Consider the following 81,439-nt stretch of genomic DNA (forward strand, 5'->3'; position numbering starts at 1 on the left):
GTTGGAAGATCGAGGCTGGCCAAGGGTTTTAATGACTCTGCCCCAGAACTAAACTCGGGACAGTAAAGATGGGTGAGGTGTCTGTGGAGAGGTGCGTCCGGCGCGTCCTCTCCCGGGCTCCGGTTTTTTCCTGGTCACACCAGGTTCAAGAGGCGGCAGAATGTCGAAGGACAAGAAGCTAAATGATCCCGCGGCGGCGGCTTTGTCAGCTCTGGAAAAGGAGCTGCTTGGCGCCGGGCTTGGCGATCTTGAGCGACTGACTCCAGTGAAGGCGCCCGGGAGCGTGGCTTCCGGCAAAGCCACGCCTGCCAGCGAGCCCCTCAAGGACAAAACCGCCGCCCCGGCCGCCTCTGGCCCCGCGACCGCCGCTTCCGCGACCACCGCGCCGGCAGGCGCCGCCATCGCCTCTGGAGGAACGGCGACCGCCAGCAAGACCGCGCCCACTGGCAAGACCGCGCCCGCCGCAGCTACCGTTTCAGGACCGGCCGCGCCCCAGGCCGGAGCGACGCCCGCCGCTCCGGCGCGTCCCAGCGCGCCAGGCCCGGCTGCGCCTTCGCGCGTCGCATCCACCGGCAAGGAGCCGGTGATGGAGGTTGGCAAAACCCGGATCGCCGCCGCTGGAACCAGCCTGGAAACGAAGCCCGCCGATCCGCAAGCCGCCGACCCACGCCCTGCCGCTCCCACCAGTGTGGCCGCCGGCGCCAGGACCACGGATCCGGTTAAGCCGCCCGCCCAGGCGACTGCTACCACCCCCGTTTCCACGCCGGCGCCCGCGGGCGTCGGCGACGGAAAGAACGCCGCCGGCGACGCCAGCAAGGCTGAGGTCGGGCCTGAGACAAAGTCTGAAACAAAGGCTGAAACCAGCAAGGCAGAACCGGGCAAAACTCCGGCTCCGGCAGGGGCGCCTGCTGGCGCGCCCGCCCGTGCGCCAGCGCCGCTGCCCGGCGCAACGCCAGTGGAGCCTGTGCGTTTGCCCCGCGTCGAGACACCCGCCGCGCTGAGCCGCTCGACCCCGGCGCAGCCCATGCCTGCGGCCGCCTCCATGCCCGCGGCCGCCGCTCCGGCCGCTGGCCGCGCGACTGGCGCGCCGGCGATGATGACCGCCGGCGCCACGGCGCTCGCCATCCAGCCAGAAATCGCCAACAAGGCTGACGCCACAACCGGAGCCGCCGCAAAGCCCGAGCCGAAGCCAGCCGACGCTGGCAAGGTTGACGCTGGCAAGGCTGGCGAAGCGAAGGTTGCAGAAAGCAAGGTTGGCGCAGGCAGGGCTGACGAAGAGAAGATCAACGCCGGCAAGGCGGCGGAAGCTGCCTCTGGCGCGGCCCCCGCGAGCGGAACGTCCCGCCCCGCGCCTGAGCCGCGCCGGGTCGTGTCTCCCGACACCAGCCGCGTGGCCAATGACGACCGGGTGAGCGTGGAGACGCTGGCCGGGATCGGCCGCGCCCGGGCTTCCCGCCTGCCCTATGCGGTGGCGCTGCTGGCCTCGATTTTCTGGCTGGCCGCCGGCGCCCTGGTGCTGTCTGACCAGTTGGGCCTCGCGGGCCTTGCCCTGCATGAGATGGCCGCCCGCCTCGGCCCGACGCGCGGCGCGCTCGCCGGCGTCGCCCTGCTGGCGCCGGTCTTCCTGTTTTTCCTGATCGCCGCCATGGCGATTCGCGCGGCGCAGATGCACCAGGCCTCGCGCGCCATGCTTGGCGCGGCCGTGCGCATGGCGCAGCCGGAATCGCTGGCCTCCGACTCGGTGATGTCCCTGTCCCAGGCCGTGCGCCGCGAGATGGCGGCCATGGGCGACGGCGTCGAGCGCGCCCTGGCCCGCGCCAGCGAACTCGAAACGCTGGTCCGCAGCGAGATTTCCACCCTGGAGCGCTCCTACGCCGACAATGAGGTGCGCATCCGCGCCCTGGTCGAGGAGCTGAGCGAACAGCGCGACGGCATCATTTCCAACGCCGAGCGCGTGCGGGCCGCCATCGAGGGCGCCCACCAGCACATCACCACCGACCTGCTCACCGCCAGCCGCAGCATCGCCGAGGCGGTCGCGGCCGCTGGCGGCCAGGTCACCGACTCGCTCGCGGCGCGCGGCGCGCAGATCGCGGAATCGCTCGGCAAGGCCGGCGACCAGATGGTCAACCAGCTGACGGCGCGCGGCGCCGATCTGGTGGAGCGCATGAGCACGACCAGCGGCTCGGTGTCGAAGTCGCTGACGGAGAAGTCGGAGGCCATCGAGAAGTCGCTTGGCGCCGCCGGCGAGAAGATGACGGCCGGCCTCGCCGTCGCGGCCGCCGACGTGTCGCGCCAGCTCGCCGCCACCGGCGAGACGGTCAGCAAGTCGCTCTCCGAGCGCGCCCGCGACGTCAATGAGCGCCTGCAGACCTCCGGCAAGGAACTGAGCGCTTCGCTCGCCGCCGGCAGCGAAGACCTGCGCCAGAAGATCGAGGGCGCCGGCAAGGTCGTCGTCGAGATGATCGGCACGCGCGGCGGCGGCCTCGCCGACCGCCTGGTCGGCGCCGTCGAGCGCCTGGGCGCCACCCTCGCCGACAACAGCCAGAAGCTGGAAACGACCCTGGCGGCCTCGGGCGACCGCTTCACCTCGCAGCTCGACGCCCACAGCGCCTCGGCCCGCAAGGTGTTCGAGACGAGCGTCAGCCAGCTTTCCGGCAGCTTCGAGCAGCAGAGCCTCACCCTGCAGAAGGCGCTCGCCGCCTCCGGCCAGCAGCTGGCCTCGCTGTTCGACGCCCGCACCACCGCCCTGCGCGCCAGCTTCGAGGACACGGTCGGCAAGCTTGGCAAGGACGTCACCAGCCACGCCGACCTGCTGGAAGGCCTGTTCGCCAAGTCCACCGACGCCTTCGCCACGGTGCTGGACGAGCGCGGGGCCACCCTGCGCGCCGCCATCGACGCCGGCGTCGCCCGCATCGGCCAGGAGGCGAAGACCGCCGCCTCCGACATCGAGAAGACCATCTCCGTCTCCGGCGCGCGCTTCAGCGGCCTCGCCAACGAGCAGAGCGGCAAGCTGCGCGTCACCTTCGACGAAACCTTCGGCCGCCTCGGCTCCGACGTGGAAAGCTATGTCGAGAAGCTGCGCGCCACCTTCGGCGAAACCTCCGGCAAGTTCAGCGCCACGCTCGACGCCCACAGCAGGACGGCGATCGAGGCCATCGACGCCAGCCTTGGCAAGGTGTCGGAATCGTTCCGCACCAGCAGCGCCGAAATGCAGAACCTGCTGGCCCAGCAGGCGGCGGACACGCACGAGAGCATGGCCAACAGCGGCCGCGAGGTCATTATCGCCCTCGCCCGCCAGGCGGCCCGCGTCAACGAGGCGCTGACCAACAACGCCACCACCCTGACCGACAACCTGCACACCCGCGCCCGCGAGGCCGAGGCGGCGCTTTCCGCCCAGTTCAACAGCCTCGACCAGCGCGTCATCGCGCCGGCCGGCAAGATGGTGGAAACGCTGGTGTCGTCCACCGACGACCTCAGCAAGCGCATCGAAGGCAGCATCTCGCGCATCGAGACGATCGTCGTCGGCCGTGGCGAGAGCCTGGCCGAGAAGCTGGCCCGCGAGGCCAGCCGCGCCGCCGAAATCATCGACACGCGCGTCAGCACGTTCGAGGAGCGGGCCACGACGCGCAGCGCCGAGCTCACGCGCATTCTCGATGACGCCATCGGCTCGCTGGACAAGAACCTGGAGGCGCGCGCCTCCGCGATCAGCCAGTCGCTGGAAACCCGTTCTGGCGAGATCGCCCGCGTGCTGTCGCACGGCGGCAGCGAGGTCGCAGGCGCCCTCACCTCCAAGGCGGACGAGATCAACACCGCCATCCTGCGCCACACCGCCAACCTCGCCAGCCTGCTGGTGGGCCGCGCCGACTCGATCAACGTCACGCTGGGTAACCGCGCGGCCGAGATCAGCGAAGCGCTTGGCAAGCATGTCGCCACGTTCGAAAACGCCGTGGCCAGCCGGCTCGACAGCGTCAACGGCGCGCTCTCGGCGAAGAGCGACCGTCTGGTCGACGCTCTTGACCAGCGCCTGGAGAGCATCACCAACGTGCTCGACGAGAAGGGCGGCAAGCTGGTGGGCGACCTCGACGCCCGCAGCCACGACATGGCCAACCTGCTCGACACCCGCACGAGCAGCTTCCAGAAGTTCATGGGCGGCCAGCTGGAGCGCCTGCAGGGCGTGTTCGGCGCCCACGCCGACCGCATGGGCGGCGAGATCACCGCGCGTCTGGAAAGCCTCATCGGCGATCTGGACAACAAGGGCGAGCGCCTGGTGCTGGCCATCGAGAACCGCGGCAAGGAAGCCGGCGCGCGCCTCGACAGCCAGACCGTTCGCCTGGAAGAGGCGGTGGACGCCTCGCTGGAGCGGATTTCGTCCAGCTTCGCCAGCAAGACCGGCTCGGCGGTCGCCGCCCTCGGCGCCCGCATCAACGACCTGGTCGCTGACTTCGACGGCAACGCCCGTCGCCTGGCCGGCGAAATCGAGCAGCGCCAGGGCGCCCTTGCCGGCGCGCTGGAGAAGCAGGCCAGCCAGATCGACGCGACCGTCGACGCCACCCTCAGCCGCATCGCCGGCTCGTTCGCCGAGCATGGCGGCGCCGTGGCCGCCACCCTTGGCGCGCGCATCAGCGGCATGCTGGCCCGTCTCGAAGACAACGGCCGCGCCCTCATCAGCGCCCTGGACGAGCGCCAGGGCAAGCTGGCCGAGAGCCTTGAGGCGCAGACTTCCGGCATCGAAGGCGCCGTCACCAGCTCGGTGGAGCGCATATCCGGCGCCCTGCAGTCGCATGGCGGCTCCGCCGTCGCGGCGCTGGGTTCGCGCATCGACAACCTGATCGGCGATCTGGACCGTCGCGGCGATCGCCTGGCGAGCACGCTGGACAATCGCGGCCGTGATCTGGCCGTGCTGATCGAGCAGAAGACCGAGGCCCTTGAAACGGCCATCGACGCCTCGGCGCAGCGCCTGTCGGCGGCGTTCGACACGCGCGGCGAAGCGGCGGGTCGCGCGCTCACCGCCCGCCTGGACGCCATGATCGGCGACTTCGACGCCCGCGGCGGCAAGCTGCTCGGCGCGCTCGACAGCCGCGCCCTGGACATCGCCGGACTGATCGACGGCAAGACCGCCTCCCTCACCTCGTCGCTGACCGAGTCCGCCGAACGGCTCGCCAACCTGTTCGACCGCCACGGCGGCGCGGCGGCGGCGGCCCTGGGCGCGCGCATCGACGAGCTGGGCGGCCTGTTCGACGAGAAGGGCGCCAGCATGATCGGCCTGCTGTCCGGTCGCGGCAGCGAGATCGCCGGCGTGCTGGAGCAGACCACCGCCCGCGCGGTGGCGGCGCTCGACGCCCAGATCAGCCGCCTCAACGACACGGTGGAGAGCCATGGCGTGGCGGTGAGCGGCGGCCTTTCCGGCCAGATCGACCGCCTTGCCTCGCTGTTCGACGAGCGCGGCGTGGCGCTGGTCAGCAATCTGGGCGCGCGCGGCGACGACATCGCCGACGCCATCGCCCGGGGCGCCGGCCATCTGGAAGCGCGCGTTGGCGGCCAGCTGGCCCGTCTGGACAACGTCTTCCATGGCTATGGCCAGTCTATCTCCGCCGTCATTGGCGAGCGCGTCCAGGCGGCGAGCGAGACGCTCGACGCGGCCGGCTCCTCGCTGGTGGAAACCATCGACGCCCGCGCCCGCCTGCTTGACAATCTGCTTGGGCTGCACGCCGGCCGCATTGGCGAGCAACTGGTGACGCAGATCGACCGTCTTGAAACCACGCTGACCGAGCAGGGCGAGCGCCTTGTCGGCTCCGTGGACGCCAGCGCCGGCAAGCTCTCCGGCGAGGTCGCCCGCATCAGCGAAGTCGCCACGCAAACCATCGGCGCCAGCGCCGGGGCCATGGCCGACGCGGTGCGCGCTCGCGCCGCCGAAGCATCGCGCAACTTCGCCGCCTCGGCGAAGGACATGCGCGCCGCCATGGACGCGGCCGCCGACGAACTGCGCGCCGCCCTCGACACGGCCGCCCGGACCGCCGCCACCGCCGTCACCGAAGCCGGCGACAGGCTGCGCGCTGGCGCGGACGCGGCTTCTGGCGCGGCGGTCACCGCCCTCACCGAAGCCAGCGACAAGCTGCGCGCGGAGGCTGAAACGGCCGCCAGCACGGCGGTCGTGGCCATCACCGGCGCGGGCGAGAAGCTGCGGGCCGAAGCTGGCGCGGTCACCAGCAGCGCCACTTCCGCCTTTGGCGAGGCGGGCGACAGGCTGCGCGCTGAAGCTGGCGGCGCCGCCGCCACGGCGACCGCCGCGGCCGATGGCCTGCGCAATGCGCTCAGCGCCGCAGCGGACGCCATGGTCACGGCCCTGGCCGAGGCCGGCGACAGGCTGCGCACGGACGCGCCCGAGCTGATCGAACGCCTGACCCAGGCCAATCGCCAGCTTCAGGAGATCAGCGTGCACGCGGCCCGTAACCTGACGGCCATCGAGAATGGCCTGAGCGAGCGCGTCGCCGAACTCGGCGCGGTCCTCGGCGCGGTGACCGATGGCGCCGGCGGCGCCTCGCGTGAGCTCGCCGGACAGGTCACGGCGATGAAGTCGGTGAGCGAAAGCACCCTGGCGGAAGCCAACGCCATCGCCGCGCGCTTTGGTGAGGAAAGCCGCGCCCTGTCGACGCTGGCCGGCGAACGCATCGCCGCCCTGCGCGACAGCGTCGGCAAGCTGGAAGAGGCTGAACAGCGCCTGGCCGCCGGCATGGACGGCAAGCGCGAGACGCTGGACGCCATGACCGGCGCCATCAGCGAGCGCACGGCCGACGTGGAGCGTCTGGCGGGCGCGTTCACCGCCCTGATGGAGAAGTCGATCAGCAGCGCCGAGCAGCGCGCCAGCCAGATCACGGCGCTGCTGCGCAAGACCTCGGACGAGGCGGCTGAAAAGCTCTCCGCCCAGTACGACGCCCTGCGCGCCGCCGCCGAACAGCAGCGGGAGAACGCCACCGAGACCATGCGCGCCACCTATGAGAGCGCCGTGGCAGAAGCCGGCAAGGCCATCGAGCAGACCACCGCGAAGTTCCGCGGCGTCGCCGAGGACGTGCGGTCGATGGCGGCGACCATCACCAAGGATCTGGAGGTGACGCGCTCGGAAATCGCCCGCGGCGTGTTCGAACTGCCGCGCGACACGCAGCAGTCCACCGCCGCCATGCGCCGGGTGGTGGCCGAGCAGATCCGCGCGCTGAACGAGCTCAACGAGATCGTCAACCGCGCCGGTCGCGCCCGTAACGACGGCCAGCCGGCTCAGGCTCAGGCCCCTGCCCGTCCGCAGCGCGCGCCGCAACCAGCGGCCCAGGCGCCCAGGACCGTCCAGGCGGCGGCTGACGACAGCGCGCCGCTGGCATGGCCGGTCGCCTCGGCGGCCAGCCGCGCCCAGACGCCGGCCCCTCAGGCCCCGTCTCACCAGGCCCCCGCGCCGACCGCGCCCGCACGTCGCGAACCGACGCCCGCGCGCCAGCGGGAAGAGGCGCGCGCTGAAGGCGGCTGGCTCTCCAACCTGCTGACCCGCGCCTCTGACGAGGCGGAGGATGCGGACCAGCCGCAGCCGTCCATGAGCTCAGCCGAACTGCTCGACACCCTGTCGATCGATATCGGCGAACTCATCAATATGACGGCGCTCGAAGCCTCCTGGGCGCGGCGCAACCGTGGCGAGGCCCACGCCTTCGGGCTGGACCTGTACACGGCGCGCGGCCAGAAAATCTTCGACGACGCCCGGGCCCGCTATCGCATGGATCCCGAATTCCGCCAGACGGCCGATCGCTACGTGGAGGAATTCGACCGGCTGCTGGTCGAGGTGCGCAAGAGCGACAGGGACGGCGCCATGGCGCGCAACTACCTGACCTCGGATACGGGCAAGGTCTACACCATTCTGGCCCATGCCTCGGGCCGGCTGGACCGGCCCTGACCTGCCTGGCGCGTGCGTCGGGCCAGCGAAACGCTGGCCCGCGCCACGGCCATGCAGCGTTTCAGCCGGAAACGCGCCATGGCTTTGGTTATCGGGGACCTGAGTATCCGGAGCCTGGATATCCGGGGTCATTGCCCGGCGCGCTTGCATCATCACCCGCACCCCTGCCCCGGCAATCGCCGGGGCATTTTTTTAGCGTGCGCGGATTTTCGGCGATGACGCGGCGACGACGTCAGCGCCCGACCGGAAAAGTACGTTTGCGGATTTGACTGAACCAGCGGCTCTCGCGGCGTTCCGGTCCATGGTCGGGCGCATTTCCGGCGAGCCGGTTGGCCCATGGGCTTGCGGTGCTTTCAGCGCGAGGCGTAGCGCCGCCCGCAATGCCCGTCGTCGCCGGCCTGCGCCCAATTGGTGGCCCTGCTGGGGGCTGGCGGGTTTCGATGAGGCGCCGGCCGCCGCACTGATCATCCGCCCTGCCGGCCTGACGGGAAAGCCGCTGCCGGCGGCCATGGCGCGCATCAGCAATCGCCGGACCACCCTCGCGACCGACCTGGACGGTTTCGCGGCTGCGCGGTTGCTTCCGGGCAGCGCCTGGCATGGACGTGATCTTCGTCAGGGAGCAGGGTCAGCCCAACGCCGGCCAGTGATCAGGCCAGACGGGGGCCGCCGGTCAGCGCGCAGGGCGGCCCCCGGTAGAGGCGACAGGACGCCCGGAGGCGGAAGGCGGCGCGCGGCCATGGCGCGACGCCCCGGTCACGGGGAGCGGCGTTTCGCCTGCGGCTGATCCGCCGGGAAGATGCGTCTAGCGCCGCCCGCCCGAGGCCCAGCGGACGATCTGCACCAACACCTGCTGCTGGGCTTCGTCCAGGGCGCGGGTGGCGCTGGCGGCGTCGATGGCGCCGTTCACCGGAACCTCGGCGCGGAAGATCCGGGCGGCGGTCACCGGGCCGCTGGCCTGGACGATGCGGGCGGTGATTTCCACCACCGCCACTTGGCGCGTGGCGTCGATCTCGAAGGCGCGCAATTCGCTCGCCAGCATGGCGCCGGCGTTGGCCAGGGTGGAGGGGCGGCCGACGGTGGCGATGCGGCTGCCGTTCTCGAAAGTCTGGATCAGGCGCGCCTGCACCAGCGCCGGCAATTTGTCGGACCACTGGCCGCCGCCAACGAAGCTGACCGAGGCGCCCTGACGCACGATGATGCGTTCGCTGTTGATTGGCTGCAGCGCCACCGGCTCCGTCACCGCCAGCTGGCCGCCACCGCCGAGACGACCGAAATCGCGGGCCGCTGACAGGTCAAAGGTCGCCGGCGCGGGGCCGCCGCCGCAGCCGGCGAGCAGCAGGACGCCGCCAAACGCGAACGCGAGCCGCGCTGGATGCAGGGCGCGCATGTCAGAGGCCTTCCACATTACTGACGTCCGTTAAATTGCGGGATCGACGGCTTCGCCCCAAAGATGAACTGCTGCGGATTCTGGTTGATGCTGCGCAGGGTCCGGTTGATCTCGCCCAAGGTGCGCTGGCTGTCCACGGTCAGGTTGCGCACCTCGCCGAGGCCAGAGCCGGTGAAACGGTTGAGCCCGGCGGTGATCTCGGCCGTGCGTTTGTCCAGGTTCTGGGCCAGCTGGCGAATGGAGTTGGCCGCCTGGGTAATGGCGTCGACCGCGCCCTGGCCGTTGGTGGAGCCAAGGAAGCTCTGGACCGCCTTCAACACGCCCTCGACCTGATCGGAGGCCTTGTTGATCTTGGCGGTGATGGACGCAACGTTGTCGACAGTCTTCTGGACATTGGCGCTGGAATTGCCAAGCGCCGCCGTGAATTTGTCGGCGTTGGCGACGATGTCGCGCACCTGTTTCGCATCAATCTCGCGGGCGATGCCATCAAGGCTCCCCGCCAGCGCCTTCACCTGGTCGGCGGCGGGACCAACACTGGACAGGAACCGGTTCACGCCATCCGAATTGTCGCCGAGCGCCTTCGAGAACCGGTTGATGTTCTGGATGGTGTCGTCGATGGCGGCCTGGTTCTGGTCGATGATGACCGTCAGCTTCTCCGCCACCTCATTGGCGCGCCTGGCGACATTGCGGGCGCTTTCCAGAATGTCCTGAAAGTCAGAACGTTCGGCCCGGATGGTGCAGTCCGGGTCGGGGCACGGCTTGACCACCTGCGAATCCACGGACCCGCCCACGAGCGCGACAGAGCCCACGCCAGAGACGATCTGCACGTCCAGCAGGGCCCGGGTGTCCTTGCGGATCTGCACGTCGCGGCTGATGTCAATCGTCGCGATCACCAGGCGCGGATTCTCCGGATCGAACGACACGGCCCGCACCTCGCCCACCCGGATGCCATTGAAGGTCACGAGCGATCCGGGGCCAAGACCGGAGACGGAGCCGGTGAAGGCTACCTTGTAGGTATAGCGGGAATTGGCGTTCTGGCCGCCGCTGAACCAGTAGACGAACAGGAAGCCCGCGGTGATGACCGCAAGGGTAAACAGGCCGATCAGAGCGTAGTTGGCGCGCGTTTCCATGCGTCAGTTTCCCGCGCTGAACGCGGCCCGGGCCCGCTTGCCATGGAAGTATGCCTTGAGCCAGGGATTCGTCGAGGCCAACATTGTCTCTATCGTTCCCTCTGCGATGATCTTCCCCTCGCCCAGCGCGGCGATGCGGTCACATACCGAATGGAGACTGTCCAGGTCGTGGGTTACCATGAAAACAGTCAGGCCCAAAGTTTGCTGCAAAGTAGAAATCAGTTCATCGAACTCACCGGCGCCGATGGGGTCAAGGCCCGAGGTCGGTTCGTCGAGAAAGACAATATCCGGATCCAGCGCCAGGGCGCGGGCCAAAGCCGCGCGCTTGATCATGCCGCCGGAAAGGTCCGAGGGAAATTTGTCGGCCGCGTCGGGGCTGAGGCCAACCATTTCGATCTTCAGCATGGCCAGCTCATCGAGCAGGCGTTCGGACAGGTGAAGATACTCGCGCATCGGCACCTGGACGTTCTGCTTGACGGTGAGCGAGGAAAACAGCGCCCCCTGCTGGAACAGCACCCCCCAGCGCTGCTCAATGGCCTTGCGCGCGGCGCGCGACAACCGGTCGAGGTCCTCGCCGAACACCTCGATCTTGCCGGCGCGCTTGGGCACCAGCCCGAGTATGGCGCGGGTCAACACTGATTTTCCCGTGCCGGAAGCACCGACGAAGCCGAGGATTTCACCACGACGCACATCGAGATTAAGGTGCTTCATGATGGTCTTGGGTCCAAAACCAACCTCCAGATCAGTGACCCGGATCACCACCTCGGCGTCCGGCCCGGCGAGGCGGCGCGCCATTTCCCGCGGCGGCTGGGTTGCTGGCTGTAACGCCGCGTCGCTCATCCGCGCCCCCTTTCCTCAATAGTTGATCGCGGCGAAGAACATGGCGAACAGCCCGTCCACCACGATCACCATGAAGATCGACTTCACCACCGAGCTGGTGACCTGACGGCCGAGGGACTCCGCCGAGCCCTGCACTTCAAGCCCCTCCTGGGTGGCGATGACGCCGATGACCAGCGCCATGAACGGCGCCTTGATCAGGCCGACGAGGAAGGTGCTCATGCCCACCGCCTGTTGCAGGCGCACGAGAAAGATTTCCGGCGGAATACCGCCATAGAGCCACGACACCAGACCGCCGCCAAACAATCCGGCCATGGCCGAAATGAAGGTGAGCAGCGGCAGGGAAATGATGATGGCGAAGATGCGCGGCAGCACCAGCACCTCGATGGGATCGAGGCCCATGACGCGCAGGGCGTCGACCTCCTCCCGCATTTTCATCGACCCCAGCTCGGCGGTGAAGGCCGAACCCGAGCGGCCCGCGACCATGATCGAGGTCAGCAACACGCACAATTCGCGCAAGGTGAGGATGCCGACCAGATTGACGACAAAGGCCTGGGCGCCGAAGCGTTGCAGCTGGAACAGGCCCTGCTGGGCGACAATGCAGCCAACGAGGAAGGAAATCAGGACGACGATCGGCGCGCCGCGAAATCCGACCATGTCCATGTGGTGGACGACGGATGTCAGGCGAAAGCGCGCCGGATGCAGGCAACCGCGAAAGATCGCCGCCACGACCTCGCCAAGGAAACTGACGCCCTTGACCAGATCGCGGCCGGCCTGGACGACGCTTTCGCCCACCTGGGCAAGGAAATCAATAATGCCGGAGCGACGCGGGGGCGGCGGCGTTTCCTGGAAGCCGCGATAGGCCACCTCATCCAGCAGCACCCGATGCTCCGGCCGCGCGCCAACGAAATCAGCGTGCGCGCCCAGCTCGCCAATCTGGTGGCGGGTGCGATCAAGAACCCAGGCGCCCAGGGTATCCAGCGAGGCAATGCCGGACAGGTCGAAGATGACCTGCCCCGCGCCCTGCTTCTCCTGCATGATGGCGGCGGCGGCCTGCTCAACAGGCCCGGCGTGCGCCGACGTCCAGACGCCGGACAGGACAGCCCTCAACTCATTGCCGCGCCGTTCGATTTCCGCCTGTGGCTCATCAACCGTCACAGAAGGCGCATCCCCTGGCTGGCAGGCGCGGTGCGCCTGGGAAAAGCATTCCGTGCAGAAATGCCCCGTTCGACAACAGGCGCAGTCGCCGGCCGGCGGGGCAAACGCGCGCTCACCTGACGCAGATCAGGCCGTTGAGAAATAACGGCCGCGCGCCAGCATGTCGAGCGCGGGCGGGGCACAGGGGCGAACATACAGCCCGGATTATTTACCTGTCGACAATAGACTGCCGGAATCAGTTATCCAAAATCAGTTCGCGATCAGTTTCGCGATCGGTTTTCCTGGCGTTGACGATCGGGCGCATGGCGCCGGAGCATCCGCTGGCAAGGGTCCCGGCCATGACAGAGCACCTTCCGCTTCATCCGCCCGCGCGGCGCGTCCTCAGCGTCACCGTCGAGCGTTTCCCGATCAATGGCAGCTTCACCATCGCCAGGGGCTCGCGGACGGAGGCGGTGGTCGTCGTGGCGCATCTGGCGGAGAACGGCGTGGCGGGACGCGGCGAATGCGTGCCTTACGCCCGCTATGGCGAGAGCATCGACAGCGTGGTCGCGGCGATCGGTGCGGCGCGCGCCGCCGTGGAAGCCGGCGCCAGCCGCCAGCAATTGCTGGCGCTGCTGCCCGCCGGCGCGGCGCGCAACGCGGTGGACTGCGCCCTGTGGGACCTGGAAGCGAAGCTTACCGGCGCGCCAGCCCACGTGCTGGCCGGGCTTGACCGCATCAGACCGGCGACCACCGCCTTCACCATCAGCCTCGGCGCGGCGGAGGTGATGGCGGCCGGGGCGGCGGCGGCGATCGAGGCCGGGCGGCCGGTGCTGAAGATCAAGCTCGGCGCGCCAGAGGGCGATGCGGCGCGCATCCGGGCCGTGCGCAACGCCGCGCCGGAGGCGACGTTGCTGGTGGACGCCAACGAGGGCTGGCGCCTGGCCGATCTGCCGCGTCTGTTCGACGCCTGCGCCGGGGCCGACGTGGCGCTCATCGAGCAGCCGCTGCCGGCGGCGGAGGACGCGGCGCTGGCCGGCCTCGCGCGGCCCGTGCCGTTATGCGCCGACGAGAGCGTCCACACCCGCGAGGGCCTCGCCGCCCTGCGCGACCGCTATGATGCGGTGAACATCAAGCTGGACAAGGCTGGCGGCCTCACCGAAGCGCTAGCCATGGCGCGCGAAGCCGGGGACATGGGCTTTGGCCTGATGGTCGGCTGCATGGTCGGCACGTCGCTGGCGATGGCGCCGGCCATGTTGCTGACCCCGCGCGCCCGGTTCGTCGATCTGGACGGGCCGTTGCTGCTGGCGCACGACCGGGAGCACGGCCTGGTTTACGATGGCGCCGTGGTGTGGCCGCCGGAACGGGCGCTGTGGGGATAGGGCGCCGCCAACCCGGTTGAACCGGCGGCGTTAAGGCTTTGTTAGCCATGGCCGCGTCAATATTTCCAGGCTGGACCAGCTTTATCGCCGGTCTTTCCGCACCTGCGCAACCACACGGGCCGCCCCATGAGCATCCAGGATATCGCGACGTCGACGCAATTGACGGACGATGAATATCTGCCGATCTGGACCGCCCTGATGGAAACGGCGCGCGGTCGCAGCTTCCTGCGCGAATTCGCCCGCCGCACGCGCTCATCGGAAACGCGGACGCTGCTGGACGCGGTGCAGAAGCTGGAGCACGCCCTGCTCGACGCAAGACAGGGCGCCGTCGCCGCGGCCCCTGCCCGGCGGGCAGACGGTGAAGCCGTGCGTTTGCAGGCCGCCATCGCCCAGGCCGTGCCGGCGCTGGAATACGCGGCGCGCATCGGCGCCCGCGCCCGCGCCGACCTGCAGGCGGCGGCGGATGACATTCAGGCGGCGGGCAACGCCCTGCGGTCGCTGATCGACACCGGGATGGACGATGACTGCGCGGCGCGCGCGCGGCGCGCCTGCGACAGCATCGACGCGCGGGTGCTCGATATGGATGAGATCATCGCCGTGCAGCAGCTTGGCGACGAGCAGGCGGTCAGCGCCACGGCCACGCTGGCGGAACTGGTGACGGCGACGCCCCAAAGCGACGTGGCGACGCCTGAAGCGCCCGCCATGCGCCGCCAGCCTCCCCCGGCGTCCACCCACGCCAGCGCGCCGCAAGCCCGCGCAACGCCCGCAACTCCCGCTGGCGCGCGCCCTGCCGGCGGCCAGCCCGCCGCGCCAAATCCGGGGACGGCGAAGCCCGCCGCGCCCGCGCCACGACCGGTTCGCCATGAGGCTCCGGCCGCTGGACATGGCCAGGAAGAGCACCCGGCGGTTCAGAAACTGATTCAGGAAATCACCGCCAGGTTGCTGAACGACCAGGATATGGGCCCTGCCGCTCCCGGCCGGGCGCGCCGGTAGGATCTGGTCAGAGGTTGATTCACGGAACGGCGGCAACGGACTGATTTTATTGGTGATACGGGCGCGCCGGATTATCCGGCGTCCAGGCGGGCGCGTGGCGTCCGCCGCGGCGCATGGACGCCCGCGACACGCGCGGGGCCTTCGCGAAACCATCGCAGGCGATCGCCGGTAGCCGCTGCCGAGCTGAATCAACCGGCGCGCTTATGTGGCGGGGGCTGAGTCCTTTTTTGCACGGCTGGCGCGCCTGGATGCAGGCGGGGGTCGCTGGCGCATGGCAAGGACGGATGGCGCCTTGGGAACCAGAATCCTGAAATAGCCCTATCAAATTGAATTCAAAGAATTTTTCAATATTTCCACCTTCCCGGAACACTGATTCATGCAACGCCGGCAAGGCTCTGGACCATCAAGGTTTTCCTGTTTGCATAAACCGCCCCTGCCTGAACCGTTGGATCACGGCCAGGGCGACCTGCCGTCCTGATCTGGAGCCAGCATCAACGGGAAAGGCGGCCGGCGCTCCTGCGAACCTGACGCATCTTGCGGGCCTGGCGCATCTTGCAAGCCTGGCGCATCTTGCGGGCCTGATTCAACGGCGGCGTGGGCGGCAATGATATTGTTGAAGAACTGGCCGGCGCTGGCGCGCCAGGTGAAGCGTTCGCCCCAGGCGCGGCAGAGCGCGGGATCAATCCGGAGCGCGCGCAGGGCCGCCGCCCGCAGGTCTTCATCCAGGGCGCCGGCGCCGGAATCGCCGATGACATCGCGTGGACCGGTCACCGGAAAAGCCGCGATCGGCAGTCCGGACGCCAGCGCCTCCAGCAGGACAATGCCGAAAGTGTCCGTGCGGCTGGGAAAGACGAACACGTCGCAGGCGGCGTAAACCTCAGCCAGCGCCTCGCCGGTCAGGACGCCAGGGAAGCAGGCGTCCGGCCAGGCCCGCGCCAGTTCCGCCCGGGCCGGACCATCGCCGACAATCACCTTGGTTCCCGGCAGATCGAGCGACAGGAACGCGTCGAGGTTTTTCTCCACCGCCACCCGGCCGACATAGAGGAACAGCGGCCCGGCCAGACCCGGCAGCCCCTTGCGGCGCGGCCGGAACAACACGCCGTCGACGCCGCGCGACCAGTGCATGACATTGCGAAAACCGCGCCCCTGCAACTCGCGCGCCAGGCTGGGGGTGCTGACCATCACCCCGGCGCCGGAATTGTGGAAGCGACGCAGCAAGCCGTAGATCAGCCCCTCCGGCGCCGGCATGCGGGCGGCGACATATTCGGGAAAGCGCGTGTGATAGCTGGTGGTGAACGGCCGGCCCGTCGCCAGGCAGGCGGCGCGCACGGCGCGCCCCACCGGCCCTTCCGTGGCGATATGGACATAATCCGGTTGCAACGCCGCCAGCCGGCGCTGCATGGCGCGTCCGGTGGTCAGGGCGAGGCGGATTTCCGGGTAGCCCGGCATCGGCAAGGTGCGAAACTGGTCGGGCGTGATGAAATGCACCCTGGCGCCGAAACCGGCGGCATGGGCCGCCATATTCTCGAGCGAACGGACAACGCCGTTGACCTGGGGGCGCCAGGCGTCGCTGGCGATGACAATATGCATGGGCCCTGCCTGGCAAACGGGAAACAGTTATGGCGGGCGGCGGCGCGACGGGCGCGGCCGGGGCAGACCAGCGGCTACGCCGCCTTGCGGGGCGCGACGGCGCTGCTCACCGCGACAGCGGGCAGGGCCGCGGCGGCGCGGGCCTCGCGCTCACGCACGATGTCAGCCCAGCGCAGCAGTTCGTAGCGCCCGTCATAATGCTCCACCAGGGCGGTGCAGCTTTCCACCCAATCGCCGGTGTTCATGTAGCGGACGCCAAAGCGGTCGTGCATGGCGGCGTGATGGATGTGGCCGCAGATGACGCCGTCGACCGCGTGACGGCGCGCCTCGCTGGCCAGCAATTCCTCGAAGCTGCCAATGAAATTGACCGCGTCCTTGACCTTCAGCTTGGCCCAGGCCGACAGCGACCAGTAGGTCAGGCCGAGTTTGCGGCGGGCCACGTTGAGCCAGGTATTGGCCATGAGCGCCGCCGCATAGGCGCCGTCACCCAGAAAGGCCAGCCAGCGGGCATGGCGCATGACAATGTCGAACTGGTCGCCATGGATCACCAGCATGCGGGTTCCATCGGCGGATTCATGCACCGCGCGATCGCAGATTTCGATGTCGCCGAAATTGCTTCCCACATAGTCACGCAGGAATTCATCATGATTGCCAGGCACGTAGATCAGCCGCGCGCCCTTGCGCACCTTGCGCAGCAGCTTCTGCACCACGTCGTTATGCAACTGCGGCCAGTACCAGCCGGAGCGCAGCCGCCAGCCGTCGATCATGTCGCCAACCAGATAGATCACGTCGGCGTCGTAATGGCGCAGATAGTCGAGCAGCATCGCGGCCTGGCAGCCGCGCGTGCCCAGATGGGCGTCGGAAATGAACATGGCCCGCACCCGGATGACGTCATCGTCGGGCTTTGCCGTCTGGTCCATGGCCAATGCCCTGCCTCCTGTCGCTGGAGAACGCGCCAGTGTCTGGCGGGACGCGCCTGACGTTCTGGCGCCGCGCGCGCCCGCCGTCATGCGTCCTGCCGTCATGTATGACGGCGGCGGTTGTCACTCTGATGACAGGCGGGGCATTGACCGGCGGACGGGCTAGGCGTCTGATCGCTGCCGGACAGACGAAGGAACGGGGAAAACGCCATGGATCTGGGCATTGCCGGCCGCAAGGCCATCGTTTGCGCCTCCAGCAAGGGGCTGGGGCGCGCCTGCGCCGAAGCGCTGGCGGCGGCGGGTTGCCATGTGGTGATCAATGGCCGCGACACGGCGACGCTGACGGCCACGGCGGAAGCGATTCGCGCGGCCGGCGGCGCGGCGACGGCGGTGGCGGCGGATGTTTCGACGCCCGAGGGCCAGCAGCGCCTCGTGGCCGCCTGCCCCGACGCCGACATCCTGGTCAACAATAACGCCGGGCCGCCGCCGGCCAGCTACACGACGCTGGATCGGGAGAAGATCCTGCGCGGCGTCACCCAGAACATGGTGACGCCGATCGAACTGGTGCAGGCGCTGGCGCCTGGCATGGCGGAGCGCGGCTTCGGACGCATCGTCAACATTACCTCGGCCTCGGTGCTGACGCCGCTCGAGGGGCTGGACCTGTCGTCCGGCGCGCGCGCCGGCCTCACCGCCTTTCTGGCTGGCGTGGCCCGGCAGCTGGCGCCGCGCGGCGTGACGGTGAACCACATCCTGCCAGGCGCCTTCGCCACCGACCGGCTGACCGGCATCATGCGCGGCGCGGCTGAAGCCGCCGGGCGCGACGCCGCCGCCGTGGCGCGTGAGCGGGCGGCGGCGATTCCCGTTGGCCGCTTTGGCGAGCCCGACGAGTTTGGCAAATTGTGCGCCTTCCTCTGCAGCGCGCACGCTGGCTACATCACCGGCCAGAATTTCCTGATCGACGGCGGGGCGTTCCGCGCGGCGTTCTGATGGCGTGACGCGGCCGTGGGTCATCCGCGCGGCGCTGCGGCGGGTAGCTGCGCGGGGAACATGCGGGAAACAAGGGCGGCCGGCGCGCGTTGCGTCTGTATTCCGGGGTGGGGGTTGGGGTTGGCGGCTGGTGTTGTCGTCACCCCGCTCCGGCGCCCCTCAACACCGGCCAGCGCAACAGGCGCTCCAGCGCCGGAGAGGCGCCGTTCCCGCGAAAGGACAAGCGATGCACAAGAACACGATCTGCCTCTGGTACGACAAGGACGCCGAGGCGGCGGCGCGCTTTTACGCTGCGACCTTTCCCGACAGCGCCGTAACCGCCGTTCACCACGCGCCCAGCGACTACCCATCCGGCAAGAAAGGCGATGTGCTGACCGTTGAATTCACCGTCGCCGGCGTCCCCTGTCTGGGGCTCAACGGCGGTCCGGCGTTCAGACACAGCGAAGCCTTTTCGTTCCAGATCGCCACCGACGATCAGGAGGAAACCGACCGCTACTGGAACGCCATTGTCGCCAATGGCGGCGAGGCAAGCGCCTGTGGCTGGTGTCGGGACCGGTGGGGCGTCTCGTGGCAGATTACCCCACGGACGCTGAGCGCGGCGCTGGCGGCGGGCGGCGAAGAAGCGCGGCGCGCCTTCGAGGCGATGATGAACATGACCAAAATCGACGTGGCGGCGATCGAGGCGGCGCGGCGGGGCTGACGCCCGGCCCGCGCCCGGATTTGCGGTTTTGCCATTGGGCGGGCAAAAAGCGGGGCGCCGTTACATGCGGGATTGTTTTGCCGGGAGTTCACCTTGACCGCCATCGCCGTCACCATTGCAGGATCGGATTCAGGCGGCGGCGCCGGAATCCAGGCGGACCTGAAGACGTTTTCCGCGCTCGGCGTCTATGGCGCCAGCGTCATCACCGCCCTCACCGCCCAGAACACCCTGGGCGTGCAGGGCGTATGCGATACGCCGCCGGACTTCGTGACCGCCCAGATCGATTCGGTGTTCAGCGATCTGCCGGTCAATGCGGTGAAAATCGGCATGCTGTCCAACTCCGGAACCATCCGCGCCGTGGCCGATGGCCTGCGTCGCCATGCGCCGCAGCACGGCATGCGGCCGGTGGTGCTCGACCCGGTGATGGTGGCGACCAGCGGCGACCGGTTGATCAGCGAAGACGCGGTGGCGACCCTGCGGCAGGAGCTGCTGCCGCTCGCCACCCTGCTCACCCCCAACATGCCCGAGGCCGCCGCTTTGCTCGGCGAAGCCGTCGCCGCCAGCGATGCGGAGCTGGAGCAGCAGGGCGCGCGCCTGCTGGCGCTGGGGCCGCGCGCGGTGCTGGTGAAGGGCGGACACGGCGCCGGGCCGGAAAGCACCGACGTGCTGGTGACCGCGCACGGCGTCCGGCGTTTCAGCGCGACGCGCATCCACACCCGCAACACCCACGGCACCGGCTGCACCCTGTCATCGGCCATCGCCGCGCTGTTGGCGAAAGGCGCGACGCTGGAGGCGGCGGTGGCGGGCGGCAAGGCTTATCTGACCGAAGCGCTGGCGGCCGCTGACCAGTTGCAGATCGGCGGCGGCCACGGACCGGTGCACCATTTTGCTGGCGTCTGGCGTTGAGAGACGCGCCCCTGGGGCTGGAGCGCTGGGGGGTGTGAAAAGCCGCCCGGTCGCAACCCGTAACCCTTAAAAGGGTGGACGCCCGCAGGCGCGGGCATGGCGCGCCTGAACGGCGCATGCCGACGCCTTGATCCGCGGCCGGCCCGGGCGCTGATCAGGACATGAATCTGGGCATGAATCTGGACATGGAGCGCGGCGGCGAGAGCGAAACCATTCCCCAGAAAGCAGCCCGCTTTCTCAGAGCTTGCCGCCGCCGAGGAACAGACCGCCGAAGACGACGATGAGCGCCGCCGCGAGGCAGAGAATGGCGCGGAGGGTCAGGGCGCGGGCAGGAATTCGCGCCGCGACATGGGATTGCCCGGCGACATCGTCGGCGTAATCGCCGGCGGGTTTGACGCCGGTAACCATGGCCGTCACCAGGCGGTCGCGCCGGACGAACTGGTAGAACAGATTGACCAGCACGTGGATGGCAATGAACGCCAGCAGAATATTGGCGCCCCGATGGTGCCAGCGTTGCAGCCCGGCCTTCCATGCCGGCGACTCCTCCAGCATGTCGAAATGACCGAACGGCCCGCCAAAAATGCCATTGGAGTCAGCCGTGAACAGGCCCGACAGGGCTTGGGCCGCCAACAACAGGAGCAGCGCCGACACCATGAGGGCGCCGAACGGATTGTGCCCCAGAAACTTCGGCGCCCGGCCACGGGCGAGTTGCCCGGCATAACGCAGGATGGCGCCCGGCGACGGGATAAAGCTGGCGAAGCGCGCGGTGGCGCTGCCGGCGAAGCCCCACAGCAGCCGGAAAACCAGCAGGACCAGTATGCCGTAACCGCACCAACGGTGCCAGCGCATGGTCGGGTCCGCCGATGGGCTCATCTGCCACTGGGTGTAATAGGCGCCGCACACCAGCGCCAGCTGCGCCCAGTGATAGAGCCGGATCGGCGCATCCCAGACGGCAATCCGGGAAGCCTGCGCCGCCGCCTCCCCGCCGCTGGCGGGCGCTGTCCCACCTGTCATCGCCGCCTCAGGTCGGTTTGCGATAAATCTTGTGGCAGGCGCCGCAATTTCCCAGCACCCTGGGCATGGCGGCGCGGAAGCTGTCCATATCCTTGATGGAGACGATGGCGGCGGCGGCGTCCTTGCCCAACGTGTCGAACCGGCCGGTGAAATCGGCCTTGTCTTCCCAGACCTTCGGCAGGGCGCCCGTATCGCCGGCCTTCGACGTCTCGGGGAACAGGCCGCCCAGCTTCGCAGAATTGGCGGCGACGACGGCAAGCCCTTCCTTCACCCTGGCCAGATCCAGCGGCGTTTCACCCTTCAGCATCTGCCCTGGAGCCTTCAGCGCGCCGGCCATCTGCTTGAACAGCGCCTTGCGGGCGGCGACGGGATCTTCCTGGGCGACGACCGCAGTGGCCCCCGCGCCAAGCAGCATGGCGAGGGCAAGACCGCAGAGCATGCGTTTACCAGACAGGATATGTGTTTTCGTCATCTACTGTCGCCTTCCCGTATGAACCAGGACTATGCCCGACGGCGGCAATGCCCGCATTCCCCAACAGGCTATAATCATTCCAATTCGATACCGGGACCTGGACGGCGTCAAGACGAACGCCGCCGCTTTTAACAGGCGGCGGCGTGAAATTCATGGACAACGCAGGTGCTTCAGTGAACGGGCGGCGGCGCCGGCCGTCGCCTGAACAGCCCCGCCAGCCTGTCCGACAACTTACGGATCACCACGTAAAACACCGGCGTGAGGAAGAGGCCGAAGAAGGTGACGCCGATCATGCCGAAGAACACCGCCGTGCCGAGCGCCTGACGCATCTCCGCGCCAGGGCCACGCGCCACCACCAGCGGCGCCACGCCGAGGATGAAGGCGAAGGAGGTCATCAGGATCGGACGCAGGCGCAACCGCACGGCTTCAACCACGGCGTCGACGATGCCCTTGCCCTCATCCTCAAGTTGTCGCGCGAACTCCACGATCAGGATGGCGTTCTTGGCGGCAAGGCCAATGAGCACCACCAGACCGATCTGGGTCAGGATATTGTTGTCCATGCCGCGCAACACGACGCCAGTGAGCGCCGCCAGCACGGCCAGCGGCACGATCAGGATGATCGCCAGCGGCAACGACCAGCTTTCATACTGGGCGGCCAGCACCAGGAAGACGAACAGCACCGACAGGGCGAAGATGTAGACGGCCGTGTTGCCCGCCAGTTTTTCCTGGTAGGCCAGGTCCGTCCACTCATAACCCAGATCGGACGGCAGCGTCTGGGCCGCGACCTTTTCCATGGCGTTGAGGCCGACGCCCGAGGCAATGTTGGGCGGGGTTTCGCCCTGCACCGGGATTGACGTGTACATATTATAGCGCTGCACCAGGTCCGGGCCGGCGACATCGCGGATGCTCACCAGGGAGCCAAGCGGCACCTGGGCGCCGTCCGCCGTCCGCACGTTCAGGCGCAGGATGCGCTCGCGCTCGGCGCGGAAGCGCGCGTCAGCCTGGGCGCGCACCTGATACACGCGCTCGAAGGCATTGAAGTCGTTGACGTAGGCGCCGCCCAGATTCACCTGCAGGGTCGCGAACACGTTCGACAGCGGCACGTTGAGCATGCGCGCCCTGGCGCGGTCGATATCCAGATAGATCTGCGGCGTGTTGATGCCGAAGGTCGTGTAGACGCGCGCCAGGTCCGGGTTTTTGTTGGCCTCGGCGATCATGCCCCGCGTCGCCGCCAGCAGGGATTCCAGACCGGCGCCGGAGCGGTCCTGCACCATCATCTTGAAGCCGCCCGAAGTGCCGAGGCCGCGCACGGGCGGCGGCGGCACGGCGATCGTGAACGCCTCCTGGATGACGCCGAGCCGTTTGATGACCTCGCCGGCGATCTCGAAGTCCTTCATGCCAGGGCCGGTGCGTTCATCGAACGGTTTGAGCGGCGCGAACATGATGCCCTGGCTTGACGAGGGGGTGAACGTCGAACCGGAAATGCCAACGATGCCAATGGCGTCGGCGACGCCGGGCGTATCCTTGACGATTTCCGACGCCCGCCGCATCACCGCGTCGGTGCGGGTGAGCGAGGCGCCGTCCGGCAATTGCACGATGGCGATCAGATAACCCTGGTCCTGACGCGGGATGAAGCCGGTCGGCACCTTGTTGCCCAGATAGCCGGCGCCGAACAGCAGGCCGCAATAAACCACCAGCGCGCCGATCAGCGGGATCTTGTGGGCGACAATGCCGCGCACGGTGCGGGCGTAACCCGACGACGTGCTGTCGAACCCCCGGTTGAAGCCGTTGGCGAAACCGCGACCGACCCGGGCGAATATATTGCGCGGCGGCGCGTGGCCGGCTTCGTGCCCCTTCAGGAACAGCGCGCACAGGGCCGGCGAAAGCGTCAGCGAGTTGAAGGCGGAAATAATCGTCGCCACGGCGATGGTCAGGGCGAACTGCCGGTAGAACTGGCCGGTGATGCCGGAGATGAAGGCCGTCGGCACGAACACCGCCGACAGCACGAGGGCGATGGCGATCAGCGCGCCGCCGACCTCGTCCATGGTGCGGTGCGCCGCCTCGCTGGGCGAATAGCCGTCGGCGATGTTGCGCTCCACGTTCTCCACCACGACGATGGCGTCGTCGACGACGATGCCGATGGCGAGGACCAGGCCAAACAGCGTCAGATTGTTGAGCGAGAAGCCGAATGCGGCCATCGCCGCGAACGTGCCGATCAGCGAGACGGGAATGGCGATGACCGGAATGAGCGCCGTGCGCCAGGATTGCAGGAACACCAGCACGACGATGACGACCAGGATGATCGCCTCGAACAGGGTCTTGTAAACCTCATGCACCGATTCAGAGATGAAGATCGTCGGGTTGTAGGCGATGCGATAATCGAGGCCGACGGGGAAGGATTTCTTCAGCTCCTCCATCTTGGCCTGCACGGCGGCGGAGGCCTGAAGCGCATTGGTGCCAGGGCGCTGATAGACGCCAATGCCAATGGCCGGCTTGCCGTTCAGGTAGGAGTTGCTGGTGTAGTCGCGACCCGCAAGCTCAATGCGCGACACATCCTTCAGGAACACCAGGCGTCCGCCGGCGCCTGACTTGATGATGATGTTCTCGAACTGCCTGACGTCCTGGAAGCGGCCCTGGGCCTGCACCGTCAGCTGGAACGCCGAGCCCTCCGGCACTGGCGGGCCGCCAAGGGCGCCGCCGGCGATCTGCACATTCTGCTCCTGCAAGGCGGACACCACGTCCGTGGTGGTGAGGCCATAGAACGTGAGCCGGTCAGGATTCAGCCAGACGCGCAGCGAATACTCACGTACGCCGAACAGCGTGATGTCGCCGACGCCCTCGAGGCGCAGCAGCTGGTCGCGGACCCGGATCAGCGAATAGTTGGAGATGTACAGATCGTCGAAGCTGGCGTCCGGCGAGAACATGTGCACGACCATCATCAGGTCGGGCGAACTCTTGCGGGTGGTGACGCCGAGGTTGCGCACCTCCACCGGCAGGCGCGGCAACGCCACGGCGACGCGGTTCTGCACCAGCACGTTGGCGGTGTCGAGGTCAGTGCCGAGCTTGAAGGTGATCGTCAGCTGCATCGAGCCATCGCTCGACGAGTTCGAGGTCATGTACAGCATGTCCTCGACGCCGTTGATCTCCTGCTCGATCGGCGTGGCCACGGTCGCCGCCACCGTCTGGGCGTTGGCGCCCGGGTAGGACGCGCGCACCACGATGGTTGGCGGCGCGATCTCCGGGTACTGCGCCACGGGCAGCGCCAGATAGGAAATGTAGCCGACCAGGACCACGACGATCGACAGCACCGAGGCGAAGATGGGTCTGTCAACGAAGAAGTGAGCGAACTTCATGATCAGATCACTTCTTCTCGGGCGTCTTGTTGTCGGGCGCCTTGTTCGCAGGCGCCCCGGCGTCAGGCGCCTTGCCTGCTCCCGGGGCTTTCGGGCCGGATTTCGCCGCATCCGGCGCCGGCGCGGCGCTGGCGGAGCCGGGACCGGCTGCCTTTGGCGGCAACTCCACCACCTTCGCGGCCAGTTTCAGGCCCGGCCGCACGCGGATCATGCCATTGATGACAATGAGTTCGTCGCCTTTCAGGCCTGAGCGGATCAGCCGGTAACCGTCGATGTGCGGGCCAGGCCGGACGACCTGGGCGCGGGCGACGCCGCCCTCGTCCACCACCCAGACGAAGCGGCGGTTCTGATCGGTCATGACGGCGACGTCGGGAATCAGGACGCCCTTGTAGGAGGGCGAGGCGGGTATGCGGATCCGCCCGAACATGCCGGCCTTCAGGAGGCCGCCCGGGTTGGGCAGCACGGCGCGGGCGCGCAGGGTGCCGGTGCCTGGATCAAGCCTGTTGCTCAGGAAGTCGAGCTTGCCACGCAGCGACGGCTCCTCCTCATCGGACAGCGCAACCATAACGTCCGTGCCCGGTTTCTCACCGCCCGGCTGCAACAGGCGCGTATAGGCGAGCAGCGAACGCTCATCGATATCGAAGTAGAAATAAATCGGGTCGACCGAGACGATGTTGGTCAGCAAGGTGGTGTTGGCGACGACAAGGTTGCCCTCGGTCAACTCCCTGCGGCCGATGCGGCCGCTGATCGGCGCGCGGATCTCGGTGAAGCTGAGGTTGAGACGCGCCGCCTCCAGATTGGCCTCGGCGCCCGCCACATCGGCCTGGGCCACCTGCGCCGTCTGACGGCGGGTCTCCAGCACCTGTTCGGAGATATTGCCCGATTTGCTGAGGCTGCGGGCGCGATCCAGGTCGCCAACGGCGAAATCCACGCGGGCCTTCGCCGATTTGACGGCCGCCAGCGCCTGGTCCACCGCCGCCTGGTATGGCCGGCGGTCAATAACGAACAGCAGATCGCCCTGCTTGACCATGCCGCCTTCGCGGAAGAGGACCGATTCCAGCACGCCGGAGACGCGGGCGCGCACCTCGACCGCCTCCACCGCCTCAAACCGGCCGGTGAAATCATCGTGCTCGACCACTGGCCGCACCACGGGATGCGCGGCCGTGACCTGGGGCGGGGGGGGCGCGGCCGCCTTGCCGCCGGAATTGTCGCCACATCCCGCCAGGGCGAACGCGGCGCCGAACACGGTCAGAAGGCTGAGAAGCGGGAGACGCTTGCTGTTCATGATAAGATGACCGGAATAATGCAGGAGGCGGCGCGGCGGGATCCGACCTGCCAGACCAGCGCCCCGCCCTGTTTTCTCTGGTTTGGCTGACGCGCAGCGACTGGCCCGGCGGCGTGGCCGCCAGCAGCGGTCAGTCCTGCGCGACGGGTTCGCCGGCCCCGACCCAGTCGAGGATGCCGCCCGCATAATGTTCGCGCCACGGCAGGCCGGCGGCGGCGGCGTGCGCGATCGCCGTTTGCGAGCGCTTGCCGGAACGGCAGGAGAACACCAGCCGCCTGCCCTGCGGATCCGGCAGATCATCAGCCACGAATGTGGACAGCGGGAACAGCACCGCGCCGGGAATATGCCCCGCTTCGAATTCATCCGGCTCGCGCACGTCAACCAGCAGAATGCTGCCATCGGCCAGGCCGCGCTTGACGGTCTCGCGATCGAGATGAACGACTTCAGGCGTAGTCGCCGACATGACTGAACTCCCCTGCCGCGCACGACGCGGCGCATCTGGAAAAGCGAAACCCGGCCCGACGGCCTGTCGAGGGTCCGCTGTATTTTTATGGGCCAACGCGCGGGGGCGACAAATGCGGGCAGTATTTCACGCCAGACAAACGTGCATTGCCCCCTGCGTCAGGCAAGGGGCAACTTTGCTATGAGCGGGGGCGACGCTCAAGCACGAAAACCACGCATTCCACGAAACTGGAGTATGCAGCCCATGCGTCAGGCGCAGGCGCCGCCGATGGCGACGCCCCTGAATGATGGTTGTTTTTGAGGCCGCGGCGGGCCGCCGCGACGCCGTTTCATCGTCCGCGCAGCAGACGCCGGCGGGGGTGCTCTGGCGACCGGACGCCATGCCCACCGGGAACAGGACCCCGCAGACGGCTGGCGATCAATTGATGCGGGCCGCCATATGCTGGTCCTGAAAGCCGGGCGGGGGGAGCCCAGTCCGGCCAGCGCCAATCAGGACAGCGGCGGAATGCGCAGCACCCAGCCAGGCTGGATAAGGTCAGGGTTCTTCACGGGCGGCGTATTGGCCTTGACGATCTCCGGGTATTTGTCGCCGTGGCCCTTGCCGTAGAACTGCTCGGCGATTTTCCAGAGGGTGTCGCCCTTCTGAACCGTGTAGGTCTGGGAATCGGCGGAAGGCGCCGCCACCGTCAGCTTGTTGTCGACCGAGGCCACGCCCTGGCTGTTGCCGACCGTCAGCACGATTTTTTCCGCGGCTTCGGTGGTGGGGGCGCTGCCGGTGACCGTCACCTTGTCGCCGTCGACAGCAAATTCGACGCCGTCAGCGCTGAGGCCGGCGTCCGTCACGTGTTTCCTGAGCACCTCGGGCGTCAACCCGCCTTCAGCGGCCTGGGCCTCGCCCGAACCGAAGATCTTCGCGCCGGCTTCCTTGATAAAGCTGAACAAACCCATCTGGTGCTCCTGTCGCTGGGATCACGTCATCAGTCAGACGAAACGGCGCCTGCCTCGCGAAACGCGTCGACGCGGCGCGGCTCGCCGCCCGGTGGCTTCGCCAGGCAGCGGGTTCGCCCTGCTTAGTTGAAAACAATAATGCCCATGGAGCAAGCGGCTCACGCGCACATTCCGGCGAGCAAAAGCTGAAGGGCGCGGCGCCGGATTCGGGCTTGATCTTCAGGTCCGGGCATTTGCCCGGCGAACATCACATCCACCGGGCCAGATATGCTTTGGACCGTTGGCCTGGCCCGCGCAAATGCAAAAGGCGCCCCCGGGGGGCGCCTTCGGGTTTTTCACGGGCCAGCCTGGCCCACGCGCTGGCGAGCCTCACAGGGCGGCGGAATCTTCCGAGGTCTGGCCGTCGCCGGCGATGCGCGGCTCGATGGCCGCCAGCACCAGGTCGGCCAGGCGTTCCGCGCCGCCATCGCCCGGGCGCAGGGTGATTTCGGCGGCGAGCGGCGCCTCATAATCCTGGCCGATGCCGGTGAAGTCCGAGATGCCGCCGGCCTTGGCCCGGGCATACAGCCCCTTGGGGTCGCGTTCAGCGCAAATATCCACCGGCGTATCAACGAACACTTCCACGAAAGCGTCATCGCCAACGGCCTCGCGCAGCCGGTCGCGGTCGGCGCGGAACGGCGAGACAAAGGCGCACAGCACCACCAGGCCCGCCTCCATCATCAGCCGCGCCACCTCCCCGGCCCGGCGGATATTCTCGGCGCGGCTGGCCGCGTCGAAGCCGAGGTCGGAATTGAGGCCAATGCGCAGGCTGTCGCCGTCGAGCAGCATGGTGTGGCGCCCAGCCGCGACCAGGCGGCGCTCGACCAGATTGGCGATGGTCGATTTGCCGGAGCCCGGCAGGCCCGTGAACCACACCACCAGCGGCCGCTGGTTCTTCTGGGCCGAGCGCACGGCGCGGTCCACGTCGAAGCCATGCAGATGGACGTTGGGACCGCCCAGCGGCTCGGTGACCATGCCGGCGGCGACCGTGCCGTTGGTGAAGCGATCGATGAGAATGAAGGCGCCGGTCACGCGGTTCTCCGCGTAAGGATCGATGGCGACCTGGGCCGACGTCTGCACTTCCACCAGTCCGATGCCGTTCAGCGGCAGGGCGTCGGCGGCGCCGTCCTCATAACGGTCGACATCGAGGGCGCTGGCGAGGCGGGTGACGGTGGCCGGCACGGTGCGGGCGCCGGTTTTCAGCAGGAAGCTGCGGCCTGGCTTCAGCGCGTCCCCGGCCATCCACACCAGGCGGGCCATGAAGCGGGTGGACAGCGCCGGCCGCGCCTTCGGCGGCGCCAGCATCTCGCCGCGCGGCGCGTCGATCTCGTCGGCCAGCACGATGGTCACCGCATCGCCGGCGGCGGCCTCTGGCAGGTCGCCGTCAAAGGTGACGATGCGGGCCACCCGGCTGCCATGGCCGGACGAGGCGACGACAACCTCATCGCCAACGCCAATGCGGCCGCTGGCGATCGTGCCGGAAAACCCGCGAAAATCCAGATTGGGCCGGTTGACCCACTGCACCGGCATGCGGAACGGCGCGTCGCTGCGATCGGCGTCGACCTCGACGGTTTCCAGATGCTCCACCAGGGTCGGGCCGTCATACCAGGGCATGACCGGGCTCGGCGCGGCGACATTGTCGCCGAAGCGGGCGGAAAGCGGAATCGCCGTGACGTCAACGAAGCCGAGCGGCGCGGCGAAGGCCTGGAAGTCGGCGACAATGCGGTCAAAAACGCCCTGGTCGAAGCCGACGAGGTCGATCTTGTTCACCGCCAGCACCACGTGGCGGATGCCGAGCAGCGAGGCGATCACCGCATGGCGGCGGGTCTGGGTCAGCAGACCCTTGCGGGCGTCCACCAGCAGGATGGCCAGGTCCGAATTGGAGGCGCCGGTGGCCATGTTGCGGGTATATTGCTCGTGGCCAGGGGTATCGGCGACGATGAACGAGCGGCGCGGCGTGGCGAAGAAACGGTAGGCCACGTCGATGGTGATGCCCTGCTCGCGCTCGGCCTCAAGGCCATCGACCAGCAGCGCCAGATCAAGGTCCTCGCCGGTGGTGCCGTGGCGGCGCGAATCTTTCTGCAGCGCCGAAAGCTGATCCTCCAGGATCGATTTTGTCTCGTGCAGCAGGCGGCCGATCAGCGTGGACTTGCCGTCGTCGACGGAGCCGCAGGTGAGAAAGCGCAGCAGGCCGCGATCGGCCGGACGGTTCTGGGAAAACGGCGCGAGGCTGGCCAGATTTTCGCTCACGTTCACGGCGGCGTTGTGGGGGGCGCTCATCAGAAATAGCCCTCGCGCTTCTTGCGCTCCATGGAGGCCTGGTCGTCCTGGTCGATAACGCGGCCCTGGCGTTCGGAGGCGCGCGAGGCCATCAGTTCGGCGATGATGTCCTGCAGCGAGGCGGCGGAGGATTCCACCGCGCCGGTGAGCGGATAGCAGCCGAGGGTGCGGAAGCGGACCAGCCGCATCCGCGGCGTCTCGCCCGGCAGCAGCGGCATGCGTTCGTCGTCCACCATGATGAGGGCGCCGTCGCGCTCCACCACCGGCCGCTCTTTCGCGAAATACAGCGGCACCACCGGAATGTCCTCGGCGAGGATGTATTGCCAGACGTCCAGCTCGGTCCAGTTGGAGAGTGGAAACACGCGCATGGATTCGCCTTTGGCGATGCGGGTGTTGAACAGGCTCCACAACTCGGGGCGCTGGTTGCGCGGCTCCCAGGCGTGGGCGCTGGTGCGGTGGGAGAAGATCCGCTCCTTGGCCCGGCTCTTTTCCTCATCGCGGCGGGCGCCGCCGAAGGCCGCGTCGAACTTCCATTTCTCCAGCGCCTGCTTCAGCCCCTCGGTCTTCATCACCTGGGTGTGCAGGGCCGAGCCGGAGGTGAACGGGTCGATGCCGCGCGCCGCCCCTTCCGGGTTGACGTGGGTGAGCAGCTCCAGGCCATAGCGGGCGGCGATGGCGTCGCGGAAGGCGATCATTTCGCGGAACTTCCAGCGCGTATCCACGTGCAGCAGCGGAAACGGCAGCGGCCCGGGAAAGAACGCCTTGCGCGCCAGATGCAGCATCACCGCCGAATCCTTGCCGATGGAATACAGCATCACCGGATTGGCGAATTCGGCCGCGACCTCACGGATGATATGGATCGATTCCGCTTCCAGACGGGCCAGATGCGGCGACAGGGCCAGACGTGGAGCACCGGAGGGCGCGATGCCCTGGGATGCGATGCCTTGGGACGCGATGTCTTGGGATGCGATGTCTTGGGATGCGATGTCTTGGCGCGCGGCGGCTTGCGCGATCCCGGGTGACACAGCTTGCAACTGAGCGGACATGAGCGAATTCCCGCGGCGCCTGACAGCAGGCCGCCGCCCTTTTCCAACATGCGACGCCACGACGGGCGGCGTCCTCGATCTTCAGGCGCGGCAAGGCCGCGCGCGCCGTTTTCTGGCGGCGGCCTTCGTTACGCGCCGGGCTCCAGCCGCAGCCACGGGCGGGCGCCTGGCGGCTGGATTTCAACGTCCTCGCGGCCCGCCGGCTGGTAGTGCACCGGCACGTCCTGGATGCGGCCCTCAATCAGGGCGTTCAGCACCCGGTCGTCGCGAATGGCGAATTCATCGAAGCCACAGCGCTTCATCAGCGGAATCTGGTCCCACAGCACGTCGCCCTCGGCGCGCAGATCACCGGTGTAACCGTGACGCTCACGCAGCAGCCGGGCCAGCGAATAGGCGCGGCCGTCGGTATAAGCGGGGAAATCGAGGGCGATGAGCGCGAAGCGGTTCAGGTCGCCTTCCAGCCCATCGAGGGTGTCGCCGGCGCGCAGGCTGAGGCCGAGCGGCGCATTGCGGCCGCGCAGGTCGCCGGCTTCAGACAGGAAGCGGGCCTTCGACACCACAACCGGCGCATCGGTCGGCAGCGCCGCGTCATCAGCCGGACGGCTCCAGACGTCGGCGATCACCGCGCCATTCTTCACGAGACCGCTCATGCCTTGTTCCTTGTTATTGTTCCCGCCGGGCTCACGTGAATGCCGCACTCGGTCTTGTCCTGGCCGCGCCAGCGGCCGGCGCGGGGATCCTCCCCTTCCGCCACCGGCGAGGTGCAGGGCGCGCAGCCAATGGAGGGGTAGCCCTGGGCGACCAGCGGGTGAGCCGGCAGCGCGTGGGCGCGCATGTAATGGGCGATGTCGGCCATCGACCACGACGCCAGCGGATTGACCTTGATGTGGGTGGCCGTGGCCTCGAAGGCCGGAATGTCGTGGCGACTGCTGGCCTGGTAGCGCTTGCGCCCGCTGATCCAGGCGCGGAACGGCTTCAGCGCGGCGTCCAGCGGCTCCACCTTGCGGAACCCGCAGCAGGCGTCCGTGTCGCGGGCGAACAGGGCGCCGATCGGATCAAGCCGCTGCTCGGTCGCATCGTCGGGGCCGACGCTGCGCACGTCAGTGAGGCCGAGCATGGCGACGAGGCGGTCGCGATAGGCCAGCGTCTCGGGAAACAGCCGGCCGGTGTCGACGAAAACCACCGGAACCGCCGGGTCGATCTGCGCCGCCAGATGCAGCAGCGCCGCCGATTCAGCGCCGAAGCTGGACACCAGCGCCACATCGCCGGCGACGCGCTCGCGCAGGGCAAGGCGCAGCAGCTCCTCCGCCGTCGCGCCGGCGTGGCGGGCGTCGAGCGCCGCCGCCTCGCGCACTAGGTCTTCAGCCCGCGAAGCCGCGTCAACGGGCGTGGCGGCGATGGCCGCCGCCGCGGCGGGATCAGGCAGCCTCGGCATAGAGCGCCTCACGGAATGGGGCGTCGCCGACCCGCCGGAACGCCTCGAGGAAGCTTTCGGACGGGCTGGCGCGCAAGGCGATATAGGTGTCGACGATCTTCTCGACGGCGTCGACGATCTCATCGGACGAGAAGCCCTTGCCGACGATGCCGCCGATGGAGCAGTTCTCGTCGCCGGAGCCGCCAAGGGTGATCTGGTAGAATTCCTCGCCCTTGCGATCGACGCCCAGAATGCCGATGTGGCCGACGTGGTGGTGGCCGCAGGCATTGATGCAGCCGGAAATCTTCAGCTTGAGATCGCCAATGTCGCGCTGGCGCTTCAGGTCAGCGAAACGCTCGGTGATGCGCTGGGCCACCGGGATCGAACGGGCGTTGGCCAGCGAGCAATAGTCGAGGCCCGGGCAGGAGATGATGTCGGTGATCAGGCCGGCGTGCGGCGAAGCCAGCTCCGCCTGCTGCAGGATGGCGAACACCTGCGGCAGGTCATCCTTGCGCAGGTGCGGCAGCACCAGGTTCTGCTCGTGGCTGACGCGCACCTCATCGTGGCCATAACGCTCGGCAATATCGGCGACCACGCGCATCTGGTCGGCGGAAATGTCGCCGGGCACCTCGCCCACCGCCTTCAGGGCGATGGTGGCGATGGCGTAGCCGGGCTGGCGATGCGGCGAGACGTTGCGCTCCACCCAGTCGGCGTAGGCGCGATCGCCGGCCAGGGCCTGCTCATGCGCCTGTGAACGCTCAGGCAGGGCGGCGAATTCCGGCGCGGCGAAATAGGCGGCGATGCGGTCAAGCTCAGCCTTCGGCAGGGTCAGGCGGCTGTCGCGGATTTGCGCGTACTCCTCCTCCACCTGACGGCGGATCTCGTCGACGCCGGCCTCGTGGATCAGGATCTTGATGCGCGCCTTGTACTTGTTATCGCGGCGCCCAAACATGTTGTAGACGCGCAGGATCGCCTCGCAATAGCTCAGCAGCTCCGCCTCGGGCAGGAAGTCGCGCACCTTCTTGCCGATGAACGGGCTGCGGCCGAGGCCGCCGCCGACATAGACGGTGAAGCCGGTCTCGCCGGCGTCGTTGCGGACGATCTGCAGGCCGATGTCGTGCACCTGGATGGCGGCGCGGTCATGGGCCGAGCCGCTCACCGCCAGCTTGAACTTGCGCGGCAAATAGGTGAACTCGGGGTGGAGCGAGGACCACTGGCGCAGGATTTCGGCATAGGGGCGCGGATCGGCGATCTCATCGACGGCGGCGCCGGCGAAATGATCGGCCGAGACGTTGCGAATGCAGTTGCCAGACGTCTGGATGGCGTGCATCTCGACCTCGGCGAGGTCGGCGAGGATCTGCGGCACGTCCTTCAGTTCGATCCAGTGGAATTGCAGGTTCTGGCGCGTGGTGAAGTGCCCGAAGCCGCGATCGTATTTCATGGCGATGTCGGCCAGCTTGCGCAGGCGCGCGGCGTTGAGCCCGCCATAGGGAATGGCGATGCGCAGCATGTAGGCGTGCAGCTGGAGGTAGACGCCGTTCATCAGCCGCAGCGGCTTGAACTGGTCCTCGGTCAGTTCGCCGGAGAGCCGGCGCAGCACCTGGTCGCGGAACTGCTCGACGCGGCCCGTCACGAAGCGGCGGTCGAATTCGTCATAACGGTACATGGCTCGTGTCCTGAATGACCGGCGCCGCTTCGGCCTCGATGCGGGCTACGGAAGCGCTTCCAGTCGCAAAATTCCGGGTTCTGGCGCCTGCCTCACAGGCGGCGCGGGCCGCCCCAGGCAAGACGCTTCGACGGGCAACCCCGCCAGCGGGCAAGACGCCTCAACAGGCCGCCGCCAGCAGGCCGGTCGCCGCCGGCGCCAGCGTCCGGTTCTCCGTGATCGTGGGGCCGCGCAAGGCGCGGATGCGCTCGCGCAGCAGCAGCGGGCGCGGCCCGTTTTCCTGACGCTCCACGTCCACCAGATAGGCCTCGACAACCACATCGGCCGCCACGTCCCGCATGGCGGCGGCGAGCAGGGCCTCACCGGCTTCGGAAGTTTCGGCGACGACAGCGTCGGCGATATCCAGGGACCAGTCGTCCCCGGCCGTGCGGAACACCACCGAGCCGCTCCTGAGCGCATTGGCGGTGACCACCTGCAACGCGTGCCCCTTGGCCGCCCTCTTCATATCTTCAATCCCCTGGCGCTCCGGCGCCTGTCTACACTGGACAGGTTTCAATCTGGACCTGCCAATACCCCATGACAAGGGGGATAGCAAAATATTTTACGCTGAATGATGTAACAATGAGTTATTTAACAAAATTAAAATGTAATATTTAGCTGTTTTCCGGAAAAACCCGCCCGCCAAGAACGGCCAGCGTCACCTGTCCGCCTTCACCGCAGGACAGGCCGGCGGGGGCGTCGGCCTCGACGATCACGTCCAGACCATGCAGCCGGACTTCGACGCGGCGGCCGTTGGCGGTGCGGCGCACGCCGACAATGACCCCGCCGAGCTGGCCAGCCGGGCCGCCAGCGGCGTCCGCATCGCCCTCCCCGGCCAGGCGCAGGTCATAGGGCCGCAGCCAGAGCCAGCCGTCGCCATCGGCCATCGCGGCGCCAGGCGCCTCCAGCACCTCCTCGCCGAAAACGACCTTGCCGCCGCGCACCCGCACCGGCACGCGCGCCGCGTCGCCGACAAAGGACGCCACGAAGGCCGAGGCGGGTTGGGCGTGGATTTCATCTGGCGCGCCCACCTGCTCGATGCGGCCATGATTGAGAATGGCGACGCGGTCGGCCAGCTCCAGCGCCTCATCCTGGTCGTGGGTGACGAACACCGTGGTGTGACCGGTCTGGGCGTGAATTTGCCGTAGCCAGGCGCGCAGATCCTTGCGCACCTTGGCGTCCAGCGCGCCGAACGGTTCATCCAGCAGCAGCACGCGGGGATCGACCGCGAGCGCCCTGGCGAGGGCGACGCGCTGCTTCTGGCCGCCGGAAAGCTGGGCCGGGTGGCGGCCGCCATAGCCCTCGAGCTGCATCAGGGCGAGCAGTTCCTCAACCCGGGCGCTGATAGCGGCGCGCGACGGCCGTTCAGAACGGCGACGCACCCGCAGGCCATAGGCGATGTTATCCGCCACCGTCATGTGCCGGAACAGGGCGTAATGCTGGAAGACGAAGCCGACGTGGCGTTGCTGCACCGACAGGCGGGTTGCGTCGGTTTCGCCAAAGAAGACGCTGCCGCGCTCCGCCCTTTCGAGGCCGGCGATGATCCGCAACAGGGTGGTCTTGCCCGAGCCGGAAGGGCCGAGCAGCGCCATCAGTTCGCCCGAGCGGATGTGCAGGCTGACGCCGCGCAAGGCGCGCGCGCCGCCGAACTCCTTGGCGAGGTCGGTCACGCGGATATCCACTGGCCTGCTCCGTTCGTGGCCGCCCGCCGGCCCGTTGTCAGTGACGCCCGGAGATGGCCTCGCCGTAGCGCCACTCAAGGATGGTCTTTCCAATGAGGGTGACGAGGGCAAGGATCGCAAGAAGCGAGGCGACAGCGAAGGCTGCGACAAAATTGTACTCATTGTAAAGAATCTCGACGTGCAGGGGCATGGTGTTGGTGAGGCCGCGGATATGGCCGGAAACCACCGACACGGCGCCGAATTCGCCCATGGCGCGCGCGTTGCAGAGCAGCACGCCGTAAAGCAGCGCCCAGCGGATGTTGGGCAGCGTGACAGTGAGGAAGGCGCGCAGGCCGCTGGCGCCAAGGGTCAGCGCCGCCTCCTCATCGGCGGTTCCCTGCTCCTGCATCAGCGGGATCAGTTCGCGCGCCACGAACGGAAAGGTGACGAACACCGTCGCCAGCACAATGCCGGGCAGAGCGAAGACAATCTGGATATTGTGCTCCTGGAGCCAGGGACCGAGCAGGCCCTGGGCGCCGAACAGCAGCACATAAACCAGGCCCGCCACCACCGGCGACACCGAGAACGGCAGATCAACCAAAGTGATGAGAAAGCTCTTGCCCGGAAAATCGAACTTGGCGATGGCCCAGGACGCGGCGACGCCGAACACCAGGTTGAGCGGCACCGCGATGGCCGCCACCAGCAGGGTGAGGCGGATGGCGGACACGGCGTCCGGGTCGGTGAGCGCCTGCCAATAGGCGTCAAAACCCTTTGACAGCGCCTCGTGAAAGATCAGCCCGAGCGGCAGCAGCAGGAACAGGGCGAGGAACGCCGCGGCGAAGGCGATGATGGCGGCCCGCGCCCAAGGCGCCTCCGTCACCACGCTGTCAGGCGTGTAAACCCGCTGCCGTTGCGGTTCCAGATCAGACATTGCCCATCCTCCGCCGACTCCAGGCCTGAATGAGATTGATGACAAGCAACATCAGGAAAGCCATGGCCAGCATGATGACGGCGATGACCGTGGCGCCGGTGTAGTCGAACTCCGACAGCTTGATGACGATCAGCAGCGGCGCGATCTCCGAGACGCCCGGCAGGTTGCCGGCGATGAAAATGACCGAACCATATTCGCCAAGCCCCCTGGCGAAGGCCAGGGCAAGGCCGGTGAGCGCCGCGGGCGCCAGCGGCGGGACAAGAACCTGGAAAACTGTCTGCCAGCGGGCGGCGCCCAGCGTCGCCGCCGCCTCCTCCAGCTCGCGGTCAATCTCGGCGATCAGCGGCTGCACCGTGCGCACCGCATAGGGCAGACCGATAAACACCAGGGCAATGAAGATGCCAATGGGATTGTAGACCACCTGCCAGCCGAGCCTGGCCAGCGGCGCGCCCAGCAGCCCGTCCGGCGCATACAGAGCCGCCAGGGCGATGCCGGCCACGGCCGTCGGCAGCGCGAACGGCAGATCGACCATGGCGTCGACCAGCCGCCGCCCCGGAAAATCATAGCGGGTGAGCGCCCAGGCGATGATCACGCCGGCCAGTGTGGCGAAAAGCGCGGCGATCGCCGACACGCCAAAGCTGAGCAGCAGGGCGTGCTGGACGCGCGGATCGGACAGGGTGACGGCGAACCCCTCCACGCCGGCGCTGGAGGCGCGCAGGAACAGGGCCGCCAGCGGCAGCAGAACGATGAAGCCGAGCCAGCTCAGCGCATAGCCAAGGGCAAGGCCAAACCCCGGCAACGCGCCTGTTATGCGGATGAAAGGGCGGCGGCGCGGCGCCGCAACTGCAACGCTCATGGCGCTTATTTCCGCGCCGTCAGCTGGTCGAACACCCCGCCATTGTCAAAATAGGTCTTCTGGATCACGTCCCAGCCGCCCAGCAGATCCTCGATGCGGAACAGCTTGATGTCAGCCGGGCGCTCCTCCGGCTTCAGGGCCGAAACATCGGACGGGCGGTAATGGTGCTTCGCGATGATGCGCTGGGCTTCGGGCGTGTAGAGGAATTTGAGGAACGCCTCGGCCTCCTTGCGCGTGCCCTTGCGATCCACATTGCCGGCGACAAGCGCCACCGGCGGCTCGGCGAGGATTGAGGTCTTCGGGGTGACAATGTCGAACCTGTCCTTGCCGAACTCCCCGGTGATGAGGTGCGCCTCATTCTCCCAGGCCGGCAAGACGGCGCCAAAGTTGCGCTGGGCGAAGGTGATGGTGGAGCCGCGCGCGCCGGTGTCCAGGGATTTGACGTTCCTGTACAGGGCGCCGACGAACTCGCGGATCTTCGCGTCGTCCTTGCCAAATTTCTCAGCGGCATAGCCCCAGGCGCCGAGGAAGTTCCAGCGACCGCCGGCAGAGGTTTTGGGGTTGGGCGTGATGACGCCCACGTCCTCGCGCACCAGGTCGCTCCAGTCGTGGATGTTCTTCGGGTTGCCCTTGCGGACGACGAAGACCACCGTGGAGGTGTAGGGCAGCGCGTTGTTGGGCAGCTTCGTGCGCCAGTCGGCCGGAATCTTGCCGGTGAGTCTGGCGATGGCGTCGATATCGGAGGGGATGCCGAGGGTGACGACGTCCGCCGGGGCGCCATCGATCACCGTGCGGGCCTGGGCGCCGGAGCCGCCGTGCGAGGTGCGCACCTGCAGCGCGCCGCCGCCCTTCTTCTCCCAGTCCGCCGTGAAGGCTGCGCTCAGGTCGCGGTAAAGCTCGCGGGTGGGATCGTAAGACACGTTGAGAAGCGCCTGGGCGGCGTGCGCCGGGCGCGGAAAGCTGCCGACGAGGCTCGCGGCCGCAGAAAGGCCCAGCACCGTCACGCCGGCGACAGCGGCGAGACTCAGCCCCGCGCGACGCCGCCCCGACGCCTTGTGACGCGCCGGCGCTTTTCCGGCGCGGACTGGCGCAGGCGTCTCCCCGCCCTGTGGACCCACAAAATCACTGTCCCGACCGGCCATGTCAGCCTCCTGAAATTTTCACGTATAATCGCGAACCTTTTCAGAATTGCAACACAGAATATGTGAATTTATGTATTTTACATATAATTCTCGTTTAAATATCCAATCCCCACGCCGTCCGGCAGTTCGCCGTTGAACCGGGCGAGCGCGGCGCCTAAAGTCGCCAGCATCAGCATCGGAAATCCTCTCCGTCCGGGCCGGCACGCAAAAAACAGGCAAATCACGGGCCAGGCGGCGTCAACTTCAGGAAACGCGTTATGAAGCGCTTTGACAGCGTGCTGGACGCCATCGGCGATACGCCTCTCATCCGGCTGCGTCGCGCATCGGAGCTCACGGGCTGCGATATCTATGGCAAGGCAGAGTTCATGAATCCGGGGCAGTCCGTCAAGGACCGGGCGGCGCTTTATATCGTGCGTGACGCCGAGGCCAGGGGCCTGCTGAAGCCGGGCGGCGTCATTGTCGAAGGTACGGCGGGCAACACCGGCATCGGCCTCGCCATGGTCGGCAATGCCCTTGGATACCGCAGCGTCATCGTGATTCCGGAAACCCAGGCGCAGGAAAAGAAAGACGCCCTCACCCTGCTTGGCGCCGAGCTGGTGCAGGTGCCCGCGGTTCCTTATTCAAATCCTGACAATTACGTGAAACTGTCCGGCCGCCTGGCGGAGCAGCTGGCCGCCAGCGAGCCCAACGGCGCCATCTGGGCCAACCAGTTCGACAATGTCGCCAACCGCGTCGCCCATATTGAAGGCACCGGGCCTGAAATCTGGGAGCAGACCGGCGGCAAAATCGACGGCTTCACCTGCGCCGTCGGCAGCGGCGGCACGCTGGCGGGCATCGCCATCGCCCTGAAGGAGCGCAACCCCAACGTGCGCATCGCCCTGGCCGACCCCATGGGCGCGGCGCTGTATGAATATTACGTCCACGGCGAACTGAAGGCCTCCGGCTCCTCCATTACCGAGGGCATCGGCCAGGGCCGCATCACCGCCAATCTGGAAGGCGCGCCGATCGACACCGCCTACCAGATCCCGGACGAAGAGGCGCTGCCGATCATCTTCGACCTGCTGGAGCATGAGGGCCTGTGCCTTGGCGGCTCGTCGGGAATCAATATCGCCGGCGCCATCCGCCTGGCGAAGGAGCTTGGCCCGGGGCACACCATCGTGACCATCCTCGCCGACTACGGCACGCGCTACCAGTCCAAGCTGTTCAATCCGGCTTTCCTGCGCGAAAAAGGTCTGCCGACGCCGCCGTGGCTGGAGCGCCCGGCCGGGGCGACAGCGCCCCTGGCCTGACCCGCCTCCACCGTTCACCGCGCCGGGCGCGCCAGGGCAGCTGGCATTGCCCAAACCTGTCCTGGCATGCCTTTCTGGCATATCTTTCCTGGCGCGCCTGTCCGCATGGCTGGCCTGGCATGGCCGTCCTGGCACAGTCTGCCGCGCCGTGGTTGAGGCGGTTCCGTCGCGTTTACGCCCTGGCGCCACGGGCGCTCAACCGCCGCCTGGAGCGCGGCGCGGCGCTGGAGCAATTATCGATCAATGTGGATCGATAATTGCTCCAGCTTTCTTTGTTTTGAGCGAATTCTGACCGACCGGCCGATCCCCGCTGACCGGAAAACGCTGTAAAAACCGGAACATTCACGCCAAGCGAACGTTTTTTCCTGAAGCCGTCCGATCGCGGCTGGCGCCGCGCCCCAGTCAGGGCGCGGCGAACCGACAGAGGAGAACGTCATGAGTTCCTGGCTGGGAAGCAGCAAGAAAAAAGACGTGGCTGACGAACTGGAGGCCATCCGCGGCGAGATCGCCTCCATCGCTCACCGGGTTTCCGGCATCGCCGGCCTGACGGGCGACAGGCTGCGCAGCAACGTCGCCCAGTTGCGCGCCAGCCTGCCGGATGGTGATTCGGTTGCCAGGGCGACGGACACGGCGATGGATCAGGGACGTTACTGGCTTGACCAGGCCAGCGGCGGCGTACGGGAAGCCCGCGCGGTGGTGCAGCAAAACCCCACGACATCCATCGCCATCGCGGCGGGCATCGGCTTTCTCGTCGGCCTGATGGTCGGCGCCAGCCGGGGCGAAGAAGAGGGCTAATGCGTTCGCCGGCGACGCGCATCTGACGCCAGCAGCGCGCGCCGGCCCGTCAGGCGATGGGGGGCGCATCACAGGGTTTTGGCGCGTTTTGTCTGGCGCATTTTTCCTGGGGCAGCCGCGGCGGCGGGTAGCTGGCGCAAGACTGGGAACGGCGAAACGGAAAACCCGGGGTTTCCCCCGGGTCGCGCAGATCAGGTAGAAGTGGGCGCGGGCCCCTCAGGCGGCGGGTCGCTGCCCGGCGCGCCGGTCGAAGAACAGCGCCTGCGAAATCGCCGCCCTCACCGTGTCGATATGGAACGGCTTGGTGATCAGGAAGGCGGGCTCGGGGCGTTCGCCGGTCAGCAGCCGCTCGGGATAAGCGGTGATGAACACCACCGGCACCGCCATGCTGGCGATCATCTCATTGACCGCGTCGAGCCCGGAGCTGCCGTCGGCCAGCTGGATATCCGCCAGCACCAGGCCGGGACGGCGCCTGAGCGCCTGCTCCACCGCCTCCTTGTGGGTGCGCGCCACGCCGACAACCCGATGGCCCATGTCCTCGACCAGACCTTCCAGGTCCATGGCGATGATCGGCTCGTCCTCGATCACCAGGACATCCGTGGCGACCTGCGCCGCGATCTCCCGGCCCGCATCGGCCACCAGTTCCGCCGCCTCGTCGACCGTCACGTCCAGAATGTCGGCGACGTCCTCAAGGGCGAAGCCCTCCACGGTGCGCAGCAGGAACGCCTGGCGCGGGCGCGGCGTCAGCGCCGTCACCCGCTGCTCGGCCACGGAGGCTTCGGCAAGTTCCCCGCCCGTCTCAAGACCGGGGCCGATCGACGACCAGATTTTGAGAAACACGTGATACAGCGCCGGACGAAGCCGGGACCCGGCCGGCAGCACGGACGGGTCCGCGACAATCGCTTCAAGAGCGGCCACGACGTAAGCGTCCCCCGCCGTCTGGGATCCGGTCAGGGCGCGCGCAAATCGTCTGAGGTATGGAAGGTGGGGCGCAATCTCTTGCGAAAGTGACATGGAGGGCTCCACGGAGTGGGGGGGCCGCCGGCCAGCGCTATAACGGTCAACGACGATGTTTGATAAAACGGTAACCACCAGGGCGGACAATAGTTCCACATTTTTTGCGGAACCAGAACATCTTCCACGCGTTCAGAATCTGACTGCTCCCGATTTGCATGGAACCCGACGGCAAATCCAACCAGCGGAGGGGAATATCGCCATGGACCCGCAAGGGGTTAAGACATCGCAGGGGTCGACGCCGACTGGCGCGGTCTGGGCGCGACGGCCTGGCTTTCCCTCATGGAAAAGCTGAATCCGTGGGACCAGCAGCAACGCCCGCGCGGCGAACGCCACCCCGGGCGCAAGCGGCGCCTCAAGCATTGGACCTGTACATATTTATTTTTCACCTCAGGAAATTGGCCGTTTGGCGGTATTGTCGGCGCCAGGGACCGGGGAGAACATCACCATGTTCATTATCCCGTTCCGGATATTGATAATCTGAAGGCTGTCATCAATCATCACCCCCGCGTCCCCGCCCGTGATCTCGCCCCAATTCCCCGACGTTACGTTTCGTTTGAAGAAAGCCGCCAATATGGACCGACACAAGCCAGCGACTGTCGTAGACGCGCGCCAGGAAGCCAGGCAAACCGACGGCGCCCAGTCGCCGGCGGGCGACGACGTGGTGCAACAGGCCATCGGATCGCAATTGCGGGCCGTCTATGACGAAGTGGTGCGCCTGCCCGTGCCTGACCGGTTTCTTTCCCTGCTCTCAAGCCTCGATGGCCGCCCGACCCTCCCGGCTTCCGGCAAGGAACAGGAATCGTGACAGACCCGGATCGATTCAAGGATGCGCTGCTGGCCGAGCTGCAGAGCCTGCGCGCGTTCGCCATCTCCATCACCGGCAATGTGGAGCGCGCCGACGATCTGGTTCAGGACACCGTGGTCAAGGCATGGACCAACATGAACGGCTATACGGAAGGCACCAACATCCGGGCCTGGCTGTTCACCATTTTGCGCAACACCTTCTATTCCGATTTCCGCAAGCGCTCGCGCGAGGTGGAGGATGACGGCGCCCACGCCAGCCGGCTCGCCGTTCATGCGCCGCAGCACGGCCACATGGATCTGGAGGACTTCCGCCGCGCCCTCGCCCAGTTGCCCGATGACCAGCGCGAGGCGCTGATTCTGGTGGGCGCCTCCGGGTTTTCCTATGAGGAAGCTGCGGAAATCTGCGGCTGCGCCCTCGGAACCATCAAGAGCCGGATCAATCGCGCGCGGGCGCGCCTTGGCGAGATGCTCTCGGTGACGTCCGGCGCGGATTTCGGGCCGGACGCGGACTCATACGCCGCACTGGCTGGAGCGGACGGGGGCGGCGCAAAAACCGACTGACCGGCCCCGCGCCTCACCGCCAGGGCGACGGCGGCACGCATTGGGGACGGCGCGCGTTTCAGGACGGGGAGCCGAAGCTGCCCCGCCTGTTCCGGGCTGACGTCTTTTTTAACGAAGATGCGTCCACGTTTGCTGAAGACCGTGAGCGCGCCGGGGCGGCGCGGAGCCTGTGGGTCAAAATGCTTCAGCCTGGAAACGCGGCCGCGTCCCCGCGCACCTTGAGGACGTTTTCCCGGAAGGAATGCAATCATGGACATGTCGTGTCCTTCACCCTGACGGATTCTCCTCCCGCGAAGCAACGTTCACTTCGCCCGGGAATGGCGTAACGGAGACAGGATGCTGCGGGCGGCCAGCATACGATCGCGGTTGCTGACCCTGTTCGGGTTGGCGGTGCTGCCTGCCGTGGTCCTGGCCGCCGGTCTGACGTGGCATCTCTATCGCAGCGTCAGCGCGACCGTGGACGCATCCCAGCGCCAGGCTGCCCTCAATATCGCCAGCCTCGTTCGCGGCGCCCTCAATAGCGCCGACATCGTCGCGACCACCCTGCTGGCCTCCGCCACGCATGCGGGGGACGAGAAATTCTGCGCGTCCCTCCCCCATTATCGCAAGGTCAACCGGGAAGTTGTCGCCTACGGCTTCTTTCGCGACGGCCGGCTGGTCTGCTACGCCGGGGACCAGGCGGCGCTTGACGGCTTTGACCTGGCGGCGGTCGCTCCCGCCGCTCCCGCAGCCCCCCCATCCAGCCTGCGGGCGAACACCCGCCGGGAAACCATTCTCGCCAGCAGGACCCCGCCATTCCACCTTGGGGTGGCCTCGACGCTGGACGGGCCCGAAACCCTGCTCTCCGTCGTCTCCCAGGCATTCATGCGCGAATTGCTGGAGCGTACGCCGCAGGGGCGCGCCAGCCCCTTCGCGGTGATCGACGACAGGTTCCACATCATCGCCCACAGCGGCGAACAGGAGGACAACGGGTGGCTTCCCGCGAAGGAGAAGCTGTTCCTGGCCTCCCGTCATGAACTGGTGACGGGCAACGGGCGAAACGGAGACACCTACACCTACATCTCCATCCCCATCGAGCCTGGCGTGGCGCGCATCTTTTCGGCTAAGGAGAAGCCGGATTTCGGCCAGGCGGAGCAGCAACTCGTTGTCGGCCTCGCCGTGCCGCTGCTGATTTTCGCCATCGTCATGGCCGTGGCGTGGCTGGCCATCGACCGGCTGTTCCTGCAATGGATGCGACGCCTTGGCAGGACAGCGCAGCGGCTGTCATACGGCGACTTCAACGTGCGCGCCAGACTGCCCGACAGCGCGCCGCTGGAGCTCCAGCAATACGCGACGGCGTTTGACCAGATGGCCGAGGTGCTTGGGGCCAGAACGCGGGAACTGGCGACCGTGGCCAACCAGCGCAGCGCGCTGCTCCGGGAGCTTCACCATCGCGTCAAAAACAATTTCCAGGTCATCGCCAGCTTTCTGAACCTGACCAAGCGGCAGAAAAGCGGGGAAACCCATGAAGCCCTGGCCCTGGCCGAATGCCGGGTGCACGCCATGGCGTCCGCCTACAAGCTGGCCCTCGCCCATGGCGACATCAGGCTGGCGCCGCTGACGCCGCTGGTGCACGAGGTGCTGATGTATGTGCAGCAGGCGGCCGGGGCGCCCGCGGGGGTCGTGGCCGATTTCACGCCCGACGCGCAACATACCGAACAATATCTGGAACTGGACCGGGCTATCCCGCTGGCGCTGCTGCTCGTGGAGGCAATCTGGCCATTGCTGGCGGGCGGCAAGCCCGGCGTCAGCCAGGCGCAGCTTACCTTCACGCCCGAAGGCCGGGACGTGCGGCTGGTGATTTTCGCCCTGCGGGACAGCGGCGTCACGCCCTCCCGGCAGGGACTTCTGATGTCCCGCCGCCTGCAACAGGCTTTCATCAACCAGATCAACGCCCGCGAACTCGACGCCGCCGAACGTGACAGCGGCCCGGCCGCGGCCTCAGGCCACGCCGGCCCCAGCCCGCGCGTGGCGCTGGCGATCAGCGTGCCGGTGCATGTGGAAGATCATCCGCCGCCAGATCAGGCATAGCGCAAGGCCTGAATGCAACGGACCACGCCGCCCGCCACCGTGACGGCCTGGCGCGCAGGGGTCCGAATCGGGCGCAAGTTATTATTGTCAAAACTATTTTTTCGGGAACGACGTTTCTTGCACCGGGCTGAGGGGCCCGATTCCGCTTTTGCCGGCAAGTTCCTGGCTTCAGCTTCAGTTTGCCGTCTGGTCGCCGGGGCGGTGGCCAGCAGGGCCGGCGCGGTGTGATCAGTCCCCGGTACGGGTTTGCTGCCGGTCGCCGGTCATGCCTGCGCCCCGGACCGGCGCAGGCGGGGCGGAGGCCTGGCCCCCGGAGGGGCGGCCCCCGCCATGCTTCAGATGCCGGGATTGCGGCCACGCACAATGCCAGCCACGGCGGAAATGGCGAAGAGCACCAGCGCCACAAGGAAAATCAGCTTGGCGATCCCAACAGCCGTACCGGCAATGCCGCCGAATCCGAGAACAGCAGCGATAAGAGCGATGATCAGAAAAGTAATGGCCCAGCCAAACATGAACCTGTCCTCATACTGGCGTCACGCAATGCCGCGCGACTGGCGTTCTGTCTCAAAATAACGCCCCATCTGCTTCAAGGTTCCAGCGGCATCGGCAAAGCAAAACCGGCGCGGTGACGCGCCGGCCTTGTCAGGATGACCGGATATTGCTGCGGCAGAGCGCTTATTCAGCCGCCTGCGCCACCGGCGGCGGGTTGGCGAAAGCGGCGCGCAGCATCGCCTCGTTGGTTTTCGCGGCCTTGAGGTTGCGTTCCTTGATATGGCCGAAGCCACGGATCTGCTCTGGTATGGCGGCCAGATCGACGGCGACACCGTGGTTGGCTGGCGCCAGGTCGCGCAACACCTCGCGCAACATCGCCTCATAGTCCGTGATGAGCTGGCGCTCGGTGCGGCGCTCGTGGCTGTAGCCGAAGATATCGAGCGCGCCGCCGCGCAACCGCTTCATCCGCGCCAGCACGCGCAGCAGTGGCAGGACCCAGGGGCCGAATTCACGCTTCTTGAGTTCGCCGGTTTCCGGGTCACGCGGCGCGATCAGCGGCGGGGCCAGATGGAAGCGCAGGCGATAGTCGCCGTCGAACTGCTTGCCGAGCTTCTCCTGGAAAGTCCCGTCCGTATACAGGCGCGCCACCTCGTATTCGTCCTTGTACGACATCAGCCTGAAGAGGTTGCGGGCCACGGCGTCGGTCAGTGTCTGCCGGCCGGGAACGCGGGCCTGCTCGACGGCGCGCGTCTCATCGACCAGGGCCCGGTAACGGGCGGCCCAGGCGGCGTTCTGGTATGCGGTGAGGAACTGGACGCGCCGTTCAATCACCGCGTCGAGGTCAGGCGCCTCGGGCGCCGGAGGCGCCAGCAGCGGCCGGGCGATGCGCTCCACCGCATCCGGGTCATGGGCGGCGAGCCGCCCCCAGGCGAAGGCGCGCAGGTTCATGTCGACAGCGGCGCCGTTCAGCTCCACCGCCTTTTCAATCGACTCCAGCGACAGGGGCAACAGGCCGCGCTGGAAGGCGTAGCCCAGCATGAACAGATTGGTGGCGATGGCGTCGCCCATCAGGGCGGTGGCCAGATCGCTGGCCTTGACCAGATCAATGCCCTTCTCGCCGATGGCCTGGCGCAGCGCCCGCTTCATCTGGGCGTGCTCGAAATCCACATCCGGATTGATGACGAAGCCGGCGGTGGGCTGGAGATAATCGTTGACCACGGCGCGGGTGACGCCGGTCTCCATGCGTGACAGGGCGGCGGGGCTGGCCGCCACCACCATGTCGCAGCCCAGCACCAGGTCGGCGCCGCCGGGCGCGATGCGCACCGCCGCCAGGTCTTCCGGCTTCGGCGCCAGGCGCACGTGGCTCATCACCGCGCCATTTTTCTGCGACAGGCCGGTGAAATCCAGCACCGTGCAGCCCTTGCCCTCCAGGTGCGCCGCCATGCCGAGCAACGCGCCAACGGTGATGACGCCGGTGCCGCCGATGCCGGTGATGAGAATGCCATAAGGCTCGCCCAGCGGCTTCTGCCGCGGCGGCGGCAACGTCGCGAACGGATCGTCGGCTACGCTGGGTTTCGCGCCGCTTTTCGTCAGCTTGCGCAGGGAGCCGCCGTGGACGGTGACGAAGCTGGGGCAGAAGCCGTTGACGCAGGAATAATCCTTGTTGCAGTTGGACTGGTCGATCTGGCGCTTGCGGCCAAATTCGGTTTCCAGCGGCTTTACCGAGACGCAGTTGGATTTCACCGAGCAGTCGCCGCAGCCTTCACAGACCAGATCGTTGATGAAAACGCGCTTTTGCGGATCCGGCATCAGGCCGCGCTTGCGGCGGCGACGTTTTTCGGCGGCGCAGGTCTGGTCATAGATCAGCACGGTCACGCCTTCGGTTTCGCGCAACTCGCGCTGCACGTGATCGAGCTGGTCGCGATGGAAGGTTTTCGCGCCGGCCGGGAAGTAGCCGTTGGGCGGATATTTGTCCGGCTCGTCCGACACGATCACCAGGCGCGCAATCCGCTCGGCCGCCACCTGGGCGGCGATCTCGCCAACCGAATAGCCGCCTTCGGCGTGCTGGCCGCCGGTCATGGCGACCGCGTCGTTGTAGAGGATCTTGTAGGTGATGTTGACGCCGGCGGCCACCGCGGCGCGGATGGCGAGAATGCCGGAGTGGGTGTAGGTGCCGTCGCCGAGGTTCTGGAAGATGTGCGGTTCGGCGGTGAACGGCGCCTGGCCGATCCAGTTGGTTCCCTCCGCCCCCATGTGGGTGATGGTGGCGGTGCGCCGGGCCGGAATGTAGGAGGCCATGCCGTGGCAGCCGATGCCGGCCATGGCGCGCGAGCCCTCCGGCACATTGGTTGAGGTGTTGTGGGGGCAACCGGAACAGAAGAACGGCGTCCGGGCCATTTTGGTGGCCGGGGTCGCGCCCATCTGCTCAAAGGAAGCGAGGCGCGCCAGGCGTTGGTCGAGGGCCGGGTCCTTATGGCCCATGCGGCGCAGGCGCGAGACGATGGCGCGGGCCACAAGGGTCGGATTGAACTCGCCCTCGCTCGGCAGCAGCATGGCGCCGCTCTCGTCGCGCTTGCCGACGACCATCGGGCGATGGGCGGCGTCCATGTTGTACAGGTAGCGGATGAGCTGGTCTTCAATGAAGCCGCGCTTCTCTTCGATCACCAGCACGTCCTGCAACCCTTCGGCGAAGCGCAGCGCCCCTTCCCGCTCCAGCGGCCAGGTCAGGCCGACCTTGTAGATGCGGATGCCGAGAGCGCGGGCCTGATCGTCGGAGATGCCGAGGTCGGCCAGGGCCTGGCGGGCGTCGAGATGCGCCTTGCCGGTGGTCATCAGGCCAAGCCGCCCCGGCACGCCGGCGTCGCGGCTGTCGAGCACGATCTCATCGAACGGATTGGCGCGGGCGAAGGCGGCCACCGCCTCCATGCGCGGCCCGTGCAGGCGCGCCTCGGCCTCCAGCGGCGGATCCGGCCAGCGGATATTCAGACCGCCGGGCGGCATCTCGAAGTCAGTGGGGGTGATGATGCGGATGCGGTCGGGATCGACCCAGACCGACGCGGAGCTTTCCACCGCCTCGGAAATCGCCTTGAAGCCGACCCAGCAGCCGCTGTAGCGGGAAAGCGCGTAGCCGCGCAGGCCGAAATCCAGATACTCCTGCACATTGGCCGGATTGAGGATCGGCATCATCGCCGCCATGTAGACCTGCTCGCTCTGGTGGGCGAGCGTCGACGACTGGCAGCCATGGTCATCGCCGGCGATGGCGAGCACGCCGCCATATTTCGACGTGCCGGCGGAGTTGGCGTGTTTCAGCGCGTCCATCGAGCGGTCGACGCCGGGGCCCTTGCCGTACCAGACGCCGAACACGCCGTCGAATTTGGCGCCGGGAAACAGGCCGACCTGCTGGCTGCCCCAGACCGCCGTGGCGGCGAGGTCCTCGTTCAGGCCCGACTGGAAGGTGATGTTCTCGGCCTCAAGGAGTTTTTTCGCCTGCCAGAGGGCGTTGTCGTAGACGCCGAGCGGTGAACCGCGATAGCCGGAAATGAAGCCTGCGGTGTTCAGGCCATTGGCCAGATCCCGCTGGCGCTGCATCATCGGCAGGCGCACCAGCGCCTGGATGCCGGACAGGTAGATCCGTCCCGAGGGCTGCAGATATTTGTCGTTGAGCGTGACTTTTTCCAGCGGCGCGCCGCTGCCGGCGACAGGTGACGTAACGACGGAGGCGTCCGTGGCCATAGGCTTCCACCCTTTTTCTCGGGCGGCCTGCATGGCGGAACGTTCCTGACCAGACTGTCGCGATCTATCCGGCCCCGGAAAATCTCCTGCCCTGGCCACCGCTCATGGATGGAATCTAGAAACCCTCCAATTTACTGTCAATGTCGTCATGGCGGCGCCCCCAGCCCCGCCATGCGGCCAGCGCAGGCCGGCGCGGATCAGGCCGCCGCCTGGCGGGAAGCGTCGCGCACGTTCAGGTCCTGCACGCCAAGGCCATCGATGCCCAGGGTCATCCGGTCGCCGGCCTTCAGGAATAGCGGCGGCTTGCGGCCCATGCCGACGCCGGGCGGCGTGCCGGTGGCGATGACGTCGCCAGGGCGCAGGTCCATGAACTGCGAAATGTAGGAGACGATGAACGGAACGCGGAAAATCATGTTCTCCGTATTGCCGGTCTGCATGCGCTCGCCATTGAGATCGAGCCACATGGCGCGGCCATTGGCGTCGCCCAGTTCCTCGCGCGTCGCCAGCCATGGGCCGAGGGGGCCAAAGGTCGGCGCGCCCTTGCCCTTCATCCACGTGCCGCCGCGTTCGTTCTGCCAGGCGCGCTCGGATATGTCGTTGCACAGGCAGTAGCCGGCCACGTGATCCAGCGCCTCCGCCTCGTGAACGCGGGAGCACGGAGAGCCGATCACCACCGCCAGCTCCACCTCCCAGTCGGTTTTGGTCGAGCCTGGCGGAATCAGCACATCGTCATGGGGACCGATGATGCAGGACGGCGCCTTGCTGAACAGGATCGGCTCCGCCGGCGGCGTCAGGCCGGCTTCGGCGGCGTGATCGGCGTAGTTGAGGCCAACGGCGATGAAATGCCCGACGCCGCCAACGCAAGGGCCAAGGCGCGCGCCAGCCGGCGCAAGCGGCAGGGCGCCGGCATCAAGCGCGCGCAGGCGGTCGAGGGTCGCCGGGTCGAGGGCGGCGCCGTTGATATCGGCGATGACGCCCGAGAGATCGCGAATCCGGTTTTCGCTATCCAGCAGGCCTGGCCTTTCGGCGCCTGGCTCTCCAAACCGCACAAGTTTCATGGCGTTCCCCGTATCCACACATCACTGGCGCGCCTTCACGCGCGGCCGGAGCCTGGCAGGGCGTGCGCCGGCGGGCAAGCGCTCCGGCGTTCATCCGGGCAAGCTAACCGCCGCAAGCGGCGAAGGCAGCCCTGATCTGCCCGGCGTCAGCGCCGGCGCGCAGCAGCAGTTGCAGCAGCAGCCGCGCTTTCAGGCCGGAGAGCATGCCGGCGCCGATGACGCCGCGTTGCAACAGATCAATCTCGGAGCCTGGATAGCCATAGGTAGCGCTGAACACCGGCCCGGCGCTGACCCGTGAGCCAAGAATCACCGGCATGCGGGCGGCGACCCGGGACACGAGGTCGGCGAGGCGCTCCGGCACATGGCCGGCCCCGGCGCCTTCAATCACCACGCCGGCGAAACCAAGTTCCGGCGCCGCCGCCAGCAACCGGCCGTCGTCGCCAAGGCCGATGCGCAGCAGGGCCACGGCCGGCGGGGGCGCTTCCACCGCCAGGTCCGCCAACAGCTCTTCCGGCGCGCGCCCCAGCAATCCGGCGAGGACCGGCGGCGCGGCCGGACGCAGCAGGATGCGGACCCGACCCTCGGCGACAAGGCCAAGGGGGCCGAAACCGGGAGAAACAAAGGCGGAGGTCAACGCCGTATGCCCCTTCTGCACCAGCAGGGCGGCGTGAATCTCATCGTTCAACACCACCACCGGGCCAAGGCCGTGAGCCGCCGGCGCCGCCGCGACGGTGACGGCGGCCAACAGGTTGGCCGGGCCATCGGCCCCCGCCGTGGCGGGCGGGCGCATGGCGCCGGTCACCACCACTGGCTTGCCGGCGGGAAGCAGCAGGCTGAGAACGAAGGCCGTTTCCTCAATGGTGTCCGTGCCCTGCGCGATCACCACGCCGTCGACGTCGCCCGCCAGATGCTCGCGCGCCAGCGTGGCCACGGCGGTGAGGTCGGCCAGGGTCAGCGAGGCTGACGGCTTGCGGGCCAGGGCGACCGGAATAACCGACGCCGCCGCCATCAGGCCGGGAACGGCGGCGGCCAGATCCGCCGCATCGAGGGTCGGCGCGACGCCGGCGCCATCCGCGCGCGGGGTCATGGCGATGGTGCCGCCGGTGGCGATCAGCAGGACGGTGGGCCGCTTCATGTGTTGCGCCTCGTGACGTAAGCGCGCCGTGGAATCACGGCGTCCCACCGGGCACATAGCATCATTTGGAACCGGCATCCGGCCCAGAAAACGGACAGGCAGGCTGCGGCGCGCGTGTTTTTTCGGCCTCACCCCTGCCCTGCTGGAGCGGCGCGGGGTCCAGCCAGGCGCAGCCGCCTGGCCTGGCCCCATCGCCTCCGCGGTTGGGGCCGGATTGCCACGGCGCCGCGCCGATCCGCGCGGGCGCGCCGGCAGCGACACGGAAGGTCTTGACGCGGCGCTTGCCGTCCCGCAGGCCTCGCGGCGGACCCAGTCCTGAATTTGCCTGCCGGGAACCCGCCCCCCGGCGCGGGGGTGGGCCAGCCGGAGAGTCCCCGATGACCTATTGCGTCGGACTGCTTGTCCAGAGCGGCGTCGTCATGATCGCCGACACGCGCACCAACGCCGGCATCGACAATGTGTCGACGTTCCGCAAGCTGCATCTGTTCGGAACAAAAGGCGAGCGGGCCATCGCCATCGCCTGCGCCGGCAATTTGTCGATCTCCCAGTCGGTGATCGCCATGGTTTCCGAGGGCCTGGTCAACCCAGAAACCGGCGAGACCGAGCGCATCGAGGACATGCCGAGCATGTTTCGCGCGGCGCAACTGGTGGGTTTCGCCGTGCGGCAGATGCGCAAGCAGCTGGGCGAGGCGCTGGAGGACGCCGGCCTGCCCTTCGACGTCGCCTTCCTGCTCGCCGGTCAGGTCGCCGGCCGGGAAATGCGCATGTACATGATCTACGCCGCCGGCAACTTCATTGAATGCGGCCGCGACAGCCCGTTCCTCCAGATCGGCGAGCACAAATACGGCAAGCCCATCCTCGACCGCTCGGTGCAGTGGGAAACGACGCTCAACGACGCCATCAAGCTGGGCCTGCTGTCGATGGACTCAACCCTGCGCTCCAACCTCGGCGTCGGCCTGCCGCTCGACATCGCCGTGATCCCGCGCGACGCGCTGGCGATCACCATCAGCCGCCGCATCGAGAACGGCGACCCGTACTTTCGTAATCTGAGCGAACGCTGGTCGTCGGCGCTGCGCGCCGCGCACATGGACATTCCCCCGCCGCCGTGGGGCGTGGACGGCTGAGGGGCGCAGGCAGGGAGCCGGGACCGGTTTGCCCCTGACCGAGGTCAGTTGTTCCACCCAGTTGTCCGCTCTCCACTGGCCGCCGTCAGCCAGGCCTGTCCCGGCCATCCCGCAAGCGACGCATCGGCGGGGGCGCCGCGTCCCGGATGTGAGGACGTGAATGCCCACAACAGGCGCGGGCATGACGGGCCGGGGCGTTCGCGGCGGGCGGCGGTTTGCCGCTCCTGACGTCGTGCGCCGGGGCTGGAAGGCCGGCCAGACGCGGGAGCGCGGCGTCCGAACAGGAGCCGCCACGCTGGCGAGCCGACGGGCGCCTCACCTGACCAGCGCGCCCCGTCTTCCAGACGTCTCAGGCCAGCTCGGCGTAGCCGTTGTTGATCACCACCACGTCGCGCTCCTGCACGCGGGCGCGGAACGAGACGGAGCCGTTGTCGCCGCGCCAGATCTCGGTGACGATGGTTTCGCCCGGATACACCGGCGAGGTAAAGCGCACGTCCATGCGGCGCAGGGAATCCGGATTGGAATCGCCCACCGCCTGGAGCAGCGCCCGGCCAACGACGCCATAGGTGCACAGACCGTGCAGGATCGGGGCCCTGAAGCCGGCGCCGGTCGCCACCTTCGGGTCGGCGTGCAGCGGGTTGTAGTCGCCGGAGAGACGGTAGATCAGCGCCGCCTGCGGCAACGTCGGCAGGGCCAGGGTGATGTCCGGGGCGCGATCGGGGATCTGGTGCGGGGTCGGCGTCGGGCCGGACTTGCCGCCAAAGCCGCCATCGCCGCGCAGGAAGCTGGAGCCGGTGACGCGGCACAGCAATTCGCCGGTGGCCTTGTCGATGATGTCGCGGTCGGAATACAGGATCGCGCCCTTGCCCGGGCCCTTGTCGATGATGTCGGTGACGCGGGTGCGGCCAATCACCGTGCCGGAGGCCGGCAGCGGCCTGAACACCTGCAGCCCCTGCTCGCCGTGCAGCACCTTCGTCCAGTCAACGCCCGTGCCCGGATCCTTCAGCCAGAAACCCGGATAACCCAGCACCACCGCCATGGTGGGCAGCGCCCGCAGACCGTCCTCATAAACAAAGCGGAGCTGGCTCTCGTCCAGCGGGTCGGAGCCGACGCCGAGGCCGAGGGCGTAAAGGATCGTATCGCGCTCGGTATAGGTGTGCTCCAGATCCTTGAACGGCCAGTTCAGGAGGTGATCCGGGTCAATGGCCATCTGCGTTTCCTTGTCTCGTTTCTGGTTGGACCGAAGCGTTTTCATGCGGAGCAGGCGTCGCCCCGCGCGCAGAAAACGCGTTGTTTCAACAACATGGAGCAAATTTTCGCTTTAGCGCGCGCGCATTTTGCTCCGGCCAAATGGCTGTCGCTGGCAACTTGTCATAGGGCTCCGCGTCCCGCAATCTGCGAAAATGGTTTTTGCAGAATTGCGCGGGGGCAGGTAGAGCGTCCTGCGAGCGGGCGGCCAGGTCCGCGTGATAGTCCTGATTTTGCGGCGCCGCGCTCCGTTTCCGCCTGGCCCGCGCCCTGACGCCGGAGCGCTGTCATGTCCGACGCCAACCAGTCCCCCGCCGCTTCCACCGCCGACGCCGCGCCCATGGCCGATGACGGAGCGGACACAGCCGGAACGCCCCCTGCGGCAGTCCGCAAGCCGGCGGCCCGCTCCGCCACCCGGCGCCCGCGCGATACGGATGGCGCGGACAGCGGCCGGCTGTTTGTCACCGCCCTCGCCCGCGGCCTCGACGTGTTGTCGGCGTTCCGCGCCTCCGATGGGCCGCTGGGCAACCAGGAGCTGGCGGAGCGCACCGGCCTGCCCAAGCCGACCGTCTCGCGCATCACCCACACGCTGATGGAGATGGGCTATCTCAGCTACAATCCGCGCCTGGCCAATTATGAACTGGGCGGGCGCACACTGAAGCTGGCCTTCACCGCGCTGGAGCGCCTCGACATCCGCCGCATCGCCCGGCCGCTGATGCAGGAGCTGGCCAACAACGGCGACATGAACATCTCGCTGACCCTGCGCGAGCGTCTTTCGGTGATCTGCATCGAAACCTGTGAGGGGTCGGCGCTGATCGGCCTGCGCCTGCCGGTGGGCGCGCGCATGCCCATCGCCACCACCTCCAGCGGCAAGGCCTGGCTCGCCGGGGCGACGCCGGAGGAGCGCGCCGCCGTGCTGGATGAGCTGAAGCGCCAGAAGCCGGCCGACTATCCCAAATTGCGCGACGCCGTGGCGGCGGCCGTCGCCGAGGTGCGCGAGAAGGGTTTTTGCACGTCGATCGGCGAATGGCAGCGCGACATTAACGGCGCCGGCACGCCGATCATCCTGCCCAATGGCCGGGGCGTTTACGCGCTTGGTCTTGGCGGCCCGGCCTATCTGCTGGGCGAGCAGGACATCAACGACCGCTACGGCCCGATGCTGGCGCGCACCGCCCGGGCCATCGCCGACCAGCTGGGCGGCGTCATTCACCCGCCGGAGTAGGCCCAGGCAACCGTCGCCGGCCAGGCTCCCGTCCCACGCCCGCCTCCTGCGCGGCTGGCCCCCTGCCTTGCCGGCCTCCTGCCTTGCCGGCCTCCTGCCTTGCCGGCCTCTTACCTTGCCGGCCTCTTGCCAGAGCCGCATCGCCGTTGCAGCTTCCCCGCGACAATGCGCGAAACGCGCCAACGACAGGGGAGCGCCATGACCATCTACCCGGACGACCCGGCCCGCTGGATTCTGCCTGAGGTCGCGGCGTTTCAGGCCCGGCAGCGGCCGGAGAAGACCTTCGTGCGCATGGTCGACGGCGACGCCATGAGCTTCGCCGAGGCCCATGCGGCCGGGGAGCTTGTCGCCGGTTTCCTGCATCATCTCGGCGTCGATCCTGGCGACCGGGTTGCCGTGCTGGCCCGCAACAGCCTTGACCTGATTCGCGCCTGGCTGGGCCTCGGCCGGCTGGGCGCCGCTTTCGTGGTGCTGAACACCGAGCTGAAAGGCGCCTTCCTTGAACATCAGCTGGTCAATTGCGCTGCCCGGGTCGCCATTGTCGGCGCCGACCTGCTGCCGGTCCTGATCGAGATCGCCCCGCGCCTGCCAAAACTTGAAACCGTGATTATCGCCGACCCGGACAGCGCCGAGGCGCCGGCGGACCTGGCCAGCGCTGGCTGGCGCGTCATCGACTTCGCCGGCTGGCGCGACGCCGAACGCTGGCAGGGGCCGACGCCCCGCGCCCATGACATCGCCGCGGTGATGTACACCTCCGGCACCACCGGGCCGGCCAAGGGCGTGCTGATGCCGCACGCCCACTGTTTCCTCTACGGCTACGGCGCCGCCGACAACCTCGCGGTGACGGCGGACGACGTCTATTACATCGTGCTGCCGCTGTTTCACGCCAATGGCCTGCTGATGCAGCTTTATTGCTGCCTGATCACCGGCGCGACCGCCGTGGTGCGTCGCCGGTTCAGCGCCACCGCCTGGCTGGACGACGTGCGCCGTTACGGCGCCACGATCACCAATTCGCTGGGGGTGGTCAGCGCCTTCGTCGTCGATACGCCGCCGCGCCCGGAGGACCGCGACCACAAGCTGCGGCTGATCCTGTGCGCGCCGAACCCGGCCGAGCACGTCCCCGTATGGCATGAGCGTTTTGGCGTGCCGGCGGTCAGCTCCGGCTTCGGCATGACCGAGAACAACATCATTTCCTGGGGCGGCGCGACCGACTCAAAGCCCGGCTCGGCGGGCAAACCCTATGCGCGCTTTTTCGAGGTGAGCATTCGCGATCCCGACACCGACGCGGAGCTGGGCCCGGGCCAGACCGGCGAAATCACCAGCCGGCCGAAGCTGCCGTGGACCATGATGGCCGGCTATCTGGGCCTGCCGGACAAGACCATGGAGGCCTGGCGCAATCTGTGGTTCCACACCGGCGACGCCGGCTACATTGACGAGGACGGCAACCTGTTCTTCGTCGATCGCATCAAGGATTGCATCCGCCGGCGCGGCGAGAACATCTCCTCCTGGGAGGTGGAGCAGGCGGTGCTGCGGCTGGAAGGCGTCGCCGAGGTCGCCGCCTACGCCGTGGCGGCGGACATCGCCGGCGGCGAGGACGAGGTGATGCTGGCGGTGGTCGCCGCCCCCGGCGCCCGGCTGACGCCGCAGCAGATCGCCGCCCACACCGACAGCGAAGTGCCCCGCTTCGCCCGCCCCCGCTTCATCGACATCGTCGCGGCCCTGCCAAAGACGCCCACCGAGAAAGTACGCAAGGCGGAACTGCGCAAGACGGGCGTATCAGCGGAGACGTGGGACCGGGAGAAAGCGTGACAAGCCATGAAACGGCGCCCCCGACGCCAGGACATGAGACGGCGGCGCCTCAGCGCCAGGGCATGAGACGGCGCCCCGGCGCCAGGGATAGCGCGCCCCGCCGCCCGCACCGCTACGCGGGACGGCAGGACGCCCGGGAACCGCAGCGGCGCCTCCCGCTGGCGGCGCCTCTCTCGCCCAGGTGTTTCCGGGAGCAGTCGGCCTCTCCCGCCCGGGCGGCGCTCTCGCCGGACCGCTTTTGGGAGCAGCGGCGCCTACCCGCCCGCAACAGCTTTCTCCGGGGCCGGCCAGTCCCGGGTGATGCCGCCGCCTTCCCTTCTAGCCGCCTTCCTCGCCGGCGCGGGCGGCGCGGTCGCGAACGCCCCGCTCCAGTATCCACCCCAGTATACGGAGCCGCACACGCAACAGTGAATGGCGGGTGTTGCGGATGATACTTACAACCATGTCGCGCAGATCAGCGTGCGCACAACTTATATTGCCTAATATTACGGCAAATGGGAGAGCGGCATGGGAGCGGACATCGTCGCGCCAACGCAGGCGCAGTTACAGGGCCTGGTCCAGACCTTTCTGGATAACCAGCCAAATGGCCTCGGCTTCGTGATCGGCTACGCGGGAGAGAACTTCAGCGACATCTTCTACGCCGGAAACCTCGCTAACCAGGCTGGACAGTCGCTGCCGCTGAACGGCGGCGCGCCGTTTGAGCTGGCCTCGGTCAGCAAGACCTTCACCGCCACGCTCTACGCCCTGCAAATGCAGGCGCAGTCGAACCCGGATCTGACGCTCGGCCAGTTCCCGCTCGGCATCGGCGGACAGTTCGCCGATATTCCGATCACCAGCCTGGTCACCTACAGCTCGGGCCTGCCGCAGGACAACGAGACGGACGCTTACGACAGCCCGCCTTACCTGCCCATGCCTTACGGCGTTCCCGGCATGCTTGGCTATCTGGTCTCCACGTCCATGACGCCGAAGCCGCCGAATGAGCGCTACACCTATTCCAATCTCGCCTTTGGCCTCATGGGCGGCGCGCTGGCTCCGCTGCTGGCCGGCAATGGCCAGAACTTCCAGCAACTGATGACCGAAAACGTTTTCAGTCCGCTCGATATCTACGCCATCTTCTTCGACAACATCCGGCTGAACAGGCTGCCGCTTGGTTATGCCTATTCGGGCTCCAGCCCCAGCCCCGCCCAGCCAGGCTGGGAGCTGTTCCCGGCTTACAACGGCGCCGGCGGCATCGTGGCGACGCCCAATGACATGATGCAATGGCTGAAATTCAACATGGGCCTGATTGTCCACGATACGCTGACGCCGCTGCTGCCCAGCCTGCAAAGCCCCGCCACCCAGGTAACCACGCCCTGGGGCGACAACCTCGGCCTTGGCTGGTTTCTCACTCCGGCCGACAACGCCGACTTCCCAACGGTCTGGAAAGACGGCGGATTGCAGGGTTTCAATAGCTACATCGCCTTCCTGCCAAGCGACGCGCCGGGGAAGCAGGCGTCCGTCGCCGGCTGCTTCGTGCTGACCAACTCCGATGGCCTTTATGGCGGAGCGGACAACAACACCGAAATCTGCGCCGCCATCGCCAACGACGTGCTCTATTACATGCAGGGCCTGACGCCCCCCGCCGACAAGGTTGGCTATCCGCGCACCACGCCCAGCCGGCCGATCTCCCGCTAGAGCACGCCCGCCAGAACCGGATCACAGGACATGCGCCATATTTCAAGGTGGCGCATGCCTTCATGAAGCATGGGGTCCGGTTTTATCGAAAGCGTCCTGCCCTCGCGCTGCGTTTCCTCGTCCCGCCGGCGCAATGGTGGTTCCGTACAGGCGCAACATGTTCTAACACCCGCGCGAAGAGCTGAACGCGATCCAGTCAAACCAGGACCGGAACCATGTCAGTCTCCCTGATTTGACGCATGGCAGGCGACGCGGCCCTCCGCTTCGACCGTACATGCTTTTTTTTTTGCGCGCGCAGGGTCCCCATGATTCGTCTCGACAATATCAGCAAGCAGAACGGCGAGCGGTTGCTCTATGTGGAGGCGTCCGCCGCGCTGAACCGGGGCGAGCGCATCGGGTTGGTGGGGCCTAACGGGGCCGGGAAAACCACGCTGTTCCGCATGATCACCGGCGAGGAGCCGCCGGATGAGGGCGCGGTGGCGGTCGATCGCGGCGTCTCCATTGGCTATTTCAACCAGGACGTGGGCGAGATGGCCGGCCGCAGCGCCGTGGCCGAGGTGATGGACGGCGCCGGGCCGGTGAGCGAGGTCGCCGCCGAAATGCGCGAACTGGAAGCCGCCATGGCCGACCCGGACCGGGCCGACGAGATGGACGCCATCATCGAACGTTACGGGGAGGTCCAGGGACGCTTCGAGGAGCTGGACGGTTACGCCCTCGACGCCCGCGCCCGCGAGGTGCTGGCTGGCCTCAGCTTCACCCAGGAGATGATGGACGGCGACGTCGGCAATCTCTCCGGCGGCTGGAAGATGCGCGTCGCCCTCGCCCGCATCCTGCTGATGAACCCGGACGTCATGCTGCTCGACGAGCCGAGCAACCATCTGGACCTCGAGAGCCTGATCTGGCTGGAAGGCTTCCTGCGGAATTTCGAGGGCGCCCTGCTGATGACCTCGCATGACCGCGAGTTCATGAACCGCGTCGTCAACAAGATCGTCGAGATCGATGGCGGCGCCCTCACCTCCTATTCCGGCGACTATGAATTCTATGAGCAGCAGCGGGCGCTGAAGGAAAAGCAGCAACAGGCGCAGTTTGAGCGCCAGCAGGCCATGCTGGCCAAGGAGATCAAGTTCATCGAGCGCTTCAAGGCGCGCGCCTCGCACGCCGCCCAGGTGCAGAGCCGGGTGAAGAAGCTCGACAAGATCGAGCGCGTCGAGCCGCCGCTGCGCCGCCAGACCGTGCGTTTCGAATTCCCGCCGGCGCCGCGCTCGGGCGAGGAAGTGGCGTCGCTGAGGGGCGTTGACAAGGCATACGGGGCGCGCCGCATCTACGACGGGCTCGACTTCGTTGTGCGCCGCAAGGAGCGCTGGTGCGTGCTCGGCGTCAACGGCGCCGGAAAGTCCACCCTGCTGAAGCTTGTCGCCGGCGCCTCGGAGCCGGACGCCGGCCAGGCCGCGATCGGCAGCGCCGTGAAGATGGGTTATTTCGCCCAGCACGCCATGGATGTGCTGGATGGCGAGCGCACCGTGTTCGAGACGCTGGAGGACGCCTTCCCCCATGCGGGCCAGGGCTCGCTGCGCACGCTGGCCGGCTGTTTCGGCTTTTCCGGCGGCGACGTGGAGAAGAAATGCCGCGTGCTCTCCGGCGGCGAGAAGGCGCGGCTGGCCATGGCGCGGATGCTGTATGATCCGCCGAATTTCCTGGTGCTCGACGAGCCGACCAACCACCTCGACCTCGCCACCAAGGAAATGCTGATCGAGGCGCTGGCCGATTATGAAGGCGCCATGCTGATCGTCTCGCACGATCGCCGCTTCCTCGCCGCCCTCTCCAACCGGGTGCTGGAGCTGACGCCGGACGGCGGCGTGCATCAGTACGGCGGCGGCTACACCGAATATGTCGCCGCCACCGGCCAGGAAGCGCCGGGCCTGCACGCGGGTTGAGGGCGCGCGCGACCGGGGAGCCCCCCGGACAGCATGGGGGCCGGCCCCGATCAGGAAATCAGCGGATCAAATCTTGCAACCACCCTGGTCCAGCGGCCGGATAATATCGGCGGCCTTGAGGCGGGTCCTGATGGCGTAGTAGTCCCACGGCGCCTTGCTGTCCGCTGGTTTCTTGACCTCGGCCAGGAACAGGTCATTCATCAGGCGGCCATCCTTGCGGACACTGGCCCCTTCCGCGAACATGTCATTGACCGGCAGGGACTTGATGGTTTCCGCAACCTTGACGCCGTCATCGGTTCCGGCCGCCTGGACAGCCCGCAAATAGGCGAGGACCGCGCTGTAAACGCCGGCGTGAACATGGTCCGGCGGCGTGCCGCCGGAAAGTTTCCGGAACCGTTTGTCGAACGCCCGGGTATCGTCATTGCGGTCCCAGTAGAAGCCTGTGACCACGCGCAGGCCCTGCGCCGTCTGAAGGCCAAGGCTGTGAACGTTGGGCAGATAGAAGGTCGTCGCCGCCAGGTTTTGTCCCTGTTGGGTCAGACCGAACTCCGCCGCCTGCTTGATGGCGTTGATGGTGTCCGGCCCGGCGTTGGCCAGGGCCACCACATCCGCCTTCGACGCCTGCGCCTGAAGCACGAAGGATGAAAAGTCCGTTCCATAGAGCGGATGACGCACAGAACCGACGACCTGGCCGCCCATATCGGCGACAAGTTTCTTCATCTGCCCTTCCATGGAATGACCGAAGGCGTAATCGGCCGCAAGGACGAACCAGGTTTTGGCGCCCACCGCCACATTGCCTTTGGCCAGGGCGCGGGCAATGGCATAGGTGTCATACAGCCACATGAAACCAGTCGGCGAGCAGTCCGCGCCGAAAATCCGGTCTGTCGCCGATCCCACGTGCATGACGACCTTGCCCCGGTCGCGCGCCAGGGCCTGCACCGCGAGCGACACGGCGGAGTTGCCGATATCGGCGATCATATCGACCTGCCCGGTTTCATACCATTGACGCGCGACGCCGGAACCCACATCCGCCTTGTTCTGATGATCGCCGACCACGAGTTCGATCTTTGCGCCATGGACAGTTGGGCCAAAATCCTCGAGGGCCAGGCGGGCTGCGTACACAGAACCAGGTCCGGTGACATCGGACGCAGGACCGACCTGGTCGTTAAGAACGCCAATCCTGACGACATCGCCGGATATGGACGCTGCATTCCCGACGCTTGCGCCCACCATTCCCATAACCGCGAGGCAGCTCGCCGCGAGCAGCCTTCTCCTCCACCTTGCCATGTCTCCCTCCCTGTTATTGACCGTTTAGTTCTCTTATGACCAAACGGTAAGTTTTGCCATGAAACCTGTCAATGAAGGGATTGCGCCCCTCCAACGTCATGCGTTGTTTCAGCACCCTGGATTGCTGCGCGCCAGACGCGGAGCATTGCACGCCGCAGCGCAGGCGGCGCCCGTTCGCCTGAAATTGTTCTACATCATCGGGAAATTTTGAAACAATGTGCGGGCGCTGACAGATAATTTGAAAAAATATCCATAGCAATACTGACATAATCCTCACGTCTCCATGTCGGCAACGGATATCATTCATGCGGATCAACCAAAAAAGACGGACGTTTGTTCTGAGTTTACTGCTGTCCGCACCGGTAATATTTTTCTCTGCACTGGCGTCCGCGGGGCCAGTCGCGGACCAGACGAAAAAAGAACTGAAGTTCGGCTTCGTGCCCGGCCCCTACGAGGACACCTTCCGCAAAGGCATCGAGCCCATACTGGCAAAACAGGGCTACCGCATCAGATACTACAGCTTCAGTTCAGGACTGGAGGCCAATAACGCCGTCTTCACGGGTGACATCGACGCCAACATTATGCAGCACTCGGTGTTTCTGGAGGCTTACAACCAGCGCAACAGGACCGACCTTGTTGGCATCGTGCATGTGCCGACACCGCCCATGGGCCTGTATTCGCGCAAATACAGGACCACCGCCGACGTTCAGGCTGGCTCTCGGGTCGTCGTTCCCAACGATCCGGTGAACCTGGAGCGGGCGCTCAAGATTCTGGCCGGTCTTGGCTGGATCGGGTTGAAGCCGGCCGCCAACCCGATTGACGTTACGGAGCTGGATGTCGCCAGCAACAGCAAGGGCGTGAAGATCACGCCGCTGGAATCCGCCCAGGCTCCGCGCGCGCTTGAAGACGTGGAGCTGGCGGCCGTTCAGGGCAACTTCGCCATTTACAGCGGCCTGAAGCTGACGGACGCCCTGGCGCTGGAGAAGATGACCCTTCCGTATGTCAATGTCGTCGCCGTAAGGAAGCAAAACGTCGACGTTCAATGGGCAAGGGATATCACATCCGCTTACAAATCACCGGAGTTCCAGCAGACTATCCGCAATGACCGTTTTTACGACGGCTTCCGCCTGCCGGACTACTTCAGCAAGTCATAACATCACCCGCGCATCAATGCCCTGGATGCAGCACGGTGTTGCCGCCGGGGCCTTCGATCTGGTCAATCACCAGCAGTTTGACCGCGTCAGCGCCCACATTGCGGGCGTGATGCCACTGGTCGATCATTTCGATGACGACATCGCCCGTTCGGTAAGTCGCGCTGGCGCCGGTCGCGGCGTTGGTCACCTCCAGCGTTCCACCCTGCACCACCGCGTAGCGCGCGAACGGGTGCTTGTGGACCGGCAGCCTGGCGCCCGGCGCGATGTCGTAGGTGGAGACGACGACGCGCACGTCTTTCTGCGGCAGGGTAATCGGCTGGCCGGAGGCGGTTTCGGTCTTCTCCGCCAGCGGTCTGATGGTGACGGCCTCCAGCGCGCCAGCGGTGGACGACGCCAGCAGGCAGGCCGTCGCGGCGCCCACCAGACACGATGTAAATCTGCCCATTCATGCCCCCCGGCAAACCAGAACGCTGGACGATCTCACCGCACTGTTTCACTGGCAAGCCGTCCATAAATGCAGAAATCCGGCTCCTGATTTTGCAAAAGAAAAGGCGGCCCCCGAGGGGGCCGCCTTTCGCGTTATCCGGAGCTGACGAAAGCCTCAGCCCTCGTAACGACCGACGATGGAGATCGAGCAGACGTTCTGGTGCGGGAAGCCGCCGAGGTTGTGGGTCATACCGATGCGCGGGGTTTCCTGGCGCTGGCGTTCGCCGGCGCGGCCGAGCATCTGCAGATACATCTCATAGATCATCCTGAGGCCCGAGGCGCCGATGGGATGACCGAAGCACTTCAGTCCGCCGTCGATCTGGCATGGCAGCTGGCCGTCGGCGTCATAGAAGCCGTCGAGAATGTCGCGGATGGCTCCCCCTTCCGGCGACAGATACAGGTCTTCCATGGTCACCAGTTCGGTGATCGAGAAGCAGTCGTGCACCTCGACCAGGCTGACCTCGTCGCGCGGCTTCTCGATGCCGGCCTCCGCATAGGCGCGCTTGGCGGCGATGCGGGTGGTGGCGAAGTGGCTGCCGTCCCACGAGTTGTGCTGGGCTTCCGAGCCGTTGGACACGGCCAGCTGCAACGCCTTGACGGTAATCAGGTCGGTCTTGCCGAGGCTGCGGGCGATCTCCGGCGTGGTGACGATGGCGCAGGCCGAACCGTCGGACACGCCGCAGCAGTCATACAGACCCAGCGGCTCGGCGATCATCGGCGCCTTGAGCACGGTGTCGATGTCGATCCTGTTGCGCAGGTGCGCCTTCGGGTTCCTGGAGCCATTGTCGTGGCTCTTGACCGAAACGTGCGCCATGGCGCGCTTCAGGTCTTCCGGCGAGGCGCCGTGCTTGGCCCGGTAGGCGGCGGCGAGCTGGGCGAAGGAGCCGGGAGCCGAGAGGTTCGGCCAGGTCATGTTGTTGACCGTGCCGCGACCGCGCTGCGGCAGGCCGCCGTAGCCGGTGTCCTTCAGCTTCTCGACGCCGAGGGCCAGGGCGATGTCCGCCGCGCCGGAGGCCACGGCGTAGACCGCGCCGCGGAACGCCTCGGTGCCCGAGGCGCAGAAGTTCTCGACGCGCGTCACGGGAATGAACGGCAGGCGCAGGGCGACGGCGAGCGGCACCGCCGACTTGCCGACATGCTGCTCCTCGATGCCGGTGCCGAGCCAGGCGGCGTCGATCTGCTTCGTTTCGATGCCCGCGTCAGACAGCGCCTCGACATAAGCCTCGACCATCAGGTCCTCGGCGTTCATGTCCCAGCGCTCGCCGAACTTCGAGCAACCCATGCCCAGAATGGCGACCTTGTCGCGAATGCCCTTGGCCATGATCAGTTTCCTCCCGCGGCGACAGGCGCCGCTTTCCAGAAGTATCGGCGGAAGCCGCGCTGGTTATCAATGTCTTTCACACGGAACATCATGCGCATGTTGCGCCCGACCTCGAGATCCTTCTCGTCGACGTCGGTGAAGTCCATCATCCAGCGGCCGCCTTCTTCGAACTGGATCATACCGTAGCAGGCCGGCGGATCAGGCGAATAGGTCAGGCGGTCGGCGGTGTAGGAGTTGATCCGGCCGGTCTTGTCGGCGAAGGGCTCCGGCTTCTGGGTGTCGACAGCGCCGCAGTTGGGGTTCACGCAGATGCGGCTGATCGGATATTGCAGCGTGCCGCACTTCTCGCATTTGCCGCCGGTGAAGCTGGTGACGGCGCCGCGGTTGCGCCACATGGCCGAAAGGGCCGTCAGCTTGTCCGCCTCGGAGCGCATGCCGCGCTCGATCTCGACCACATCGTTAAAAGCGAGGAACTTGTTGTAATTGGTTTCCTCGCGGCGGCGGGCCAGATGGCCGGAGACGCCAAGGCGGCCGGTCTTCTTTTCATTGGCCGGCGTCACCTCGAACAGCATGACGTCGACGCCCTGGCCGAAACCGACGACCAGGATGCGCTCGCCGGCCTTCGCCTGCTCCAGGGCGTGCACCAGCATCACCAGCGCGTGGGCAGCGCCAGTGTCGCCGCACACGGCCGAGAGATTGTCGCGCACGGCGGCTTCCGGGATTCCGGCCTTCTTCGCCATGGCGTTGGCCAGCTTGGGCAGCACGGCCGGCATGACGAAATGGTTGATGTCGGCGGGCGTCAGGCCAGCCTTGTCGAGCGCCGCCTTGATGGCCGGCGGCACGATGGTCATGTAGCCGGCGTCGCGGATCCAGCGCTCTTCCCAACCATAGTCCGTGCCGGAATCGATGGTGCGGAAGTGGTCGACGAAATCGGCGGAGCGGGTGGCGGAGGCCAGCAGCTTCGCCACGGGCTCGCCTTCGCCAATCAACAGCGCGGCGGCGCCGTCGCCGGTCTGCATCTCCAGCGGGCTGGCGGCGTTGGAATCGCGCTTCTCGGCGGCGGCGACCAGGGTCTGGCCACGGCTGTTCAGGGCCTGCAACAGCGCCGTCGTGCCGGCGCGCTGGGTGCCCGAGATGTCGTTGGAGGCGGTGCTCTCGTCGAGATTGAGGGCGCCCGTCACCACGCCGGCGTTGAGGCGGTCGAGGAAGGGAAAGGTCGTGGAGGCCAGCGTCACGGCGGTGACGCCGTCGCGGTCATGGCCAACCAGCGCGTCGCGGGCGGCCTCGACAGCCATGGTCACCGGGTCCTCGTCCCAGTTGGCCATGGCGCGTTCGCCCTTGCCGAGCCCCTTCAGGGCGGCGTTGAACCAGGAGTTGGCGTCCGCGATGACCTTGCGCTGCAGGCGAAGGCGCGGAACGTACGCTCCGTAAGACAGAATTCCGAATGTCATGACGTCTCCTGCCGGGCCTGGCGTTCTCGCCAGGGTCATGGAGCGCGTTCGTTCCAGGCGTATCGCAAACGCGCCCTGTCTTTTTGATCTTCGGCGTTTTCCCTGATGGAAAACGGCGTCGGCCGGCTCATGGATGAGCATGGCCCGCGTTATTTGCCGGCGCGCCGGAAATCATCCCGGCGCGCCATATTCCCTCTGGCGCGGCGTTGGCGCCAGAAGCAACGGTCAGACCGGATCCCAGCCGAAGATGTCGGCGGAGCGGTCGAGCGGGTAGAACGACGACTTCAGCGCCGGCAGGGCGTGCTCGGCGATGGAGTGGGCCGTCCAGCCCTCCGAGCGCTGCATGCCGCGCAGCGGGCGCGACTGGCCCATCAGGAAGATTTCGTTCATGCGCACGGCGAAGATCTGGCCGGTGACGTCCTTCGCGAGCTGGTCGCTGGCGAGGAAGACGGCGAGCGGGGCGATCTTCTCCGGGCCCATCTGCTTCATGCGCTCGACGCGCTGGCGCTCGGCCTCGGTCTCCGCCGGAATGGTGCCGATCAGACGGCTCCAGGCGAACGGCGACACGCAGTTGGAGCGCACGTTGTAGCGCGCCATGTCGAGGGCGATGGACTTGGAGAGGCCAACGATGCCGAGCTTGGCGGCGGCGTAGTTGGACTGGCCGAAGTTGCCGATCAGGCCCGAGGTCGAGGTGAAGTGAACGAAATTGCCGCTGTTCTGCTGGCGGAAGTACTGGGCGGCGGCGCGCGAGGTGTAGAACGAGCCGAGCAGGTGCACCTTAACGACCGACTCAAAGTCGTGGACGCTCATCTTGTGGAAGATGCGATCACGCAGGATGCCGGCGTTGTTGATGACCGAGTCGATGCGGCCCCACTTGTCGACGGCGTCCTGCACCATCTTCTCGGCCTCGCCAGGCTCGGCGACCGAGCCGCCGTTGACGATGGCCTCGCCACCAGCGGAGCGGATGATGTCAACGACTTCCGCGGCCGGGCCCGCATCGGCGCCCTCGCCTTCCGGATCGGCGCCGAGGTCATTCACCACGACCTTCGCGCCTTCTTTCGCCGCCAGAATGGCGATCTCACGACCAATGCCGCGGCCGGCGCCGGTAACCAGGACGACCTTACCGTCAAGACAACCCATGAGCGCTTCTCCTCGTGAATGCTGATGACTTTCGCCAGGCATGTGTCCCAAAACGCCGATATCCCAAACACCCGGAACCCAAAACGCATGCAGGCGCGAACAGGGGCGCTTGTGCGCCACGCTGGACATTCATTGGCATGGGAGAAAGAAGCAAGTCAACGCATGCGAAATCGAGTTTCGCAATTGTATGACGCATGGCTCCGCCCCGCAGGGGCGGCAGGCGCCATGCGCCCACGCCTCCGGCGCCCGCCGCCGCGCGTCCCCAGACCGGAAAACGCGGTTTTTACAGCGGCTTGACGGGTTGCCCGATCCAGCCCCACCGGCCGTGAAGAACCACGGTGGCGCTGGCCACCGTCGCGGCTGATGACAATCCGGATGCGCCTTTCATCAGCCAGCGGGCGTCGCCCTGACGGTTCAGTTCGGGCTGATCATACCCTATACGGAGCAACGCCGCCCCCCCGCCGGCGCGAAGGACCCCGCCTTGACCGCTTCCGCCCCGCCCCCGCACGCCCGCCCCCCGGAAACCCCTCTGACCATGGACGCCGTGCAGGCAGACGTTCTGGTGATTGGCGCCGGCGCCGCCGGCATGATGTGCGCCATCGAGGCGGCTAAACGCGGCCGGCGCGTGCTGGTCATCGACCACGCGGCGCGGCCTGGCGAGAAAATCCGCATCTCCGGCGGCGGGCGCTGCAATTTCACCAACGTCAACGCGGCGCCGAAGAATTATCTGTCGCAGAATCCCTCCTTCTGCATTTCCGCCCTGCGCCGCTACGGCTGGCGGAACTTCGTGCGGCTGGTCGACGAGGCCGGCGTCGCCTGGCATGAAAAGACCCTGGGGCAACTGTTTTGTGACGGCTCCGCCACGCAGATCGTTGATCTGCTGACCGGCCGCCTGCGCCAGCACGGCGCCCGCCTGATGCTGGCCACCGCCGCCAGCGACATCCGCCACACCGCGGACGGCTTCACCGTGCGGCTGTCGCCGGCCGCGAAAGTCGCCGGCAAGGCCGCCCAGGGCGGCGGCGCGGCGTCCGGGTCGGCCGCCCCGGTTCAGTTCAGTTGCGCGTCGCTGGTGATCGCCAGCGGCGGCAAATCGATTCCGAAGATGGGCGCGACCGGCTTCGCCTTCGAGGTGGCGGCGCAGTTTGGGCTGAATGTGATCGCGCCACGCCCTGGCCTCGTGCCCTTCACCCTGGCGCCGGAGCAGCTGGCGATGCTGGCGCCTCTGGCCGGCGTGGCGGTGGACGCGGTGGTGAGCCACACGTCGCCAGCGGGGCGCAAGACCAGCTTCGCCGAGGCGCTGCTGTTCACGCACCGGGGCCTGAGCGGGCCAGCCATCCTGCAAATCTCGTCGTACTGGCGTGAGGGCGACGCCATCACGCTGTCGCTGGCGCCAGGCGTCGATGTGTTCGCCGCGCTGAAAGCGGCGCGCGCCGCCAACGGTCGTCAGGCCCCGCAAACCGCCCTGGCCGAATTCCTCCCCCGACGGCTCGCCCAGGCGATCGTCGAGATGCAACCGGGCCCGGAGCGGCTGGCTGATTGCAGCGACAAACACCTGCGGGCGCTCGACGCGGCGGTGAACGCCTGGAGCATCCGGCCCAATGGCACGGAAGGCTACCGCACGGCGGAAGTGATGCTCGGCGGCGTCGACACCAGCGAACTGGACCAGAAGACCATGGCGGTGAAAGCCGTTCCCGGCCTGTATTTCATCGGCGAGGCGGTGGACGTCACCGGCTGGCTCGGCGGTTACAATTTCCAGTGGGCCTGGGCCTCGGGCTGGTGCGCCGGCCAGGCGGCGTGACAAGCGGCGTGACAAGCGCCTGGGATGTGACGAGATCAACCCTGACCTGATCGACAGAAATACCTGCATCGATCACAGGTTACGGCAGCCCGGGCGCGACATCCCGCAGGCGCCTGTTAAATTTCCGACAACGAAAAACCGCTCACCCGGCGCTTCCTGTTTTCCTTATTTTCAACAAATATCGAAGCATAAATCATGCGCATGTGAGAGTTTTACATAAACAAATTAAATATTACAACAATCAACACCGAAATCCCAGACATCCAGAATCTGCATCAACACTCCGGAAACCACACCTGAGTCAAAATCGCCTGCGAAAGTGATTCGCACACCGACGACGGGAGACCTTTATGAAGCGCGCCGCCGCCCTGCTGGCCACGACCCTCGCCGCCTCCACCCTCGCTGGCGTTGGCGCCGCCTCGGCCAGCTACCAGTCGTGCGTGGCGGGCCTCAAAAGCCAGCTGGTTTCAGCAGGCATCGACTCCAGCCTCGTCAACGCCGCCCTCAACCAGTCCACGCCTGACGAGAAGGTGCTGCGGCTCTCCAAGGTGCAGCCCGAGTTCAAGACGCCGATCTGGGATTATCTGGGCTTTCTCGTTGACGAGCAGCGCGTCGAGGAAGGCCGGGCGATGATGCGCAAATACGCCAACGCCCTCGCCGCGGCTGAAAAGCGCTTCGGCGTCGACCGTTATTACATCGCCGGCGTCTGGGGCGTCGAAACCGATTTCGGCCGCGAAACCGGCTCCAGCTATCTGCCGCACGCCCTGGCCACCCTGGTGTGCGAGGGCGGCAAGCGCACCAACTTCTGGCGCACGGAACTCACCGCCGCCCTCAAGCTGGTGCAGCGCGGCGATCTGAAGCTGGACGAACTGTATGGCTCATGGGCCGGCGCGTTTGGCCAGACCCAGTTCATTCCCACCACCTACCAGCGCCTCGCCGTGGACATGGACGGCGACGGACGGCGCGACCTGGTGAAGTCCGCCGCTGACGCGCTCGGCTCCACCGCCAATTATCTGCGCGCCTCCGGCTGGCGCACCGGCCAGCCGGTGATGGCCGAAGTCATCCTGCCAGCGGGTTACAGCGGCCCGACCGGCCGCACCAATCGCGTGCCGGTTTCCCGCTACGCCGCCCTTGGGGTGAAGCGCGTCGACGGCCGGGCAATCTCCGGCGACCTGCCTGCCGGCCTGCTGCTGCCGGCCGGCCGCAACGGCCCCGCCTTCCTCGTCTACAAGAACTTTGACGCCATCTACGCCTATAACCGCGCCGAGTCCTACGCGCTGGCCATCTCTTATCTGGCCCAGCGCATGGCCGGCGGGCAGCGCCTCGCCGGCCAGTGGCCGACGGACGATCCGGGCCTGTCGCGGGCACAGCGCCTGCACCTGCAGCAGTTGCTGGTGGCGAAGGGGTTTGACATCGGCGGCCCGGCTGACGGCAAGATCGGCCCTGCCTCCCGCTCCGCCATCGCCCAGGTGGAGCGTCAGCTCGGCATGCCGGAAACCGGCCGCGCCGGCATGAAGGTCTACCGGGCGCTCGGCGGCCGCTAACACGCCTTTCGCGCCTCCCTGCCGGCAAAGCCGCGGCGGCTTCGCTGGAACCACCCTACAGGGCGCCCCTCCAGGGATGCCCTGGATGCTCCATGTCCAGCCACGTCTTCAGATGGATGAGTTTGAAGCCCGCGCTGGTCTTCAGCCCGTCCCGGCATGCGGTCGAAGCCGGCGCGGGCGAACGGCAGCGCGCGCCCGGCGCGCCGCCACAAGATCGTTTCCCGCCTTGTTCCGCCGCCAGCGCCCCACAATGCTGCAGAAGCCTGACAGCAGAACCGGCGGCAATGCGCTCAGACCGCGCGGCCGGCGTTCTGCCAGTAGGGCTCGCGCAGCTTGCGCTTGAAGATCTTGCCGCTGTCTTCACGCGGCAGGTCCTCGCGAATCTCGATGCGCTTCGGCGCCTTGTAGTCGGCGATATGCTTGCGCAACTCGGCCCGCAACGCCTCCGGGTCGAGCGTGCGCCCTTCCAGCGGCTGCACCAGCGCCAGCAGCGCCTCGCCCATTTCCGCATCCGGCACGCCGAAGACGGCGCAGTCGCGCACGCCGTCGAGCGACGCCAGCACGGATTCGATCTCCGCCGGATAGATATTGACGCCGCCGGAGATCACCATGTCGCGGATGCGGTCGCAGATATAGAGATAGCCGTCGTTGTCGAAATAGCCGACGTCGCCGCAGGTGATCAGCCCTTTGCGGTCGATCTCGGCCCGCTTCTCCGGCAGGTTGTGGTAGGTGAAATCCGGGTAGAAGCCGATGCGCATGAAGATCTCGCCGCGCTCGCCGGCGGGCAGCGCATTGCCGTTCTCATCCTGCACCTCGACGATGGAGCCCGGAATCGGCTTGCCGACCGTGCCCTTGTGGGCCAGCCATTCCTTGCTGTCACAGAACACCACCGGCCCTGATTCCGTGCCGCCGTAGTATTCGTGGACGATGGGGCCAAACCAGCCGATCACCGCCTCCTTCACGTCCGGCGGGCACGGGGCGCCGGCGTGAATGACGAATTTCAGCGACGAGACGTCGTACTTCGCCCGCACCTCCGCCGGCAGCTTGAGCATGCGCACGAACATGGTGGGCACCAGCCACAGGTGCGTGAGCTTTTCGCGGTCAATCAGCGCCAGCAACTGCTCGGGATCGAACTTCGGCAGGCAGACAAACAGCTCGGCAAGGCGCACGGCGCGCAGCGAGAAGGCGTTCGGCGCGCTGTGATACATCGGCGCGGCGACGGCGGTGCGCATGCCCTGCTGCAGGCCATAGACCAGATCGCGCATCTGCTCGACCCTGAGGCGGTCTTCCGCGCTGGCCGGACGGCGGCGCACGCCCTTGGGGTGGCCGGTGGTGCCGGAGGTATAAATCATGCTGTCGGCGGCCGGGGCGGGCGGGCCTTCCTGCGGCGCGTGCCGCGCCAGCAGTTCGTCCCACACCAGGGCGCCGGGCGTCGGGGCCAGCAGCTCCGCCGGCACGCGGCAGGCGGCGGCGATCTCCGGCGTGGTCGGAACCTGGATCACCGTGACGCCATCCGGCACGGCGTCGTCGAGGCCGCGCAACAGATCGGCGTGGGCGACCAGCACGCGGGCGCCGCAATCCTCGAGGATGTAGCGCACCTCCTCGGACTTGAAGTGCCAGTTCACCGGCACGGCGTAGGCGCCAAGACGCTGGGCGCCAAGGCTGGCTTCAAGGAAGGGCGCGTCATTGCGCATCAGCACCGCGACGCAATCGCCGTTGCCGACGCCGAGCGTCGCGAATGCGCTGGCGGCGCGCCGCAGGCGCTCATCAAAGGTCGCCGCGTCATGGATGACGCCGCCGCTTACAATGCCGTTCGTCAGGCCGGTCATGTGTTTCCTGTCCCATCCCATCGTACAGCGCGCGCCCGAAGCCCCAGGGCGGCGCCTCTCCTGCGACCTGGCCCGTTGTCCGCGCGGACAATTCGCCCGCCAGAAAACGCCCCAGGGGCGGTCGCTTGCGCTTTCATTCGCAATGCGAAATAAAGTTTCGCAAAGTCGGTGGCGCACTTTAGCCAAACCAGCCTGAATGTGGAGAGGGGTTTTCTGGCCCTGCCATTCCGTCAGGACATGACGGAACCTGATGCGGCGCGCAACGACGCAGACAAGGCGAGACATGGGCCGACGCGGCCCCAACGGAGGACGTCATGGGAGATGCGGTTCAGCAGGATGCGGTGCTCGTGGAACGCCGGGGGCATATCGCCATCGTGCGACTCAATCGCGAGGAAAGCCGCAACGCCCTGCAGCCAGCGATCAAGGCTGGCCTGCAAACCCACATCCCCGCCCTGATGGCTGACCCCACCGTGCGCGCGCTGGTGCTGACCGGCACGGGCAAGGCGTTCTGCGCCGGCGGCGACATCCGCGACATGCAGGAGCGCGGCGGCCCGGCGATCCGCGCCCGTCTGCAGCGCTCCCATTCCTGGGCCGAACGCCTGCTGGCCGGCGAGAAGCCGGTGATCGCCGCCGTCAACGGCGCGGCGGCGGGCGCCGGCCTGTCGCTGGCGCTGCTGTGCGATATTGTGCTGTCGTCGGACACGGCCTTCTTCAAGGCGGGTTTCCCCGGCCTCGGCGCCGTGCCTGATCTGGGGCTGGCCCTGACCCTGCCGCGCGCTGTCGGCCAGGCCCGGGCGCGCGACCTGCTGCTGACCAACCGCCGGGTCGAGCCCGACGAAGCGATGGCGATGGGCATCGTTTCGCGCGTCATTCCCGATGGCAAGGTGCTGGAAGAGGCCATCAGCCTGGCGGAAGAGCTGGCGGAGGGGCCCGCCGTGTCGCTGGGCCTGACCAAGACCATGCTCAACAACGCCTACAGCCACATCGACGACTTCCTGGCCTTTGAGGCCATGGCCCAGGCGATCGCCTTCGACAGCAAGGAATTCGCCGAGGGCGTCAGCGCCTTCCTGGAGAAGCGCAAGGCGCGGTTCTCCGAAGTCTGACCAACACGGGCGCCGGCCGCGCCGGCGCCCCAGAAGCACGCGGCGGGATCGGGGAGGACGGCATGGATTTTGCGCTGACGCCAGAACAGGAAGCTATCCGCGACGCGGTCACGGACATCGCCAGCCGGTTTGACGACGCCTACTGGCTGGAGAAAGACAAGGCCGGCGGATTCCCGTTCGAGCTGCACAAGGCGTTCGCCGACGAAGGCTTCCTGGGGATCTGCATTCCCGAAGAATACGGCGGCTCCGGCCTCGGCATCACCGAGGCGGCGATCATGATGCAGGCCATCAGCCAGTCGGGCGCCGGCATGTCCGGCGCCTCGGCGGTGCACATGAACATCTTCGGCCTCAACCCGGTGGTGGTGTTCGGCACGGACGAACAGAAACGCCGCATGTTGCCGCCGCTGGTGCGCGGTGAGGAAAAGGCCTGCTTCATGGTGACCGAGCCGGACGCCGGCCTGAACACCACGCGGCTGAAAACCCGGGCCGAACGGCGCGGCGACCACTACATTCTCAGCGGCAAGAAAATCTGGATCTCGACCGCCCAGGTGGCCGAAAAGGCGCTGATCCTCGCCCGCACCACGCCGATCGAGGAGGTTCGCCGGCCCACCGACGGGCTCAGCCTGTTCTATACCGACGTCAACCGCGATTACGTCGAGATCCGCGAGATCGACAAGATGGGCCGCAAGGCCATCGACTCCAACCAGGTGTTCCTCGACGGCCTGCCCGTGCCGGCCGCCGATCTGATCGGCGAGGAGGGCAAGGGGTTCGACTACATCCTGCACGGCCTCAACCCCGAGCGCATCCTGATCGCCTCGGAGGCGATCGGCCTTGGCTTCGTCGCCCTGGAGCGGGCCACGGGCTATGCGAAGGAGCGGGTGGTGTTCGACCGGCCCATCGGCCAGAACCAGGCCATCCAGCATCCGCTGGCGGAAAGCTGGATGCAGCTTGAGGCGGCGCGGCTGATGACCATGAACGCCGCCTGGCGCTATGACAGCGGCCTCTCCTGCGGGGCGGAGGCCAACAGCGCCAAATATCTGGGCGCCGAGGCCGGCTTCAAGGCCTGCCAGACGGCGGTGATGACCCATGGCGGCTTCGGCTATGCCCGCGATTTCCATGTGGAGCGCTATCTGCGTGAGGTGATGATCCCGCGCATCGCGCCGATCAGCCCGCAACTGATCCTGTGCTTCATCGCCGAAAAGGTGCTGGGGCTGCCGAAATCCTACTGACCGGGCGGCAGCGGCCTGCTTTTCGTGAAGGTCATGCGCCGGACAAAGGGCGGGGGCATCTCCTGTGAACAGCGGGCATGCTCCCGGGAGATGAAGAACAGGAGAACAGCGTGAGCCAGAAACCTGAAGTCACCCTCTATCACTGGCCCCACTCGCGTTCGGCCACCACACTGGAGCTGATCGAGGAGTTGGGCGCGCCCTACCTTCTCGAAGTGATCGACATCACCAAAGGCGTGCAGAACGAGCCGGCGTTCCTGGCCATCAACCCCATGGGCAAGCTGCCGACGGTGAAGGTGGGCGATGCGGTCATCACTGAACAGGTGGCGATCTTCATCTACCTGTCCGACCTGTTCCCCGAAGCGGGACTGACGCCGGCCATCGACGATCCCCTGCGCGGCCCGTGGCTGCGCTGGCTGGTGTATTACGCCGCCTGCTTTGAGCCGGCGATGATGGACAAGGCGCTGAAGCGCGAAGCGCCGCAGAAGATGTCCTCGCCCTACGGCAGTTTCGACCTGGTGATGGAGACGGTGCGCGGGCAGATCGGCAAGGGCCGTTATTTCCTTGGCGAGCGCATGACCACCGCCGACGTGCTGTGGGCCTCGGCCCTGGGCTGGATGACCTCCTTCGGCGTGGTCGAGAAGACCCCCGCTATCGCCGGCTACCTGGAGCGCGTTGGCGATCGCCCCGGCGCCAGACGCGCCGCCGCGATCAACGAAAAGATTCTCGCCGCGCACGCCTCCTGACCCCTGCGCCACACCAGACCGCAACCTGTCTCACGGAACCATCATGCCCATGCCCGCCCCGATCTCCGCCAGCGCCCTTGACCTGAAGGGGCTGATCCGCCCTGGCGATACGGTCGTCATCGGCCAGGGCACCGGAGAACCCACGGCGCTGACGGAAGCGCTGGCGGCGCAGGCGGGCGACATCGGGCCGGTGCGGGTGTTTCTTGGCGCCCTGTTCTCACGCACTTTCGCGCCGGACGCCGCGCCCAACCTGTCGTTCACCGGCTATGGCGGCATCCAGCAGGCCGGCGCGCTGGCCCGCGCCCGCCGGCTCGATCCGGTGACCACCCATTACAGCCAGCTGCCTGGCCTGTTCGACAACGACTTCCAGCGCGCCGACGTGGTGATGATGCAGCTCAGCCCCGGCCCGGACGGCCGGGCGCCGTCGCTGGGGATGATTTCCGACTATCTGGCCGCCGCCGCCCGCAAGGCGCGGGTGGTGATCGCCCAGCTTAACGGCCTTGCGCCCTGGACGTTCGGCGCGGAACTGCCCAACGACGTGCGCATCGACGTCTGCGTGGGCGATGACCGCGAGCCGGTAATCCTGGCGCCGGCGAAGGTGGGCCCGACCGAAGAAGCCATCGCCGCCCATGTCGCCGGGCTTGTGCCGGACGGCGCGGTGATCGAAATCGGCATCGGCGCCATGCCGGACGCCATCCTGTCGGCGTTGAAGGGCCACCGCGACCTGGGCTTCCATTCCGGCATGATCAGCGACCGTACGGTGGATCTGATCGAAGCCGGCGTCATTACCAATGCGCTGAAGCCCTATGATACGGGAGCCTCGATCGCCGGCTGCCTGTTCGGCGGGCGGCGGCTGTTCGATTTCGCCCACGACAATCCGGCGTTGCAGATGCGGACGCCGGACTATACCCATGGCTTCGCGGCGCTGGCGCGGCTGCCGAAGTTCACCGCCCTCAACTCGGCGGTGGAGGTCGATCTCACCGGCCAGGTCAACGCCGAGGTTGTCGGGGGCGCCTATGTGGGCGCCATCGGCGGCCAGGTGGATTTCGTGCGCGGCGCCATGGCCGCGCCGGGCGGCCGTTCGATCATCGCCCTTCCGGCGACGGCGAAGGGCGGCGCGGTGAGCCGCATCGTGCCCGCCCTCTCCGGTCCGGTGACGACGGCGCGCGGCGACGCCGACACCTTCGTCACCGAGTTCGGCGTGGCCGAGTTGCGCGGCCAGTCGCTGGCGGAGCGGGCCCGGCGGATGATCGCCATCGCCCACCCGGATTTGCGCGACGGCCTGACGCGCGCCGCGCAGCCGCTGTTCCAGGGCTGACGGCGCGCCACGGCGCCCGCCGCCCGGTTTACGCCTGGCGCTGGCCCCATTTTGTTTTCGTATCGAACCAACAGGACAAGACATCATGAGCGGACCCCTCGCCGGCCTGCGCGTCGTAGAAATGGCCGGCATTGGCCCGGCCCCCATGGCGGCCATGCTGCTGGCCGACCTCGGCGCCACCGTCATTCGCATTGAACGCCAGGCGCCGACCGGTCTTGGCGTGCCGCGCCCGCCGAAATTCAACCTGCTGAACCGCAACCGCCACTCGGCCTCCTTCGACCTGAAGAGCAAGGAAGGCATCGACGCGACGCTGGAGCTGATCGAACAGGCGGACGCGCTGATCGAAGGCTTTCGCCCCGGCACGATGGAGCGTCTCGGCCTTGGCCCGGATGTCTGCCTCGCCCGCAATCCCAAACTCGTCTATGGCCGCATGACCGGCTGGGGCCAGGAAGGTCCGCTGGCCAAAATCGCCGGCCATGACATGAACTATCTCGGCCTTACCGGAGCCTTGGCCGCCATCGGCCGCAAGGATCAACTCCCCTCGCCGCCGCTGAACCTGGTCGCGGACTATGGCGGCGGCGCGCTGTACCTGGCGTTCGGCGTGGTGTCGGCCATCCTCTCGGCCCGCCAGACCGGCGAGGGCCAGGTGGTGGACACCGCCATGGTCGACGGCGCCGCCTCGCTGATGCTGTCAGCCTATGGCCTGCACGCCGCCGGCCTGTACAGCGACAAGCGCGGCGACAATATCCTCGACTCCGGCGCCCCCTGGTACGACGTCTATGAATGCGCCGATGGCGGGCTGCTGGCCGTCGCGCCCATCGAGCAGAAGTTCCGCGACGAATTCTACCAGATCCTCGGCATCAACCGCGCCAGCCTCGGCGACGACGACGACAAGGCCAACTGGCCAGCCGTGCGCGAGGTGTTGACGGCGAAGATACGGGAAAAGACCCGCGCCGAATGGGAGAAGGCTTTCGAAGGCTCGGACGCCTGCGTCTCGCCGGTGCTGGACATGGCCGAAGCGCCCACGCATCCGCACATCGCGGCGCGCGGCACCTTTATCGAGATCGACGGCGTCAGCCAGCCCGGCCCGGCGCCGCGCTTCAGCCGGACGGTTCCCGCAAAGCCGACCGGCCCCGAACTGCCTGGCGCCGGCACCGAAGCGGCGTTGGCCGAATGGGGTTTTTCGGCGGAGCGCATCGCCGACATGAAAGCGCGCGGCGTCGTCGGCAATCGCTGACGCGCAGCGACGCCGCCCTTCCCCACGCGCCACGGCGCCCTGCCGGACAAAACTGCGCCACGTCATGCCCGCGCCTGTCGCGGGCATCCACGCGGCGCACGTCTGCCAGATTGCAGATGATTGCAACGGCGTTATCGCAGGGGCTGCGCTGGTCAGGCCATGCCCTGGCGGGGTTTCGGCCCTGACGCCTGACGCCGGCAAGAGCTGGCGCTGGCAAGACCGACACCAGCAGGACGCGCGCCGGCAAGACTGCCGCCGTATCCGGCTTTGAGCCGCGCTTTGCAGGTATGGTCCGGGAACGCTATTGAAGCATTCCCGGAAATCTCCGGGCCGTGACGTCCGCCCTGTGGCAGGCTTCCAGGCCCGGAACGCGGCAAGGCGCCCATGACAGAAGCCTCCCAAGACTCCGCGGCCTCCCAGGTTTCCCCTGCCTCCGCCGCCAGCCGCCAGGCTCCAGCCCGGCTCGATGTCGTCATCGTCAACTGGAACTCCGGCGCGCTGCTGGCTGACTGCCTGGATGCGCTGGGCCGCAGCACGATCGCCAGCGCCCTGCATGTGTTCGTCGTCGACAACGCCTCGCACGACAGTTCCTGGCGCGCGGCGGAGGGCGTGCGTCCGCTGCGCGTTACACTGATCCGCAATGCGGACAATCGCGGGTTTGGCGCGGCCTGCAACCAGGCGGCGTTCGCGGGAAACGCTCCCTACGTCCTGTTTCTCAACCCGGACACCCGCGTCTTTCCCGAAACGCTGGAGAAAGCGCTGGCGTTTATCACCAGCCCGTTCCAGGGCGGACCGCCGCCCGGGATCGCCGGGGTGCAACTTGTTGACGACAGCGGCGAAGTTCAACGCACCTGCGCCAACGCGCCGTCGGCCGGTCGTCTGCTCGGCCGGGCGCTGGCCCTCGACAAGGTCGCGCCCCGACTGGTCACGCCGCATTTCATGACGGAATGGGACCACCGCGACACCCGACCCGTGGCCCAGGTGATGGGCGCCTTCCTGCTTGTCGAACGCCCGCTGTTCCAGCAGCTCGGCGGCTTCGACGAGCGGTTCTTCGTTTATTACGAGGATCTGGATCTGTGCGTGCGCGCCGCAACCGCCGGACGCACGGTGGCCCACGACGCTGGCGCCCAGGTGTGGCACCAGGGCCAGGGAACGACCGCGCAGGTGAAGGACAGGCGCCTGTTCTATATCTGGCGCAGCGAGGTCCTGTTCGCGGCGAAGCACTATGGCCGGGCCGTGGCCTGGAGCCTGCTGGCGGCGCAATTACTGGCCCAAACACCGCTGCGCGTGGCCCAAACCCTGGCGCAGCGACGGCGGAGCGAATGGCGCCAGGTGCTGCGCGGCGCCGGCATGTTGCTGGGCGACCTGCCAACGCTTGCCGGGAAAATCAGGGACGCGGCGCGGCGCTGAGCTCAGTTTTCGGGCGCGTCAGCGGGCGGGCCGAGATGGCCGCGCAGACCGTCTGCGGCGGCCTTCAACAGCCGGCGGGCCACGGCAAGATCATAGCGCTGGTCACGCCAGTACAGCAGGCACTGGGCGGGCAGGTAGATCACCTGGCGGGCCCGGAAACCGCGCGGCAGGTGCCGAAGGCGCAATCCATAGACATTGTTGCGCACGTAGGTGGCCATCCGGAACAGCTTCTGGCGCGGCATGCGCACGGCGCCAGCGCGGATTTGTCCCTCCCCCACCGTATGCGGCATGGTCTGGCGCGGATCAAGCCAGATGGAAAAACCGGCCGCCCACGCCCGGAAGCACCACTCCAGATCGACCGCATCTATGAAATAATCGTCCCGGAAGCCGCCAACCTGGCGAAACACAGCAATATCGAGAAGCGAGCCGGATGTGGCCAGAAAGTCCACTGGCGTCGCGCCTGCGGTCCCGTCCTCCCCGGCGCGCCGGAACACCCGTGGAGCCTTGTAGCTCTCACCCGTGGGCGTCACCATCAGCGGCCCGACGATGGCGGGGAACGCGCCCGCGAGCACCAGCTTCTCCCGCGTGGCGGCGAGCGCGGCGACCATCCCGGGCCCCGGCCGTGAATCCTGATCGAACAGGCAGATCGCCTCGAAGCCAGCCAGCGCGGCGGCGAGCGCAAGCAGGTTGAGCGCCGTGGCGATGCCAAAATTGACCGGAGATTCGATCAGTTCAACCCTCGGCGCCAGCGTCCGCAGCTCCTCCCGCAACGCGCCATCCAGCCGACCGTTCACGAACAGAAAAATACGCCCCACATCCGGCGCGACGGCATCGATCAGCCGGAGCAAACGATCTCGCTGCGGGCCAAACAACACAACGCCGGCTGCGATGCGTCCAGCCCCAGCCCCCATTCGCGCTCCCGTCGCGTTGCCTGCGTTCATGCCAGCCTGGGTCTTCATGAAAGCGCCATATCAGATCGGGCCGGCGCGCGCCGCTTCACCCCTCATACTGGGCGTCGCTCACATGTTCCAGCCAGGTCACCGCACTGCCATCCACCACTTCCTGAATGGCGGTATGGGTCATCGCAACGTGGGGCGCGGCCCCATGCCAATGTTTTTCTCCTGCAGGAAACCAGACAACGTCACCGGGGCGAAGCTCCTCCACCGGTCCCCCCTCACGCTGGGCGCGGCCAACGCCGGCGGTGACGATCAGCGTCTGTCCGGCCGGATGCGTGTGCCATGCGGTGCGCGCGCCTGGTTCGAAGGTAACGCTGGCGCCAGCGACACGCCCGGGGGCCTCCGCCGTGAACAGCGGATCGACGCGCACGACGCCGGTAAACCATTCTCGTGGTCCCCGGGTCGACGCGTTGGCGCCGGCTCGCGTGATCTTCATGATCTGTCCTCCCCTGCAACACGTGGCTATCGGCCAAAGCTCTGGCGTGGATTGGCCAGCCCGCAAAAGCCCGCCGCGTCTCCAACTGATCGCCATTCCTGTGGAGTATATGTGGCGGCATGCCCAGCCGCGAGGTCCAATCTGACCGTTGGTCACACGCATGCGCATTGGCTTTGAAAAAGCAAAAACCCCCGTCCGCGTGGAGCGGACGGGGTTTTAATTGTATTGGTTGCGGGGGCTGGATTTGAACCAGCGACCTTCAGGTTATGAGCCTGACGAGCTACCGGGCTGCTCCACCCCGCGGCAATTGTTGGAAGCTTTGGGGGGCATCCCGGTTTATGGTTGCCATTTCCGCTTCGCTTCACGGGGCGGCTGCTCCACCCCGGGTCGATTTTGAATGATTTGCCATTTCCCGGATGCAGGCCGGGAAGTTTTCATCGTGAGGAGTGTTATCTGTCATTTGCGGGCCCGGCGACGACCTACTCTCCCGGGTCTTGAGACACAGTACCATTGGCGCTGGGGAGTT

62 protein-coding genes and 1 tRNA gene are annotated in these 81,439 nt (G+C 67.2%); 25 read left to right on the forward strand and 38 right to left on the reverse strand.

Annotated features, from left to right (window positions below; all coding sequences use genetic code 11):
- Nucleotides 1–160: 160 nt before the first annotated feature.
- The gene (locus tag EV666_RS07040; protein ID WP_132005170.1) at nucleotides 161–7,930 is read left to right on the forward strand and encodes an apolipoprotein A-IV repeat region-like domain-containing protein; all 7,770 of its coding nucleotides are present in this window, start codon (nucleotides 161–163) and stop codon (nucleotides 7,928–7,930) included.
- 802 nt (nucleotides 7,931–8,732) lie between these two features.
- Here EV666_RS07040 and EV666_RS07045 read toward each other — a convergent pair.
- From EV666_RS07045 to EV666_RS07060, 4 genes are read right to left on the reverse strand one after another with little or no spacing between them, the layout of a single operon-like run.
- Nucleotides 8,733–9,335: an ABC-type transport auxiliary lipoprotein family protein gene (locus EV666_RS07045; RefSeq protein WP_245514271.1), complete on the reverse strand. Its 603-nt coding sequence runs from the start codon at nucleotides 9,333–9,335 to the stop codon at nucleotides 8,733–8,735.
- Nucleotides 9,335–10,447 carry an MlaD family protein gene (locus EV666_RS07050; protein WP_132005173.1) on the reverse strand — a complete coding sequence of 371 codons (1,113 nt, stop codon included), beginning with the start codon at nucleotides 10,445–10,447 and terminating at the stop codon, nucleotides 9,335–9,337. Before EV666_RS07050 ends, EV666_RS07045 begins: the two co-directional genes overlap by 1 nt.
- A 3-nt stretch (nucleotides 10,448–10,450) precedes the next feature.
- Nucleotides 10,451–11,242: an ABC transporter ATP-binding protein gene (locus tag EV666_RS07055; RefSeq protein WP_245514278.1), complete on the reverse strand. Its 792-nt coding sequence runs from the start codon at nucleotides 11,240–11,242 to the stop codon at nucleotides 10,451–10,453.
- Between the two features lie 60 nt (nucleotides 11,243–11,302).
- A complete protein-coding gene (locus EV666_RS07060) occupies nucleotides 11,303–12,442 on the reverse strand; it encodes an ABC transporter permease (protein ID WP_376885338.1) in 1,140 nt (379 codons plus the stop codon).
- Nucleotides 12,443–12,780: 338 nt separating this feature from the next.
- Between EV666_RS07060 and dgcA the strand changes: the two genes are divergently transcribed.
- Both dgcA and EV666_RS07070 read left to right on the forward strand, forming a co-directional pair.
- Entirely contained in the window at nucleotides 12,781–13,803 is a 1,023-nt protein-coding gene (dgcA, locus tag EV666_RS07065; RefSeq protein ID WP_132005176.1) for an N-acetyl-D-Glu racemase DgcA, read from the forward strand.
- Nucleotides 13,804–13,929: 126 nt separating this feature from the next.
- On the forward strand, nucleotides 13,930–14,796 hold the full coding sequence (locus tag EV666_RS07070) for a hypothetical protein (RefSeq protein ID WP_132005179.1): 867 nt from the start codon (nucleotides 13,930–13,932) through the stop codon (nucleotides 14,794–14,796).
- A gap of 450 nt (nucleotides 14,797–15,246) precedes the next feature.
- On the opposite strand, the gene EV666_RS07075 is transcribed toward EV666_RS07070, so the two are convergent.
- A complete protein-coding gene (locus EV666_RS07075; RefSeq protein ID WP_132005182.1) occupies nucleotides 15,247–16,386 on the reverse strand; it encodes a glycosyltransferase family 4 protein in 1,140 nt (379 codons plus the stop codon).
- A 74-nt stretch (nucleotides 16,387–16,460) separates the two neighbouring features.
- Nucleotides 16,461–17,306, reverse strand: coding sequence for a UDP-2,3-diacylglucosamine diphosphatase (locus EV666_RS07080; RefSeq protein WP_132005185.1), 846 nt, complete (start codon nucleotides 17,304–17,306; stop codon nucleotides 16,461–16,463).
- A 210-nt stretch (nucleotides 17,307–17,516) separates the two neighbouring features.
- Between EV666_RS07080 and EV666_RS07085 the strand changes: the two genes are divergently transcribed.
- The 3 genes from EV666_RS07085 to thiD all read left to right on the forward strand — a co-directional run bounded on the left by EV666_RS07085 (nucleotide 17,517) and on the right by thiD (nucleotide 19,899).
- Nucleotides 17,517–18,293 carry an SDR family oxidoreductase gene (locus tag EV666_RS07085; RefSeq protein WP_132005188.1) on the forward strand — a complete coding sequence of 259 codons (777 nt, stop codon included), beginning with the start codon at nucleotides 17,517–17,519 and terminating at the stop codon, nucleotides 18,291–18,293.
- Nucleotides 18,294–18,519: 226 nt separating this feature from the next.
- Complete coding sequence (locus EV666_RS07090) at nucleotides 18,520–18,993, forward strand: VOC family protein (protein WP_132005191.1); 474 nt, start codon at nucleotides 18,520–18,522, stop codon at nucleotides 18,991–18,993.
- 93 nt (nucleotides 18,994–19,086) lie between these two features.
- Nucleotides 19,087–19,899, forward strand: coding sequence for a bifunctional hydroxymethylpyrimidine kinase/phosphomethylpyrimidine kinase (gene thiD / locus EV666_RS07095; RefSeq protein ID WP_132005194.1), 813 nt, complete (start codon nucleotides 19,087–19,089; stop codon nucleotides 19,897–19,899).
- A 237-nt stretch (nucleotides 19,900–20,136) separates the two neighbouring features.
- Here the strand turns inward: thiD and EV666_RS07100 are convergent, their stop codons facing one another.
- The 16 genes from EV666_RS07100 to EV666_RS07175 all read right to left on the reverse strand — a co-directional run bounded on the left by EV666_RS07100 (nucleotide 20,137) and on the right by EV666_RS07175 (nucleotide 38,507).
- On the reverse strand, nucleotides 20,137–20,913 hold the full coding sequence (locus EV666_RS07100; RefSeq protein WP_132005197.1) for a cytochrome b/b6 domain-containing protein: 777 nt from the start codon (nucleotides 20,911–20,913) through the stop codon (nucleotides 20,137–20,139).
- 7 nt (nucleotides 20,914–20,920) lie between these two features.
- Nucleotides 20,921–21,385 carry a c-type cytochrome gene (locus EV666_RS07105; protein ID WP_245514272.1) on the reverse strand — a complete coding sequence of 155 codons (465 nt, stop codon included), beginning with the start codon at nucleotides 21,383–21,385 and terminating at the stop codon, nucleotides 20,921–20,923.
- 170 nt (nucleotides 21,386–21,555) lie between these two features.
- Entirely contained in the window at nucleotides 21,556–24,738 is a 3,183-nt protein-coding gene (locus tag EV666_RS07110) for an efflux RND transporter permease subunit (protein WP_132005200.1), read from the reverse strand.
- A gap of 7 nt (nucleotides 24,739–24,745) precedes the next feature.
- Nucleotides 24,746–26,023, reverse strand: a complete 1,278-nt coding sequence (locus tag EV666_RS07115) for an efflux RND transporter periplasmic adaptor subunit (protein WP_132005203.1) — start codon at nucleotides 26,021–26,023, stop codon at nucleotides 24,746–24,748.
- A gap of 130 nt (nucleotides 26,024–26,153) precedes the next feature.
- Complete coding sequence (locus EV666_RS07120) at nucleotides 26,154–26,486, reverse strand: rhodanese-like domain-containing protein (protein ID WP_132005206.1); 333 nt, start codon at nucleotides 26,484–26,486, stop codon at nucleotides 26,154–26,156.
- 488 nt (nucleotides 26,487–26,974) lie between these two features.
- Nucleotides 26,975–27,433, reverse strand: a complete 459-nt coding sequence (gene lysM, locus EV666_RS07125) for a peptidoglycan-binding protein LysM (RefSeq protein WP_132005209.1) — start codon at nucleotides 27,431–27,433, stop codon at nucleotides 26,975–26,977.
- A gap of 369 nt (nucleotides 27,434–27,802) precedes the next feature.
- Nucleotides 27,803–29,752, reverse strand: a complete 1,950-nt coding sequence (cysN, locus tag EV666_RS07130) for a sulfate adenylyltransferase subunit CysN (protein ID WP_132005212.1) — start codon at nucleotides 29,750–29,752, stop codon at nucleotides 27,803–27,805.
- Complete coding sequence (gene cysD / locus EV666_RS07135; RefSeq protein ID WP_132005215.1) at nucleotides 29,752–30,798, reverse strand: sulfate adenylyltransferase subunit CysD; 1,047 nt, start codon at nucleotides 30,796–30,798, stop codon at nucleotides 29,752–29,754. Before cysD ends, cysN begins: the two co-directional genes overlap by 1 nt.
- 128 nt (nucleotides 30,799–30,926) lie before the next feature.
- Nucleotides 30,927–31,448, reverse strand: coding sequence for a DUF934 domain-containing protein (locus EV666_RS07140; protein WP_132005218.1), 522 nt, complete (start codon nucleotides 31,446–31,448; stop codon nucleotides 30,927–30,929).
- Entirely contained in the window at nucleotides 31,445–32,233 is a 789-nt protein-coding gene (locus tag EV666_RS07145) for a phosphoadenylyl-sulfate reductase (protein WP_132005221.1), read from the reverse strand. The genes EV666_RS07140 and EV666_RS07145 overlap by 4 nt, the downstream gene beginning before the upstream one ends.
- Nucleotides 32,217–33,878 carry a nitrite/sulfite reductase gene (locus tag EV666_RS07150; RefSeq protein ID WP_132005224.1) on the reverse strand — a complete coding sequence of 554 codons (1,662 nt, stop codon included), beginning with the start codon at nucleotides 33,876–33,878 and terminating at the stop codon, nucleotides 32,217–32,219. Before EV666_RS07150 ends, EV666_RS07145 begins: the two co-directional genes overlap by 17 nt.
- A 160-nt stretch (nucleotides 33,879–34,038) precedes the next feature.
- A complete protein-coding gene (locus EV666_RS07155) occupies nucleotides 34,039–34,383 on the reverse strand; it encodes a DUF2849 domain-containing protein (RefSeq protein WP_132005227.1) in 345 nt (114 codons plus the stop codon).
- Between the two features lie 148 nt (nucleotides 34,384–34,531).
- Nucleotides 34,532–35,587 (reverse strand): sulfate/molybdate ABC transporter ATP-binding protein, encoded by a 1,056-nt coding sequence (locus EV666_RS07160; protein ID WP_165909910.1) that lies wholly within the window; start codon nucleotides 35,585–35,587, stop codon nucleotides 34,532–34,534.
- A 49-nt stretch (nucleotides 35,588–35,636) separates the two neighbouring features.
- Nucleotides 35,637–36,509, reverse strand: coding sequence for a sulfate ABC transporter permease subunit CysW (gene cysW / locus EV666_RS07165; RefSeq protein WP_132005233.1), 873 nt, complete (start codon nucleotides 36,507–36,509; stop codon nucleotides 35,637–35,639).
- Entirely contained in the window at nucleotides 36,502–37,365 is an 864-nt protein-coding gene (cysT, locus tag EV666_RS07170) for a sulfate ABC transporter permease subunit CysT (RefSeq protein ID WP_132005236.1), read from the reverse strand. The genes cysW and cysT overlap by 8 nt, the downstream gene beginning before the upstream one ends.
- Before the next feature lie 5 nt (nucleotides 37,366–37,370).
- Nucleotides 37,371–38,507 carry a sulfate ABC transporter substrate-binding protein gene (locus EV666_RS07175; protein ID WP_132005239.1) on the reverse strand — a complete coding sequence of 379 codons (1,137 nt, stop codon included), beginning with the start codon at nucleotides 38,505–38,507 and terminating at the stop codon, nucleotides 37,371–37,373.
- Between the two features lie 257 nt (nucleotides 38,508–38,764).
- Between EV666_RS07175 and EV666_RS07180 the strand changes: the two genes are divergently transcribed.
- Both EV666_RS07180 and EV666_RS07185 read left to right on the forward strand, forming a co-directional pair.
- Nucleotides 38,765–39,796 (forward strand): cysteine synthase A, encoded by a 1,032-nt coding sequence (locus EV666_RS07180; protein ID WP_132005242.1) that lies wholly within the window; start codon nucleotides 38,765–38,767, stop codon nucleotides 39,794–39,796.
- A gap of 435 nt (nucleotides 39,797–40,231) precedes the next feature.
- Nucleotides 40,232–40,591, forward strand: a complete 360-nt coding sequence (locus tag EV666_RS07185; protein WP_132005245.1) for an ElaB/YgaM/YqjD family protein — start codon at nucleotides 40,232–40,234, stop codon at nucleotides 40,589–40,591.
- 216 nt (nucleotides 40,592–40,807) lie between these two features.
- On the opposite strand, the gene EV666_RS07190 is transcribed toward EV666_RS07185, so the two are convergent.
- Nucleotides 40,808–41,605 (reverse strand): response regulator, encoded by a 798-nt coding sequence (locus EV666_RS07190; RefSeq protein WP_132005248.1) that lies wholly within the window; start codon nucleotides 41,603–41,605, stop codon nucleotides 40,808–40,810.
- A 574-nt stretch (nucleotides 41,606–42,179) separates the two neighbouring features.
- Between EV666_RS07190 and EV666_RS07195 the strand changes: the two genes are divergently transcribed.
- The 3 genes from EV666_RS07195 (at nucleotide 42,180) to EV666_RS07205 (ending at nucleotide 45,043) form a co-directional block, all read left to right on the forward strand.
- Nucleotides 42,180–42,413, forward strand: coding sequence for a NepR family anti-sigma factor (locus tag EV666_RS07195; RefSeq protein WP_132005252.1), 234 nt, complete (start codon nucleotides 42,180–42,182; stop codon nucleotides 42,411–42,413).
- The gene (locus EV666_RS07200) at nucleotides 42,407–42,973 is read left to right on the forward strand and encodes a sigma-70 family RNA polymerase sigma factor (protein WP_132005255.1); all 567 of its coding nucleotides are present in this window, start codon (nucleotides 42,407–42,409) and stop codon (nucleotides 42,971–42,973) included. Before EV666_RS07195 ends, EV666_RS07200 begins: the two co-directional genes overlap by 7 nt.
- 336 nt (nucleotides 42,974–43,309) lie before the next feature.
- Entirely contained in the window at nucleotides 43,310–45,043 is a 1,734-nt protein-coding gene (locus tag EV666_RS07205; protein ID WP_132005258.1) for a sensor histidine kinase, read from the forward strand.
- A gap of 335 nt (nucleotides 45,044–45,378) precedes the next feature.
- Here EV666_RS07205 and EV666_RS07210 read toward each other — a convergent pair whose 3' ends face one another.
- From EV666_RS07210 to EV666_RS07225, 4 genes are all read right to left on the reverse strand, one after another.
- A complete protein-coding gene (locus tag EV666_RS07210) occupies nucleotides 45,379–45,555 on the reverse strand; it encodes a DUF1328 domain-containing protein (RefSeq protein WP_132005261.1) in 177 nt (58 codons plus the stop codon).
- Between the two features lie 163 nt (nucleotides 45,556–45,718).
- A complete protein-coding gene (locus EV666_RS07215) occupies nucleotides 45,719–49,267 on the reverse strand; it encodes an indolepyruvate ferredoxin oxidoreductase family protein (RefSeq protein WP_132005264.1) in 3,549 nt (1,182 codons plus the stop codon).
- Between the two features lie 197 nt (nucleotides 49,268–49,464).
- Entirely contained in the window at nucleotides 49,465–50,325 is an 861-nt protein-coding gene (locus EV666_RS07220) for a fumarylacetoacetate hydrolase family protein (protein WP_132005267.1), read from the reverse strand.
- A gap of 103 nt (nucleotides 50,326–50,428) precedes the next feature.
- Nucleotides 50,429–51,460: an asparaginase gene (locus tag EV666_RS07225; RefSeq protein ID WP_132005270.1), complete on the reverse strand. Its 1,032-nt coding sequence runs from the start codon at nucleotides 51,458–51,460 to the stop codon at nucleotides 50,429–50,431.
- A 377-nt stretch (nucleotides 51,461–51,837) separates the two neighbouring features.
- On the opposite strand from EV666_RS07225, the gene EV666_RS07230 reads away from it, so the two are divergent.
- Nucleotides 51,838–52,584 carry a proteasome-type protease gene (locus EV666_RS07230; RefSeq protein ID WP_132005273.1) on the forward strand — a complete coding sequence of 249 codons (747 nt, stop codon included), beginning with the start codon at nucleotides 51,838–51,840 and terminating at the stop codon, nucleotides 52,582–52,584.
- Nucleotides 52,585–52,933: 349 nt separating this feature from the next.
- Here EV666_RS07230 and EV666_RS07235 read toward each other — a convergent pair whose 3' ends face one another.
- Complete coding sequence (locus EV666_RS07235; RefSeq protein WP_132005276.1) at nucleotides 52,934–53,794, reverse strand: MaoC/PaaZ C-terminal domain-containing protein; 861 nt, start codon at nucleotides 53,792–53,794, stop codon at nucleotides 52,934–52,936.
- 327 nt (nucleotides 53,795–54,121) lie between these two features.
- On the opposite strand from EV666_RS07235, the gene EV666_RS07240 reads away from it, so the two are divergent.
- The 4 genes from EV666_RS07240 to EV666_RS07255 all read left to right on the forward strand — a co-directional run bounded on the left by EV666_RS07240 (nucleotide 54,122) and on the right by EV666_RS07255 (nucleotide 60,471).
- On the forward strand, nucleotides 54,122–55,054 hold the full coding sequence (locus EV666_RS07240; protein ID WP_132005279.1) for an IclR family transcriptional regulator: 933 nt from the start codon (nucleotides 54,122–54,124) through the stop codon (nucleotides 55,052–55,054).
- A 198-nt stretch (nucleotides 55,055–55,252) separates the two neighbouring features.
- Entirely contained in the window at nucleotides 55,253–56,863 is a 1,611-nt protein-coding gene (locus EV666_RS07245) for an AMP-binding protein (RefSeq protein ID WP_165909925.1), read from the forward strand.
- 507 nt (nucleotides 56,864–57,370) lie between these two features.
- Nucleotides 57,371–58,537, forward strand: coding sequence for a serine hydrolase domain-containing protein (locus EV666_RS07250; RefSeq protein WP_132005285.1), 1,167 nt, complete (start codon nucleotides 57,371–57,373; stop codon nucleotides 58,535–58,537).
- Nucleotides 58,538–58,842: 305 nt separating this feature from the next.
- Entirely contained in the window at nucleotides 58,843–60,471 is a 1,629-nt protein-coding gene (locus tag EV666_RS07255) for an ABC-F family ATP-binding cassette domain-containing protein (protein ID WP_132005288.1), read from the forward strand.
- 66 nt (nucleotides 60,472–60,537) lie between these two features.
- On the opposite strand, the gene EV666_RS07260 is transcribed toward EV666_RS07255, so the two are convergent.
- Together EV666_RS07260 and EV666_RS07265 are read right to left on the reverse strand one after the other, a co-directional pair.
- On the reverse strand, nucleotides 60,538–61,758 hold the full coding sequence (locus EV666_RS07260) for an ABC transporter substrate-binding protein (RefSeq protein WP_132005291.1): 1,221 nt from the start codon (nucleotides 61,756–61,758) through the stop codon (nucleotides 60,538–60,540).
- A 13-nt stretch (nucleotides 61,759–61,771) separates the two neighbouring features.
- Nucleotides 61,772–62,026 (reverse strand): hypothetical protein, encoded by a 255-nt coding sequence (locus EV666_RS07265; RefSeq protein ID WP_132005294.1) that lies wholly within the window; start codon nucleotides 62,024–62,026, stop codon nucleotides 61,772–61,774.
- Between the two features lie 37 nt (nucleotides 62,027–62,063).
- On the opposite strand from EV666_RS07265, the gene EV666_RS07270 reads away from it, so the two are divergent.
- Nucleotides 62,064–62,912 (forward strand): MetQ/NlpA family ABC transporter substrate-binding protein, encoded by an 849-nt coding sequence (locus tag EV666_RS07270; RefSeq protein ID WP_132005297.1) that lies wholly within the window; start codon nucleotides 62,064–62,066, stop codon nucleotides 62,910–62,912.
- 13 nt (nucleotides 62,913–62,925) lie between these two features.
- Here the strand turns inward: EV666_RS07270 and EV666_RS07275 are convergent, their stop codons facing one another.
- The 4 genes from EV666_RS07275 to EV666_RS07290 all read right to left on the reverse strand — a co-directional run bounded on the left by EV666_RS07275 (nucleotide 62,926) and on the right by EV666_RS07290 (nucleotide 67,310).
- A complete protein-coding gene (locus EV666_RS07275; protein WP_132005300.1) occupies nucleotides 62,926–63,357 on the reverse strand; it encodes a cupin domain-containing protein in 432 nt (143 codons plus the stop codon).
- A gap of 156 nt (nucleotides 63,358–63,513) precedes the next feature.
- On the reverse strand, nucleotides 63,514–64,719 hold the full coding sequence (locus EV666_RS07280; RefSeq protein ID WP_132005303.1) for an acetyl-CoA acetyltransferase: 1,206 nt from the start codon (nucleotides 64,717–64,719) through the stop codon (nucleotides 63,514–63,516).
- 2 nt (nucleotides 64,720–64,721) lie between these two features.
- On the reverse strand, nucleotides 64,722–66,170 hold the full coding sequence (locus EV666_RS07285; RefSeq protein WP_132005306.1) for a hydroxymethylglutaryl-CoA synthase family protein: 1,449 nt from the start codon (nucleotides 66,168–66,170) through the stop codon (nucleotides 64,722–64,724).
- A 225-nt stretch (nucleotides 66,171–66,395) separates the two neighbouring features.
- Nucleotides 66,396–67,310 carry an SDR family NAD(P)-dependent oxidoreductase gene (locus EV666_RS07290; RefSeq protein ID WP_132005309.1) on the reverse strand — a complete coding sequence of 305 codons (915 nt, stop codon included), beginning with the start codon at nucleotides 67,308–67,310 and terminating at the stop codon, nucleotides 66,396–66,398.
- Between the two features lie 535 nt (nucleotides 67,311–67,845).
- Here EV666_RS07290 and EV666_RS07295 point away from each other — a divergent pair.
- Together EV666_RS07295 and EV666_RS07300 are read left to right on the forward strand one after the other, a co-directional pair.
- On the forward strand, nucleotides 67,846–69,108 hold the full coding sequence (locus tag EV666_RS07295; protein ID WP_132005419.1) for a BaiN/RdsA family NAD(P)/FAD-dependent oxidoreductase: 1,263 nt from the start codon (nucleotides 67,846–67,848) through the stop codon (nucleotides 69,106–69,108).
- A 350-nt stretch (nucleotides 69,109–69,458) separates the two neighbouring features.
- Nucleotides 69,459–70,652, forward strand: a complete 1,194-nt coding sequence (locus tag EV666_RS07300) for a lytic murein transglycosylase (protein WP_132005312.1) — start codon at nucleotides 69,459–69,461, stop codon at nucleotides 70,650–70,652.
- 290 nt (nucleotides 70,653–70,942) lie between these two features.
- On the opposite strand, the gene EV666_RS07305 is transcribed toward EV666_RS07300, so the two are convergent.
- Nucleotides 70,943–72,481, reverse strand: coding sequence for an acyl-CoA synthetase (locus EV666_RS07305; RefSeq protein WP_132005315.1), 1,539 nt, complete (start codon nucleotides 72,479–72,481; stop codon nucleotides 70,943–70,945).
- A gap of 314 nt (nucleotides 72,482–72,795) precedes the next feature.
- Between EV666_RS07305 and EV666_RS07310 the strand changes: the two genes are divergently transcribed.
- From EV666_RS07310 to EV666_RS07335, 6 genes are all read left to right on the forward strand, one after another.
- Nucleotides 72,796–73,584, forward strand: a complete 789-nt coding sequence (locus EV666_RS07310; protein WP_132005318.1) for an enoyl-CoA hydratase/isomerase family protein — start codon at nucleotides 72,796–72,798, stop codon at nucleotides 73,582–73,584.
- Nucleotides 73,585–73,646: 62 nt separating this feature from the next.
- On the forward strand, nucleotides 73,647–74,813 hold the full coding sequence (locus EV666_RS07315; protein ID WP_132005321.1) for an acyl-CoA dehydrogenase family protein: 1,167 nt from the start codon (nucleotides 73,647–73,649) through the stop codon (nucleotides 74,811–74,813).
- A gap of 110 nt (nucleotides 74,814–74,923) precedes the next feature.
- Entirely contained in the window at nucleotides 74,924–75,556 is a 633-nt protein-coding gene (locus tag EV666_RS07320; RefSeq protein WP_245514274.1) for a glutathione S-transferase family protein, read from the forward strand.
- Nucleotides 75,557–75,599: 43 nt separating this feature from the next.
- Entirely contained in the window at nucleotides 75,600–76,874 is a 1,275-nt protein-coding gene (locus EV666_RS07325) for an acetyl-CoA hydrolase/transferase family protein (RefSeq protein ID WP_207906351.1), read from the forward strand.
- Nucleotides 76,875–76,959: 85 nt separating this feature from the next.
- Entirely contained in the window at nucleotides 76,960–78,111 is a 1,152-nt protein-coding gene (locus tag EV666_RS07330; protein WP_132005327.1) for a CaiB/BaiF CoA transferase family protein, read from the forward strand.
- Between the two features lie 384 nt (nucleotides 78,112–78,495).
- Nucleotides 78,496–79,521, forward strand: coding sequence for a glycosyltransferase family 2 protein (locus tag EV666_RS07335; RefSeq protein ID WP_132005330.1), 1,026 nt, complete (start codon nucleotides 78,496–78,498; stop codon nucleotides 79,519–79,521).
- 2 nt (nucleotides 79,522–79,523) lie between these two features.
- On the opposite strand, the gene EV666_RS07340 is transcribed toward EV666_RS07335, so the two are convergent.
- From EV666_RS07340 to EV666_RS07350, 3 genes are all read right to left on the reverse strand, one after another.
- Complete coding sequence (locus EV666_RS07340; RefSeq protein ID WP_132005333.1) at nucleotides 79,524–80,432, reverse strand: glycosyltransferase family protein; 909 nt, start codon at nucleotides 80,430–80,432, stop codon at nucleotides 79,524–79,526.
- Between the two features lie 85 nt (nucleotides 80,433–80,517).
- Nucleotides 80,518–80,913 carry a (R)-mandelonitrile lyase gene (locus tag EV666_RS07345; protein WP_132005336.1) on the reverse strand — a complete coding sequence of 132 codons (396 nt, stop codon included), beginning with the start codon at nucleotides 80,911–80,913 and terminating at the stop codon, nucleotides 80,518–80,520.
- A gap of 226 nt (nucleotides 80,914–81,139) precedes the next feature.
- Nucleotides 81,140–81,216, reverse strand: a tRNA-Met gene (locus EV666_RS07350).
- Between the last annotated feature and the right edge of the window lie 223 nt (nucleotides 81,217–81,439).

Source organism: Camelimonas lactis (genome assembly GCF_004342915.1).
Classification (GTDB): Bacteria; Pseudomonadota; Alphaproteobacteria; order Rhizobiales; family Beijerinckiaceae; genus Camelimonas; species Camelimonas lactis.

What these genes read in the sequence shown, in the direction of transcription:
- EV666_RS07150 (WP_132005224.1), bottom strand. Translation starts at nt 33,878, where the DNA reads ATGTACCGTTATGACGAATTCGACCGCCGCTTCGTGACGGGCCGCGTC.
- EV666_RS07205 (WP_132005258.1), top strand. Translation starts at nt 43,310, where the DNA reads ATGCTGCGGGCGGCCAGCATACGATCGCGGTTGCTGACCCTGTTCGGG.
- EV666_RS07155 (WP_132005227.1), bottom strand. Translation starts at nt 34,383, where the DNA reads ATGAAGAGGGCGGCCAAGGGGCACGCGTTGCAGGTGGTCACCGCCAAT.
- dgcA (WP_132005176.1), top strand. Translation starts at nt 12,781, where the DNA reads ATGACAGAGCACCTTCCGCTTCATCCGCCCGCGCGGCGCGTCCTCAGC.
- EV666_RS07255 (WP_132005288.1), top strand. Translation starts at nt 58,843, where the DNA reads ATGATTCGTCTCGACAATATCAGCAAGCAGAACGGCGAGCGGTTGCTC.
- EV666_RS07190 (WP_132005248.1), bottom strand. Translation starts at nt 41,605, where the DNA reads ATGTCACTTTCGCAAGAGATTGCGCCCCACCTTCCATACCTCAGACGA.
- EV666_RS07220 (WP_132005267.1), bottom strand. Translation starts at nt 50,325, where the DNA reads ATGAAACTTGTGCGGTTTGGAGAGCCAGGCGCCGAAAGGCCAGGCCTG.
- EV666_RS07080 (WP_132005185.1), bottom strand. Translation starts at nt 17,306, where the DNA reads ATGGACCAGACGGCAAAGCCCGACGATGACGTCATCCGGGTGCGGGCC.
- cysN (WP_132005212.1), bottom strand. Translation starts at nt 29,752, where the DNA reads ATGAGCGCCCCCCACAACGCCGCCGTGAACGTGAGCGAAAATCTGGCC.
- EV666_RS07145 (WP_132005221.1), bottom strand. Translation starts at nt 32,233, where the DNA reads ATGCCGAGGCTGCCTGATCCCGCCGCGGCGGCGGCCATCGCCGCCACG.
- EV666_RS07105 (WP_245514272.1), bottom strand. Translation starts at nt 21,385, where the DNA reads ATGACGAAAACACATATCCTGTCTGGTAAACGCATGCTCTGCGGTCTT.
- EV666_RS07120 (WP_132005206.1), bottom strand. Translation starts at nt 26,486, where the DNA reads ATGTCGGCGACTACGCCTGAAGTCGTTCATCTCGATCGCGAGACCGTC.
- EV666_RS07230 (WP_132005273.1), top strand. Translation starts at nt 51,838, where the DNA reads ATGACCTATTGCGTCGGACTGCTTGTCCAGAGCGGCGTCGTCATGATC.
- EV666_RS07235 (WP_132005276.1), bottom strand. Translation starts at nt 53,794, where the DNA reads ATGGCCATTGACCCGGATCACCTCCTGAACTGGCCGTTCAAGGATCTG.
- EV666_RS07180 (WP_132005242.1), top strand. Translation starts at nt 38,765, where the DNA reads ATGAAGCGCTTTGACAGCGTGCTGGACGCCATCGGCGATACGCCTCTC.
- EV666_RS07210 (WP_132005261.1), bottom strand. Translation starts at nt 45,555, where the DNA reads ATGTTTGGCTGGGCCATTACTTTTCTGATCATCGCTCTTATCGCTGCT.
- EV666_RS07215 (WP_132005264.1), bottom strand. Translation starts at nt 49,267, where the DNA reads ATGGCCACGGACGCCTCCGTCGTTACGTCACCTGTCGCCGGCAGCGGC.
- EV666_RS07250 (WP_132005285.1), top strand. Translation starts at nt 57,371, where the DNA reads ATGGGAGCGGACATCGTCGCGCCAACGCAGGCGCAGTTACAGGGCCTG.
- EV666_RS07305 (WP_132005315.1), bottom strand. Translation starts at nt 72,481, where the DNA reads ATGACCGGCCTGACGAACGGCATTGTAAGCGGCGGCGTCATCCATGAC.
- EV666_RS07335 (WP_132005330.1), top strand. Translation starts at nt 78,496, where the DNA reads ATGACAGAAGCCTCCCAAGACTCCGCGGCCTCCCAGGTTTCCCCTGCC.
- EV666_RS07050 (WP_132005173.1), bottom strand. Translation starts at nt 10,447, where the DNA reads ATGGAAACGCGCGCCAACTACGCTCTGATCGGCCTGTTTACCCTTGCG.
- EV666_RS07275 (WP_132005300.1), bottom strand. Translation starts at nt 63,357, where the DNA reads ATGGGCAGATTTACATCGTGTCTGGTGGGCGCCGCGACGGCCTGCCTG.
- EV666_RS07340 (WP_132005333.1), bottom strand. Translation starts at nt 80,432, where the DNA reads ATGGGGGCTGGGGCTGGACGCATCGCAGCCGGCGTTGTGTTGTTTGGC.
- EV666_RS07185 (WP_132005245.1), top strand. Translation starts at nt 40,232, where the DNA reads ATGAGTTCCTGGCTGGGAAGCAGCAAGAAAAAAGACGTGGCTGACGAA.
- EV666_RS07300 (WP_132005312.1), top strand. Translation starts at nt 69,459, where the DNA reads ATGAAGCGCGCCGCCGCCCTGCTGGCCACGACCCTCGCCGCCTCCACC.
- EV666_RS07055 (WP_245514278.1), bottom strand. Translation starts at nt 11,242, where the DNA reads ATGGCGCGCCGCCTCGCCGGGCCGGACGCCGAGGTGGTGATCCGGGTC.
- EV666_RS07090 (WP_132005191.1), top strand. Translation starts at nt 18,520, where the DNA reads ATGCACAAGAACACGATCTGCCTCTGGTACGACAAGGACGCCGAGGCG.
- EV666_RS07225 (WP_132005270.1), bottom strand. Translation starts at nt 51,460, where the DNA reads ATGAAGCGGCCCACCGTCCTGCTGATCGCCACCGGCGGCACCATCGCC.
- EV666_RS07175 (WP_132005239.1), bottom strand. Translation starts at nt 38,507, where the DNA reads ATGGCCGGTCGGGACAGTGATTTTGTGGGTCCACAGGGCGGGGAGACG.
- EV666_RS07285 (WP_132005306.1), bottom strand. Translation starts at nt 66,170, where the DNA reads ATGACATTCGGAATTCTGTCTTACGGAGCGTACGTTCCGCGCCTTCGC.
- EV666_RS07345 (WP_132005336.1), bottom strand. Translation starts at nt 80,913, where the DNA reads ATGAAGATCACGCGAGCCGGCGCCAACGCGTCGACCCGGGGACCACGA.
- EV666_RS07110 (WP_132005200.1), bottom strand. Translation starts at nt 24,738, where the DNA reads ATGAAGTTCGCTCACTTCTTCGTTGACAGACCCATCTTCGCCTCGGTG.
- EV666_RS07295 (WP_132005419.1), top strand. Translation starts at nt 67,846, where the DNA reads ATGGACGCCGTGCAGGCAGACGTTCTGGTGATTGGCGCCGGCGCCGCC.
- EV666_RS07270 (WP_132005297.1), top strand. Translation starts at nt 62,064, where the DNA reads ATGCGGATCAACCAAAAAAGACGGACGTTTGTTCTGAGTTTACTGCTG.
- EV666_RS07265 (WP_132005294.1), bottom strand. Translation starts at nt 62,026, where the DNA reads ATGTCAGTATTGCTATGGATATTTTTTCAAATTATCTGTCAGCGCCCG.
- EV666_RS07075 (WP_132005182.1), bottom strand. Translation starts at nt 16,386, where the DNA reads ATGCATATTGTCATCGCCAGCGACGCCTGGCGCCCCCAGGTCAACGGC.
- cysD (WP_132005215.1), bottom strand. Translation starts at nt 30,798, where the DNA reads ATGTCCGCTCAGTTGCAAGCTGTGTCACCCGGGATCGCGCAAGCCGCC.
- EV666_RS07310 (WP_132005318.1), top strand. Translation starts at nt 72,796, where the DNA reads ATGGGAGATGCGGTTCAGCAGGATGCGGTGCTCGTGGAACGCCGGGGG.
- EV666_RS07240 (WP_132005279.1), top strand. Translation starts at nt 54,122, where the DNA reads ATGTCCGACGCCAACCAGTCCCCCGCCGCTTCCACCGCCGACGCCGCG.
- lysM (WP_132005209.1), bottom strand. Translation starts at nt 27,433, where the DNA reads ATGGGTTTGTTCAGCTTTATCAAGGAAGCCGGCGCGAAGATCTTCGGT.
- EV666_RS07325 (WP_207906351.1), top strand. Translation starts at nt 75,600, where the DNA reads ATGCCCATGCCCGCCCCGATCTCCGCCAGCGCCCTTGACCTGAAGGGG.
- EV666_RS07195 (WP_132005252.1), top strand. Translation starts at nt 42,180, where the DNA reads ATGGACCGACACAAGCCAGCGACTGTCGTAGACGCGCGCCAGGAAGCC.
- EV666_RS07290 (WP_132005309.1), bottom strand. Translation starts at nt 67,310, where the DNA reads ATGGGTTGTCTTGACGGTAAGGTCGTCCTGGTTACCGGCGCCGGCCGC.
- EV666_RS07280 (WP_132005303.1), bottom strand. Translation starts at nt 64,719, where the DNA reads ATGGCCAAGGGCATTCGCGACAAGGTCGCCATTCTGGGCATGGGTTGC.
- cysT (WP_132005236.1), bottom strand. Translation starts at nt 37,365, where the DNA reads ATGAGCGTTGCAGTTGCGGCGCCGCGCCGCCGCCCTTTCATCCGCATA.
- cysW (WP_132005233.1), bottom strand. Translation starts at nt 36,509, where the DNA reads ATGTCTGATCTGGAACCGCAACGGCAGCGGGTTTACACGCCTGACAGC.
- EV666_RS07040 (WP_132005170.1), top strand. Translation starts at nt 161, where the DNA reads ATGTCGAAGGACAAGAAGCTAAATGATCCCGCGGCGGCGGCTTTGTCA.
- EV666_RS07260 (WP_132005291.1), bottom strand. Translation starts at nt 61,758, where the DNA reads ATGGCAAGGTGGAGGAGAAGGCTGCTCGCGGCGAGCTGCCTCGCGGTT.
- EV666_RS07315 (WP_132005321.1), top strand. Translation starts at nt 73,647, where the DNA reads ATGGATTTTGCGCTGACGCCAGAACAGGAAGCTATCCGCGACGCGGTC.
- EV666_RS07140 (WP_132005218.1), bottom strand. Translation starts at nt 31,448, where the DNA reads ATGAGCGGTCTCGTGAAGAATGGCGCGGTGATCGCCGACGTCTGGAGC.
- EV666_RS07330 (WP_132005327.1), top strand. Translation starts at nt 76,960, where the DNA reads ATGAGCGGACCCCTCGCCGGCCTGCGCGTCGTAGAAATGGCCGGCATT.
- EV666_RS07245 (WP_165909925.1), top strand. Translation starts at nt 55,253, where the DNA reads ATGACCATCTACCCGGACGACCCGGCCCGCTGGATTCTGCCTGAGGTC.
- EV666_RS07085 (WP_132005188.1), top strand. Translation starts at nt 17,517, where the DNA reads ATGGATCTGGGCATTGCCGGCCGCAAGGCCATCGTTTGCGCCTCCAGC.
- EV666_RS07045 (WP_245514271.1), bottom strand. Translation starts at nt 9,335, where the DNA reads ATGTGGAAGGCCTCTGACATGCGCGCCCTGCATCCAGCGCGGCTCGCG.
- EV666_RS07115 (WP_132005203.1), bottom strand. Translation starts at nt 26,023, where the DNA reads ATGAACAGCAAGCGTCTCCCGCTTCTCAGCCTTCTGACCGTGTTCGGC.
- EV666_RS07070 (WP_132005179.1), top strand. Translation starts at nt 13,930, where the DNA reads ATGAGCATCCAGGATATCGCGACGTCGACGCAATTGACGGACGATGAA.
- EV666_RS07100 (WP_132005197.1), bottom strand. Translation starts at nt 20,913, where the DNA reads ATGACAGGTGGGACAGCGCCCGCCAGCGGCGGGGAGGCGGCGGCGCAG.